This window comes from Stenotrophomonas sp. NPDC077420, assembly GCF_044543385.1.
Classification (GTDB): Bacteria; Pseudomonadota; Gammaproteobacteria; order Xanthomonadales; family Xanthomonadaceae; genus Stenotrophomonas.
In genome coordinates, this window is sequence record NZ_JBITVZ010000006.1 from 1 (window position 1) to 111,128 (window position 111,128).

Below are 111,128 nucleotides of genomic sequence, written 5' to 3' on the forward strand. Positions count from 1 at the left end.
TTGTTCATCCGGGCTCTTTGGGCGTGGACAGGTGTGGTAACCACCATTTTCCAAAGATGTCCCGGATGAACAACCTACTGAGAGATCACAACTAATCAGTCGGCTCTACCGGTCGGCTCTACCGCCGCGCCAACAACACCAGCACCGCCCCGGTCCCGCCTTGCCCGGCCGGCGCCGAATGAAACGCCAGCACGTCATTGCGCTGGCGCAGCAGCCGGTCCACCAGGTTCTTCAGCACCGGCGCCCCTCCATCCGACTGCAGTCCCTTGCCATGGATGATGCGCACGCACCCATGCTCATGCGCGTGCGCCTCCAGCAGGAACTGCCGCAGCAGCGTCTCGGCCTGCGCCGCGGTGGCCCCGTGCAGGTCCAGCTCGTCCTGCACCGAATACTGGCCGCGCTTGAGCCGCTGGAACATCCGCGCCGGCAGGGTGTCGCGCCGGTAGCTGGCGGTGTCGCCAGCTTCCAGCGGGCTGCTGTCGCGCAGCAGCCGGGCGAACTCCCCGCGCGCGGCGTCCTCGTCCTGTTCGGCCATCCGTGCGCGCGGCTTCGGCCGCGGCGTCGCGGGCGGTGCCGCGACCGGCTTGCGCAGCGGGGTGACCTCGCCGATGGCGGCACGGAACAGCGCCGCCGGATCTTCGTCTTCAGGATGTGACATGCGTACAGCCTAATGCCCGGAATCGGCCCTGCCTACCTCCGCGCGGGGTAGGCCGATCTGCCCGCTTGCGGCACAATAGCTGACGCACTTGCGCGGTCGGTGATCCCGGAACGGGTGAAGGCCGGCCCCGCCAACGCTGGAAAGTGATGGAAATGAAGTCTTGAACAATCAAGCGGTTAAAACCTCGATGCGGATCCTGGTCAGCAACGACGACGGTGTCGATGCCCCCGGCATCAGGATGCTCGCCTCGGTGCTGCGCGACGCCGGCCACGACGTGATGGTGGTCGCCCCCGACCGCGACCGCTCCGGGGCCAGCAACTCGCTGACCCTGGACCTGCCGGTACGGGTCAAGCGGATCGACCACTACACCTGCTCGGTGGCCGGCACGCCAACCGACTGCGTCCACCTGGCCCTGACCGGCATGCTCGAGTACGAGCCGGACATCGTGGTGTCCGGGATCAACAACGCGGCCAACCTGGGGGATGACGTCATCTACTCCGGCACCGTGTCGGCGGCGATGGAAGGGCGATTCCTCGGATTGCCCGCCGTGGCGATGTCGCTGGTCACGCACAACCACGACCCGCGCAACTTCGACACCGCCGCGCGTGCCGCGGTGGAAATCGTCACCCGGCTCAAGGCCGATCCGCTGCCCGCCGACACCATCCTCAACGTCAACGTGCCCGACCTGCCGTGGTCGGAGGTGCGTGGCTTCGAGGTCACCCGCCTGGGCAACCGCCACCGTGCCGAAGGCTGCATCGCCCAGCGCGACCCGCGCGGCAATGAAGTGTTCTGGATCGGCCCGGCCGGTCGCGAACAGGACTCCGGCCCGGGCACGGATTTCCACGCGGTGCGCAACGGCTACATCTCGATCACCCCGATCCAGGTCGACCTGACCCGCTACCAGGCGCTGGAGAAGGTCGCCAGCTGGGTAGGCGGGCTGACCGCCGCGCTGGATCGCCCCGCATGAGCCAGCGCCTGCGCCTGCAGCCCGAAGCGGTTGGCATCGGCATGACCTCGCAACGCGTGCGCGACCGCCTGGTCGAACGCCTGCGCGAAAGCGGCATCGTCGACGAAGACACGCTCAACGCGATCCGCGTGGTCCCGCGGCATCTGTTCATCGACGAGGCCCTGGCGTCGCGTGCCTATGAGGACACCGCGCTGCCGATCGGCCACGGCCAGACCATTTCCCAGCCGTGGGTGGTGGCGCGGATGACCGAGGCGGTGCTGCAGTCGGCACCGAAGAAGGTGCTCGAAGTAGGCACCGGCTCGGGCTACCAGGCCGCCGTGCTGGGGGCGCTGGGGCTGGAGGTGTACACCGTCGAACGCATTGGCGACCTGCTGCGGCAGGCGCGCAAGCGCTTCCGCGCGCTGGGCATGAACATCCGCAGCAAGCATGACGACGGCCGTGTCGGCTGGGCCGAACACGGCCCGTTCGATGCCGTGGTCGTCACCGCGGCCGCGCCGGCGCTGGTGGACGCGCTGGTCGAGCAGCTCGCTGTCGGCGGGCGCCTGGTGGCGCCGGTGGGTGGGGCAGGGGCGCAATCGTTGATCCAGTTGACCCGTCGCGAAGACGGCAGCGTAGAGCAGCAGGTACTGGCGCCGGTCACGTTCGTGCCGCTGCTGTCTGGCATGCTGGACTGATTACAAGGAGCATGGCGTCATGAAGATCTTCGGTCCGCTGTACGAGCGGGCAATGAAATGGGCCGCGCACGAGCGCGCTCCCACCTATTTGACGGTGCTGAGCTTCATCGAGGCGATCATCTTCCCGGTGATGCCCGAGGTGATGCTCGCGCCGATGTGCGTGGCCCAGCCCAAGCGCGGCTGGTGGTTCGCCACGCTCAGCCTGGCCGGCTCGATGGCCGGCGCGCTGGTCGGCTATGCACTCGGCCACTACGCCTTCGAAGCAGTCAAGCCGCTGTTCGCCGCCATGGGCATGCTGAACAGCATCGAAGGGGGCATCGCCATCGTGCAGGCCAAGATGGCCGAGTCGCCGTGGGCGGTGTTCACCTTCCTGGTGCTGGGCGGCTTCATGCCGATCCCGATGAAGGTCTTCACATGGGCGTCGGGTATCGTCGGCGTACCGCTGCCGCAGTACTTCCTCAGCATGCTGATCGGTCGTGGCAAGCGTGTCTACGTGCTGGCCGCGGTGATCCGCATTGGCGGCGCACGTGCCGAGGCGGCGCTGCGGCGTTGGATTGAACCGCTGGGCTGGATCGCCACTGTACTGGTGGTGGGTCTGGTGGCCTGGCTTGTCTGGAGGTCGAAGTTCGCATGAGTGTTGATCGTATGAGCGGGGCCGCGCGGCTGACCGCGCTGCTGCTGGTGGTGTCCACCCTGAGTGCCTGCGGCACCGCCACGGTGGTCAAGCCGTCCGGCGGGCGCACCGCGCACACGACGCCGCAGACCTCGGTGGCCAAGCCCGGCCAGACCGCGGTGGTGCGCCGGGGCGACACCCTCTACGCGCTGGCACGCATCCACAACATCACCCCGCGCGACCTGGCCGCGTGGAACGGGCTGAGCGAGCCGTACACCATCTACCCCGGGCAGTCCCTGCGCCTGTATCCGGGTGGCAGCCCGGGCCGGGCACCGACCACGGTGGTCACCGCGCCGCGTCCGGGCACGTCGACCCCGGCGCCCGCACCGACCCCGTCGCCGACCACCGCCATCAAAAGCAACATCAACTGGCGCTGGCCGGCCGATGGCGCGCTGGTCGGGCGCTTCGTCGGCGCCGACGTCACCAAGCAGGGCGTGGATATCGCCGGCAGCAGCGGCCAGCCGGTGCGCGCGACCGCCGCTGGCGTGGTCGTGTATTCGGGCGCAGGCCTGGTCGGTTTCGGCGAGCTGATCATCATCAAGCACAACGACCAGTGGCTGTCGGCCTATGGCCACAACCGCAAGCGGCTGGTCAACGAAGGCCAGAGCGTGAAGGCCGGCGAGCAGATCGCCGAAATGGGCCGCACCGGCACCACCCGCGACATGCTGCACTTCGAGATCCGCTACAACGGCAAGCCGGTCGATCCATTGTTGTACCTGCCCCCGAAGTGATCGCGCAGCCACGCAGGGCGTGGCGCTACGGGGCAGAACCCCAACGAAAAAGGCTGCCTACGGCAGCCTTTCCTGAATGGAATCAACCGATTTCAGCCCGGCAGGAGGATCGCCGCAGCCACGTTGCGGCCTTCGCCGGCCAGCAGGTTGAAGGTGCGTGCGGCCGCCGGGTTGTCCATCACTTCGATGCCGATGCCAAGGGTCAGGCAGGCCGCCATGACGGCGGCGGGCGGAAACTGCTGGGTCCTGCCGGTACCGAGGATCACCAGCTCCGGCTTCAGCGCCAGCACCGGTGCCAGGTGCTCGGCGGTCATGTCCCGGACCGCGGCCGGCGCCGTCCAGGTATCCAGCAGCGACTGCGGGGTCAGCGCGAAGCTCTGGACCAGCGTCCGCGGCGCGCCGTTTTCGCGGTCCTCGAGGAGGACCGAACTGTCGCCCACCGCGCGGAACGCATAGGCGAAATCCGGGATTTCGTGGTTCAGCTGCATCGTCGGCTCAGCCGCGCGGAAGCACGATCTGGCGCTGTTCACGGCTCGGGCGATACAGCACGGCGACATGGCCGATGCGCTGCACCAGCGCGCTTTCGGTCGCCTGCACCAGTTCGGCGATCATCGCCTCGCGGGCCTCACGGTCCTCGGCGCCCACCTTGATCTTGACCAGCTCGTGGCGCTCCAGCACCTCGTTCAGCTCGGCCAGGAAGGCCGGCGTGACCCCCTTGCCGCCGATCTGCAGCAGGGCTTTCAGATCATGGGCATGGCCGCGGAGGAAGCGGGTCTGGGCGGAGGTGAGGACAATAGACATTCAGGAACAAGCGGTTAACTGGGGCGATCAGGGTATCATGGCCACCCCGTCCGGCCCTATCCCCAATGGTTTCCCGCAGCAAGAGCAGCCAACGCTGGTTGAAAGAACACTTCGCCGACCCCTTCGTGAAGAAGGCCCAGGCCGAGGGCATGCGCTCGCGCGCGGCCTACAAGCTGGAGGAGCTGCTCCAGCGCGACCGGCTGCTCAAGCCGCACATGGTGGTGGTTGACCTGGGCGCCGCCCCGGGCGGCTGGTCGCAGCAGGTCCGGCGCCAGATCGGCGACACCGGCCGGGTGCTGGCGCTGGACATCCTGGAGATGCCGCCGCTGGCCGGGGTGGAGTTCCTTCACGGCGACTTCAGGGAGCAGGCCGTCCTATCAGCATTCGAAGCCATGCTGGGCGACCAGCCGGTAGACCTTGTGCTCTCGGATATGGCCCCCAATAAGAGTGGAGTGGATGCGGTGGACCAGCCGCGGATGATGCACCTGGCCGAGCTGGCGATGGAGTTTGCCGACGCCCATCTCAAGCCGGGTGGCGCGTTCCTGATCAAGCTGTTCCAGGGCGTGGGCTTTGATGACTACGTGCGCGAGATGCGCCGCCGGTTCGACAAGGTCGTGATCCGCAAGCCTGAAGCGTCCCGGAAGCGCTCGCCCGAGGTGTATGCCCTGGGGCAGGGCAAACGCGCCCAGATCAAGTAAGCTCAACCATACCAATAGCGTCAGGCATTAGAGGAACACCGGAGCCAATGAGGATGAACGACTTGACCAAGAACCTCCTGCTATGGGTGGTCGTCGCCGTGGTGCTCATGGTGGTCTTCCAGAGCTTCTCGCCGAAGACCAGCGGTGCCGGCGCCCAGGGTGCGACCTATTCGCAGTTCCTGGACCAGGTGGACAGCGGCAACGTGCAGAAGGTCACCTTCAGCGGCGACCTGCGCAGCGGCACCAACCAGCTCACCTACACCACCCGCAGTGGCCAGTCGGCCACCATCAACGCACCGCTGGATCGTGACCTGATCAACGTGCTGCGGGGCAAGAACGTGGAAATCGTCCAGGAAGAGCCGTCCAGCGGCATCTCGCTGGGCGCGATCCTGATGAATTTCCTTCCGGTGATCCTGATCATCGGCTTCTGGCTGTTCATCATGCGCCAGATGCAGGGCGGTGGCGGCGGGGCCAAGGGCGCCATGTCCTTCGGCAAGTCGCGCGCCAAGCTGCAGGGCGAAGACCAGATCAAGGTCACCTTCGCCGACGTTGCCGGCTGCGACGAAGCCAAGGAAGAAGTCGGCGAACTGGTCGACTTCCTGCGCGACCCGACCAAGTTCACCAAGCTGGGCGGCAAGATCCCGCGCGGCGTGCTGATGGTCGGTCCGCCGGGTACCGGCAAGACCCTGCTGGCCCGCGCCATCGCCGGCGAAGCCAAGGTCCCGTTCTTCTCGATCTCCGGTTCGGACTTCGTGGAAATGTTCGTCGGCGTCGGCGCCAGCCGCGTCCGCGACATGTTCGAGCAGGCCAAGAAGCAGGCGCCGTGCATCATCTTCATCGACGAAATCGACGCCGTCGGCCGCCATCGTGGCGCCGGCCTGGGCGGTGGCCATGACGAGCGCGAGCAGACCCTGAACCAGCTGCTGGTGGAAATGGACGGCTTCGAGGGGGGCGAGGGCGTGATCGTGATCGCCGCCACCAACCGTCCCGACGTGCTCGACCCGGCGCTGCTGCGCCCGGGCCGCTTCGACCGCCAGGTGGTGGTCGGCCTGGCCGACGTCAAGGGTCGCGAGCAGATCCTCAAGGTGCACATGCGCAAGCTGCCGCTCGCCGACGATGTCGAGCCGATGGTGATCGCGCGCGGCACCCCGGGCTTCTCCGGTGCCGACCTGGCCAACCTGTGCAACGAGGCGGCGCTGTTCGCCGCCCGTGGCAACGAGAAGGAAGTGCGCATGGAACACTTCGACCGCGCCCGCGACAAGATCCTGATGGGGGCCGAGCGCCGTTCGATGGCCATGAGCGAGGAAGAGAAGACGCTCACCGCCTACCACGAGGCCGGCCATGCCATCGTCGGTCGCCTGGTGCCCGAGCACGACCCGGTCTACAAGGTCACCATCATCCCGCGCGGCCGCGCGCTGGGCGTGACCATGTACCTGCCGGAAGGCGACAAGTACTCGATGAACCGGGTGGCGATCGAATCGCAGCTGTGCTCGCTGTACGGCGGCCGCGTGGCGGAGGAACTGATCTTCGGTGCCGACAAGGTCACCACCGGTGCCTCCAACGACATCGAGCGCGCCACCAAGATGGCCCGCAACATGGTCACCAAGTGGGGCCTGTCCGACGAGCTCGGCCCGATCGCCTATGGCGAAGAGGACGATGAGGTGTTCCTGGGCCGTTCGGTGACCCAGCACAAGAGCGTCTCCGACGACACCGCGCGCCGCATCGACGAAGTGGTTCGCAGCATCCTGGACAAGGCCTACGCCCGGACCACCGAGCTGATGAAGGCGAACATGGACAAGCTGCACACCATGTCGCAGCTGCTGCTGCAGTATGAAACCATCGACGCACCGCAGATCGACGCGATCATGGAAGGTCGCGATCCGCCGCCGCCGATGGGCTGGGGCAAGTCCAACAAGGACGGCGGCAACAACAACGACAAGGGCGGCGACGCCCGTCCGCTGCCGCCGATCGCCGGGCCTGCCGAGCAGATCTGACCCTGCACGCGTGATGGACGAAGGCCGGGGCAACCCGGCCTTCGTCGTTTCCGGCGGCTGCGTTCCGGGCGACAATGGCGGTCCTGCCCGACCGTTTTTCCGGAGTTGCCATGTCCACGCCACCGCCCCCGGTTTCGCATACCACCGAAATGGTGATCGCCACGGTGGTGGGTGCCGCGGTAGGCCTGTTCAGCGAAAACTACCTGCTGGGTGGCATCGTCGGGATCGCGCTCGGCGTCGCCCTGAGCGTGGGCAAGACCCTCTACCTGGACCGCAAGCGCCGCCGGCGCTGAGGTCTTGCGCCGGTGCCCGGCAATGGGCACGATGCGCGGGCGCGGTTGCATGAGGCGGCCGCCGGATCATCCAGGGGAATTACCATGCGTCATTCGATGCGCGCGGCCGCCGCCGCGCTGCTGTGCTGTGCCACGCCCGCCATGGCGGCCACCATCCACGTGCAGGACCCGATTCCGTTCTCGGAAGCGTCCTACATCGCCGACAACATCAAGGCCGAGTGCCCGATGGGCGCGCAGCTGGCCACCGCGCTCGGTGCCAACGCCGGCAAGTTCGGCAACACCATCGCCTTCGATGCGTCCGCCGACCAGGGGCGCGTGCTGAAACTCGAGATTGTCGAAGCGCAGAGCGCCGGCAATGCCTTCACCGGCCACATGAAGTCGGCGACGGTACGCGGTGCGCTGTTCGACAACGGCCAGAAGATCGCCAGCGTCACGGCACGCCGGATGTCGCGGGGTGGGGCCATGGGGGGCTTCAAGGGGTCCTGCGACGTGCTCGAGCGCGTGGTGACGGCCATCGGTGGCGACCTGGCCGAATGGCTGGGCAACCCGGTCGACAACGCCAAGCTCGGCGACCTCTGACGGCAGCCCCGGTACGCCAGCGTAAACTACGCGCTGGCGTACTTCGTGGATGGCCCCATGTTCGACACTTCTCCCCAGCTTGACTGTGCCGGCCGCGTGCTGCGGCTGGACCGCCCGCGCGTGATGGGCATCGTCAACGTCACCCCGGATTCTTTTTCCGACGGTGGCGCGCACGACACGGTCGACGCGGCGGTCGCACATGGGCTGCAGCTGGTGGCCGAAGGCGCCGACCTGCTCGATATCGGCGGCGAGTCGACCCGCCCGGGCAGTGCGCCGGTGCCGCTGGATGAAGAGCTGCGCCGGGTGATCCCGGTCATCGAGCAGCTGGCCCGGCAGACTGCCGTGCCGATCAGCATCGACACCTTCAAGCCGGAGGTGATGCGTGCGGCGGTCGCCGCCGGCGCGGGGATGATCAACGACATCCATGCCCTGCGCCAGGAAGGCGCGCTGGCCGCCGCTGCCGAGCTGGGCGTGCCGGTGGTGCTGATGCACATGCAGGGCGAGCCGGGCAGCATGCAGGACACCCCGCAGTACGATGACGTCGTCGCCGAGGTCCATCGTTTCCTGGCCGACCGGATGTTGTCGGCGGAAATGGCCGGCATCGCGAAGAAGAACATCGTCATCGACCTGGGCTTCGGCTTCGGCAAGACCACCGACCACAACATGATCCTGCTGGCGCGCTCGGCCCGGTTCCTGGAGCTGGGCGTGCCGATGCTGGCCGGACTGTCGCGCAAGCGCAGCATCGGTGAGCTGACCGGGCGCGCGGTGCCGCGCGAGCGTGTCGCCGGCTCGGTGGCCGCCCACCTGCTCGCTGCGCAGCGTGGCGCGATGATCCTGCGCGTGCATGACGTGGCCGCCACCGTGGATGCGCTGAAGGTATGGGCCGCGGTGGACGCGGTGCCGATGCCGCGCGTGGACGCGGCCCCGGCGATGCCACGCTGGCCGGACGAGGACTGATGGGCGCCGACCAGCGACCGCTCGCGATCGCGGTGATGGGCCCGACCGCGTCGGGCAAGACTGCCACGGCCATCGCCCTGGCCCGGCAGCTGGGCGGCGAGATCGTCAGCGTGGACTCGGCGCTGGTGTACCGGGGCCTGGAGATCGGCTCGGCCAAACCCGACGCCAGCGAGCGTGCGCAGGCACCGCACCACCTGCTGGACCTGCGCGACCCGTGGCAGACCTATTCAGCGGCGGAGTTCGCCGCCGATGCCGCGCGCGCGGTAGCCGATATCGTCGCCAGGGGACGCATGCCGATCCTTGCCGGTGGCACCGGCCTCTATTTCCGCGCGCTGCTGCAGGGACTGTCGCCGATGCCGCCGGCCGACCCCGCGCTGCGGGCCCGGATCAGTGCAGAAGCGGCCGCACTGGGCTGGCCTGCGCTGCACGCGCAACTGGCCGCGGTCGATCCGGTGGCGGCCGCGCGCATCCATGCCACCGATCCGCAGCGCATCCAGCGCGCGCTCGAGGTCTACCGGCTGACCGGCCAGCCGATCAGCGACTGGCAGAAACAGCCCGGCGTGGACCGGTTGCCGGTCCGCTGCCTGAAGCTGGTGCTGGCCCCGCGCGAGCGCAGCGTGCTGCACCAGCGCATCGAAACCCGTTTCGACCGCATGCTCGAACAGGGGTTCCTGGACGAGGTACGGGCGCTGCGCGCATTGCCGCAGATGGCCAGCGTGGCCGCGCCGCTGGACCTGCCGGCGGTGCGGGCGGTCGGCTACCGGCAGGCCTGGGAGTTCCTGGACGGGCAGGGCAGTGCCGCCACGTTCCGCGAGCGCGGCATTTACGCCACCCGGCAGCTGGCCAAGCGTCAGCTCACCTGGCTGCGAGGCGAGCTTGATGCGCGCTGGTTCGACCCCCATATCGACGGTACCTCCCTGGCCGACGCCGTGGCGGCCTTTGTGGCCCGTTGAGCCACAGCGTGTTGGCCCCGGCCCGTGTACCATCGGGGGTTCCGGTGGCGGGGGCCGTGGCGACTGCCGGAAGACCATAAAAACAATAATGAGGAGTGTGCAATGTCCAAGGGGCAATCGCTGCAGGATCCGTTTCTGAATGCACTCCGGCGCGAGCGCGTGCCGGTGTCGGTGTATCTGGTGAACGGCATCAAGTTGCAGGGAACGATCGAATCGTTCGACCAGTTCGTTGTGCTGCTGCGTAATACGGTCAGCCAGATGGTGTACAAGCACGCCATTTCGACCGTGGTGCCGGCACGCAACGTAAAGGTGGGCCCCGGTGGTGGCTATGTGCAGTCCAGTGACGGTGGCGCCGACGGCGCCCAGGAAGAAGATGACGTTGAATGAAGTAAGCAACAACGGAGGCGCGCGTGTTTGATCGTTCGAAGCGAGGCGAACACGCGCTGCTGATCCAGCCCCACGCAGGCCGGCTGGAAGAGGACGTGCTGGAAGAGTTCACCGACCTGGCCCGCTCGGCCGGGGCCAGCATCGCCGCCACCCTGACCGCGCGCATCGACCGGCCCAATCCGTCGGTGCTGATCGGGTCGGGCAAGCTGGACGAGATCAAGGCGGCCGCCGAGGCCACCGGTGCCGACCTGGTGCTGGTCAACCATGCGTTGTCGCCGTCGCAGGAACGCAACCTGGAGCGCTTCCTTGAGCGCCGGGTGATCGACCGCACCGGCCTGATCCTGGACATCTTCGCCCAGCGCGCGCACAGCCATGAAGGCAAGCTGCAGGTCGAGCTGGCCCAGCTGCGCCACATGTCCACGCGGTTGATCCGCGGCTGGACCCATCTGGAGCGCCAGCGCGGCGGGTCGATCGGCCTGCGCGGCCCCGGTGAAACCCAGCTGGAAACCGACCGCCGCCTGCTCCAGAAGCGGGTCGAGCAGCTGCAGAAGCGGCTGGAAAAGGTGGAAGTGCAGCGTACCCAGATGCGCCGTGCCCGCGTGCGCAGCGAGCTGCCGCGCGTGGCCCTGGTCGGCTATACCAACGCCGGCAAATCGACCCTGTTCAATGCCTTGACCGGGGCCGAGGCCTACGCGGCCGACAAGCTGTTCGCCACCCTGGACCCGACGGTGCGCCGTATCGCGGTGCCGGGCGGCAACGTGGTGCTGGCCGACACGGTGGGCTTCGTCCGCGACCTGCCACACGAGCTGGTGGCTGCGTTCCGGGCGACCCTGAGCGAAGCGCGCGAGGCCGATTTCCTGCTGCATGTCGTCGACGCGGCCGATCCGCATCGCGAAGAGCGCATCGCCCAGGTCGACGACGTGCTCAACGAGGTCGGCGCCGGCGAGCTGCCGCAGCTGCTGGTGTTCAACAAGATCGACCGCATCGAGGGCAGCGAGGTCCGCCACGATGGCCAGGACGGCATCCCCGATAGCGCCCGTCGCGAACGCGTGTGGATGTCGGCCCGCGATGGCCTGGGCCTGGACCTGCTGCAGTCGGTGCTGGGCAAGCGCCTGGGCCTGCAGCACGTCACCGGCGACCTGCGCCTGCCGCCGACCGCCGGTCGCCTGCGCTCGCGCCTGCACCAGCTGGAAGTGGTGCGTGGCGAGCAGAGCGACGAGGATGGCTGGCTGCTGCAGGTGGAGATTCCGATCGCCGAAGCGGAGAAACTGGCCGCAGCCGATGACGGCGCACCGATCCGCGCCCTGCTGCCGGAAAAACTGCCCGAATGGTGAAGGCGTCCCAAGGACACGCATGGCGTGTCCCTACGCCAAGCGACCAAGGATCGTAGTGACACGCCATGCGTGTCAACGCCATGCCCCTGCGCACGCACACCGCCATGCGTGTCAACGCCATGATCCTGCCCACGCATGATCCCACCCACGTGACAGCGCACGCCCAACCGGGTTAAAACGCCAGCATGACCGTACCCACCGACCCCCACCTGTCCGATCTCGCCCGCGCGGTCGGCCAGCGCCTGCAGCAGGCCTCGCTGCAGCTGGTCACCGCCGAGAGCTGCAGCGGCGGCTGGATCGCCAAGGCGATGACCGACATCGCCGGCTCGTCGGCGTTCTTCGACTGCGGCATGGTGGTGTACAGCTACGAAGCCAAGCAGCGCCTGCTCGGCGTGCGCGCGCAGACCCTGGAGCAGTTCGGTGCGGTCAGCCGCGAAACCGTGCTGGAAATGGTCTCCGGCGCCCTGGTCAATTCCGGCGCCGGCATGGCCGTGGCGGTCACCGGCATCGCCGGCCCCGGGGGAGGCAGCGCGGACAAGCCGGTGGGCAGCGTCTGGATCGGCTGGAAGCAGCGCGGCGGCTACGCCCGCGCACAGCTGTTCCAGTTCGAGGGCGACCGCGACGCGATCCGCCGCCAGACCGTCCTGCAGGCCCTGACAGGAATTTTCCCGGCGCTGTGACATCCTGAGCCGGTTGCTCGAACGAGGGTGTGCCGATGTGGGAAACGCTGGGAACCGTCCGTGACCTCGGGCGCCTGCAGGAAATCGCCTCGGTCCTGATCCGCTACGGCTTCGGCGACCTGGTGCGCCGCATCGGCCTGGCCGACGTGCTCGAGCGTGCCGGCCGGCTGCTGCACTGGAACGACACCCAGCACATGTTGCGGATGACCGCACCGGTGCGGGTGCGGCGGGCGATGGAAGATCTGGGTCCCACCTTCGTCAAGCTCGGGCAGGTGCTGGCCACCCGCGTCGACCTGTTCCCGCCGGACTGGATCGCCGAATTCTCCGAACTGCAGAACGCGGTGCCGGCACTGCCCTATGCACAGGTGCGCGAGCAGCTCGACGCCGACCTCGGTGCGCCGGCCAGCGAGGTGTTCGCCTGGCTGGATGAAACCCCGATGGCGGCCGCATCGCTGGCCCAGGCGCACCGTGCGACCCTGCACGATGGCAGCGCGGTGGTGTTGAAGATCCGGCGCCCCGGGATCCGCGAGGTGATCGAAGCCGACCTGCGGCTGCTGGCGCGGCTGGCCGAGATCGTCGAGGCGCGGCTGCCGGACCTGCAGCGTTACCGCCCGGCCGAGGTGGTGCAGCAGTTCCAGGTGTCGCTGCGGCGCGAACTGGATTTCGCTGCCGAATGCCGCAATGCCGAGCGCATCGCGCGCAACTTCGCCGGTCGCGCCGACATCCTGATTCCCCGGGTGCACTGGCAGTGGACCAGCGAGAGCCTGAACGTGCAGGATTTCGTCAACGGCATTGCCGGTCGCGACCTGGCCGGCGTCGACGCTGCGGGACTGGACCGGGTGCGGCTGGCCCGCACCGGCGCCCGCATCGTGCTGAAGATGGTGCTGGAGGACGGGTGTTTCCACGCCGACCCGCACCCGGGCAACATCATCTACCTGCGTGACGGCCGCATCGGCGTGATCGACTTCGGCATGGTGGGGGCGATCTCCGAGCAGCGCCGGTTCCAGGTCGCGCAGCTGCTGCATGGCCTGGTGGCACAGGAGCCGGAAGCGGTAACCGACGTGCTGCTGGACTGGTCCGGCGGCATCGACGTGGACGAGTCGCGACTGCAGCAGGACATCAGCAGCTTCGTCGACCAGTACCGCGGGGTACCGCTGAAGGACCTGCACATGGGGCTGATGCTCGGCAACATCACCCAGATCCTGCGTCAGTACGGGCTCACCCTGCCGGCCGACCTGGCCCTGATGATCAAGACCTTCCTGACCCTGGAAGGGATGGGCCGACAGCTCGACCCGCAGTTCGACATGGCCACCGCCGCGCGCCCGTTCCTGGAGCGGGTGATGTGGCAGCGCTTCGCGCCGTCGGCGCTGCTCAAGCGGGGCAAGCGCAGCGTGGCCGGCCTGCTGGACCTGGCCGGCGACCTGCCGCGCGATGTCCGTCGGCTGGTGCAGATGGCGCGCCGCGGGCGGCTGCAGCTGAAAGTGGAAACCACCGCGCTGCAGGGCTTCGGCGAGCAGGTCAACCGCGCCGCGAACCGGCTGGTGGTCGGGGTGATCACCGCCGCGCTGATCATCGGTTCGTCGATCGTGATGCACAGCGTGGGCGGGCTTTCCAGCCGCTGGCTGCTGGCGCTGGGCGTGGCCGGGTTCGTGGGAGCGGGGATGTGCGGGGTGTGGATCGTGTTTTCGATCTGGCGGTCGGGGCGGTAGCGCCGACCGTTGGTCGGCTGCTCTTCGGACGGCGTCATGCCACCTGACCGGCGGCTTCGGCACCTCTAAACGTTGGACGGATGGCCGGAAGAGGGCCGGGTGCGGCTTCGGACGACTGGGCCGCGCTGCGCGCGGTCGCCGACTGACAGTCGGCGCTACGAATTGCTACGGGCCTTCGTTGGGATCGGGATGGGGGTTCTGCTTCGCTCTTTTTTTCCGGAGCCTTGAAAGTTTCAGGCGTTAGTAGTATTACTACTAACCATGGACCTTACCGACACCCAGCAGGCGATCCTGCAGTTGATCGCCGAGCGTATCGAGACCGACGGCGCGCCGCCGTCGCAGACGGAAATCGCCCGTGCGTTCGGCTTCAAGGGCGTCCGGGCCGCGCAGTACCACCTGGAAGCGCTGGAACAGGCCGGGGCGATCCGTCGCATTCCGGGCCAGGCGCGTGGTATCCGGCTGGTCCAGGCGCCGCCGCTGCAGGATGGCCTGCCGGCCTCGCTGGCAGTGCCTGCGCTGCCGGACCACGTGCTGCGCCTGCCGGTGCTGGGTCGGGTCGCGGCCGGCCTGCCGATCGGGGCGGACATCGGCTCGGACGATTTCGTGGTGCTGGACCGGGTGTTCTTCTCGCCCGCGCCGGATTACCTGCTCAAGGTCCAGGGTGACTCGATGATCGACGAAGGCATCTTCGACGGCGACCTGATCGGTGTCCACCGCACCCGTGATGCCCGCTCCGGGCAGATCGTGGTGGCCCGTATCGACGATGAGATCACCGTCAAGCTCCTGAAGATGGGCAAGGACCGGATCCGGCTGCTGCCGCGCAACCCCGATTACCAGCCCATCGAAGTGCTGCCCGACCAGGACTTCGCCATCGAAGGGCTCTATTGCGGCCTGCTGCGGCCCAATCGCTGATTCCTTCAACGTCTGACATGCACGGTCTTTTGTGGCGATTCTCTGGTTCTGCTGAGGTTGGTACGGATGTCCGATAATTTTTTTCCGAATGCCGGGCAGAATCTCAGCCCGTGCGATACGCCAACTTTAAAGTGACCCCGTGGCCAAGAAGACCTCCAAAGACACCCCCTCCAACGACATGACCTCTGCAAGGACCAATCCGATGGACGAGAACAAAAAGCGCGCCCTCACCGCCGCCCTGAGCCAGATCGAAAAGCAGTTCGGCAAGGGGTCGGTCATGCGCATGGGCGACCGTGTCATCGAGGCCGTCGAGGCCATCCCGACCGGTTCGCTGATGCTCGACATCGCGCTCGGCATCGGTGGCCTGCCGAAGGGCCGTGTCGTGGAAATCTACGGTCCGGAGTCCTCGGGCAAGACCACCCTGACCCTGCAGGCGATCGCCGAATGCCAGAAGAAGGGCGGCACCGCCGCCTTCATCGACGCCGAGCACGCGCTGGACCCGATCTATGCCGCCAAGCTGGGCGTGAACGTGGACGACCTGCTGCTGTCCCAGCCGGATACCGGTGAGCAGGCGCTGGAAATCGCCGACATGCTGGTCCGTTCCGGTTCGGTGGACATCGTGGTGGTCGACTCGGTCGCCGCACTGACGCCGAAGGCCGAAATCGAAGGCGAAATGGGCGACCAGCTGCCGGGCCTGCAGGCCCGCCTGATGAGCCAGGCGCTGCGCAAGCTGACCGGCAACATCAAGCGCTCCAACACCCTGGTGGTGTTCATCAACCAGCTGCGCATGAAGATCGGCGTGATGATGCCGGGCCAGAGCCCGGAAGTGACCACCGGCGGCAACGCGCTGAAGTTCTACGCCTCGGTCCGCCTGGACATCCGCCGCATCGGCGCGATCAAGAAGGGCGACGAGATCATCGGCAACCAGACCAAGATCAAGGTCGTCAAGAACAAGCTGGCGCCGCCGTTCAAGCAGGTCATCACCGAAATCCTGTACGGCGAAGGCATCAGCCGCGAAGGCGAACTGATCGACATGGGCGTGGAAGCCAAGCTGGTCGAGAAGGCCGGCGCCTGGTACAGCTACGGCGAAGAACGCATCGGCCAGGGCAAGGACAACGCCCGTGGTTACCTGCGCGACAACCCGCAGGTGGCCCAGCGCCTGGAAGCCGAGCTGCGCGAGAAGTTCCAGCCGGCTGAAGCCGCCCGTGAGAGCGGCGACGACAGCGACGACGGCGACGACGAGTAAGTTTCCTGCGGGGCAGGGCAGCGCCGTCAGTGACGCTTGCCCTGTCCCGGGGGTTCAACATTCCCCCGACGGGGGGAGCGCCACGGACGGCGCATTTCATCGAGGTGCCCCATGCACGACCCAGACGCCCCGGCACCCGGCCGCAAGCGCCGCGTCCGTGAACAGACCCCGGTCCAACGCGCGCTTGGCCTGCTGGTACGCCGCGAGCATTCGCGCAAGGAACTCACCCGCAAGCTCACCGCCCGCGGGATCGACACCGACGCCGCCGCCGCTGCCGTGGACAAGCTCACCGACGCTGGCTGGCAGGACGACACCCGCTTTGCCGAGAACCTGGTCCGGGTCCGCGCCAATACCGGTTACGGTCCCCTCCATATCCGTGCCGAGCTGGGCACCCACGGGCTGGACAGCGAACAGATCGTCGCCGCCATGGGCACCTTCGAGGGTGACTGGACCGAGAACGCCCGCGACCTGGTCCGCCGCCGGTTCGGCGAGGCCGGTCCGCAGGAGCTGCCGCAGCGCCGCAAGGCGGCCGATCTGCTGGCCCGGCGTGGTTTTGACGGCGACAGCATCCGCCGGGCGACGCGCTTTGACCCGGATGAATGACCGGCCGGACACGCGCCGCGTGTCCCGGTGCCCCGGGCCTGTTACCCTTTGTGGTTTCGGCGGTCCTGTAGGTGACACCCGGCCATAGGGGCCGCGTGCCAGGGGCCGACCGGCCCGCAGACAGCCAGCCCCCCATGACCGAATCCGCCAAGTTCACCACCTCCCAGATCCGCAGCGATTTCCTTGAGTTCTTCAAGGGCAAGGGCCACACCATCGTGCCGTCGGCCCCGCTGGTGCCGGGCAACGACCCGACCCTGCTGTTCACCAATTCCGGCATGGTGCAGTTCAAGGACGTGTTCCTTGGCGCCGAGAAGCGCAGCTATGTGCGCGCGGCCGACGTGCAGCGCTGCCTGCGCGCCGGCGGCAAGCACAACGACCTGGACCAGGTCGGCTACACCGCGCGCCACCACACCTTCTTTGAAATGCTGGGCAACTGGTCGTTCGGCGACTACTTCAAGAAGGACGCCATCGCCTGGGCCTGGGAACTGCTGACCCAGGTCTGGAAGCTGCCGGCCGACCGCCTGCTGGTCACCGTCTACCAGACCGATGACGAGGCCTACGCGCTGTGGCGCGACATGGTCGGCATTCCCGAAGAACGCATCGTGCGCATCGGCGACAACAAGGGCGCCCCGTTCGCGTCGGACAACTTCTGGCAGATGGCCGACACCGGTCCGTGCGGCCCGTGCACCGAGATCTTCTACGACCACGGCGCCCACATTGCCGGCGGCCCGCCGGGCTCGCCGGACGAAGACGGCGACCGCTACATCGAGATCTGGAACCTGGTGTTCATGCAGTTCGACCGCCAGCCCGATGGCACCCTGGTGCCGCTGCCGGCGCCGTGCGTGGACACCGGCATGGGCCTGGAGCGCCTGGCCGCGATCCTGCAGCACGTGCACACCAATTATGAAATCGACCTGTTCCAGGCGCTGATCCGCAAGGCCAGCGAACTGACCGGCATGGCCGACCTGGAGAACAAGTCGCTGCGCGTGATCGCCGATCACATCCGCGCCTGCTCGTTCCTGATCGTCGACGGCGTGCTGCCGTCCAACGAAGGCCGCGGCTACGTGCTGCGCCGGATCATCCGCCGCGCCCTGCGCCATGGCTGGATGCTGGGCGTGCGCCAGCCGTTCTTCAGCAAGCTGGTGCCGACCCTGGTTGAACAGATGGGCGACGCCTACGCCGAGCTGCCGGCCCAGGCCGACACCGTGGTGCGCGCGCTGCAGGCCGAAGAAGAGCGTTTCGCGCAGACCCTCGACTCGGGCATGAAGATCTTTGACGACGTCGCCGCGCAGGCAAGCAACGGGGTCATTCCGGGCGTCGATGCCTTCCGCCTGTACGACACCTACGGCTTCCCGCTCGACCTGACCCAGGACATCGCGCGTGAGCGCGACCTGACCGTGGACATCGACGGCTTCAATGCGGCGATGGAAAAGCAGCGCGACGACGGCCGCAAGGGCGGCAAGTTCGGCGGCGGCGTGACCCTGTCGGCCGAACTGGTCGCCACGCTGACGCCGACGGCCTTCCTCGGGTACGACGGCCTGCAGGCCGACGGCCTGACCGTGGTGGCCGTGCTCAAGGACGGCCGTCCGGTCGACAGTGCCCAGGCCGGTGACGAGGTCATCGTGCTCACCGACCGGACCCCGTTCTACGCCGAGTCCGGCGGCCAGGTCGGCGACACCGGCCTGCTGGTCGGCAACGGCGTGCAGGTCCAGGTCAGCGATACGCAGAAGTTCGCCGGCCAGTTCCACGGCCATGTCGGCACGCTCACCCAGGGCAGCCTGAAGGTCGGCGACGTGCTCAATGGCCAGGTCGATGGCGAGCGCCGCGGCGCCACCATCCTCAACCACTCGGCGACCCACCTGCTGCACGCCGCCCTGCGCGAAGTGCTGGGCACGCACGTGCAGCAGAAGGGCTCGCTGGTGGCGCCGGACCGCCTGCGTTTCGACTTCTCCCACTTCCAGCCGATCAGTGCCGACGAACTCGCGGTGATCGAACGCAAGGTCAACGAGCAGGTGCGCGCCAACAACGCGGCCGAAATCCACACCATGGCCATGCAGGAGGCGCTGGACTTTGGCGCGATGGCCTTGTTCGGCGAGAAGTACGGCGAGAACGTGCGCGTGCTGAAGATGGGCGACTACTCCACCGAACTGTGCGGCGGCACCCACGTGACGCGCACCGGCGATATCGGCCTGTTCAAGATCACGTCCGAAGGCGGCGTGTCCTCGGGCGTGCGCCGCATCGAGGCGGTGACCGGGCAGGGCGCGCTGGACCATGTCGCGCACGAAGAGGCACAGCTGGCCGAAGCCGCTGCACTGCTCGGCGGCAACGCCGGTGACGTGGTCGACAAGGTCCGCCAGCTCGGCGAGCGCCAGAAGAAACTCGAGCGCGAACTGGAGTCGCTGAAGGCGAAGCAGGCTGCCGGCGCGACGTCGGATCTGGGCTCCAGCGCAGTCGAGGTCAAAGGCGTCAAGATTCTTGCCGCGCGTCTGGAAGGTTTCGACGCCAAGGCGCTGCGTGAAGCGATCGACCGCCTGAAGCAGCAGCTGGGCGACGCGGTAATCGTGCTGGCCGGTGCCCAGGACGGCAAAGCCGCCCTCGTGGCCGGCGTGAACGGCAGTGCAACGGGCAAGGTCAAGGCCGGGGAACTGTTGTCCCACATCGCCAGTCAGATCGGAGGCAAGGGCGGCGGCCGCCCGGACCTCGCCCAGGGTGGTGGTGAGGACGGGCCCGCCCTTGCTTCGGCACTGGCCGCCGTCGTGGACTGGGTCACCCCCCGTATCTGAACGCCTGAGTCCTCCTGCTCCTTGATGGCTCGGGAGGGCTGACGGTACTATGGCTAATCCTTTCCCTTTGTCGTGTGGCGTTCCCCAAGGGGGCGCCGAGCCGGTGGGGAAAATCCACCGGTTCCCTGGAGACTTGCAAAAATGTTGATCCTGACTCGCCGTGTTGGCGAAACCCTGATGATCGGTAACGACGTCAGCGTCACCGTGCTCGGCGTCAAGGGCAATCAGGTGCGTATTGGCATCACCGCCCCGAAGGACGTGGCCGTGCACCGCGAAGAGATTTACCAGCGCATCCAGCGTGGCGACGAGCCGAACGCATCGGGAAGCGAAAATTCTTCCGATTAAGGCTTTACGTTGGGGTGTGAAAAACGTTATTCTTCGCGCCCCCGCTGAGAAGAAACACGCAGCGGCGACACACGAAATCTGGAGCGGTGCCCGAGTGGCTGAAGGGGCTCCCCTGCTAAGGGAGTATACGGCCAAAAACTGTATCGAGGGTTCGAATCCCTCCCGCTCCGCCAGTTAAGAAAAGGCCTTCGTACGCACGTACGAAGGCCTTTTTCTTTGTGTGCCGACCGTGGCTGTTGCCGCTGCGTTGACGCTGTCGCCGCACGCTGTCCACTGCGCACCTGCGAGGCTAGGGGCTTCCCCTGCACCAGGAGCCGCCGTGAACCCACGCCGCCACTTCCTCTCCGTTGCCGCCGCCGGCACTGCCGCGCTGGCCAGCGCACCGCTGATGGCCCAGTCCGCCGGACCCGGCAGCGTGTTGCCCACGCGCGGCCGCGCCAATGCGCAGCCCCTGGCCACCAACCAGTCCACGGGGCAGGGCCGGTTTCGCCCGCACACCCGGCTGGGCCTGGGCGGCGTGGCCATCGGCAATGGGTTTGCCCCTGCGACCGACGCGCAGAGCGAGCAGACCCTGGCCGCCGCGTATGCCGCCGGGGTGCGTTATTTCGACACCTCGCCCTGGTACGGCCTGGGCCTGAGCGAGCGGCGCTATGGCCACCACCTGCACAACCATCCGGCGCGCGAGTACACGGTGTCGACCAAGGTGGGCCGGCTGCTGACCGCCACCGCCGGCGAACTGCAGCCGACCATGTGGAAGGAGCCCTCGCCGTTCCACTACCGCTACGATTACTCGGCCGACGGCGTGCGGCGCTCGGTGGAGGACAGCCTCAACCGGTTGGGCGTGGCACAGCTGGACGTGGTGTTCATCCACGATCTGTCGCCTGACAACGAGAAGGACCTGGGGATGCCGTGGGAGCAGCGCTTTGCCGAAGCGGCCAAGGGCGCCATGCCGGCGCTCACCCGGATGCGCGAGGAAGGCCTGATCAAGGCGTGGGGATTCGGCGTCAATCGTCCCGAACCCGCCCTGCGCGCCATCGAGGAGGCCGACCCGGACATCTTCCTGCTGGCCTGCCAGTACTCGCTGCTCGACCATGAAGCGGCCCTGCGCGGCACCTTCCCGGCGATCGCCCGGCACGGCGCGTCGGTGGTGGTGGGCGCGCCGCTGCTGGCTGGTTACCTGGCCGGGCGCGATCGCTATCTCTACGACGGTACGGTACCGGCGTGGGCGCCGAAGAAGCGCGCCGCGGTGCAGGCCCTCTGCGATCGCCACGGCGTCGACCTGCGCACGGCCGCGCTGCAGTTCGCCGATGCCCCCGACGTGGTGTCGGCGGTGATTCCGGGCGCGCGCACTGCCGAACAGGTCCAGGCCAACGTGGCCTCGATGTCGGTGGCGATTCCGCCCGATTTCTGGGCCGAGCTGAAGCAGGCCGGCCTGATCGCGCAGGACGCACCGGTGCCTGGCGCCTGACCCGCGCGAACGCCCCGGTGATCCGGGGCGTTCGGGTGCGTTGTGTTACAGCGGCAGGTCGAACACCAGTACTTCGGCGTCGTTGGCATGTTCCAGGGTCAACTGCGCTTCGTCGGTGACCTGCAGTGCATCGCCGGTCTCCAGGGTGATGCCGTTGACCTGCAGCTGGCCACGAGCGACCTGCACGTAAGCACCGCGGCGCGGCGCCAGGGGCAGGTGCACGCGATCATCACCATCCAGGATCGTGGCGTAGATGTTCGCGTCCTGGTGGATCAGCAGCGAGCCGTCGCGGCCCTCCTTCGAGGCGATCAGGCGCAGCTGGCCGCGCTTGGCGTCCGGGGCGAAATGCGTCTCCTGGTAGCTCGGGGTGATGTCCTTGGTGTCCGGGAACAGCCAGATCTGCAGGAAGTGCACGGTTTCGTCGGCCGAGTGGTTGAACTCGCTGTGGCTGACACCGCTGCCGGCACTCATGCGCTGCACGTCGCCGTAGCGCAGCACCGAGCCGGTGCCCATCGAGTCCTTGTGTTCCAGCGCGCCGCCCAGCACGTAGGAGACGATCTCCATGTTGCTGTGGCTGTGGGTGCCGAAGCCCTGGCCGCCGATCACCTTATCCTCGTTGATCACCCGCAGCGGGCCGAAGCTGGTGTAGCGCGCGTCGTAGTAGCCGGCAAAGGAGAAGGTGTGCTGGGAGTTCAGCCAGCCATGGTTGGCCTGGCCACGGGTAGCGCTCTTGCGGATCTGCAGCATGGTGGTTCTCCTTCGTGTTCGATGGTTTCGATGGCGGTAAGGGTGGTGTGGGCCAGTCCCTTTCCTGTTGGGGCCCAGTATCCGCTTGCGTCCGGGGTTTGAAAAACGGATAGTTTTGGCAGCCATCATCGAAATTTTCGAATGCTCAAGCTCAGCCTCGACGCCCTGCAGATCCTGGACGCCATCGACCGCCGCGGCTCGTTTGCCGCTGCCGGCAAGGAGCTGCACAAGGTGCCCTCGACCATTTCCTATACCGTGTCCAAGCTGGAGCAGGACCTGGGGGTGCAGCTGTTCGACCGGGTGGGGCCGCGCGCGGAGCTGACCGAAGCCGGCGTCGCGCTGCTGGAGGAAGGGCGGCACCTGCTGCGCGCCGCGCGCGAGCTGGAAATGCGGGTGCGCCGGGTCGCCTCCGGGTGGGAGGCCGAGCTGACCGTGGCGCTGGATTCGATGTTCCAGCCGGCGCTGCTGGCCGAAGACGTGCGGGCCTTCAGCCAGGTGGCCGAACAGACCCGCGTCCGGCTGATCAGCGAAGCCCTGTCCGGCACCTGGGAAGCGCTGCTGGACCGGCGCGCGGACCTGCTGGTGGGCGCCGCCGGTGAGGGCCCCAGTGGCGGCGGCTATGTGGTGGAGCCGCTGGGCGTGGTGCGGTTCGTGTTCGCGGTGGCGCCCGGCCACCCCCTGGCCGCCGGCAGCGCGCCGCTGACCCGTGAGGAGCTGGCCGCACATTGCGCGATCGCCGTGGCCGACTCGGCGCGCCGCCTGCTGCCGCGTACGGTCGGGCTGTTGATGGGGCAGGAAACCGTGACCGTGCCGGACATGCTGAGCAAGTTCCGCCTGCAGTGCGCAGGGCTGGGATTCGGCTTCCTGCCCGAGCTTTACGTGCAGGCCGCAGTGGCGCAGGGCACGCTGGTGGTGCGGCAGGTGGAGGAGCCCAAGCCCGACGAGACGTTCTGGCTGGCCTGGCGCACCGGCGAGGAGGGTGCGGCACTGCGCTGGTGGCGGGAGCGGATGCGCGCCCCCGGGCGCATGCAGGGGTGGTGGGAGACCATGCAGGACTGGTTGTAGCGCCACGCGCTGCGTGGCTGGGCGCGCAGGTAGACCCTGAACATTCCCCACAGTGTCACCATTCGGTCATCCAATTGCGGTAGAGCGCCCCGCGCAGGCCCGCTACCCTGCGCGGCTCACCGTGAACCCCTGCGCCCATGAAACGCCTGCTGCTGCTGTTGCTGGCCGGGGCCGGCCTGTGGCTGGCCGCGTGCTCCTCGCTCACCTCTTCCGCTGCCTCGACCTCGCTCAGCGACCGGCTGGTTGCGCCGGGCGGGGTATCCACGCTGCTGGATACCGCGCGCATCGCCGAGGCGGTGGAGGCGGTGCCGAACCGGCACGGTTTCGTGACCGGCCGTGCCGGCGTACCTCTGTTCTGGCGTGCTTTCGATCCCGGCAACTACGGGCTGCGCTACCGGTACCTGCCGCAGCACCACGAAAACGGCGAGCCACTGGATACCGGGTTGCAGCTGTCGGTGCCGCGGCCGTTCAAGGCGCTGCCGCCGCGCGGCACCGTGGTGCTGCTGCACGGCTGGATGATGAACGGCGATGCGATGCTGCCGTGGTCGTTGCAGCTGGCCCAGGCCGGCTATCGCGTGGTTACCATCGACCTGCGCAACCATGGCCATTCCGGCGCGGGGCCTTCGGGGTATGGCACCTTCGAATCGGACGATGTGATCGACGTGATCGCGGCGCTGCGTGCGCGCGGTGAAGTGCGCGGGCCGTTGTATCTGTTCGGGGTGTCCTATGGCGCCGCCACCGCACTGTTCACGGCCGACAAGCTGGGTGACCAGGTCGCCGGCGTGGTGGCGATGGAGTCGTTCGCCAATGCCGGCGATGCCATCCGCAGCATGATCCCGCACCTGATGTCGCTGCAGCCCACTGCGTGGAAGGCGCAGGCGATGGCCGCGTACGGGCGCTGGCGCTACGGCGGGCAGGACATCGACGAGGTGATCGCCGCGGCCAGCCAGCGGCTGGACCTGGACCTGGACCGCGTGGACGTGACCCGCGCGGTGGCCGGCACCCGTGCCTGCGTGCTGCTGCTGCACGGCCAGCAGGACGCGCACGTGCCGGTGGGGCAGGGCCGCCTGATCGCAGCGGCCAGCAACCGCGTGCATTACCTCGAACTGCGCGGCGAAGACCACATCAGCCTGCCGTTGCGGCTGGACCTGCTCGGCGGGGTGGTGGATGACTGGTTGGCACATGACGATCACGCGGGCGGCGCCTGTCCGGCCCCGGCGCTGCCGGCGGAGGCTGTGGCAGCCACGCACGGCGAGGCTCCACGATCCGACGTCATGTAGCGCCACGCCCTGCGTGGCGGCGTCGACGGGCGCGCACAAAAAAAGCAGCCATCGGCTGCCTTTTTTCCAACCCTGCAATGGTGCGCCCGGAGAGATTCGAACTCCCGACCGCCTGGTTCGTAGCCAGGTACTCTATCCAACTGAGCTACGGGCGCATTTGCAATGTCGCCGCGATGTAATGGTGCGCCCGGAGAGATTCGAACTCCCGACCGCCTGGTTCGTAGCCAGGTACTCTATCCAACTGAGCTACGGGCGCATTTACATCACGTTTTCTTGAAGCCACCGGCAGCGGCGAAACTGCCAGCCTGTTGATGGTGCGCCCGGAGAGATTCGAACTCCCGACCGCCTGGTTCGTAGCCAGGTACTCTATCCAACTGAGCTACGGGCGCGTCAACAGGAGCGGAATTATGCGGATCGACACCGCATCCGTCAACGTTTTTGTGAAGGGCTTCATTCAAATGAATGAAAAAGCGCCTTCACCACGGCCTCCGGCGACTTCATCCATGCGAAGTGATCTGCCCGGGTTCCCAGTGCGCCTGCGGGCAGGACCGACAATGTGGAAACGACCTGGGGCAGCTTCGCCAACAGCCCCTGCATCGAGCCCGGCGGAGCGAACCAGTCGTCGGCCATCACCACCGCGCTGGCCTGGCCGCGCAGTCGCCGCATGCCGCCCTCCAGGTCCGCGTGGATGCCGGTGCCGGCGTAGTGGTTGTTCAGGCCCACGCGTGCCCAGTCGCGGATCAGGCCACGCGCCTCGGTGCCCCCGAAGCCGAGGCGGCGCCCGTGCAGGACGCCCTGGCGCTGCGCCAGCCACGGCAGGAACCGGTACACCAGCGGCAGGGCCCAGCGGCGCGGGGCGGGGAACGTTCGCCAGAACGGGGTGCCGGTGGCCACCAGCCAGAACCGGGCGAACAGGTCCGGGTGCTGCCCGGCGAACACGCAGGCCAGCTGCCCGCCCAGGCTGTGCCCGCCGATGATCAGCGGCGCGTTGCCGTGCAGGCGCACCGCCGCCAGGCTGGCTGGCAGGTCCTGTTCGAGGATTTCCCGATAGCCCCAATCCTGCGTGCGCGACGGGCGCAGGCTGCTGCTGCCGTTGCCGCGCCACTCGTGCAGGAACACGCTGATGCCGCATGCCGCCAGTGCATCGGCGAACGCCTGGTAATTGCGCGCCGACACGCCCAGCGCCGGCAGCCACAGCAGCTGCGCGCGCGGCTGCGTGGGCACGCGCCCGATCAGTTCGAAGCGATGGCCATCGTCGCTCTGGACCGGTACCGCCAGCGCGCGCGTCATGCCGGGCGCGCCGCGCCAAAGTGATCCAGCACCAGCACTTCGCTGCGGCCGGGCGTGTAGCCGCCCTGCAGGCCGCGCGCGACGTAGTCGATGGCGGCTTCGCAGGCGTTGGGCAGCGACAACCCGCAGCACAGCTGCGCGGCGATCGCCGATGCCAGCGTGCAGCCGGTGCCGTGCGCGTCCACCGGCAGTCGGGCGTGGCTGAACTCCTCGCGGGTGACACCATCGAAGTAGCGATCGATCACGCGCGCGCCTTCGGCCATGTGGCCACCCTTGAGCAATACCGCACCGGCGCCGAGGTCGAGCAGTGCGATGGCGGCATCCTCCGCGTCATCGGCGCTGACGATGCGACGGCCGAGCAGCAGTTCGGCTTCCGGGGTGTTCGGGGTAAGCAGCGTGGCCAGCGGCAGCAGTCGCGTGCGCAGCGCGTCCAGGGCGCTGTCTTCTAGCAGGCGCGCGCCACTGGTGGCCACCATCACCGGATCCAGCACCACGTGGGTGGGGCGATGCTTTTCCAGCGCGTCGGCGACCAGACCGATCACCTCGGCGTTGGCCAGCATGCCCAGCTTGACCGCATGGATGTCGAAATCGGCGAAGCAGGCATCGATCTGTGCCTGCAGGAAATCCAGGGGCGGCACGTGGACGGCGGTCACGCCACGGGTGTTCTGCGCGGTGAGCGCGGCAATCGCCGACAACCCGTGCACGCGGTGCGCGGCGAAGGCTTTCAGGTCGGCCTGGATGCCGGCACCACCGCCGGAATCGGAACCGGCGATGGTGAGGACGGACACGGGGGTGGAAGGGCTCATTTCGCGATTGTGCCATGCCGCCCCGGACGTAGCGGCAGCCACGCAGCGCGTGGCGCTACCCGCCGAAGCCGCCGTTGAACTGCAGCTCGGAGAACTCGCCACTGGTCGGATCGAACAGCGCGCCCCAGAACTGGTTGCCACCATCGCACACGCGGATCGCTTCGCGCGCGGGGTCCATGTCGCCGTGGTCGGGCAGGTGGAAGGCGTTGAGGTAGATCAGCTTGCGCCCTTCCACTTCGATGCCGACATACTGGCGGTCGAAATCGGTGACGTTGGGTACCTGCGCTTCCAGTGCGGGCAACCGGCTTTCCAGCTGTTCGACCTGCTGGCGGCTGGGTGCCCAGTAGCCGGTGACCCGCCCCGGCGTCTGGCCGGGGCTGGGACGGGAGCAGGTATCCAGGACCTGGGCAACCACCAGCGGGCGGGTGACCACCCACGACTGGCCGGTCTTGACCGCCGTCGGCACGGTGGCGCCGGGGCGGGTGTTGGCAGGCGTGCAGGCAGCTGCCACGGCCGCCAGCACCAGTGGCAGCAACGCACGGGACAGGTAACGGTTCACAACACCTCCGAAGCGTAATCGGCCAGGCGCGAACGCTCGCCACGGCGCAGCGTGATGTGCGCGCTGTGCGGCCAGTTCTTGAAGCGGTCCACCGCGTAGGTCAGGCCCGAGGTGGTTTCGGTCAGGTACGGCGTGTCGATCTGTTCGACGTTGCCCAGGCAGACGATCTTGGTGCCGGGGCCGGCACGGGTGATCAGGGTCTTCATCTGCTTGGGCGTGAGGTTCTGCGCCTCGTCCAGGATCAGGTAGCGCGACAGGAACGTGCGCCCGCGCATGAAGTTCAGCGAGCGGATCTTGATCCGGCTGGCGATCAGGTCATTGGTGGCCGCACGACCCCAGGCACCGCCTTCCTGGGTATGGGTGAGCACTTCCAGGTTGTCGGTCAGCGCGCCCATCCACGGGGTCATCTTTTCTTCTTCGGTACCCGGCAGGAAACCGATGTCCTCGCCGACGCTGACCGTGGCGCGGGTCATGATGATTTCGCGGTAGCGCTGCTGGTCCATGGTCTGGGCCAGGCCGGCGGCCAACGCCAGCAGGGTCTTGCCGGTGCCGGCGGTACCCAGCAGCGTGACGAAATCGATCTCCGGGTCCATCAGTGCGTTGAGCGCGAAGTTCTGCTCGCGGTTGCGCGCGCTGATGCCCCACACCGCATGGCTGCCATGGCGGAAATCGTTGACCAGCGACAGGACCACCTTGCCGCTGCCGTCGACCTTGGCCACCCGCAGTTCGACGTCGTCCTCGCCCGGCAGGTAGGCGTACTGGTTGGGGTGCCAGTCTTCGTCATCCCTGGCCAGGATCTCGTAGCTGGTGCGGCCCTTGTCGCTCCAGCTGCGCAGGTCCTCGGTGTGCTTCTTCCAGAAGTCTTCCGGCAGTTCGGTGGCACCGGTATAGAGCAGGCTGAAGTCGTCCAGCGCGCGATCATTCTCGTAGTCTTCCGAGACGATCCCGGCGATGGCCGCCTTGATGCGCAGGTTGATGTCCTTGGAGACGAACACCACCGGGATCTCGGGGACCTGTTCCTTGAGGGCCAGGATCGCACCGAGGATGGCGTTGTCCGGAATCACCGCGCCGAAGCTCTTGCCGGCATCGAAATGGCTGGTCTGGAAGCGCAGCAGGCCCACGCTCTGCTTGCCGCGCAGCTGCAGCCCGTTGGGGCGCTGCAGCGGAATGCCGTCGGCCAGGTTGTCCAGGCCCGAGGCCTGCACCAGCTCGTTGAGGAAGCGGCTCACCTGGCGGGCGTTGCGGCTCGCTTCGGAGGTGCCCTTCTTGCCGTTGTCCAGCTCTTCGATCACCTGCATCGGCAGGTAGACATCATGCTCCTCGAACTTGAACAGCGCGGTTGGATCGTGCATGAGCACGTTGGTATCCAGAACGTAGATGCGCTTGCCTCGGGTCATCGTCATTTCCTGGTGGCAGAACAGGGACACGCCATCACGACCTGCGGGGCAGGGTGATGGCCAATGTGGGGTACCGGTGGGTCACTGGGTTTTCGCGGCCTTCAGGGCGTCAAGGACGGCTTCGGCGTGGCCGGCGACTTTCACCTTGCGCCACGACTGCACGATACGACTGTCGGGAGAAATGAGGAAGGTGCTGCGTTCGATGCCACGCACCTGCTTGCCGTACATGTTCTTCAGCTTGATTACATCAAACGCGCTGCACAGCGCTTCGTCGCCATCGCTGACCAGCGGGAAGGCAAAGCCCTGCCTGGCGCAGAAGGTGTCGTGGGATTTGACCGAGTCGCGGGAGACGCCGAACACCCGGGCGCCGGCACGCTTGAACGTCGGCAGCAGGGCATTGAAGTCGATGCCCTCGGTGGTGCAGCCCGGGGTGCTGTCCTTGGGGTAGAAGTACAGCACCAGCCACTGGCCGGCGAGGCCGCCGAGGGTGGTGTGGTCGCCGCCGGACAAGGCCAGCGGGAGGGCGAGGGTGGTGCTGTCCAGGGTATCGCCGTTGTTCATGAGGTCCTTGCTGCGGAGCCTGAGTGACGCGTCTTGCAACTGCATGAAACACCGCGCGTTCGTGATGAACGCGCGAAGCCGTCAGAACTTCATCGGGTCCATGATCGCGTCCAGGTTGAGGTGGTCGCAGAATTCGAGGAAATCGTCGCGCAGCGCGGCGATGTGCATGTTGGCCGGCACCCCGATGGTGACCTGCGCCGAGAACATCTCCGCACCGGTCTGCATGGCGCGGTAGCGGGTGCTCTGCAGGTTTTCGATGGTGATGCCCTGGCGGTCGAAGAAGTCGGCCAGCTGGAACAGGATGCCGGGCTTGTCGGCGGCGATCACTTCGACGATGTAGGGCAGCAGGTTGGACTGCGCCTGCTTGGCGCCGGTGCGGTACCAGACCAGCTTGAGGCCTTCCTCGCGCTCGAGCCGGGTCAGCATGGCTTCCAGCTTGGCGACCGCGTCCCAGGAGCCGGTGGCCAGGGCGGTGACCGAGACGTCCCGGCCCACGGTGGACAGGCGGGCATCGACCAGGTTGCAGCCACTGTCGGCAATGCGCCGGGTGACGGGCAGCAGGGGAGACTCCGGATGCGTCGTATAGGCGTTGATCAGGAGGTGGTTTTCGGTCGGCGCAGGCCGCGGCGTGGAGTCGGTCAAGGAAGTTCCGGTAATGCGGGGTGAGTCTGAACGGTGCCGAACGGCACGTTCGCCGGAGTCCAGCATACTTGCCCGCGCTTTCGACCCGCAAGTAACATGCAACGTGCGTCCGGCCGCCGTTTGCGTGGCCTGCGTCCCCCTTTCTTCCGAGCATCGTTTCCTTGTCCCTTTCCGGTCTCATCACCGCGCTGGCCACGCCTTTCCAGGCCAATGGCGCATTGGATCCCGACGGTTGGCAGCGCCTGCTGCACCTGCAACTGGAGGGTGGCGTTCACGGGGTGGTAGTCGCCGGTTCGACCGGCGAAGCCGCGACCCTGTCCGATGACGAATACGACCAGCTGCTGCGCAGCGCGGTCAAAACGGTCGCCGGGCGGGTCCCGGTGCTGGCCGGGACCGGCCTGTCGGGAACGGCCAAAACGATCGAGCAGACCCGCCGGGCGGCCGCCAACGGCGCCACCCACGCGCTGGTGGTGACCCCGCCGTACGTGCGCCCGACCCAGGCCGGGCTGGTCGCGCACTACCGCGCGGTGGCCGACCAGGGCGGCCTTCCGGTCATCCTGTACAACGTGCCGGGCCGGACCGGCTGCGACATGCTGCCGGAGACGGTGGCCGAGCTGGCCACGCACGCGAACATCGTCGGGATCAAGGAAGCGGTTGGCGACGTTGGCCGGGTCCAGGCCCTGCTGGCCCTGCGTTCGCCGGGCTTCGCCGTCCTCAGCGGCGACGACGGCACCGCCGCGCGTTCGATCCTGTCGGGCGTGGACGGGCTGATCTCGGTCGGTTCCAACGCGCTGCCGGGCGCCTACCGGCGCATGTGCGACCTGGCGGCGGCGGGCGAGCGCGAGGCGACCGAAGCCTGGGATGCCCGCCTGGAACCGTTCCATGAATTCTGCGGGGTTGAGCCCAACCCCATTCCGGTGAAGGACCTGCTGCGCCGGATCGGCATCGGCCATGGTCTGCGCCTGCCGCTGCTGCCGCTGTCGGCCGCCCACCACGCCGCCGCCGAACACCTGGCCACCGACATCGGTGCGCTCGAAGCCCTTTCCAGCCACTGACATCAGTGGCCTGACCCAGGAGATCCACATGCGTCAATCCGTTTCCGTCCTCCGCGTCCTGTCGTTTGCGATCGTGGCCACTGCCACGCTGATCGGCACCACCGGCTGCTTCAAGCGGGGTGCCCGCGGCGACTACGCCATGGCGCCGGAAGTGCGTCCGCTGGAAGTGCCGCCGGACCTGAACGCGCCGGGCAACAACCCGGGCGCGCAGGTGCCGGTGCTGGCATCGCAGGCGGCCAAGCCGGCGCAGGCGCCGGCAGCGGCTGCCAACAACGCCGGCTTCACCATTCCGGGCAGCAAGGAAGAGGTGTTCGGCAAGGTCGGCACCGCGCTGGAGTCGGTGGACGGCGTGAAGATCGCCAGCAAGGCCCAGCTGCTGGGCTCGTTCGACGTGAACTATGAAGGCAGCGATTTCCTGGTCCGCGTGGTCGCCGTCGAAGCCGGCGCCTACATCTCGGCCGTCGACCCGCGCGGCCTCCCGGCCACCGGCGCAGCCCCGACCAAGCTGCTCGGCGAGCTGAAGGCCAAGCTGGCGCAGTAACGCAGCAACCCGGGACGCCGTAGAGCCAGGCCCTGCCTGGCTGCCCCGGATTGCATGCAACCCCTTGGAGCCGGGCTTTGCCCGGCTTCATGCTTTTTGGCGAACAGCCCTTGGCTGATCCGATCCCTGGCTAAGGCGGGTCGGGGCGGGTTTGTGGGGGACGCCGCATACCCGCCCCCGCCGGCCCAAGCAAGGGAACGTTTGCAGGCCCCAGCTGTTCGCCACAATGCAGGAAGCCGGGCAACGCCCGGCTCCAAGCCAACCACCGCAATCCAAAGAAAAAGGCGCCCAAGGCGCCTTTTTCAGATATTCACCGCTCCAGGAACTGGAGCTTGTCCGGTACCCCGTCCCAGTCGCCGGCATCCGCAGGCGGGTCCTTGCGCACGGTCAGCACCGGCCAGGCCTTGGCCAGCTCGGCGTTGAGTTCCACGAAGGTTTCCTGCCCGGCGGGCACGTCGTCTTCGGGGAAGATCGCGTTGACCGGGCATTCGGGCTCGCACAGGGTGCAGTCGATGCACTCGTCCGGGTCGATCACCAGGAAGTTCGGACCCTCGTGGAAGCAGTCCACGGGGCACACTTCCACGCAATCGGTGTGTTTGCACTTGATGCAGTTTTCGGTGACGACAAAGGGCATGGCAGGATCTGGATCCGACAGTAAGCCGGACAATTCTAGAACAGTTGCGGCTTTGTCGCAGTGCACGATGCGCCGGGGGCGGTCGGTAGGGTTAGATGCCGATGCCTACCGGTAGACAGGAGGACGGCCAACCGGCCGCCAGACCGGCCTTCGCGGCCCCCTGTGCAGCGGTAGGGACGTGTGACAACCTGCTGAACGAGTAACCGCTGCGCCGACCGTCGTCGTCCCACTCCTGCCAGGACCCTTATGTCCACCACACTTGCAGCCAACGCCACCCGTGGCGAAAACACCTCCTTCATTGTCCTGATCAGCTGCGTCGCCACCATCGGCGGGTTCCTGTTCGGGTTCGACAGCGGCGTGATCAACGGCACCGTCGACGGACTCAAACAGACCTTCCAGTCCAGCGAAGCCGGGATCGGCTTCGAGGTTGCCTCCATGCTGCTCGGCTGCGCGGTCGGCGCCTTCTTCGCCGGTCGCCTGGGCGACCGCATCGGCCGGCGCGGCGTGCTGATCATCGCCGCCGTCATGTTCCTGCTGTCCGCCCTGGGCGCCGGTGCCGCGCACAGCTCGCTCGCCTTCGTGATCGCCCGTGTCGTCGGCGGTATCGCCGTCGGCGCCGCCAGCGTGATGTCGCCTGCCTATATTGCCGAAGTCGCCTCGGCCCGCTATCGCGGGCGGCTGGCCACGGTGCAGCAGATCGCCATCATCAGCGGCCTGTTCTGCGCCTTCCTGAGCAACTACCTGCTCGCCCGCGCCGCCGGCGCCTCCACCGAAGCCCTGTGGCTGGGCCAGGCCGCGTGGCGCTGGATGTTCTGGATGCAGGCCATTCCCTCCGCGCTGTTCCTGGTACTGCTGCTGGCGATCCCGGAGAGCCCGCGCTACCTGGTGGTGAAAGGGCGTCGCGCCGAAGCCCTGGAGGTGATGACCCGCCTGTATGGACCGGTGGAAGCCCAGGCCAAGATCGCCGAGATCGAAGGCTCGCTGGCCCAGGACCAGCATCGCCCGCGCCTGTCCGACCTGGTCGACAAGGCCAGCGGCAAGCTGCGCCGCATCGTCTGGATCGGCATCGGCCTGGCCGTGTTCCAGCAGTTGGTCGGCATCAACGTGGTCTTCTACTACGGCGCGGTGCTGTGGCAGGCGGTCGGCTTCTCCGAAAACGACGCCCTGCTGATCAATGTGCTGTCCGGTGCGCTCAGCATCGGCGCCTGCCTGCTGACCGTGGTCCTGATCGACCGCATCGGGCGCAAGCCGCTGCTGTGGGTCGGGTCGGTCGGCATGTCCGTGGCGCTGGCGCTGATGGTCGTGGCCTTCTCCAGCGGCACCCTGGCTGACGGGCACCTGCAGCTGTCCGACGGCATGGGCCGGCTGGCGCTGGTGGCGGCCAACGTCTACGTCGTGTTCTTCAACATGTCCTGGGGCCCGGTGATGTGGGTGATGCTGGGCGAAATGTTCCCCAACCAGATCCGCGGCTCGGGCCTGGCCGTCGCCGGCGCCGCGCAGTGGAGCGCCAACTTCGCCATCACCGTGTCCTTCCCGATCCTGCTGGCCGGCATCGGCCTGGCCGGGGCCTACGGCATCTACACCGTGGCCGCCGTGGCCTCGATCTTCTTCGTCCTGCGCTACGTCCGCGAGACCAAGGGCCGGGAGCTCGAACAGATGGAGGGGTAGGGCGCCCCCCAACGCAAAAACCCCGCCGAGGCGGGGTTTTTCATTGCTGCTGCACGGCAGTGGTGCTCCCTAGGGGACTCGAACCCCTGTTTTAGCCTTGAGAGGGCCACGTCCTAACCTCTAGACGAAGGGAGCATGCTTTGTCGCGAACTGCGCAGCGCGCTAGTATATGGACCTCGATGCCATTGGGCAATCCCGAAACTTCAACCGGAAGCGCCAACATCAATTCCTCCGCTACATCACCGTTCAGTCTGCGCGTGATCCCCCGCGACCAGCACAACATCTCCCGCAAGGACATCAGCCCCAACGCCCTGCGCGTTCTGTACCGGCTGCGTGAGTCGGGCTTCGGCGCCTACCTGGTGGGCGGCGCCGTGCGCGACCTGCTGGTCGGCGGCAACCCCAAGGATTTCGACGTGGCCACCGACGCCACGCCCGAACAGGTCAAGTCGCTGTTCCGCAACTGCCGCCTGATCGGGCGCCGTTTCCGCCTGGCGCATGTGGTGTTCGGCCGCGAAATCATCGAAGTGGCGACCTTCCGCGCCAACATCGATGACGGCAGCGGCGACCGCGAAATGGAAAACGGCATGCTGGTGCGCGACAACGTGTACGGCAGCATCGAAGACGATGCCGTGCGCCGCGACTTCACCTGCAACGCGCTGTACTACGCCATCGAAGACTTTTCGGTGCGCGACTACACCGGCGGCTTCGAAGACGTGCAGGCGCGCCTGATGAAACTCATCGGCGACCCGGAAAAGCGCTACCAGGAAGATCCGGTGCGCATGCTGCGCGCGGTACGCCTGGCGGCCAAGCTGGGCTTCCAGATCGACCAGGCGACCGCCGAACCGCTGCCGCGCCTGGCCAGCCTGCTCGGCGAAGCCGCGCCCGCGCGCCTGTTCGAGGAGGTGCTCAAGCTGTTCCTGTCCGGGCACGGCGTGGCCAGCTTCGAAGGGCTGGAGCGCTACGGCCTGCTCGACGTGATGTTCCCGGAAAGTGCCGCAGCGCTGCGCAGCAACCGCAGTGGCGCGCTGCGCCGCATGGTGATCGAAGGCCTGGGCAACACCGACCAGCGCGTGGCCAACGACGAGCCGGTGTCGCCCTCGTTCCTGTTCGCGCTGTTGCTGTGGCCGGCCTTCTGCCGTGCGCTGGCCACCCTGCAGAAGCAGGGCGTGGCGCTGGAGGAGGCGCAGCGCCGCGCCGCCGACCGGGTCACCCTGCACCAGTTGACCACCATCGCGCTGCCGCGGCGGTTCTCGCTGCCGATGCAGGAGATCTGGCTGCTGCAGGGGCGCTTCAGTTCGCGCCAGCGCAAGCGCGTGATCCGCACCCTGACCCATCCGCGCTTCCGCGCCGCCTTCGACTTCCTCGCCCTGCGCCAGGTGGCGTCCAGCGAGCACGCGGCCGACGTGGACTTCTGGCGCGAGGCCCAGCTGCAGTCCGGCCCCGAGCTGGATTCCACGCTGGACGCGGCGCACACCGATGTCGAGCTCGACGAGAACGGGGCACCGCGCAAGCGCCGTCGCCGCCGTCGTCGCCCTGGTGGGGCCGCAGGCGAGTAACCGGTGACCCTGGCCTGTATCGGACTGGGTGCCAACCTGGGCGACGCCGCGCAGACCCTGCGCGGCGCGTTCGCGGCGATGGCCGCGTTGCCGCTGACCACGCTGCGGGCGCGATCGCAGCTGTACACCACCCCGGCCTGGGGCAATGAAGACCAGCCGGCCTTCATCAACGCTGCTGCGGTGCTTGATACCGGGCTGGCGCCGACCGCCCTGCTGGAGGCGCTGCTGGGCATCGAGCGCGATTTCGGCCGGGTCCGCGACCCGGCCGTGCACTGGGGCCCGCGCACGCTGGACCTGGACCTGCTGCTGTATGGCGATGCGGTGATCGACCTGCCGCAGCTGAAGGTGCCGCACCCCTACCTGCACGAGCGCGCCTTCGCGCTGCTGCCGCTGGCGGAGATCGCGCCGGAGGCGCTGATTCCGGGGCAGGGCCGCGTGCAGGATGCTGCGATGCGTATCGAGGCCAGCGGGATCGCCCCAATAGGAGGATAATGCGGGGCTTATCGCCACCGGTTATCAGCTCATGAGTACCCACGCAGACAGCAAGCCCTGGACCGTGCCCGCCTTGGCCGAGGCCAAGCGCAACGGCCAGAAGCTGGTCATGCTGACCGCCTACGATGCAGGCTTCGCGCGCACCTTCGACGCCAATGGCGTCGACCTGATCCTGATCGGCGATTCGCTGGGCATGGTGGTGCAGGGGCACGATTCGACCCTGCCGGTGACCACCGACGACATGGTCTACCACACCGCCTGCGTGGCCCGGGTGCTGACCCGCGCGCTGCTGATCGCCGACCTGCCGTTCGGTGCCGATGCCACCCCTGAGCGCGCCTTCGAGGCCTCGCTGCGCCTGCTCCAGGCCGGCGCGGAGATGGTCAAGATCGAAGGCGCCGGCTTCAAGCTGGACGTCATCCGTTACCTGGTGGATCGCGAGATCCCGGTGTGTTCGCACCTGGGCCTGACCCCGCAGTCGGTGCTGCGCCTGGGCGGGTACCGCGTGCAGGGCCGCGGCGATGCGGCCCGCCAGCTGGTTGAAGATGCCAAGGCCGTTGTCGAGGCGGGTGCCAGCATGATGGTGCTCGAATGCCTGCCGTCGCCGGTGGCTGCAGAGGTCACCGCCGCGGTGTCGGTGCCCACCATCGGCATCGGTGCCGGCCCGCAGTGCGACGGGCAGGTGCTGGTGCTGCACGATTTCCTCGGCCTGGACAGCGGCCACCGCCGTCCCAAGTTCGTCAAGGATTTCCTTGCCGAAGGCGGGTCGGTCGCCGGCGCGGTCCGTGCCTACGCCGACGCCGTGCGCGACGGCTCCTTCCCCGACGCAGAACACGCCTACGCCTCATGATCGACACCGTCACCGAACTGTCCCGCCTGCGCGCCGTCGTCAACGGCTGGAAGCGCGAGGGCCTGCGCGTCGCGCTGGTCCCCACCATGGGCAACCTGCACGCCGGCCATTACTCCCTGGTCACCCTGGCAAAGCAATACGCCGACCGCGTGGTCTCCAGCGTGTTCGTCAACCCGACCCAGTTCGGCCCGAACGAAGACTTCACCCGCTACCCGCGCACCCCGGAAGCCGACACCACCGGACTGGAGCAGGCCGGCTGTGACGTGCTGTGGCTGCCCACGGTCGAGTCGATGTACCCGTTCGGGGTGGAACTGGCGGCCAGCGTGAACGTGCCGGGCATTTCCAGCCTGCTCGAAGGCGCCCACCGCCCGGGCCACTTCGACGGCGTGTGCACCGTAGTCTCGCGCCTGTTCAACCAGGTTCAGCCGGACGTGGCTGCCTTCGGCAAGAAGGACTACCAGCAGCTGGCGGTGATCCGCCAGATGGTGGAAGACCTGGCCTTCCCGATCCAGATCGTGGGCGGCGACATCGTGCGCGAAACCGACGGCCTGGCCATGAGCTCGCGCAACCAGTACCTCAACGCCGAGCAGCGCCCGGTCTCGACCACCATCCACCAGGTGCTGCTGGGCATGCGCGAAGGCTTCATCGCCGGCAAAGCGCGCAGCACGATCGAAGCCGAAGCCGCTGCCGCCCTGCAGGCCGCCGGGTTCCAGGTCGATTACGCGGTCGTGCGCAAGCCGGACCTGTCCGAGCCGGCCGACAGCGAAGACGGCAACCGCGTGGCCCTGATCGCCGCGCGCATCGGCACCACCCGCCTCATCGACAACCTCGAGTTCTGATAGCGATCGGGTGAGCGCCAGCAACGGATTGCGCTGGATCCCTTGGCAGTCGGCCCCAAGGCCGACTGCTTCACGCAACTTGGCAAACAGCCGATAGCTGAGCCTTGGTCTGAGCTGGGTCGACCGGTGCGGGTTTGCGGGACACGCCGTGAACCCGTCCATGGGGGCTCGTAGAAAACATCCATGTTTTCTACGGTCCCGCAAACCCGCCCCGGCCGACCCTCCGACAGTTGGCTTTAGGCCACGGGAAACGCGGAATGCAGACCGTTGGTCGGCAACAGTCGGGCGCCGCGACCCGGTAGGGTTGGTTCCCAAACAACCGCCGTGAACGGATCAACGTTCGGTTACGCATGACCCAAATCGAGGCCAGTTGACGGCCAACGGCCGTCCTCCGCCTTTCCCGTGGCAACGACACACTGTCAAAAGGCGGGTCGGGGCGGGTTTGTGGGGGTGTGAGCGGCATGGATGCCGCGACCAAGCCCCATGGATGGGTTCACGGCGTCCCCCACGAACCCGCCCCGACCCGCCCAAGCCAGGCATCGCCTCAGCCACAGGCTGTTCGCTCGATTCCATCAGCAGCCGGGCAACGCCCGGCGATCCGCAACCTGTCGAATGCTGTCTGCACTGAGGCGCTCAACCCCGCAGCCCCTCATCTGCCTGAACCGCTCACAGCAGCGCAGGGGCCTGCCCTGCCGCAGCCCCCCCGGGTGCTAGAATTTCCCTTTCCTTTACGTCGTCCCGTGCCATGCACCTCTCCCTGCTCAAGACCAAGATCCACCGCGCCACCGTGACCCATTCGGAGCTGAACTATGAAGGGTCCATCGCCATCGATGACAACCTGCTGCTGGCTACCGGCATCCGTGAGTTCGAACAGGTGCACATCTGGGACGTCACCAACGGTGCGCGCTTCTCCACCTATGCCATCCGTGCCGAGGCCGGCAGCGGCGTCGTCTCGCTCAACGGTGGCGCCGCGCGCCACGTGCAGGTCGGTGACATCATCATCATCGCCGCCTTTGCCAGCATGAGCGAAGAAGAAGCTGACAGCTTCCGCCCGAAGTTGGTATATGTGGACGGCAACAACCAGATCTCCCACACCAACGACAGCATCCCGACCCAGGCCGCATGACACAGAACAACGGACTAGACCCGCTTCACTCCCATGCCCAGCGCCTGCGTGGCGCGAGCATCCCCGCACTGATCGCCGCCGAACCCGGTCGCGCACAATCGCTGGGGCTGCGGGTCGGTCCGTTGTATGCCAACTTCGCGCGGCAGAAGTACGACCGCGCGGCGTTGGATGCGCTGCTGCAGCTGGCCGCCGAGCGCGATGTCGCCGGCGGCTTCCAGCGCCTGTTCCGCGGTGAGACGGTCAACGTCACCGAAGGCCGCGCCGCCCTGCACACCGCCCTGCGTGGCGATGTGAGTGGTGCGCCGGTTGCCGCTGACGCCTTCGCCACCGCCGCCAAGGTGCGCGCCCAGATGGGCGAGCTGATCGCCGCGCTCGAAAAGACCAACGTCACCGACATCGTCAGCGTTGGCATCGGCGGTTCCGATCTTGGCCCGCGCCTGGTCGCCGATGCCCTGCGCCCGGTGAGCGGCGCGCGTTTCCGCGTGCATTTCGTGTCCAACGTCGACGGCGCCGCCATGCAGCGCACCCTGGCCATGCTCGATCCGGCCACCACCGCCGGCATCCTCATTTCCAAGACCTTCGGCACCCAGGAAACCCTGCTCAACGGGCAGATCCTGCACGACTGGCTGGGCGGCAGCGACCGCCTGTACGCGGTCAGCGCCAACCCCGAGCGTGCCGCCAAGGCCTTCTCGATTGCTGCCGGCCGCGTGCTGCCGATGTGGGACTGGGTGGGCGGGCGCTATTCGCTGTGGTCGGCGGTCGGCTTCCCGATCGCGCTGGCGATCGGCTTCGCGCGTTTCGAACGGCTGCTGGCCGGTGCCGCCGAGATGGACTCACACGCGCTCAACGCGCCGCTGGACCGCAACCTGCCGGTGCTGCACGCGCTCACCGACATCTGGAACCGCAACCTGCTTGGCCATGCCACCCATGCGGTGATGACCTACGACCAGCGCCTGGCGCTGCTGCCGGCCTACCTGCAGCAGCTGGTGATGGAAAGCCTGGGCAAGCGCGTGCAGCTCGACGGCAGCCCGGTGGGCAGCGACACCGTGTCGGTGTGGTGGGGCGGGGCGGGCACCGACGTGCAGCACAGCTTCTTCCAGGCGCTGCACCAGGGCACCAGCGTGATCCCGGCCGATTTCATCGGCTGCGTGCACAACGACGACCCCTATCAGATCAACCACCAGGCGCTGATGGCCAACCTGCTGGCGCAGACCGAAGCACTGGCCAACGGCCAGGGCAGCGACGATCCGCACCGCGAGTATCCGGGCGGCCGCCCGAGCACGCTGATCCTGCTGGACGCGTTGACCCCGCAGTCGCTGGGGGCGCTGATCGCGATGTACGAACACGCCGTGTACGTGCAGTCGCTGGTCTGGAACATCAATGCCTTCGACCAGTTCGGCGTGGAGCTTGGCAAGCAGCTGGCCAGCCAGCTGCTGCCGGCGCTGCAGGGCGAAGCGCATGGGATTACCGATCCGGTGACGCTGGAGCTGCTGGGGCGGCTTCGCTGACAAGCAGTATCGACCAACGGTCGATACCTACCGGGGGGGCGCATCGACCAATGGTCGATACCTACCGGGGGGGCGCATCGACCAATGGTCGATACCTACCGGGGGGCGTATCGACCAACGGTCGATACCTACCGGGTCGCTGCTTGGGGATCCCGGTAGGCGACGACCGTTGGTCGTCGCGTCGCGATCCCGCCATTACCTCGTCGGATCGCGCTCCGGGCTTGGCCGTTTCGCCAATTTTCTCTGCAATGAACGCCGGTGCATGCCGAGCAGGCGCGCCGCCGCCGACACGTTGCCGCCCGTTTCGTGCATCGCCTGCTGGATGTGTTCCCACTGCAACCGGCTGATCGGAGTCATCGCATCCGGTGGCTCCATCTCGCCCTCGTCGGCCGGGCCGTCGTCTTCCTCGCCCAACGCACGCAGGATCATCGGCACCGTGGCCGGCTTGGGCAGGTAGTCATCGGCGCCCAGCTTGATCGCCTCCACCGCGGTGGCAATGCTGGCGTAACCGGTCACCAGCAGGATCCGCATGTCTTCGCGCAACGCCCGCAGCGGCTGGATCAACGCCAGCCCCGATTCCGCGCCCAGCTTCAGGTCGATCAGCGCGTAGGCCGGCGGCTGTTGCCGGGCCAGCAGCAGTGCCGAGGCGATGTCGCTCGCGGTTACGGTTTCAAGACCCTTGCGGGCCAGGCTGCGCTGCAGCGTGCGCAGGTACAGTTCATCGTCGTCGACCAGCAGGCCGTGGCTGGAGGCGGGCAGGGTGGGGGTATTCATTGCGAAATCTCCGGTGCGGCCAGGGGCAGGCGGAAGCCGACGCGGGTGCCGGCGCCTTGCGCCGGGCGCATCCACAACTCGCCTTCCAGGCGCTCGATGGTGGCGTGGGACAGGGCCAGGCCCACGCCCATGCCCTGGGTCTTGCCGCTGTTGAACAGGGTACCGGGCAGCACCGCATCGCGCGCATCGAAGCCCCGGCCGTAATCGCGGACTTCGCCGATCAGGTCGCGGCCCTCGATGCGCAGCGTGAGGTCCACCTGCGGCCGCTCGGCCTGTTCCCCGGCGTCGGCGGCATTGTTGAGCAGCACCATCAGCAGGTGCCCGATGCCCGGGTCCAGCGGGAGCTGCAGCGGGGCATCGTCGTTGCGCCGGAGGGTGATGGTGGGTCGCACCAGCCGCCACTGCTCCAGCACCTGCGGCAGCGTCACCGGCGCGTCGCCGCGCGCCTGGCCGGCGGCCGGGCGGGCCAGCGCCAGCACGCGCTCGCGGCACTGGACCAGCAGCTCGCGCAGCGTATCCACGTCATCGCGCACTTCCGGGTTGTCGGTCTGGTCGGCGATGTCATCGGCCAGCAGGGTCATGGTCGCCAGCGGCGTATTGAGTTCATGCGCGACCGACGCCGCATGCGTGGCCAGCGCCACGATGCCCTCGTTGCGCGCGAAGCGCTCGCGCAGCAATGCCAGTTCGTGCTCGCGCCGGCGCAACGCCATCGCCAGGCGCGTGGCGAACGCCAGCACGACCGCCGCCGACAGCAGGAAGTTGGCCACCACGCCCCACTGGTGCAGGTCCATGGCGGTGAAGTACCCGTGCGGGAGCGGCTTGCCGAACATGCCGCTGACCGCATAGCCGATCAGGCACGCCGCGGCCACCGCCAGCGTCCAGCGCACCGGCAGCGCCAGTGCGGCCAGCGCGATCAGGATCAGGAACAGCGAGCCGAACGGGTTGGCGACCCCGCCGCTCCAGCCGACCATCCAGGTCAGCACCGCCACGTCCACCAGGATGTGGCAGAAGGCGGTCAGCGGCGCGGTATCGGCATCCAGCACCCGCAACTGCGCGTAGAGATTGAACAGGATCAGCACCAGCACCCCGGACCACAGCGGCAGCTGCGGCAGTTCCAGGCCCAGGACCTGGCTGGCCACCAGGATGGTCGCGGCCTGGCCGGCCACGGCCAGCCAGCGCAGGCTGCACAGGGTGCGGAGGAAGGGGGCGTCGGTACCGGTCATCGGCTGCCATCGTATGCGCTTGCGCGGCCGGCTGCCTGCGACAATCGGCCGCATCGGGCCGCTCCATGGCGAAAATGAGTGCCGACCAACGGTCGGCACCTACCGGTGCGCTTGGCGCGCTAAAATGCCTGGATGCACGACGCCGTCAGCCAACCGACCCAACCCTCCGACACCACCGTGTGGGCCCGCCGCCAGACCCAGGCCGTCCGTATCGGCGGCGTGGTCGTGGGCGGGGGCAAGCCCGTGGTGGTGCAGTCGATGACCAACACCGATACCGCCGACGTCGCCTCCAGCGTCAAGCAGGTGGCCGAACTGTGGCGGGCCGGCTCGGAAATGGTGCGGCTGACCGTCAACAATCCCGAATCCGCCGCGGCCATCCCGCGTATCGTGGAGAAGCTGCGGATGATGGGGATCGACGTCCCCCTGATCGGCGACTTCCATTACAACGGCCACCAGCTGCTGACCCAGGAGCCGGCCTGCGCCGAAGCGCTCGCCAAGTACCGGATCAACCCGGGCAACGTGGGCTTCGGCAAGAAGAAGGACACCCAGTTCGCGCAGCTGATCGAGTTCGCGATCCGCTACGACAAGCCGGTGCGCATCGGTGCCAACTGGGGCTCGCTGGACCAGTCGCTGGCCGCGCGCCTGATGGACGAAAACAGCCAGCGCGCCCAGCCCTGGGACGCCGGCCGGGTGCTGCGCGAAGCGCTGATCCGCTCGGCGCTGGACTCGGCCCACACCGCCGTGGAACTGGGCCTGCCGCGCGATCGCATCGTGCTGTCGGCCAAGGTCAGCGGCGTGCAGGAACTGATCGCGGTGTACCGTGACCTGGCCCAGCGTTCGGACTTCGCCCTGCACCTGGGCCTGACCGAAGCCGGCATCGGCAGCAAGGGCATCGTCGCTTCCTCGGCGGCGCTGGCCGTGCTGCTGCAGGAGGGGATCGGCGACACCATCCGCATTTCGCTGACGCCCGAACCGGGCCAGTCGCGCACGCAGGAAGTGATCGTCGCCCAGGAACTGCTGCAGACCACCGGCCAGCGCGCCTTTACCCCGCTGGTCACCGCGTGCCCGGGCTGCGGCCGCACCACCTCCGAGTTCTTCCAGGAGCTGGCCAAGGTCGTGCAGAACCACGTGCGTGGCAAGATGCCCGAATGGAAGGTGAGCCATCCCGGCGCCGAGAACATGACGCTGGCGGTGATGGGCTGCATCGTCAACGGGCCGGGCGAATCGCGCCACGCCAACATCGGCATCTCGCTGCCCGGCACCGGTGAAACCCCGGCCGCACCGGTGTTCGTGGATGGCGAAAAGACCGTGACCCTGCGCGGTGACAACATCGCCCAGGAATTCGTGGCCCTGATCGACGCGTACGTCGAACGCAAGTATGTCCGAAGCGTCGGATAAGCCCACCGTGCTGGCGGCCCCTGAACCGGCCGCTGGGTTCCGCCAGTGGATGGCCGGCAATGCCTGGCGCTTCGTGCTGCTGTTTGCCGGCGTGTTGCTGCCGCTGGCCGGGTTCGTGGCGCTGGCCGACGAAGTGCACGAGCTGGAGGCGTTTTACTTCGACGCCCCGCTGTTGTGGAAAATGCATGACGTGGCCCGGCCCAGCCTGGATGCCGCGTTCGTGTTCATTTCCCGGATCGGCTACCAGTGGGGGGTGATCCCGGCCGACATCCTGATCGTGCTGGTCCTGCTGCTGCGCCGGCGCTGGCGCGAAGCCAGCTTCGCCGCGCTCAGCTTCGCCGGCTCGGCCCTGCTCAACATCGGCAGCAAGCAGTTCTTCCAGCGCGACCGGCCCACCCTGTGGGAGTCGATCGCCCCGGAAAGTACCTACAGCTTCCCCAGCGGCCACGCCATGGGCTCGATGACCCTGGCCGCGGTGCTGGTCCTGCTGGCCTGGAACACCCGCTGGCGCTGGCCGGCGGTGGTGTTCGGCGTGCTGTTCGCCGGCGCGGTCAGCCTGTCCCGGATCTACCTGGGCGTGCATTATCCTTCCGACATCCTGGCCGGATGGTGTGCCGCACTGGTTTGGGTGGTAGGGTGCTTCCTGGTGATGTTCCGTCGCCGCCATCCCTGGCGGCGCGCCGACTGACCGCCTGCACCTGCGGTCCGTGCAGGCAGGCTGGAAGCGGCAGCGGCGACTGTGGACTCTGATAGGTCCCATATACCGATTTGGCCTGGACGAGAGGCATGGGGCAGGGGTAGCCCATTTCGTTTGTGATGCGGGCACCAGAACGCGCTGATGGGGATCGATCTTCCTTGTTATCGCAGGACCCCGGGGCTAGGCTTGCCCCGGATTTGCAGCGTTTGGAACAGGGTGGGTGGGATGACGATTCGAGTGTATCTGGTGGACGATCACGCGCTGGTGCGGACCGGCATGAAGATGATCCTGTCCAAGGAAACGGACATCGACGTGGTGGGCGAGGCCGAGTCCGGGGAAGACGCGCTGCCCGCGATCCGCCAGCTGCGCCCCGACGTGGTGCTGTGCGACCTGCACCTGCCCGGCGTGAGCGGCATGGAAGTGACCGAGCGCGTGGTGCGTGGCGACCACGGCACCCGCGTGGTGATCGTCTCCGTGCTGGAAGACGGCCCCATGCCCAAGCGCCTGCTCGAAGCCGGCGCGTCGGGCTACATCGGCAAGGCCTGCGATGCCCAGGAACTGCTGCGTGCGGTGCGCGACGCCGCGCTCGGCCGGCGTTACCTGGGCAGCAGCATCGCCCAGAACATGGCCCTGTCGAACGTTGAAGGCACGCAGTCGCCGTTCGACAGCCTGTCCCCGCGCGAGCTCGAAGTAGCGCTCCTGCTCACCCAGGGGCTGCGCCAGGAAGACATCGCCAAGCGCCTCAGCCTGAGCGCCAAGACCGTCAACACGCACAAGGCGCGCCTGTTCGAGAAGATGGGCATCCACGACAACATCGCATTGGCCCGGATGGCGAGCCAGTACGGCCTGGTGGATCCGGCCCGGCCGATGTGAACGCCGCCTCGCAGCGGTAAAAAGAATGCCCGGCATCGCCGGGCATTTTTCGTTCAGTGCGAGCGCACCCGTGCCACGATCTTCGCCGCACCGGCAGCGCTTTCGCGCACCTTGTCCCACTCGCCGTTTTCGATCCAGTTGCCCGGCACCATCCACGAACCGCCGATGCAGACCACGTTCTTCTGCTCCAGGTACTCGGCCGCCGTCGTTTCCGTGATGCCGCCGGTCGGGCACAGCTTCAGGTCCGGAATCGGGCCGGCCAGGCCCTTGATCATCGCCAGCCCACCCACCGCCGACGCCGGGAACAGCTTGCAGACCCGGAAGCCGCGCCGATACAGCTCCAGCAGTTCGGTCGGCGAGGCCGCGCCCGGCACGACCGGCAACGGCGCCGCCGCCAGTGCATCGGCCATGAACGCCGGCGTGCCCGGCGTCACCAGGAAGTCCGCGCCCGCATCGATCGCCTGCTGCATCTGCTCGACCGTCAGCACCGTGCCCGCACCCACCACCACGTCCGGCAGCTCGCGCTTGAGCATCGCCAACGCCTCCATCGCCACCGGCGTACGCAGGGTCAGCTCGATCGCCGGCAGGCCACCTTCCAGCAACGCCGCGCTGACCGCGCGTGCCTGGTCGAGGGTATGCACGGTAACGACCGGCAGGATGCCGGCGGCTTGGAGGAGGGATTCAGCGCGTTTTTGATGTTCGGCGATGGTCATGGGGAAGCCTTTTTGTGTAGTTCGAAGCAGTGGATGGCAGGGTTCAAGGCCTGCCTATTGCCGGAGTGTCACCCCGGATCCCGAGGGCCGACCAACGGTCGGCGCTACCAGGGACACGCCTCCGAGTGAGGCGCCGCGATGTGTCGTGAGGCAGCGGCGGGGGGCCCCGCAGGGACCGTAGAAAACATGGATGTTTTCTACGAGCCTACATGGACGTATGCACGGCGTGTCCCGGAGGGGCCCCCCGCCGTTGCCTCACCGGAGTGAAGCCCACCGCCGCTTTTCGCAGTAGACCGTCAGGCGTCTTTGGCTTCGTGCGGGGCCAACGCTGCCGCCGCATCGTGGCCCAGTTCGTATTCGGCGTCGTAGTTCCAGATGTCGCCGTCGTCCGTGGCCGGGCCGCACGAGATCGAGATCGCGCCCTGGTCGGCCGGACCGACCAGGCGGCGGTTCATTGCGAACAGGTTGCGGCCCAGGTCGTGCGCCGCCGGTGCCGTGTTCGGCGCCAGCTCGCGTGCCGCCCACTCGGCCGCATCCACCAGCACTTCCAGCGTGCCGGCCTCGCCGTCCATGCGGATGATGTCGCCCTCGCGCACCCGCGCCAGCGGCCCACCGCGCGAGGCCTCCGGCGTCATGTGGATCGCCGCCGGGAACTTGCCCGACGCGCCCGACAGGCGACCGTCCGTGACCAGCGCCACCCGCCGGCCCTGGTTCTGCAGCAGCCCCAGCAGCGGCGCCAGCGAATGCAGCTCCGGCATCCCGTTCGCACGCGGCCCCTGGTAACGCACCACCGCCACGAAATCCTGCGGCAGCAGGCCCGCCGCGTGCAGCTTGTTCAGGACCTGCGGCGCATCCACCACCACCGCCGGCGCCTCGATGGTCCGGTATTGCGGCTTCACCGCCGACAGCTTGATCAACGAACGGCCCAGGTTGCCGCGCAGCAGCCGCAACCCGCCCTGCGACTCGAACGGCTCGGCCACCCCGCGCACCACCTCCCGGTCCGCGCTCTCGGTGATCCCGTCGACCCAGCTCAGTCCGCCCTCGCGCAACGTCGGGTCCTGCGTGTACTGGCGCATGCCGCCCTCGGCCACCGTCACCAGGTCCGCGTGCATCAGCCCCGCGTCCATCAGCTCACGGAACACGAACGCCGTGCCGCCCGCCGCGGCGAAGCGGTTCACGTCCGCCTCCCCGTTCGGGTACACCCGCGCCAGCAACGGCACCAGCTGCGACAGCTGGTCCATGTCGTCCCAGGTCAGCACGATGCCCGCCGCCCGCGCCACCGCGATCCAGTGGATCGTATGGTTGGTCGAACCGCCCGTGGCCATCAGCGTGACCACCGCATTGACGATCGCACGCTCGTCGATCAACCGCCCCAGCGGACGGAAATCGTCGCCCAGCGCGCAGATCTCCAGCGCCCGTGCCGCTGCATGCCGGGTCAGCGCATCGCGCAGCGGCGTGTCTGGATTGACGAACGACGCGCCCGGCAGCTGCACCCCCATCGCCTCCAGCAGCGTCTGGTTGGAATTGGCCGTGCCGTAGAACGTGCACGTGCCCGCGCCGTGGTACGACGCAGACTCCGCCTCCAGCAGCTCCTCGCGCGTGGCCTGGCCCGCCGCGTAACGCTCGCGTACCTCGGCCTTCTGCTTGTTCGGAATGCCCGGCGTCATCGGGCCGGCCGGCAGGAAGATCGCCGGCAGGTGGCCGAACGCCAGCGCACCGATCAGCAGCCCAGGCACGATCTTGTCGCACACGCCCAGATAGACCGTGCTGTCGAACATGTCATGGCTCAGCCCGATCGCCGTCGACTGCGCGATCACATCGCGCGAGAACAGCGACAGTTCCATCCCGCCGCGCCCCTGCGTGACCCCGTCGCACATCGCCGGCACGCCCCCCGCCACCTGCGCGGTCGCGCCCAGCGAGCGCGCCGTTTCGCGCAGGATCTCCGGGTAGTGCTCGAACGGCTGGTGCGCCGACAGCATGTCGTTGTAGGCAGTGATGATGCCCAGGTTCGGCGTCACCCCGCCACGCAGGCGGCTCTTGTCGGTCGGACCGCACGCAGCGAAACCGTGCGCCAGGTTGCCGCAGCTCAGGCGCGAACGGAACGGACCATCGCGCAGCGCGGCATCGATACCGGCCAGGTACGCAGCGCGCGACGCTGCGCTGCGACGGACGATACGTTCGGTGATGGCATGGAGAGTGGGGTGCAGGCTCATTGGCTACCGGCTATGAGAAGGCGAAAGAAAAGGTCGGGCATGGACTCAGTCGCACCAGTGGATGCGCAGTCGGGGGCCGGCCAGGTCGATCGCGTTGAGGATGGGATACAGCTGGGCGTTGTTGCTTTCCAGTGCCTGCTTCAGCACTTCCAGCTTCTGCTTGCCACGGAGCAGCAACAGGCGCCGGCGGCAGTCGCCCAGCCCACGTGGGGTCAGGGTGATGCGCAGCGGCCACTGATTGGCACCAGGACAGCCGGTGGCGTCCAGCGCGGCGTAGGGCAGGGTACTTTCCAGCGCCCGTGCCAGGTCGCGCGAGCCCGGGAACAGCGACGCGGTGTGCCCGTCGTTGCCCATGCCCAGCACCGCAAGACTGGGCGGACGGCCCTGCCGGGCCTGCAGGTTGGCGTCGTGCACGCAGTCGGGCAGCGGCTTGCCAACCCATACCAGCGGCTCGAAATGCGCGCCTTCGGCACGCGTGAGCAGGTTCTGGCGCACCAGCCACGCGTTGCTGTCGCTGTCCCTGGGCGACAACCAGCGCTCGTCGACCAGGCTGACCTCGACCCGGTCCCACTGCACGTCCAGTTCCGCCAGCGCCTGGTACACCGGCGCCGGGGTGCCGCCGCCGGACAGCAGCAGGCGCGCGCGGCCGTCGGTGGCGATGTCGTCGTTGAGGTTCTGCGCCATCTCGGCGGCAACGGCCTCGATCCATGCATCGGCATCGCCGTGCCGGATCAGGGTGAAGCGCCCGGTATTGTCCAGTGCGTTCATGCGGTGCCTCCTGGCAGGTCACGTTCGAGATCGGCGGCATACGCCGCCGCGCCCAGCAGCCCGGCATGCGGATGCATCACCGCCAGCGACGGTACCCGGGCCATGATCGAGGAGAAGCGCCCCTTGTGTTCGAAGCGCTGGCGGAAGCCGGAATGCTGCAGTGAATCGAGCATCTTCGGCACCAGCCCGCCGGTCAGGAACACGCCGTCCCACGCGCCCTGGATCAGCACCAGGTCGCCGGCGATCGCGCCGAACACCGCGCAGAACAGATCCACCGTGCGCATCGCCTGCGGATCGCCATGCAGCGCACGCGCGGTGACGTCCACCGGCTGCAGCTGGCCCGGATCGACATCGGCCATCTCGCAGACCGCGCGATGGATGTTGACCAGGCCCGGGCCGCAGATCAGGCGTTCATTGGAAACCCGGCCGAACTGCTCGGACAGGATTTCCAGGATGCGGATTTCCTCCGGCGTGCCCGGCGGGAAGCTGACGTGGCCCCCTTCGGTTTCCAGCGGGTAACAGCGGCCGTGGCGCAGGATCAACCCGCCCACGCCCAGCCCGGTGCCCGGACCGATCACCGCATAGTTGCGCGGCTGGTCGGGCTTGCCCGGCGACCACGCCGCACCGCCGACCTGGACCACGTCCTGCGGCTGCAACAGCGAGATCGCCATTGCCTGCGCGGCGAAATCGTTGATCAGGTGCAGCTCGTCGAAGCCAAGCATGTGCGCGGTGCGCATGCGCGAGATCACCCACGGGTGGTTGGTGATGCGCGCTTCATCGCCATCCACGCGACCGGCCACGGCAAACACGCCGCGACGCGCCTCCGCGCCGATCTGTTCCAGATAGTGCCGCGCGGCATCGCCCAGCGACGGGAAGTCGGCCACCACGAACTCGCGGATGCTGTCATTGAGCAGCGGCGCGGCCAGGCTGGTATCGGCGAGCGCGAAGCGGGCGTTGGTGCCGCCGATGTCGGCGACCAGCGCCGGTTGGGTCGACACCGTCATGCCGGATCCTTGCGGCTGGCCTGCGCATCCACATCGGCGGGGAGGAAGCCGAACGCCTGTTCCGGGCCCCATTCGCCGGCCGGGTAGGGTTGCAGCGGCAGCTGCGCGTCCTTCCAGGCTTCGCTGACGCTGTCGATCCAGGCCCAGGCCGCACGCACTTCGTCGTCGCGCACGAACAGCGCGTGGTTGCCATTGAAGGCGTCCAGGAACAGCCGCTCATAGGCGATGCGGCGGTGCAGGCCGGTCGGTACCGACAGTTCGAGTTCCAGCGGGTGCAGTTCCAGCGCGCCCCATTCCGGGCCGGCCAGGCTGCTCATCAGGCCCAGCTCGATGTTTTCCTGCGGCTGCAGCTGGAAGGTGATGCGGTTCGGCGTCGCGTTGGCACGGGCGGGGCGCTCGAACAGCCAGTGCGTGACCGGCTTGAGCGTGACCACCACGCGACTGGTGCGCTCGGCCAGGCGCTTGCCGGTGACCAGGTGGAACGGCACCCCGGACCAGCGCCAGTTGTCGATGTGCGCGGTGACCCCGACGAAGGTTTCCACGTCGCTGCCTTCCGGCGGCTGGTAAGCCTGGGCCGGCTGGCCGTTGATGGTGCCGGCGGTGTAGCGGCCGCGCACGCTGTCGCGTGCCGCGTGCCGGGCGTCCAGCGGACGCAGCGCGCGCAGTACCTTGACCTTTTCATCGCGCACGCGGTCGGCTTCCAGCGACGCCGGCGGTTCCATCGCCACCAGGCACAGCAGCTGCAGGATGTGGCTCTGGACCATGTCGCGCAGCGCGCCGGAGCGTGCGTAGTACGCATCGCGTCCGTCCACGCCTTCGCTCTCGGCGACCAGGATGTGCACCGACTCGATGTAGTTGCGGTTCCACACCGCCTCCAGCAGCGTGTTGCCGAAGCGCAGCGCGATCAGGTTCTGCACCGCCGCCTTGCCCAGGTAGTGATCCAGGCGGAACACGCGGTCTTCGTCGATCCACTGGCCGATGGTGGCCAGGATGTGGTCGGCGCTCTCGCTGTCGCTGCCGATCGGCTTTTCCAGCATCAGCCGGTGCGGCGCTGCCAGCGCTCCGCCCAGGGCCAGGCCTTCGCAGGTGGAGATGTACAGGCCCGGCGGAATGGCCAGGTAGCTTACGCAGTTGCCGTGGACCAGGTCGCGTACCGATTCGGCCACCGAGTGCGCATCGCGCAGGTCGACCGACCGGTAGTCGATGCGCTCGAGCAGCGACTGGATGGAGTCCAGGCTCGCACTCGGCATGGCCTGCTGCAGACGCGGACGCAGGATGTCGCGGAACGCGTCGGTGTCATGTGCCGACAGCGCCAGGGCGCGGATCTTGAAGTTTTCCGGCAGCAGGCCGTCGCCCAGCAGGCGCAGCAACGAAGGGAACAGGTAGCGCTGGGCGAGGTCGCCGGTGGCGCCGAACAGGAAGAGGGTGTCGTGCATCGCTCGAGTTTCAGATCCGGGTGACATCGTTGTCAATCGCTTCTCGTCTATGTTCTCGGGGGTCCAGCAGGTGGCGGTGTCCAGTTGTTGCTGTGCAGCATGAACAGGCGCGTACCCACGCATGATGGGGCATGTCACGGGCGAATCGGGAGAATGTCTCTCCCTGGATTCGACACGGCCACGACCGACCATTGGATACTGCCACGTGAAAACGTTTACATGGCAGAATGCGCAGACTGTATTCGATTGCAGTGGTCGCCGTCATGCGGCACCACGCCATCGCGCTGCCATCGGGAGGGCCGACGGCAGTTCCGCACAACGGCCCGGCAGCGGGCGGACTGGAATGGGTGACATGGCAAAAGTGCAGTTGCAGGGCGTACGCAAGGTTTACGACAACGGCCAGGTGGCCGTGCAGGGCGCGACCTTCGAAGTGGCCGATGGGGAATTGATGGTCCTGGTGGGACCGTCGGGGTGTGGCAAATCGACCCTGCTGCGCATGGTGGCTGGGCTGGAGGAAATCAGCGGCGGCACGCTGAGCATCGGCGACCGGGTGGTCAACGACGTGGCGCCCAAGGATCGCGACATCGCCATGGTGTTCCAGAGTTACGCGCTGTATCCGCACATGACCGTGGCCGAGAACCTCGCCTTCGGGCTGAAGCTGCGCGGCCACGACAAGGCCACCATCGCCAAGCGGGTCGACGAAGCGGCGCAGACCCTGGGCCTGACCGACATGCTGGACAAGCTGCCCAAGGCGATGTCCGGCGGCCAGCGTCAGCGCGTGGCGTTGGGCCGCGCCCTGGTACGCGAACCGGCGGTGTTCCTGCTGGACGAACCGCTGTCCAACCTCGATGCCAAGCTGCGCCACAGCGTGCGTACCGAGATCGCGCAGCTGCACCGCAAGCTCGGCACGACGATGATCTACGTGACCCACGACCAGGTCGAGGCGATGACCCTGGGCCAGCGCATCGTGGTGCTCAAGGACGGGGTGATCCAGCAGATCGACACGCCGATGGCGCTGTATGACCGCCCGGCCAATCTGTTCGTGGCCGGGTTCCTCGGCAGTCCCGCGATGAACGTGCTGCGCGGCACCCTGCAGCAGGGCGAGGCCGGCGTGGTCGTGCGGGACGGCGCGCTGCGTGCGCCGCTGGGTGCGGCGACGATCGAGCCGGCCTGGATCGGGCGGACCCTGGCGGTGGGCGTGCGCCCGGAGCACCTGCAGCCGGCGGCCGCAGGCGATGCGACCGCGTTCGAGGCGGTGATCGACGGAATCGAGCCGGTGGGCAACGAGATCTTCGTCAACATGACCCACGGTGGCCAGCCGCTGGTGATGCGCGTGGCGCCGCAGGCGTTGCCGGCGGTGGGCGGCACGATCCGCGTGGCGATCCAGCCGCAGGGGCTGCATTTCTTCGATGCGGAGTCCGGCGAGCGGTTGAACCACGACGCGTGAGGCCTCGGGTCACGACCAACGGTCGTGACCTACCGGCAAACCGTCCGGAACGCGCCGCGGCAGAGGTAGGTCACGACCGTTGGTCGTGACAGGGCACCAGAGGCAGGTCACGACCGTTGGTCGTGACACAGGCCCCCTCACCGGGCCAGACCGTCCAGCAACGGGACCGGGTGGGCCTCAACGCCGTTGATGCGCAACGCGCCTTCGGGCATTTCCAGCGGCAACACCGCCAACGCCAGGTCGCCTGCCACGCTGGCCACGGTACCGGTATCCGCCCCGTCCCGCTGCACCTTGGCGCCGCTCTCGACGCCTTCGGCCACGCGCAGCAACTGCAACGCCCGCTTGGCCTTGCCCAGGAAATGCGTGCGCGCCACGATTTCCTGGCCGGGGTAGCAGCCCTTCTTCACGCTGTAGCCGTTCAACCGGTCCAACCCCAACTGCTGCGGGGTCCACTGCTCGCGCTGGTCCGGGTCCAGGCGCGGCAGTCCATAGCGCAGGTCGGACTGGCGCCAGGCCAATGCGAAGGCAGGGTCAGGCGCGTCCATATCGGGTGGCAGCGGGCCGATCGTCAGGGTCCGCGGCAGCGCGTCGCTGCCCACGTCCAGCGCCATCACCTCGCCATGCTGCGCAATCGCGGCCCCGCTGGCCGCTTCCGGCGCAGTGAAGCTGCCGGCCACGACCAGATCATCGCGGATCTCGATCTTCACCTTCCGGCGGAACACGAAACGCTGCAACTGCGACGCAATCGCATCGGCATCGCCGTTGGCCAGCACCAGCAGCACGTGCCCGGCGTCTACCTTCAACAGCTGAAACACAGACAGGGTGCGGCCCTTGGCGCTCAGCCAGGCGCTCCACTGCCAGTGCCCGGGGGGCAGGGCGGTGACATCGCTGGAGAATTGGGCGTGGGCGAACAGCGCCGCTTCGGTGCCGCGCAGACTGAGCAGCGCGTGACCGGAAAGACGCTTGAAACCGATGAAATCCATGGGCAGGTTGTCAGGCACGTGAACGGGGTCTAAAATTTGTGCGTTGCGAGACCACCCATGATAGGCCAAACAACCCCCACTCCAGATTCCGAACCTGAAGCCCCGCTGGTGCCGGAAGAGCAGACGCTCGTCCCGACGCCGGAGGTGCCTGTGGAGATCGGCGGCCGCGGCGGACTTGATCCGGTGCGGTATGGAGACTGGGAGAAAAACGGACGCTGCATCGATTTCTGATCAGCATTGAGCCAACGCGGCATTGTGCCGCCCAGCCGAGACAACGAGCCCAGCGAATGGCCGCCAGAGAACGTCCCCTTTCCCCGCACCTTCAGGTGTATCGCTGGCAGATCCAGATGGCCACCTCGATCCTGCATCGAGCCACCGGCATCTTTCTGTCTGTTGGAGCCCTGATCATCGCGGGCGGCCTGCTCGCCCTGATGATGGGTCCTGAATCCTGGAACTGCTTCACCGGCCACGCCGGCAGCTGGTACGGCAAGCTGTTCCTGTTCGCATGGACGTGGTCGTTCGCCTACCACCTGTGCAACGGCATCCGCCACATCGTGCAGGACTTCGCGATCGGCTTCAGCATTCCCGCCTTCGTGCGCAGCAGCTGGCTGTCGGTGTTCGCCAGCCTGGTGATCACCGCGCTGGTCTGGGCCTACGTCTTCCTCGGAGCCGCCGCATGAACAAGTTCCGTACCCCGCTGAAGAACGTGCGCGGCCTGGGCGCGGCCAAGACCGGCACCGAGCATTTCGTGCTGCAGCGCCTGACCGCCACCGCGCTGGTGCCGCTGACGATCTGGTTCCTGGTCTTCGTGCTGGGCCTGATCAACGCCGATTACCTGACCGCCGCCGATGCCGTGTCCAAACCGTGGAACGCCATCCTGCTGGTCGGCTTCCTGGTGGCCATGTTCTGGCACGCCCAGATCGGCCTGCAGGTCGTGCTGGAAGACTATATCCACAACTCGCTGCTGGCCCTGGCGCTGCAGACCACGGTGAAGTTCATCGCCGTGCTCGGCGCGATCGTCAGTGTTTTTGCGGTCGCCCGCATTGCGCTCGGCGTTGCCTGAGTCCAGGCACCAAGACAGGAATCCAGAGTAGATGTCCGCTTACAAGATTACCGAACACAAGTACGACATGGTCGTGGTGGGCGCCGGCGGTGCCGGTCTGCGCGCCACGTTCGGCCTTGCCGCCAAGGGCCTGCAGACGGTCTGCCTGACCAAGGTCTTCCCGACCCGTTCGCACACCGTGGCCGCGCAGGGCGGTATCTCCGCCGCGCTGGGCAACATGGGCGAAGACGACTGGCGCTACCACTTCTACGACACCATCAAGGGCTCGGACTGGCTGGGCGACCAGGACGCCATCGAGTACATGTGCCGCGAGGCGATCCCGGCGATCATCGAGCTGGAACACTACGGCGTGCCGTTCAGCCGCACCGAAGAGGGCAAGATCTACCAGCGCCCGTTCGGTGGCATGACCACCAAGTACGGCGAAGGCCCGGCGGCGCAGCGTACCTGCGCGGCCGCCGACCGTACCGGCCACGCCATGCTGCACACCCTGTACCAGCAGTCGCTGAAGCACGATGCGCGCTTCATGATCGAGTACTTCGCGCTGGACCTGATCTTCGATGAAGAAGGTGCCTGCCGCGGCGTGCTCGCGCTGGACATGTCCGACGGCTCGCTGCACCTGTTCCGCGCCCAGGGCGTGGTGCTGGCCACCGGCGGCTATGGCCGTGCCTACTTCAGCGCCACCTCGGCGCATACCTGCACCGGCGACGGGGGCGGCCTGGGCAGGCGCGCCGGCATCGCCATGCAGGACATGGAGTTCGTGCAGTTCCACCCGACCGGCATCTACGGCGCGGGCTGCCTGATCACCGAGGGTGTCCGCGGTGAAGGCGGCATCCTGCGCAACAGCAACGGCGAGCGCTTCATGGAACGCTACGCACCGCATTACAAGGACCTGGCCTCGCGCGACGTGGTGGCCCGTTCGATGACCATTGAGATCCGCGAAGGCCGCGGCGTCGGCGAGCACAAGGACCACATCCTGCTCGACCTGACCCACCTCGGCCCGGGCGTGATCGACGAGAAGCTGCCGGGCATCGCCGAAAGCGCCCGCATCTTCGCCGGCGTCGACGTGCACAAGCAGCCGATCCCGGTCATCCCGACCGTGCACTACAACATGGGCGGCATCCCGACCAACTTCCATGGCGAAGTGGTGCGCAAGGTCGGCGACAACAACGATGCCGTGGTCCCGGGCCTGTACGCGATCGGCGAGGCGGCCTGCGTGTCGGTGCACGGTGCCAACCGCCTCGGCTCGAACTCGCTGCTGGACCTGGTGGTGTTCGGTCGTGCGGTGGCCAACCGCTGTGCCGAAACGATCAAGCCCGGCGCGACCCACAAGCCGCTGGCCGCGGACGCCTGCGACAAGGCCCTGGGCCTGCTGGACAAGCTGCGCTACGCCAACGGCGACACCCCGACCTCGGTCATCCGCGACAACATGCAGCGCACCATGCAGGCCGACGCGGCCGTGTTCCGTACCAGCGAAACGCTGAAGGAAGGCTGCGCGAAGATGGCGCAGGTGTTCGATTCGTTCCAGGACGTGAAGGTCAGCGACCGTTCGCTGGTCTGGAACTCGGACCTGATCGAAACCTACGAGCTGAACAACCTGCTGCTCAACGCGGTGGCGACGATCAACTCGGCCGAACAGCGCAAGGAAAGCCGTGGTGCGCACGCGCACGAGGATTATCCGGACCGCGACGACGTCAACTGGCACAAGCACACCCTGGTCAGTGTCGACGACACCGGCAAGTGCAGCTTCGATTACCGTCCGGTGCACATGTACACGCTGACCGACGAGGTTGCCGTGGTGCCGCCGAAGCCGCGCGTGTACTGATCGCGACCCCCGCCTACCATGCAATCCGCGCCTTGAGGGCGCGGGCCGCCTGAGCCAACGAGAGCAGCCATGGCCGAGTTTTCCCTGCCAAAGAATTCCAAGATCACGAAGGGCAAGCACTTCCCCGCCAAGAGCGGTGGCAAGAACCTGCGTACCTTCAAGGTCTACCGCTGGAGTCCCGACGACGACAGCAATCCGCGCACCGATACGTACGAGATCGACTTGGACGCCTGCGGCCCGATGGTCCTGGACGCGCTGATCAAGATCAAGAACGAGATCGACCCGACCCTGACCTTCCGCCGGTCGTGCCGCGAGGGTATCTGCGGTTCGTGCGCGATGAACATCGACGGCACCAACACCCTGGCCTGCACCCGTGCCATTGCCGACTGCGGCAAGGCCGAAGTGCCGATCTACCCGCTGCCGCACATGAGCGTGATCAAGGACCTGGTGCCGGACCTGACGCATTTCTACGCCCAGTACGCGTCGATCAAGCCGTGGATCCGCACCCAGACACCGGCGCCGCCGGACCGCGAGCGCCTGCAGTCGCCGGAAGACCGCAAGAAGCTCGACGGGCTGTACGAGTGCATCCTGTGCGCGTGCTGCTCGACCAGCTGCCCGAGCTACTGGTGGAACGGCGAGCGTTACCTGGGCCCGGCGATCCTGCTGCAGGCCTACCGCTGGATCATCGACTCGCGCGATGAAGACACCGGTGCGCGCCTGGACGATTTGGAAGATCCGTTCAAGCTGTACCGCTGCCACACCATCATGAACTGCGCCCGGACCTGCCCGAAGGGCCTGAACCCGGCGCTGGCGATCGCCGAGATCAAGAAGCTGATGATGGCGCGCCGCGCCTGAGGAAGGCGGGTGACACGCGTGGCGTGTCACTACGGTGGATTGACCCGCGTAGCGACACGCCGTGCGTGTCCCAGGCGGTAATGATGGAAACTGGTGGAGCCGCGCCCCCTTGACATTGGGGGCGCCTTTGTTTTCAGCGCGTCGCCACGCGCCCGTGTACTGCCGCGCACTCGGATGACGTGCTCTAGTCTGGAAACCCGGAAAATGGACGAAGCAACCCTCCTGAAGAAACTCCGCTGGCGCTGCCGTCGCGGCATGCGCGAGCTGGACCAGCTGTTCGAGCGGTATCTCGACCGCCAGTGGCCCAGTGCGCCTACCGACGAGCGCGAGGTTTTCCTGCGCCTGCTCGACTGCGAAGACGATAAATTGTGGCGCTGGTTCATGGGTTACGAGGGATGTCCCGATGCCCAGCTCGCCGACCTCATCGCCCGGATCCGCGCCCTGCCGGCTTGAGTGGCGCCCCTCGCGCTGGCAGCTCGCCGCGCACCTGCTGTTCGCCGCACTGATGCCGTGGGTGGCGCATGCCAGCGCACTGCCCCCGCTGGCACAGTGGCCGTTGGGCCTGCTGGCCGCCGCGATTGTGTCAGGTCAGGCCTGGCGCTACGCCCGCCGACGGCCCCACGCCATTGTCATTCCCGCCAGCGACCGCCCTGCCTGCGTCGACGGGCAGCCGGTGGAGGCCCTGGCCCTGCACGACCGCGGTCCGCTGCTGCAGCTGTGCTGGCGCTGCCACGGCCGCCGCCAGGCCTGCCTGTTCTGGCCCGATACGCTGACGGCCACCCGGCGGCGTGAACTCCGGCTGGCGATCCGGTCCCGTCCCATTTCCCGTTCACGTCCGTGATGGCACCATAGCCTGAATTGTCCGGCGTACCTGCATGTTCAAACCCATCCCCGTGTCCATCGGCCTGCGCTATCTGCGGGCCAAGCGCCGCAACGGCTTCATCTCCTTCATCTCCATGGCCTCGATCCTCGGCATCGCGCTGGGCGTGACCGTGCTGATCACCACCCTGGCGGTGATGAGCGGCTTCCAGAAGGAGATCCGCGACCGCCTGCTGCAGATGACCGCGCATACCACGGTCACCACCGACGGCGCGCCGATGTCGGACTGGCAGCGCACCCTCGACGTGGCCCACAAGGATCCGCGCGTGGCCGGCGCCGCGCCGTACATCGAGATCCAGGCGATGCTCAGCGGCCCGCGCGTGCAGGGGGCGATCGTGCAGGGCATCGATCCGAAGCTGGAGCCCGCGGTTTCGGTGATCAACACCAAGGTGAAGAAGGGCAGCTTCGACAGCCTGACCGAAGGCAGCTACAACCTGCTGGTCGGCCAGGAACTGGCGCTGTGGCTTGGCGTGGACGTGGGCGACACCGTGCTGGTGACCCTGGCCGAAGTGCAGGGCACGCCGATGGGCGCGATGCCGCGGCTGAAGCGGTTTACTGTCAGCGGCATCTTCGAGGCCGGCTACAACGAGATCGACCGCGGCGTGGCCTACGCCAACATGGCCGACCTGGAGCGCGTGCTGCGCATGGACGGGGTGACCGGCGTGCGGCTGAAGCTGCACGACATGGACAAGGCGTTCGACGTTGGCTACGACCTGGCGCAGGCGCTGGGTGGCGCCTACCGGGTCAGCGACTGGACCAGGCAGAACGCCAACCTGTACCACTCGCTGCGCATGGAAAAGGTGGTGATGGGCATCCTGCTCTCGCTGATCATCGCCATGGGCGCGTTCAACCTGGTGTCCTCGCAGGTCATGCTGGTGACCGACAAGCAGGCCGACATCGCGATCCTGCGCACGCTGGGCCTGACCCCCAGCGGGGTCATGCAGGTGTTCATGGTGCAGGGCTCGCTGATCGGCATCTTCGGCACCGTGCTCGGCGTGGTCGGCGGCATCACGTTGACCTTGAACCTGGAGCGCATCCTCGGTGCGATCGAGACCCTGTTCAACGTCAAGCTGCTGCCCGAAGACGTCTATTACATCACCGGCCTGCCGACCGACATGCAGACCCCGGACATCGTCATCATCACCGTGGTCGCGCTGGTCATGAGCTTCCTCGCCACCCTGTATCCCGCGTGGCGCGCTGCCCGCACCCAGCCGGCCGAGGCCCTGCGCTATGAATGAGCCGATCAACCGCGGCGACGAAGTGATCCGTGCCCAGGGCCTGGCCAAGACCTACGCCGAAGGACGCATGCAGACCCCGGTGTTCAACGGCCTGGACCTGAGCGTGGCTGCCGGCGAGACCGTGGCCATCATCGGTGCCTCCGGCGCCGGCAAGAGCACGCTGCTGCACCTGTTGGGCGGGCTGGATACGCCCACCGCCGGCGAAGTGTTCGTGGCCGGCAACCAGATGTCGGCGCTGTCCGATGGGCAGCGTGGCCGCCTGCGCAACCGCGCGCTGGGCTTCGTGTACCAGTTCCACCACCTGCTGCCCGAGTTCACCGCGCTGGAAAACGTGATGATGCCGGTGCTGCTGGGCGGTGACGCCGTGCCCGACGCCCGGGGCCGCGCGCAGGCGCTGCTGGAATCGGTGGGCCTGGGCCACCGGCTGGAGCACAAGCCGGGCGAACTGTCCGGTGGCGAGCGCCAGCGTGCCGCGGTGGCGCGCGCGCTGGTCAACCGCCCGGCCTGCGTGCTCGGCGACGAGCCGACCGGCAACCTGGACGACAAGACCGCTGCGACCGTGTTCGAACTGATGCTGGAGCTGAATCGGGCGCACCACACCAGCCTGGTGCTGGTGACCCACGACCGCAGCCTGGCGCGCAAGCTGGACCGGGTACTGGAACTGCGCGAAGGTCGCCTGCACGCCCTGGCCCACGACCAGGTCTGAGCTGGCGGCTGAACGGCTGGCGGGGCGGGGCAGCGGCCGCGCCCCGGCCGGTCCATCATCGGCGTATCGACCGCCTGGAGGTGCCATGAAACGCCTGATCGCCTTGATTGCCCTGGGCATGCTGCTGTCCGGTTGCGCCACCGGCCGCCTGACCAGTGCCGAGCGCCTGGCGCTGTACCGCGCCCATGCCGGTCCGCCGCAGCAATCGATGCAGTACTTCGGCTCGCTCAACGGATGGACCGAACTGGGCGACAGCGCGCTGGCGGTCTGGACGCGTCCGAGCGAGGCCTACCTGATCGAACTGCGCGGCCCGTGCTACGGCCTCAGCTATGCCACCGCGATCGGGCTGACCAGCCAGTCCGGCCAGGTGTCGTCGCGCTTCGACCGGGTGCTGGTGCGCGACCCCAACAGCGGCCCGACGGTGCCGTGCTTCATCGGCAGCATCCGCAGGCTGGACGTCAAGGCGCTGCGCGCGTCGGAACAGGAAATGCGCCAGGCGCAGGTCCAGGAGCGCGAAGCAGGGCAGACGCCGCCGGTGGAATAGGTCGGTCGCACGACCCACGGTCGCACGACCAACGGTCGTGCGCTACCCACGGCTGTCAGGCCTCGGGCACGTAGCCGGCCGGCGTCTCGGCGCCACCGCTGAAGAGGTACTTCACCAGCTCTTCTTCCAGGAACGCGCGATGCTTCGGGTCGCGGGGCGAGAGCCGGTTCTCGTTGATCAGCATGGTCTGGTGGGCCAGCCACTTGGACCAGGCACTCTTGCCGATCTCGTTGAAGATGCGCTGGCCCAGCGCGCCGGGATAGGGCACGAAGTCGAGTCCTTCGGTGTCGCGTTGTTCGTACTGGCAGAAAACGGTGCGGGGCATGGGCTACTCGATGGTCTTCCAAGTCGTTGCAGCGCGTAGTTTACGGCGTGCGGGCGGGAGCGGCGGCGGGCTGCCGGTCTCGAGCAGCTTGCGGATCGGGGCCGGCAGGCCCAGCGCAGGCAGCTCCTGCGCCGACACCCAGCGCAGCCCGGGCGGTGCCTGGCGCAGGCCGTCAACCCGCCGCGCCAGGATCTGCAGGTGCAGTCGATAGTGGCTGAAGGTGTGCAGGAGCACCGGCAGTTCCTCGGCGTCCTCCAGCGAACCGAGCACATGCACGTCGAACCAGTCCTGCAGTGCACTGCCGCTGTCGGCCTGCGGCAGCGTCCACAGCTGTGCCCAGATGCCGGTGTCCGGCCGCTTCTGCAGCAGCACACGCCCTTGCGCATCGCGCAGCAGCAGCGCCACCGCCTCCCGCTCGGGCAGCACCTTGCTGGGCTTCGGCGTGGGCAGCTGGTCGGTGCGGCCTTCGCGGCGCGCCACGCAGTCGTCCTGCAGTGGGCAGATCGCACAGGCGGGCCGGCTGCGGGTGCAGATCGTGGCGCCCAGGTCCATCTGCGCCTGGGTGTAATCGGCCAGGCGTCGGTCCGGCACATGCTCCACGTGACCTTGTGCCAGCGCCCACAGGACTTTCTCCACCGCCGGCAGGCCCGGGAACCCCTCGATGCCGTGATAGCGGGTGAGCACGCGCTTGACGTTGCCATCGAGGATCGCGAAGCGGTCGTTCCAGGCCTGGCTGAGGATCGCCCCGGCGGTGCTGCGTCCGATGCCCGGCAGTGCATGCAGAGCATCGACGTCACGTGGCAGGTCGCCGCCGTGCAGTTCGACACACCGTTGCGCGGCGGCATGCAGGTTGCGCGCGCGGGCGTAGTAGCCCAGCCCCGCCCACTGCGCCATCACCGCGTCGTTGCTGGCGGCGGCAAGGTCGGGCAGGGTGGGGAACACGGTCAGGAATTTGAGGAAGTACGGAATGACCGTGGCGACCTGGGTCTGCTGCAGCATGATTTCCGACAGCCACACCCGGTACGGCGTGCGCGGATGCTGCCACGGCAGGTCATGCCGGCCATGCCCGTCGAACCACGGCAGCAGCCGCCCGACGAAGGCATCCCGGGGGGCGGGTGTGTCGCTGGCGGGTCGCTGGCGGGGCATGGGGCCTGCGGTGTGCTCAGCCGCCCAGCGCTTCCGGCAGCAATGCGTCCACGAACGCTTCCGGATCGAACACGCGCAGGTCTTCAGGACGCTCGCCGATGCCGGCGAAGCGGATGGGAATGCCGAATTCGCGGGCCAATGCGAACACCACGCCACCCTTGGCGGTGCCGTCCAGCTTGGTCACCACCAGGCCGGTGACGTTCACTGCGGCATGGAACTGGCGCAGCTGCGAAAGCGCGTTCTGGCCGGTGGTGCCATCAATGACCATCAGCACCTCGTGCGGTGCGGTTTCATCGATCTTGCCGAGCACGCGGCGGATCTTGCCCAGCTCGTTCATCAACCCGCCCTGGGTGTGCAGGCGGCCGGCGGTATCGGCGATCAGCACGTCGGTGCCACGGGCCTTGCCGGCCTGCAGCGCATCGAACGCCACCGACGCGGCGTCGGCGTTCTGGCCCTGCGCGACCACGGCCACGCCGTTGCGCTCGCCCCAGGCCTGCAGCTGCGCCACGGCGGCGGCGCGGAAGGTGTCGCCGGCGGCCAGCATCAGGCTGTGGCCGTCGTCCTTGAAGCGCTTGGCCAGCTTGCCGATGGTGGTGGTCTTGCCGACGCCGTTGACGCCGACGGTGAGGATCACGAAGGGTTTTGCGCTGCGGTCGATCACCAACGGGCGGGCGACCGGCTGCAGGATCGCGATCAGGTCGGCGCGCAGCGCCTTCAACAACGCGTTCGCGTCGGTGAATTCGCGCGCCTTCATGCGCTTGCGCAGGCCTTCCACCAATGCGGTGGTGGCACCCACGCCGACATCGGCAGTGATCAGCGCGGTTTCCAGTTCATCCAGCAGGTCGTCGTCGAGCTTGGGATTGCGCGAGAACAGGCCGCCGAAGCTGCGTGCGATGACGCTGTTGCGCAGGCGGTCGCGCCAACCGGTCTTGCCCGGCGCGGCGGGTGCCGCTTCGTCAAAGGCGGTCGGGGCGGCCAGCGGCTGCAGCGCTTCCTGCACGATATCGGTGGCGACCACGACCGGGGCCGGCGGATAGAGCGGGGTGGGTGCGGCCTGCACGGCTTCGATGCGTGGCGCATCGACCGGGGCCGGCGGGGGAACCACCGGGGCGGCTGCGTCGGCGCCGGGCGTTGCCACCGGGGCTGCCGGTGCTGCCGTGGGGGCGGACGCGGCGGCGGGGACGGCGGGGACGGCGGGCGCTGGAGCCGGTACGACCGGTTCGGCCTCGGCGGCGGACGGGAACGCGGCGGCCAGTTCCTCAGCGGTGTAGTGCTGGGTCTTGGGCGCGTCCTGCGGAGCGTCCTGGGGCTTTTTGCGACGGAAGAAACTGAGCATGGGATTCGGCGCTGAAATCAGGGGGATATGCTACCACCCGGGCCCGTAAGGCCCGCGTGGAGCGGCGGGCGGGTCGCGGTATTGCCGGCGCCTGCGCACGACCAACGGTCGTGCGCTACCCGAAACGGCAGGTACCGACCGTTGATCGGTGCGCCGCAGATCACGGCAGGTACCGACCGTTGGTCGGTACGCCGCAGATCACGGCAGGTACCAACCGTCGGCCGGTACGCCGCAGATCACGGCAGGTACCGACCGTTGGTCGGTACGCCGCAGATCACGGCAGGTACCGACCGTCGGTCGGTACGCCGCAGATCACGGCAGGTACCGACCGTTGGTCGGTACGCCGCAGATCACGGCAGGTACCGACCGTTGGCCGGTACGCCGCAGATCACGGTAGGTACCGACCGTTGGTCGGTACGCCGCTCAGGCCGACAATTCCAACAACAACTTGTTCAACCGGCGCACGTACGCCGCCGGGTCCTTCAGCGTATCGCCCGCCGCCAGCGCGGCCTGGTCGAACAGTACCCGGCTCAGGTCGCCGAAGCGGCCGGCGTCGGCCTCCTGGTCCAGCTTGCCGATCAGCGGGTGGCCGGGATTGAACTCGAACACCGGCTTGCTCTCCGGCACCTTCTGGCCGCTGGCTTCCAGGATCTGGCGCATCTGCAGGCCCAGGTCCTGTGCGCCGATGGCCAGGATCGCCGGCGAATCGGTCAGGCGATGCGATACCCGCACGTCGGCCACGTCATCGCCCAGCGCGCTCTTCAGGCGCTCCACCAGGCCCTGCTTGTCCTTGGCCGCCGCTTCCTGCGCCTGCTTGTCTTCCGCGGTTTCCAGCGCGCCCAGGTCCAGGTCGCCGCGGGCGACATCGACGAACGACTTGCCGTCGAACTCGGTCAGGTAACCCATCAGCCACTCGTCGATGCGGTCGGTCAGCAGCAGTACTTCGATGCCCTTCTTGCGGAACACTTCCAGGTGCGGGCTGTCCTTGACCTGGGTGTGGCTCTCGCCGGTCAGGAAGTAGATCTTGTCCTGGCCTTCGATCATGCGGCCCACATAGTCGGCCAGCGATACGCTCTGCTCGCCGCTGGCGTCATGGGTGGAGGCGAAACGCAGCAGGCCGGCGATCTTCTCGCGGTTGTTGAAGTCCTCGGCGGGGCCTTCCTTCAGCACCTGGCCGAACTGCTTCCAGAACCCGGCGTACACCTCGGGTTTGTCGGCGGCCAGCTTCTCCAGCATGTCCAGCGAACGCCTGGTCAGCGCCGACTTCATCGAGTCGATGACCGGGCCGGACTGCAGGATTTCGCGCGACACGTTCAGCGACAGGTCGTTGGAATCGACCACGCCCTTGATGAAACGCAGGTACAGCGGCAGGAACTGTTCGGCCTGGTCCATCACGAACACGCGCTGCACGTACAGCTTCAGGCCCTTGGGCGCGTCGCGGTGGTACAGGTCGAAGGGGGCGTGCGCCGGCACATACAGCAGCGAGGTGTACTCCAGCTTGCCTTCGACCTTGTTGTGGCTCCACGCCAGCGGGTCCTGGTGGTCGTGCGCGGTGTGCTTGTAGAACTCCTGGTACTCCACATCGCTGATCTCGGTGCGCGGGCGGGTCCACAGCGCACTGGCGCGGTTGACGGTCTCCCACTCGACGTCGGCCGGGGCGTCGTCGCCGTGGTGTTCCCTGGCCATCTGGATCGGCAGGCCGATGTGGTCGGAGTACTTCTTGATGATGCCGCGCAGGCGCCAGGCATCGGCGAAGTCCTGCTGGTCGTCCTTCAGGTGCAGCACGATGCGGGTGCCGCGCTCGGGCTTGTCGATGGTTTCCACGTCGAACTCGCCTTCGCCACGCGAGGACCAGTGCACGCCCTCGCTGGACGGCAGGCCGGCGCGGCGCGAGTACACATCCACCTGGTCGGCGACAATGAAGGCGCTGTAGAAGCCGACGCCGAACTGGCCGATCAGCTGCGAATCCTTCTTCTGGTCGCCGGAGAGCTGGCGCAGGAAGTCGCCGGTGCCGGATTTGGCGATGGTGCCCAGGTGGGCAATGGCCTCGTCGCGGCTCATGCCGATGCCGTTGTCGTCGATGGTGACGGTGCGCGCCTGCGGATCGACGCTGACCTGGATGCGCAGCTCACCGCCGTTCTCCAGCAAATCCGGCTGGGTCAGCGCTTCGAAGCGCAGCTTGTCCGAGGCATCGGCGGCGTTGGAGATCAGCTCGCGAAGGAAGATTTCCTTGTTGGAGTACAGCGAGTGGATCATCAGCTGCAGCAGTTGCTTCACTTCGGTCTGGAAGCCCAGGGTTTCTTTGTGGGTCTGCTCGGTCATCGGTGGAATGCTCCTTGGACGGTGCCGCGCCCGGCGCGGCGGCTGGCTCAAGGGGTAGGGGTGCAGGACCCGGTTTTCAAGGTTCCCCCATGTGGCGCCACGCCCTGTGTGGCTGGAGGCGGCGGCGGACAGTAGCCACGCCGGGCGTGGCTCTACAATGCAGGGATGAAACCTCGTACCTCTCCTGCGGCCGCCACCGGCCAGGTCCGCATCATCGGCGGCAAATGGCGCAACACGAAACTGCCGGTGCCGCTGGCGCCGGGCCTGCGGCCCAGCAGCGACCGGGTCCGGGAGACCCTGTTCAACTGGCTGATGCCACGGCTGGGCGGGGCCCGGGTACTGGACCTGTTCGCCGGCAGCGGCGCGTTGGGCCTGGAGGCGATATCGCGCGGCGCGGCCCAGGCCACCCTGGTCGAGCGCGACGCCGCGCTGGCCCGGCAGCTGCGGGAGTCGGTGGCGAAGCTGGGGGCCCAGGGCCAGGTCGAGGTGGTCCAGGCCGATGCGCTGCACTGGCTGGCGCAGCGCCCCCCGGGGCTGGCCGACATCGTCTTCATCGACCCGCCGTTCGCCGATGGCCTGTGGGACGCGGTGCTGGCCGGGCTGGGGCCGCACCTGGCGGCCGACGCCTGGCTGTACCTGGAGTCGCCTGCCGGCCAGACCCTGCGCCTGCCCCCGGGCTGGCTGCTGCACCGCGAGGGGGGCACCCGCGAGGTCGGCTTTGCCCTGTACCGCCGTGCCACTGCTACACTTTCACCAGATCAAAACGCGTAGCTTCCGCATGACCGTAGCCAACCGCCGCATCGCCGTATACCCGGGCACCTTCGATCCGATCACCAACGGGCACATCGACCTGGTGAACCGGGCCGCGCCGTTGTTCGAGAAACTGGTTGTGGGTGTGGCGCAGAGTCCTTCCAAGGGGCCCTCGCTGCCGCTGGAGCTGCGCGTCTCACTGGCCCGTGATGCGCTGGCCCACCATCGCAACGTGGAAGTGCGGGGGTTCGATACCCTGCTGGCGCATTTCGTACGCTCCGAGCAGGGCGGCGTGTTGCTGCGCGGCCTGCGCGCGGTGTCCGATTTCGAGTATGAATTCCAGATGGCCAGCATGAACCGCCACCTGATTCCGGAGGTCGAGACCCTGTTCCTGACCCCGGCCGAGCAGCACAGCTTCATTTCGTCCTCGCTGGTCCGCGAGATCGCCCGCCTTGGTGGTGACGTGTCCGGTTTCGTGCCGGCCTCGGTGCTCGAGGCGCTGCGCAAGGTCCGCGAAGCGAAGTCGGGCCCGTCGTAACCCCAAAGATCCACACATACCAAGAATCACCAAGAGGGAGACTCCATGAACAACACCATGCGTGCCATGTTGATCGCGTCGTTCGCGCTGGCCTTCACCGCCTGCAAGAAGGAAGAGGCCGCTCCGGTCGCCGAAGCCCAGCAGGCGCTGGTCGCCCCGTCCAAGGACGACGATGCGGGCTGGAAGAAGTACCTGCAGGCCGTTGCCGTGCAGAACATGGGCAACATCACCAACAGCCCGTTCCTGTATTACCTGGCGCCGGAATCGGATCCGGAGTTCCAGGCCAAGTACGACCGTCAGGTCGAGAGCGCCACCGCCGCCGTCGCCCGTGGCGTGCAGCCGGGCAACATGCTGGCCTTCGGTTCGTCGGCGTCGAGCAAGATGGCCGACATGATCCAGGCCGTGTTCAAGGACGTCTCCGCCGACTCGATGAAGGGTGTGCGCGTGGTGTTCATCGGCCAGGCCGCCGACAATGCCCGTGTGCAGTCGATCGTCCAGCCGACCGGTGCCGAGTACATCTTCGTAGAAGCCAAGTAAGCCGTGCCATGGCGGCCGCGCCCAGCGCGGCCCGGGTGGCGTCCGTTACCGGGCGCCACCGTTGACCGGCCCGCGCGCCCGCGCAGGCCGGTTTTCCTCTGCCGGCACTGGCGTGGAGTAACGCCATGTCGCTGAAAATCAATGAGCTCTGCGTCAACTGCGACGTATGCGAGCCCGCCTGTCCCAACCAGGCCATCTCGATGGGTGAAACCATCTACGTGATCGACCCTGCACGCTGCACCGAATGCGTGGGGCATTTCGACGAACCGCAGTGCGTGGTCGTCTGCCCGGTGGAATGCATCGATCCCGATCCGGACATTCCCGAAACCCAGGAAGCGCTGCTGGCCAAGCTGCATGGGCTCCAGCGCGATCATCCCGAACTCTATGTGGAGTCTGCGCCCGAATGAACACCCCCTCCCGTCGCTGGTTGCTGCTGCTCCTGCTATGGACACCGGCCCTGTGGGCCGCCGAGCCTGCGCCGCAGGCCACGCTGGCCGCGCATCCTGAAGGCGCCGCCATCGCCAGTGGGCATCACCTGGCCACCGAAGCGGGCATGGAGATCCTGGCCAAGGGCGGCAACGCGTTTGACGCCGCAGTAGCGGTGTCGTCCACCCTGGCAGTGGTCGAACCGATCAGCTCCGGCCTGGGCGGCGGTGGCTTCTTCCTGCTGCACGATGCGAAGACCGGCAAGGACGTGATGCTGGATGCGCGCGAGACCGCACCGGCCGCCGCGACCCCCGAAGCATTCCTGGACAGGAAGGGCGAGCTGGACCGCGACCGGTCGGTGAACGGCCCGTGGTCGGCCGGCATTCCCGGCCTGCCGGCGGCGCTGGTGGAGCTGTCGGCCAAGCATGGCCAGCTGCCGCTGCAGGCATCGCTGGCCCCGGCGATCCGCATCGCCCGCGACGGTTTCCCGGTGTATGCGCGCATGGCCAAGGGCTATGCCTCGCGCCGTGAAGTGATGGAGCGCTACCCCGGCACGCGCGAGGTGTACCTGCGCAATGGCAAGCCGATCGCCGAAGGTGATGTGTTCAGGCAGCCCGAGCTGGCCCAGACGCTGGAGCGCCTGGCCGCAGGCGGGTTCGATGGCTTCTACAAGGGCCAGACCGGCAAGCTCCTGCTGGCCGGGGTGAAGCAGGCCGGCGGCAAGTGGACGGCCGACGAGCTGGCCGGCTACCGGGTCAAGCAGCGCGAACCGATCGTGTTCAATTACCGCGACTGGAAGATCACCACCGCCTCGCCGCCGTCGTCCGGTGGCATCGCACTGGCCTCGATGCTGCAGATCCTGGAAGGCTGGGACCTGAAGGCGATGGATCCGGCCCACCGTACCCACCTGGTGGTGGAATCGATGCGCCGCGCGTTCCGTGACCGCACCTTCTTCCTGGGCGATCCGGACTTCGTGCAGATTCCGCAGAAAGTGCTGACCAGCCGCGATTACGCCCAGGGCCTGCGTGCCACCATCCACCCGGAAAAGGCCACCCCCAGCGACCTGCTGTCGGGCAACCCGACCCCGCTGGAAGACGACGAGACCACCCACTTCTCGATCATCGACCAGCAGGGCAACCGCGTGGGCGCCACCCAGACCGTGAACCTGCTGTACGGCTCGGGCCTGATTCCGTCGGGCACCGGCGTGCTGCTCAACAACGAGATGGACGACTTCGCGCTCAAGCCGGGCACGCCCAACGCGTTCGGCGTGATGGGCTATGCCGCCAACGCGCCCAAGCCGGGCAAGCGCATGCTCAGCTCGATGACCCCGACCTTCATGGAATCGGCCGACAAGGTCGTGGTGCTGGGCACCCCGGGCGGCAGCCGCATCATCACCATGGTGCTGCTGGGCGTGCTGGGCTACGACGATGGCCTCGACGCCCAGCAGGTTGCGGCGTTGCCGCGCTTCCACCACCAGTGGCTGCCGGACGTGATCGAGGCTGAAAGCGGTGCGTTCGATGCGGGCACCCTCCAGCAGCTGCAGGCGATGGGCCACAAGATCGACCTGCCCGGCGACAGCGCCGAAGGCGGGCGCGGTTCCAGCCATGTGTGGGGCAACCTGCAGACGGTGGAGTGGAACCGCCGCAGCAACCAGCTCAGCGTGGGCAGCGACCCGCGCAACCCGGTCGGTTCGGGAGCGGTCGCCCCTGCGGCGGCACGGTAAACCAGAAACCCCGCCACGGCGGGGTTTTTCATGCCGGCGGATAGCGAATTATTAACGCAGCCCGCCGGATAATTTACCGATGAAACTATGGTCCATCCGCGGTAACTCACAGAAGCTCGATGGCGGTGCGATGTTCGGCAACGCGCCGCGTGCCGTGTGGGAGAAATGGGCGTCGCCCGACGATCTCAACCGGATTGAACTCGCGTGTCGCGCGCTTCTTGCCAGCCCGCTGGCCGGCAAGACCGTGCTGTTCGAAACGGGCATCGGCGCCTTCTTCGAACCCAGACTCCGTGAGCGTTACGGCGTGCAGGAATCCCGCCATGTCCTGATCGAATCCCTGCGCGAAGCCGGCTTCGAACACGAAGACATCGACGTGGTCGTGCTCAGCCACCTGCATTTCGACCATGCCGGTGGCCTGCTGGCGCCGTGGACCGAAGGCCGTGCCCCGGAACTGCTGTTCCCCAATGCCACCTTCCTGGTAGGCGCCGAACACTGGGAACGCGCGCTGCCTCCGCACCCGCGGGACCGGGCCAGCTTCATTCCGGAACTGCCGCAGCTGCTGCAGGACAGCGGCCGGCTGGAGATCGTGCAGGGACCGTATTCGCGCACCTTGGGTGAAAGCGTGCGTTTCAGTTTCAGCGATGGGCATACCCCGGGCCTGATGCTGGCCGAGATCGTGGGACCTGAGCAGGTCGACGGCGAACCGCGCGGTGGCGTGGTGTTCTGCGCCGACCTCATTCCAGGCCGCAGCTGGGTGCACGTGCCGATCACCATGGGTTACGACCGCAATGCCGAACTGCTGATCGACGAGAAGCGCAGCTTCCTCGAAGACAAACTCGCGCGCAACGTGCACCTGTTCTTTACCCACGATCCCGACTGCGCGCTGGCGCAGGTGACCCGCGATGAGAAAGGGCGATTCGCTACCGCCCACGAACAAGGTGAACTGAAGGCGCGCGCGCTGGCCTGAATGTCCACGGTATCCCCGACGGGGACGCCGCGGATCAGCCCGCGACCCGCGTCCCGAAGATCCGATCCCCCGCATCGCCCAGGCCCGGCAGGATGTAGCCCTTGTCGTTGAGCTGCGCATCGATCGCCGCGGTAAAGATCTCGACATCCGGATGCGCAGCCTGGACCGCCGCAATGCCCTCCGGCGCGGCCACCAGGAAGATACCCTTGATCCGTCGCGCGCCCGCGCGCTTGAGCATGTCGATGGTCGCGATCAGCGTACCGCCGGTGGCCAGCATCGGGTCCAGGATCAGCGCATCGCGCTCTTCCAGGCGACCGGTGAGGCGCTCGAAATAAGGCACCGGCTGCAGCGTTTCCTCGTCGCGCTGCAAGCCCACCACGCTGACCCGTGCCGCCGGAATCAGCGACAGCACGCCACTGAGCATGCCCAGCCCCGCGCGCAGGATCGGCACCACGGTGATCTTCGCACCGGCAATGCGCTGCACGGTCACCGGACCCGCCCAGCCGGGCAGGGTGTGCGCTTCGGTGTCCAGGTCGGCCGTGGCCTCGTAGGCCAGCAGGCCGCCCAGCTCGTTGGCCAGTTCGCGGAAGTCCTTGGTGCTCAGGGACGCATCGCGCATCAGGCCGATCTTGTGCTGCACCAGCGGGTGGCGAACTTCGACGATTTTCATGGGAATGCCAACAAAACGGGGAGAACGTCATTCTGCCGTACCGGCGCCCAACCCGGCCAGCGGAACCGCGTGGACGTCGCCATCGCCACCGGTGTCACGTTCATGCAATCTCCCCGACATACCGTGCTGACCCAATCTTTACACCGTTGGGGATGTCGTGCAGAACAAATCGCCGTTGGGGCTGGCCATCAGCCTGTCGTTGCTCGTCCTGTCCACCGCGCCTGGCGTGGCCGCCGCGAGCGGGGCGCCGGCCGGCGCTGCGGCAGCCACCGAGCTGGACCGGGTGGAAGTGCGCCCGCAGCTCGAATCGCAGACCCGTGCGGTCGACCTCAAGCGCAGCAGCGATGCGATCCAGGACGCGGTATCGTCCGACGCCATGGGCGTCTACCCGGACAAGAACGTGGCCGAATCGCTGCAGCGCCTGCCCGGCGTCAGCGTGACCCGGGACCAGGGCGAGGGCCGCTTCGTGGTGGTGCGCGGCCTGGATGCCAACCTCAACAGCGTCAGCATCGACGGCATCGCCGTGGGCACGCCCGAAGATTCCAGCCGCGCCGCACCGCTGGACGTGATCCCGTCCGATTCGACCGAACGCCTGCGGGTGGTCAAGTCGCCTACCCCGGACATGCCGGGCGATGCCATCGGCGGTGCGATCCTGGTCGAATCGGCCTCGGCCTTCGACCGCGACGGGCGCAGCCTGCGCGGCAAGGTTGAAGCCAGCCACCAGGACCTGTCCGGCCACACCAGCCCCAAGGCCGCGTTCAACTACAGCGACGTCTTCGCCGATACCTTCGGCGTGGCGCTGGGCGTGAACTACCAGAACCGCAAGTTCGAGTCCGACAACAGCGAAGTGGAGTACGGCGAGTACGACGGCGGCAGCGAAGACGAGCTGTTCGCCAACAGCCTGCAGCACCGCAAGTATGAGATCGAGCGCAAGCGCATCGGCGCCAACCTCAACGTCGACTGGCGCCCCAGCGAAGACAGCCAGTACTACCTGCGCACCCTGTACAGCCAGTTCGATGACGCCGAAACCCGCCAGCGCACCATTTTCAACTTCGGCGATGGCGAGGTCACCGCGCTGGGCAACAACCAGTTCCGGGTCGACGACCTACCGGCCGATGCGATCCAGAAGCGCATGCGCTACCGCACCAAGAAGGAAAACACCTTCGCCGCCAGCCTGGGCGGCGAGAACCGCCTGACCAACGCGGTGCTGGATTACAAGGTCGGTTACACCCGTACCGAAGAACGCGTCAACGACGAGATGGAAGCGCGCTTCGAGTACAACGGCGATGACCTGGCCGCCACCGTGGACCAGAACAGCGGCATCCCGCGCTACACGCTCAGCGATGCCAGCTGGATGGACAACGGCAACTACGACTTCGACCGTTTCGTGGTCTCGCCCAAGCGCGTGGACGACAAGGAACACAGCGCGCAGGTCAACATCCGCTTCGACGGTGACAACAGCAGCTACAAGTTCGGGTTGCTGGGCCGTTGGCGTGACCGCGACGTGGATACCGACGAGCGCGAACTGCGGGTCGGCCCGGACGTGGCGTTGTCCGACTGGACCACGACCACGCCCGACCACCGTGGCGGCAGCCTGGGGCAGGGCATGAGTTCGGACGCGATGCGCCGCTACTGGGCGCAGTTCGGCAGTCAGTACAGCGCACGCCCGCAGGATGTCGGCGCCAATGCGATGACCTCGCTCGAAGAGGACTACACCGCCAGCGAAGACATCTTCGCCAGTTATGCCATGGGCACGTGGGACGTGGGCAACCTGCGCATCATCGGCGGTGTGCGCGTGGAAAACACGCAGTTCCAGGCCACCGGCAACCAGGTCGACGTGGCCGCCAACGGTCGCAGCTACACCGTCACCCCGCTCACCGCCGACCGCAGCTACACCAACGTGCTGCCGGGCCTGCATCTGCGCTATGACGCCGGCAGCGACTGGGTGCTGCGCGCGGCCGCCAACAAGACCGTGTCGCGTCCCTCGTTCGGGGACATCGCCCCGCGCATCGGGTACAACCGCGGCGACGAGGAAGTGCGGCTGGGCAACCCGGAACTGGATCCGTACGAATCGAAGAACGTGGACCTGTCCTTCGAGCATTACTTCGGCAGCACCGGCATCCTCTCGCTGGGCCTGTTCCACAAGACCATCGACGGCTACATCGTCAACACCGTCAGCGACAGCGATCCCGAATACCCGGGCTTCGACGTGACCCGGGTGATCAACGGCGACAAGGCCAGGGTCTACGGCGCCGAGTTCAACTGGCAGCAGCAGCTCGGCTTCCTGCCGGCCGGCTGGGACGGCCTGCTGCTGGGCGCCAGCGGCACCTGGCTGAACACTGATTTCGATCCGGGCCTGGACGGCCGCGCCGACGACGACTTCACCCTGCCGCGCGCATCGAAGCATGTGTACAGCGCACACGTGGGCTATGAGAAGGCCGGCTTCAGCACCCGCCTGGCCGCCGTGTACCGCAGTGAATACCTGGATACGCTGGGTGACAGCGCTGCCTATGACATCTTCGTGGCGCCCAACACGCAGCTCGATTTCAGCCTGGACTACAAGATCACCGACAACGTGAGCGTGTACCTGGAAGCGCAGAACCTGCTCGACAAGCCGCTGGAGCTCTACCAGGGCGTGCGTTCGCGCACCCTGCAGAACGAAGAGTACGGCCGCACCTACGCGCTTGGCCTGAAGGTGGCCCTGTGATGCGCGCGCGCCCCCTGACGGGCCTGCTCGCGCTGGCGGTGCTGGCCGGCTGCAGTCCGGCAGCCACGCCGACGCCGGCGGCAGCGACCGCACCGGCAGCTGACCCGGCGGCCGCGACCACCGGGCGCTCGGTGGCCACCGTGGCCGAAGCGTTCCTGACGCCCATGACCCTGGCCGACAACATCGATTCGCCGGCCAGCTGGACCTCGCCGGAAGGGCAGGTGTGGCTGATCGCCACCGCCAAGGCCACCGACAAGCTGGTGGTGTACGACGGGCAGACCGGGGCCCACCTGCGGGATGTCGGCAGCACCGGCACCGCGCCCGGGCAGTTCGACCGCCCCAACGGCATCGCCGTGGTCGACGACCTGGTGCTGATCGTGGAGCGCGACAACCACCGCGTGCAGGTGCTGCAGCTGCCGTCGTTCACCCCGCTGGGGACATTCGCGGCCGACGACCTGCGCAAGCCGTACGGATTGTGGGTCAACAAGCTGGCCCGCGGCTACGAGGTGTACGTGACCGACTCCTACGATGCCGGCGAAGACGCGCAGGGCAATGACGTGCTGCCGCCGCTGGCCGAACTGGACAAGCGCGTGCGCCGTTACGCACTGCAGGTGGCGGACGGCAAGGCGCAGGCCAGCCGGGTCGGCAGCATCGGCGATACCAGTGAGAAGGGCGCCCTGCGCGTGGTCGAATCGATCTGGGGCGATCCGGACAACGACCGCCTGCTGATCGCCGAAGAAGACGAAACCTATGCCAGCGAAATCAAGGTGTACTCGCTGGAAGGAAAATTCAGCGGCACCACCTTCGGCCGCGATGCGTTCAAGGCGCAGGCCGAAGGCGTGATGCTGCGCACCTGCGGCAAGGACGGCTGGTGGATCACCACCGAGCAGGGCAAGCAGCGCAGCGTGTTCCACCTCTTCGACCGGCATACCTTCAAGCATGTCGGCGCGTTCCAGGGCAACACGGTGGCCAACACCGACGGCATCTGGCTGACCCAGGCCGCCTCACCGCGCTTCCCGCACGGTGCGCTGTACGCCGTGCATGACGACCAGGGCGTGGTCGCCTTCGACTGGGCCAGCGTGGCCAGACAGCTGTCGCTGCCGCTGGAGTGTGCACCGTGACCCGGGCGCGCTTCCGTGCCCCGGCACTGGCCCTTGCTGTGCTGCTGTGCACCGGTGCGGCTGCCGCCAGCCCGGTGGACAAGGCCGAGCCGAACACCCAGGTACCGGCCGGCAGCACCCACTACGCAGCCACGGGCTTTCCCGACCGCATCGTGGCCTCGCCGGCGCAGGATGCCGCACGTGGTTTCGCGGTGGCCTGGCGCACCGATCGCACGGTCAGCGCACCGGTGCTGGAGTGGGTCGTGGCCGGTGATTCGCCGGATGTCGGCACCCCGCACCGGGTCACCGCGGTCACCACGCCGCTGCAGACCGAGCTGGGCAGCGCGCATTACCACCGTGCCGACGTGACCGGGCTGGCGCCGGACACGCTGTACCTGTGGCGCGTGCAGGGAAAGCAGACGTGGGGCGCGTGGAACCAGCTGCGCACCGCCGGTCGCGCGGATCAGCCGTTGACCCTGCTCTACTTCGGCGACACCCAGAACAAGAACCTCAGCCACGTCTCGCGCGTGCTGCGCGCGGGTATCAAGGCGGCACCCGGCGCGCGGCTGAGCCTGTTCGCCGGTGACCTGGTCAGCGGCGGCGACGGCGTGGACGACAGCGAGTGGGGCGAGTGGTTTGCCGCCGCCGGCTGGCTGCCGCAGGAAACCGCGGTGGCCCCGGCGATCGGCAACCACGAGTACGTGGAGGAATTCGAGGACACCCCGCAGGAACGCCGCGTGTTGGGCCGGCACTGGCCGGTGACGTTCGCGCTGCCGCGCAATGGCGTCGATGCCGCCGATACCAGCACCTACTGGTTCGACTACCAGGGCGTACGCGTCGCGGTCCTGGATGGCACCTCCGCGCTCGACCTGGGTACCGCGCAGGCGCAGGCGGCGTGGCTGGACAAGGTGCTGGCCGACAACCCACACCCGTGGAGCATCGTGCTGCTGCACCAGCCGTTCTACTCGCCGCGCGAGGGCCGCGAGAACGCCGAGCTGCGCGATGTGCTGCTGCCGGTGGTGCGCCGCCACCAGGTGGACCTGGTGCTGCAGGGACACGACCACACCTACGGCCGCCGTGGGGAAGGGCAGGCCGCCACGCCGCAGTACATCGTGACCGTGGCCGGCCCCAAGCAGTACCGCCTCTCCGATGAAGCGCGCGCCACCATGGCACCGGTCGGCGAAGACACCCAGCTGTTCCAGGTGCTCACGATCGATCCACGCCAGCTGCGGTACGAAGCACGGACGGTAACTGGTCGCCTGTACGACGGCTTCGAACTCAACCGCAGTGCCGACGGCCGCAAGCAGAAGACCGAACTGACCGAAGGCCGCATCGCGCCCCGCGACTGCGCGCGCACCCAGACCCTGAAGGGTCGCGCCGACCGCTGCTGGGAATAAGGACTGCCATGAACCCGCAACCCAACATCGCCCTGATCGCCCTGGCCGCCGCACTGCTGCTGCTCACCGGCGCCAGCCTCGCCAGCAACGCGGTGCTGCACCCGTTCCTGGCCGCCCAGCCGAAGGAGGCGCCGGAGGAAGCCAACCTGGCCGTGGAAATCCCGGCCGGCAGCTTCACCAAGTACGAGATCAAGGAAGACGGACTGGTCCACGTCGACCGCTTCCAGTCGATGCCGGTTGCGTACCCGGCCAACTACGGCTCGATGCCGCGCACCCTGGCCGGCGACAACGACCCGCTCGACGCGCTGGTGTTGACCCGCGAACCGCTGCATCCGGGCGTGATCGTGCGCTTCCGCCCGATCGGCTACCTGAAGATGGTCGACAAGGGCGAGCACGATGAAAAGGTGATCGGCGTGCCGACCGACAAGATCGACCCGACCTACGCCAACATCCGCGATCTGCAGGACCTGCCGCTGATCGAGCGCCAGCGTATCGAAGCGTTCTTCCGCGTCTACAAGGACCTGCCGGAAGGGCGCAATCCGGTGGAACTCAGTGGCTGGGGCAACGCCGCCGACGCCAAGGCGCTGATCCGCGCGTCCATGCAGCGTTTCGACGCGCAGCAACGGCGCGCCAAGGGCGATTGAGTCGAATCACGCAGTGTCGTTGTATGCTCTTCCTGCACACATGGCAGGGGAGCCACGCCGATGGAAGAGACCGTGCGTTCGGAAGGATGCGGCATGCTGCTGCTCGGTCTTGAACTGGTGTTCCTGGCGCTGCCGGTGACCTTGGTGGACGGCTTCGGGCTGGTCATGCTGTCGGTCCCGAACGGGCACCCTGACTACCTGCCAATGCTCACTGGCGTGCTGCTGGCGACCGTATCGCTGGTGGGCTTCTGGCGCCTGGCATTCGGGTTCATGCTCGGTGAGCCCCGTTCGATCCACGACGCGCCCACCTGGGCGCGCTGGAGTGCCGGCAGCGGAGCAGCGCTGTGCCTGGCCGCGCTGCTGCTGGCGATGCTGTTTGACCGGCTCAATGGATGGGCCCTGGTCGGCCTGCTCGGACTGCCCGTGACCGTGCCGCTGGGACACATGCTGGCGATGTCCACGCGCCGGTCTGCGGTGTGAAAGACCCGGTAGGGTGCGGCACTGGCGGCTGCCACGCAGGGCGTGGCACTACGCGTTGCCTGCCGACGGTTCGTGGATGGGGCAACGGTTGAAGCGGGCGCGGAAGTCGCGCGAGGCGGCCATCACGATCCGGCGTGCGCGGTTGATGTTGCCCAGCGGTTGATGGGCCGCCAGCGCGTGCCAGGGGGCGAAGGCGAGGCCGTCTTCGCTGGCCTCGGCGTCGGCGTTCCAGGAGGACTGCTCACCGACCACCAGCCGGCCTACCGGCTGGAACGGGCTGAGTTCCTCCGGCCACGCTACCGAGGCGTCTTCGATCGGCATCTTCTCCAGGTCACGGCAGAGCTGCACGCGCAGTTCCCACTCGGCCACGGCACCGGGCTGGGCGAAAAAGGCGGCCACCGCCTCACGCTGCGTATCCGCTTCCGAGGGCAGCTTCTGCCCGGTCAGCGCGACCAGGGCAGGTGACACCGGCACCCACGAGAATTTGGCCATGTAGGGCCCATAGCGGAACGGGACCTGGGTGAAGAAGGTTTCGCCGAGCGGATGGTGCTGCGGTTCGCCGCCGAGCGCTTTCAGCGACGCGCTCTGGCCGCCCACTGCCTCCAGCGCCGCCTCGGTACCCCGCAGCGTGGCCGAGAGCACCTGCTTGGTCCGCGGCATGCGCTCGGTGGTGGCGGCCAGCAGCTTGGCCGAGCGCAGGAAGCCACTGATGCCGGGCGTGTTGAAGGCCGGGCCGTTGACCATCAGGAAATCCTGGCTGTGCTGTTCGTCGCCGCCTTCCACGCGCGCGCCAGGGACATCCAGGATCTTCACCGCCATCGCGCGCGGCGTGGACACCGTATCGGGCAGTTGCTCGGCCGGCGGCGAGGACAAGCGCACCAGCGCATCATAGTTGGCGGGCCTGGCAAACAGGCCGTGGCGCAGTTCCGGCGCGAGGCCGTCCAGTACCTCGAAGCGTCCACGCAGCAGCGCGTGGCCTTTGGCGTGCACCGCGCGGTGGGCATGGCCTTCATGCTCGGCGACGACACCGGCCATGCGGGTGAACACCTCCACCAGTTCGGCGATGGTGGCGTCTTCGTCAGGGGTGCGCTGTTCGACGTCGGGGGAATAGGCGACAGCGGGAAGGAGCGGCGTCATGGGAGTGGTTCCGGCAGATGGGCAGGGTGCCGGCCACCCCTTACTGTTGCCTTGGCTGGGTCCGGCTTGGCAGGTGTCCACCTTGTCCGGTACGCCGTGCAGGAGCGGTGCAGGCTGCATGGCGGTCACGCGAAGATCGCGTGCACTGCCTTCACCTGCGCTGGCTATCATGTGGCCTCTCTCAACCAAAGGCGGTACGCGTGTCGGCAGCTCTGGTCTGGTTTCGCCGCGATCTGCGGCTTCAGGACAATCCGGCACTGCAGGCCGCCCTCGATGCCGGGCATGTCCCCGTGCCGGTCTACATCCATGCGCCGCACGAAGAAGGCGGGTGGGCACCGGGCGCGGCGTCCGATACCTGGCTGCACCGTTCGCTGGCCGCATTGGATGCCGACCTGCGCGGGCGCGGTTCGGCACTGGTGCTGCGCGCGGGTGACAGCCTCGCCGAACTGCGGGCCTTGATTGCCGATACCGGCGCCGAAGCGGTGTACTGGAACCGCAAGTATGAGCCGGCCACGCAACCGCGCGACGCACGCATCAAGCGTGAACTGCGCGAGCAGGGCATCGACGCCAGCAGCTGCAACGGCAGCCTGATGTTCGAGCCATGGGATATCGCCACGCTGCAGGGCGGGCCGTACAAGGTATTCACTCCGTTCTGGCGCAATGCGCTCACCCGCATGAACATTCCGGCGGCCACCCGGCTGCCGCAGACCCTGCCGGCGCACGCTGCGGAAGGCGTGGCACTGAACACCTTGGGGCTGGCGCCGACGCTGGACTGGGACAAGCAGTTCTGGGAGCACTGGCAACCCGGCGAAACCGGCGCGCAGGAAGCGCTGTCGGTGTTCATTGACGGTGCATTGAATGGCTATCGCCAGCAGCGCGACCTGCCTGACCGGGTAGGCACGTCGCTGCTGTCGCCGCACCTGCATTTCGGCGAAATCTCACCTTGGCAGATCGTGCGGCGGCTGGAAGCCGAACGCAGTGCCAGCCGCGATGGCGACATCGATGGCTATATCCGTGAGCTGGGCTGGCGTGAGTTTTCCTACCACCTGCTGCATCACTTCCCGCAGACCCCCGAACAGAACCTCAACCCGCGGTTTGCGAACTTCAGCTGGGCCAAGCCGAATGCGACACAGCTGCAGGCGTGGCAGCAGGGGCGTACCGGCGTGCCGATCGTCGATGCGGGGCTGCGCGAGCTGTGGGCCACCGGCTACATGCACAACCGCGTGCGGATGATCGTGGCCAGCTTCCTGTGCAAGCACATGCGCCAGCACTGGCTGCACGGCGCGCGCTGGTTCTGGGACACGCTGGTGGATGCGGACCTGGCCAACAACACCATGGGCTGGCAATGGGTGGCCGGCACCGGCGCGGATGCGGCGCCGTATTTCCGCATCTTCAACCCGGTCACGCAGTCGCAGAAGTTCGATCCGCATGCGCGCTACATCACCCGCTGGGTGCCCGAACTGGCGCCGTTGCCGGTCAAGGCGCGGTTCGCGCCGTGGCAGTCGCCCGCGCTGGTGGCCGAGCTGGCGCCGGGGTATCCAGCCGTCCCGCTGGTGGACCTGGCCGCCGGACGTGACGCCGCGCTGGCTGCGTATCGCCGCACCGGCTGACGGCTGCAAACCTGAATGAAATGCCGAATACGTGCGTGTTCATCATGCCGGCATCGCGTCGGCGTGTTTATGCTTCTGGCCGTTCGCACGCCGACCGCCGACACTTCAGGAGAAAACACATGATCCGATCCGCACCCCGCAACGTGGCCCTGGCCCTGATGACCGCTGCCGCCCTGTCGGCCTGCGCCACCGGTGGTTCGTACGTGCAGAGCGACCCGTACGGCAACCCGACGCAGCAACAGAACAAGACCGGGCGCAACGCGCTGATCGGCACTGCGGTGGGCGTCGCGGCTGGGCTTCTCAGTGGCAACAGCGCCACCGAGCGCCGTCAACACGCGATGATCGGTGCGGGTATTGGCGCGCTTAGTGGTGCTGCCGTGGGCCAGTATCAGGATCGCCAGGAGCGGGCACTGCGCGAGCGGACTGCCAACACGGGTATCGACGTATCGCGTGATGGCGACAACCTTATGCTCAACCTGCCCGATGGCATCACCTTCGACTTCGGCAAGTCCACGCTGAAGCCGGAGTTCTACGGTTCGCTGAATGGTGTCGCAATGACCTTGGCCGAATACAACCAGACGATCATCGAAGTCGTTGGCCACACTGACAGCATCGGCAGCGATGCGGTCAATAACAAACTGTCCAAGGATCGCGCAGATTCGGTTGCGGCCTACCTGAGTGCTCAGGGCGTGCAGACCGCGCGCATCCAGACCCTTGGTGCAGGCAAGGCCTATCCCATCGCCGACAACAGCACCGATGCCGGCCGCGCCAAGAACCGCCGAGTGGAAATCCGGGTGGTTCCGTTGCAGCAATAAAAGGCGCAAGCGCCTTTTATTGCAAAAATGCCGCCCCATCGGGCGGCATTTTCTGTAGAGCCGACTGTTAGTCGGCTGCACCGTTCGGTGCATCGTCGGCATGCAGGAAGCCGCGCTTCGCGCGTAGCCGACTGACAGTCGGCTCTACCGGTCGGCTCTACCCGCCGGCTCTACCTTTCGACTCCGGCTGGCGCACCACCGCGACGATCAGGCGGTCACCGTTTCCAGGATCCGCTTCCCGGTCTCCTCCAGCTCCGCCTCCGCATCTTTCTGCTGCTGCTTGGCCAGTTTCGCCGCCGGGCACTGGGCCAGCATGTAATTGGCGTCGAAGTTGAGCTTTTCCACCAGGAAATCGACGAACGCGCGCACCTTCGGCGACACCAGCCGGCCGCCGGCGAACACCGCGTTGAAGTCGACCTCCGGCCCGGTCCAGCCGGCCAGCACGCGGCGCACCATGCCCGACTCGATGAACGGCTTGGCCATCACGTCGCCGGTAAGCAGCAACCCTTCGCCACATACCAGCGCGCCGTTGAGCGCAGACGGATCGTTGGCCACCAGCAGCGGATTGACCGGGAAGTCGCGCAGGTCGCCGCCGTTCTCGCCCAGCTGCCAGAAGAACCGGTTGTTGTTGAGGTTGCGCGCCTTGCGCATCGCCAGGATGCGGTGGAACTGCAGCTCATCCGGATGCAGCGGCTCGCCGTAGCGTTCGATGTAGGCCGGGCTGGCGAACACCTGGGTACGCAGGCTGCCGAGCTTGCGCGCCACCAGGTTGGAGTCGGGCAACGCACCCACCCGCAGCGCAAGGTCCGCCTCGCCGGCGATCAGGTCCAGCTTCTCGTTGCCCAGGTGCATGTCCAGCTGGATCTCCGGATACTGCGCATGGAACTGCCCAAGCAGTGGCGCGATCCAGGTGATGCCGATGGAGTAGGGCACGGTGAAGCGCAGCCAGCCGCGTGGGCCCGACTGCAACTGGTTCACGGCACCTTCGGCCTCTTCCAGTTCGCGCGCGATGCGCTGGCAGTGCTCGTGATAGACCGACCCGGCCTCGGTCAGGCCCAGCCTGCGCGTGGTCCGGTGCAGCAGCCGCGCGCCCAGGCGCGTTTCCAGTTCCTGCACCTTGCGGCTGACGGTGGTCTTGGGCAGGCCGAGCGCGTTGGCAGCCGCAATGAAGCTGCCTTGCTCGACCACCTTGACGAAGATCAGCGTGTCGTTGAGATCGTGGGCCATGACGGGATCCAAATCGGGGGGTGAAAGGAGGTGCCCGAAAGATTGTGCCGGGTACGGGACGATTATTCCCCTTAATTCGGACTAATCAAGGGGGAGTTCGAGGACTAATCTGGCGCCATTCCCGAATTGGAGGACGCCAACCATGTGGTTGCAGAACATTCTTGGCCGCGTACTGACCGGCCGCACCCCCTCGCTGGACCTGGCCCTGACCGTTGAGAAGCGCCCCTCGGCCTTCTCCGGCAAGGCATTCCGCGAATTCACCCCGCCCGCCAACCTGCAACGCGGCGGCAGCCTGCGCCTGGCCCCGCGCAACGGCGGCCGACTGGGTCGAATTGGGATTATCCCGGCGACGGGAGTTAAAGTCCCATGAGTGGGACGCTGGCCCCCGAAGTTGTGGTGCTGGGCGGCACCGGCAACGTCGGACAGGGCATCGTGGCCGCGCTGCTGGAGGCCGGCAGCCCGGTCCTGGTGGTCGGTCGCGACCCGGGCCGGCTCTCCGCGCTGCAGGAGCAGTTCGCCGACGAACCGGGCCTGGAAACGCTGCTCGGCTCGTTGGCTGACGATGGCTCGGCACGCACCGTGGCCGAGCGCCTCGCGTTGCGCCGCCGCCCGCTGCGGGCGGTGGTCGATGCGATGGGCGGCCCTTACAACCGCGGCCGGGTCATTGATCGCAGCGGCGATGCCCTGCTGCAGGCGCTGCAGGCCGACGTGATGCCGCACGTGCATGCCGGCCGCCACCTGTTGCCGCTGCTGCAGGGCGGCACCTACGCGCGCCGTTATGTGGTGGTCGGCGGGCCGGCGGGCTTCAAGGCGTGGGCCGGGCATGGCGAAACGTCCATCACCATGTCGGCCACGCGCATGTACGCGCAGGTCCTGCACCAGGAAGCGCAGGCGCTGGGCGTGCGCGCGCAGATGCTGGAAGTCAGCAACCCGGTGTGCACCCCCAGCAACGCCGCCAATGCCTGCATCGAGTGGCCAAGCGCATTGCTGGTCGGGCGCCGCCTGGTTTCGCTGCTGGACACCTGTACCGACAACCGCGCCATCGTCCGCTGCGACACCCGCGATGCCGAACTGCCGCGCGGGCTGTTGAACCAGGAATGGCCCCCGCCATTTTCGCGGAACACCGCCGGTGCCGCTTGACCTCTACCAAGGTTGAGGTCCCACGCTACGCCACCGCTTCGCCCCCGTTGCCCCGATTTCGTTTCACCACCCTCTCTGTACGGATGCATGCCATGACCTCCCACACCTCCTCCTCCTCACGCATTACCCGACGGCTGGCCATGGCCGGCGTGTCCCTTCTCGCTGCTGCCGTGCTGGCCGCCTGCAGTGGCGGCCACGCTGAAGAGGCGGGCGCACCGCCGCCGCCGCAGGTCAGTGCCGCGCCGGTGCTGGTCAAGCCGGTCAGCCAGTGGGACGACTTCAGCGGCCGCGTCGAAGCGGTGCAGAGCGTCGAACTGCGTCCGCGCGTGTCCGGCTACATCGACAAGGTGAACTATGTCGAAGGCGACGAAGTGAAGAAGGGCGATGTGCTCTTCACCATCGACGCACGCAGCTACCAGGCCGAGTACGACCGCGCCCGCGCCGAGCTGGCCCGCGCCCGCACCCAGTCCACCCTGGCACGCAGCGAGTCCGAGCGCGCCAAGAAGCTGTCCGACCAGCAGGCGATCTCCACCGAAACCTGGGAGCAGCGCCGTGCCGCGGCCGACCAGGCCGGGGCCAGCGTGCAGGCAGCGCAGGCCGCACTGGATGCGGCGGCATTGAACCTGGAGTTCACCAAGGTGCGTGCCCCGATCAACGGCCGCGCCGGCCGCGCGATGGTCACCGCCGGCAACCTGGTCACCGCCGGCGACAGCGCCAGCGTGCTGACCACGCTGGTCTCGCTGGATACGGTGTTCGTGTACTTCGACGCCGATGAAGGCACCTTCCTGCGTTACGCGCAGATGGCGCGCAAGGGCGAGCGCCCGAGCGAGCGCGACAGCGACCTGCCGGTCAAGGTCGGTCTGTCGGGCGAAGAGGGCTTCCCGCACGAAGGCAAGGTCGATTTCCTGGACAACCAGGTGACCCGCAGCACCGGCACCATCCGCGTGCGCGCGCTGCTGGACAACGCCGACCGTGCCTTCACCCCGGGTCTGTTCGCGCGCGTGCAGCTGCTGGGCAGCGGCCAGTTCCAGGCCATGCTGATCGACGACAGGGCCGTGCTGACCGACCAGGACCGCAAGTATGTGTACGTGGTCGACAAGGACGGCAAGGCACAGCGCCGCGACATCCAGCTGGGTCGTACCGCCGAGGGCCTGCGCATCGTGCAGAAGGGCCTGGCCGCCGGCGACCGGGTGATCATCGACGGCGTGCAGAAGGTCTTCATGCCGGGGATGCCGGTGCAGGCCAAGGTGGTGGCGATGCAGCCGGCTGCGGCGGCTTCGCCTGTTGCATTGAATTGAAGAGCAGCCGACCAGCGGTCGGCTCTACCTTGTCTTTCAACGCCCCGTGGGGCACCGCTCCCGCTGTCGTCTTCGACAGCGGCAGGGGTGCTGCACGCCGGCGTTGGTGAAAACCCAGGAATCCCCTAATGGACTTTTCCCGTTTCTTCATCGACAGGCCGATTTTCGCGGCGGTGCTGTCGATCGTGATCTTCGCCGCCGGCCTGATCTCCATCCCGATCCTGCCGATCGGCGAGTACCCCGAGGTGGTGCCGCCGTCGGTGGTGGTGCGCACCGTGTATCCGGGTGCGAACCCGAAGGTGATCGCTGAAACCGTGGCCACCCCGCTGGAAGAGGCGATCAACGGCGTCGAGGGCATGATGTACCTCAAGTCGGTGGCCGGCTCGGACGGCGTGCTGCAGATGACCGTGACCTTCCGCCCGGGCACCGACCCGGACGACGCCGCGGTGAAGGTGCAGAACCGCGTGGCCCAGGCGCAGGCGCGCCTGCCCGAAGACGTGCGCCGCCAGGGCGTGACCACGCAGAAGCAGTCGCCCACCTTCCTGATGGTGGTGCACCTGACCTCGCCCAACGGCAAGTACGACACCCTGTACCTGCGCAACTACGCCCGCCTGCACGTCAAGGACGCCCTGGCGCGTATTCCCGGCGTGGGCGATGCGCAGATCTTCGGCGGTGGCGACTACGCCATGCGCGCCTGGCTGGACCCGGACAAGGTGGCCGCGCGCGGCCTGACCGCCAGCGACGTGGTCCGTGCCATGCGCGAACAGAACGTGCAGGTGTCGGCCGGTCAGCTCGGTGCCGAGCCGATGCCCAACAGCCAGTTCCTGACCCTGATCAATGCCCAGGGCCGCCTGCGCAGCGAGCAGGAATTCGGCGACATCGTGCTCAAGGCCGGTACCGACGGCGAAGTGGTGCGGCTGTCCGACGTGGCCCGGATCGAACTGGGCGCGGGCGACTACACCCTGCGTTCGCAGCTGGGCGGCAAGAACGCGGTGGGCATCGGCATCTTCCAGGCGCCGGGTGCCAATGCGCTGGAAATCCGTGATGCGGTGATCGGCACCATGGACGAGATGCAGAAGAACTTCCCGGCCGACGTCAAGTACGAAGCGGTGTACGACACCACCATCTTCGTGCGCGACTCGATCAAGGCCGTGGTCTCCACCCTGCTGGAAGCCATCGCGCTGGTGGTGCTGGTGGTGATCCTGTTCCTGCAGACCTGGCGCGCCTCGATCATTCCGTTGATCGCCGTGCCAGTCTCCATCGTCGGTACCTTCGCCGCGTTGTACGTGCTGGGCTTCTCGATCAATACGCTGAGCCTGTTCGGGCTGGTGCTGGCGATCGGCATCGTGGTCGACGACGCGATCGTGGTGGTGGAGAACGTGGAGCGCAACATCGAGGAAGGGCTGTCGCCCACCGCGGCGGCGCACCAGGCGATGAAGGAAGTGTCCGGCCCGATCGTCGCGATCGCGCTGGTGCTGTGCGCGGTGTTCGTGCCGATGGCCTTCCTGTCCGGCGTGACCGGGCAGTTCTACAAGCAGTTCGCGGTGACCATCGCGATCTCCACGGTGATCTCGGCGATCAATTCGCTGACCCTGTCCCCGGCCCTGGCCGCGCGCCTGCTCAAGCCGCATGACGCGCCCAAGGATGGCCCCACCCGCATCATCGACCGCCTGTTCGGCTGGATCTTCCGTCCGTTCAACCGCTTCTTCAAGTCCAGTTCGGAGAAGTACGAGCGCAGCGTCTCGAAGATCCTCGGTCGTCGCGGCGCGGTGTTCGTGGTGTATGCGGTGCTGCTGGTGGGGACCGGCTTCATCTTCAAGCTGGTGCCGCCGGGCTTCATCCCGACCCAGGACAAGCTGTACCTGATCGCCGGCGTGAAGCTGCCGGAAGGCTCGTCCATCGCACGGACCGATGAAATGCTGCGCAAGGTGGCCAAGATCGCCCAGGAAACCGACGGCGTGGCGCACACCATTTCGTTCCCGGGCCTGAACGCGCTGCAGTTCACCAACACGCCCAACACCGGCGTGGCCTTCATTCCGCTCAAGCCGTTCAACGAGCGCAATGGCCGCACCGCCGCGGAGATCAACGCCGAGATCAACCAGAAGATCGCCGGGCTGCAGGAAGGCTTCGCCTTCGCCCTGATGCCGCCGCCGATCCTGGGCCTGGGCAACGGCAACGGCTACCAGATGTTCATCGAAGACCGTGGCAACCTGGGCTATGGCGCGTTGCAGACGGCGGTGAGCCAGATGCAGGGCGCGGTGGCGCAGACTCCGGGCATGGCGTTCCCGATCACCAGTTACCAGGCCAACGTGCCGCAGCTGGACGCCGAAGTGGACCGGGTCAAGGCCAAGGCCCAGGGCGTGCAGCTGACCGAGCTGTTCGACACCCTGCAGACCTACCTGGGGTCGTCCTACGTCAACGACTTCAACGAGTTCGGGCGTACCTGGCAGGTCATCGCCCAGGCCGACGGCCAGTTCCGCAACAGCGTCGAAGACATCGGCAAGCTGCGCACCCGCAATGACCGGGGTGAGATGGTGCCGATCGGCTCGATGGTAACGGTGAAGGAAACCTACGGCCCGGACCCGGTGCTGCGCTTCAACGGCTACCCGGCCGCCGACCTGGCCGGTGAAGCCGACCCGCGCATGTTGTCCTCGGCCCAGGCCATGGACAACCTGACCCAGATTGCCGCCAAGGTCCTGCCGGTGGGCATGACCACCGAGTGGACCGACCTGAGCTACCAGCAGGCCACCCAGGGCAAGGCCGCCTTCATCGTGTTCCCGGTGGCGATCCTGCTGGCGTTCCTGGTGCTGGCCGCACTGTACGAGAGCTGGTCGCTGCCGCTGGCGGTGATCCTGATCGTGCCGATGACGCTGCTGTCGGCCCTGTTCGGCGTATGGTTGACCGGCGGTGACAACAACGTGTTCGTGCAGGTCGGCCTGGTGGTGCTGATGGGACTGGCATGCAAGAACGCGATCCTGATCGTCGAATTCGCCCGCGAGCTGGAAATGGGCGGCAAGGGGATCGTGGAGGCCGCGCTGGAAGCCTGCCGCCTGCGCCTGCGTCCGATCGTGATGACCTCCATCGCGTTCATCGCCGGCACCATCCCGCTGGTGCTGTCGCACGGCGCCGGTGCGGAAGTGCGTTCGGTGACCGGCATCACCGTGTTTGCCGGCATGCTCGGCGTGACCCTGTTCGGCCTGTTCCTGACCCCGGTGTTCTACGTGGCGCTGCGCACGTTCGTCAGCCGCAACGGCGGCGGCAAGCTGGTCGCCCACGGCGAATCCACCCTGCATCACTGATCCCGACCCCCTACGAGGAATCACCCATGAATACCGCTACTTCCAAGATCGCCCTGGTCACCGGTGCCACCCGTGGCATCGGCCTGGAAACCGTCCGCCAGCTGGCCCAGGCCGGCGTGCACACGCTGCTGGCCGGCCGCAAGCGCGACGTTGCCGTGGCCGAGGCGCTCAAGCTGCAGGCCGAAGGCCTGCCGGTGGAGGCGATCCAGCTGGACGTCGGTGATGCCGCCAGCATCGCCGCCGCCGTGCAGGAGATCACCGACCGCCATGGCCGGCTCGACATCCTGGTCAACAACGCCGGCATCCTGCTCGACGACCCCGCGCTGCTGCCGTCGGCACAGACCCTGCAGACCTGGCGCGACACCTTCGATACCAACGTGTTCGCGGTGATCGCAGTGACCCAGGCCTTCCTGCCGCTGATCAAGGCATCGCCGGCCGGGCGCATCGTCAACGTGTCCAGCATCCTCGGCTCGCTGACCCTGCACAGCCAGCCGGGTTCGCCGATCTACGGCTTCGCGGTGCCGGCCTACAACGCCTCCAAGAGCGCCGTGAATGCCTGGACCGTGCAGCTGGCCTACGAGCTTCGTGACAGCACCACCAAGGTCAACACCGTGCACCCGGGCTACGTGAAGACCGACATGAACCGGGGCGAAGGCGAGATCGAAATCGCCGACGGCGCCCGCTCGAGCGTGGGCATGGCGCTGATCGGGGCCGATGGCCCGAACGGCAGCTTCACCTACCTGGGCGAGGTGCTGCCATGGTGATCCGTGTGTTGACCGCGGCCGTTGCCAGCGCGCTGCTGGCCGGCTGCGTCAGCGTCGGCCCCAACTACCAGGCACCGCCGGCGCAGCCGGTGGTCCTGCAGGGCGCGGCCGCGCCGGTCTTCAGCACCACGTCGCCGGTGGCCAGCTGGTGGGCGCAGTTCGATGATCCGGTGCTGGAACAACTGGTGCACGACGCGCTGGGCGACAACCTCGACCTGCGCATCGCCATGGCCCGGGTGCGCGAAGCCCGCGCGGTGTTCGTCGAACAGCGCCTGGACCAGCTGCCGCACGTCACCGCCGGGGGCGCATACGATCGAAGCAAGCAGCCGGACCTGACCGCCGGCGGCGAGCGCGTCTTCAGCGAAACCTACCAGCTCGGCTTCGATGCGGGCTGGGAACTGGACCTGTTCGGCCGCCAGCGCCGTGCCGCTGAAGCGGCGCGTGCCGACCTCGGTGCCGAGCAGGACAACCTCGCCGATGCACAGGTGACGGTGGCCGCCGAAGTGGCGCGCAACTACTTTGAGCTGCGGGGTACGCAGAAGCGGATCGACGTGGCCGAGCGCACCCTGGTCAACCTGCGCGACACCCAGAAGCTCACCGAGGCGCGGTGGAACCTGGGCGCGGGCAGCGAGCTGGACGTGCAGAGCAGCCGCGCACGGCTGAAGGCGATCGAGGCGGACATTCCGTTGCTGGAAGTGGCCGAAGTGCAGTCGCGGCACCGCCTGGCGGTGCTGCTGGGGCAGCGCCCGGATGCGCTGGACGCGCTGCTGGCACCGCGCGAGGTGCCGCCGTACGCCAAGGCGTTGCCGCTGGGCGACACCACCGACCTGCTGCGCCAGCGTGCCGATGTGCGCGTGGCCGAGCGTCGACTGGCGGCCGCCACCGCGCGGGTGGGCGTGGCCACGGCCGATCTGTTCCCGCGGATCAGCCTGAGCGGCTTCGTCGGGTTCCTGTCCGGCGATGCCAGCGGGTTGGTCAACGGCAACAACAAGGCCTGGTCGGTGACCCCGTCGATCAGCTGGGCCGCGTTCGACTTCGGCACGGTCAAGGCCCGGCTGCGCGCCAGCAAGGCGCAGGCTGACGGCGCCGCCGCCGAGTACGAGAAGGCGGTACTGCTGGCGCTGGAAGATACCGAGAACGCGTTGACCCGCTACGCCAAGCAGCAGGCGCGGCTGGGCATCGTCGCCGAACAGGCGCAGGCCGCGCGACGTGCCGAGCAGCTGGCGCAGATCCGCTACCGGGAGGGGTCGGAAGACTTCCTGACCCTGCTCGATGCGCAGCGCACCCAGCTGGCTGCCGATGATGCCCTGGCGGCAGCCGAATCCACGGTCAACGTCAGCGTGGTCGGGGTGTACAAGGCGCTGGGCGGGTGGGGGCAGCAGCAGGACGCGACCCCGCCGGCGGTGGCCGGCACGATGCGGTAACCCGATGCAGGGGACGGCAAGCGTCGCCCCCTGCACACTTTGTAGCGGTTCGCCTCCATGGCGTACCGGGAAACCCCGCGCTGACGGCTTTGCCTCTGCCGGGTCGGACCGGGGCGGTGCTAAAAACACCGCCTGTCCGGGAGATGTGCAATGCAACGGAAGTGCTGGAAGCCGCCGCGGGCGGCCAGGGAAGAGCGCGCTGCGACGAACGCGGGCCTGTCGGCCAGCGTGATCGTGCTGCTGGTGGTGGCCGCGTTGGCGGTCAGCCTGGGCTTTGCCCGGCTGCCCGATGGGCTGCTCGGTATCGGCGTGGTCGCGGTGGGCGTGTTCCTGGCCATCAGCGCCCGGATCTGCCAGGCGCGCGAGCAGCACCAGGCCCTGTGCCAGGCGCTGGATGGCCTGCGCCGGTCGCCGCGCGGTTGAAGGCGGCGGGCCAGCGCAGGCGGGTGACGGCCGTTACCGGGCCGCGCGGTCCGGGAAGGTCAGCTCGGCCTGGACCGGGTAGTGGTCCGACGGCACCACGCCGCCGGGCTTCTGGTCCAGGGTCTGGAAGCGGTTCACGCCGAAACCCCGCACCAGGATCCAGTCGATCTCGGCGGTCGGGGTGTCGCTGAAGTTCTGGAAGGTCAGACGCGGGCCGTCGACCTGTCTGGCCAGCTTGCGCGCATCGCCCAGCGCCTGGGTGAAGGTCGCGTACGTTCCGCTGCCCGGTTCGCTGTTGAAATCACCGGTGACCACCACCGGGATGTCCTTGGGCAACGCAGCCAGGCGCTTGGCGATCAGCTTGGCGCCGAGGACGCGGCGCGGCTCATCTTCGTCGCGGTAGGGCAGGTGGGTGTTGTACAGGTAGAACTGCCTGCCGTCGGCCTGCCGCTGGAACAGCGCCCAGGTGACCATGCGCGGCATCAGGTTGCCCCAGGTGATGCTGCCGGCGACCTCGGGCGTGTCGGACAGCCAGAAGTTGCCGGATTCGACGACCTTCAACGCGGCGCTGTCGTAGAACACGCCCATGTGTTCCTCATTGTCGCCGGGGCCGCGCGGTTCGCCGAACCAGCGGTAGCCTGGCAGGTGCTGCACCAGGTAGTCGGCCTGGTTGGTTTTCAGCTCCTGGGTGCCGAACACCACCGGGTGCTGCTCACGCAGCAGCGCCACCATCGCATCGCGACGGTCCTCCCAGCGCTTGTTGGGTTCGGTGTCCACCGGGGTGCGGACGTTGAACGACATCACCCGCAGCGGCTCGGGGGCCTTGGCCAGGGCGGAGCCGAGCGGCAGCGCCAGCGCGATCAGGGCCAGCAGGGCCGGACGACGAAAAGCAGACAGCATGGGAATCCCTCCATTCCGTGAAAACGTTTGCAGAGGGTGCCACGGAATGACCGGGCCCGACTATGCGGACGTTGGCGGCAGTGGCGGGCAGCGGCTCAGCTGCCCAGCAGCACGATCCCGACCGCCAGGTTGATCGCCGATCCCAGCGCGAACACCCACAGCGCCGACAGCGCCGAGTTCAGCCACGAGCGCTGCAGCCCGACCTTCAGCCAGCCGGTCTGGACCATCAGGTACCAAGCGGCCGACAGCACGCCGGTGATCGCCCCCAGCGTGGTGGACAGCTCGCCGGGCAGGCGCACGAACACCATGCTGGTGGACAGCGCCACCGCGAACGGCGCGGTGAGGTAGCACTGCATGAAGAACGGGCGGCGCAGCGATTCGCGGGTCATCGGCACGCGCTTGCGGCGCAGCAGGTGCACGGTGGCCACCAGCGGCCAGATCGCGAAGGTGATCGAGCGGTACAGCAGCAGCGATTCCTCGTTGCCGAACAGCGTGCGGGACAGCGCGTTGGTGCCCACGGTGGTCTGGTGCAGCACCAGCTCCACCCCGTGCGCCACCAGCACCGCCAGCATCAGGAACATCGGCGGGCTGATCGCATCGTCGAACTGGCGCTCCAGCTTCTGGGTCAGTTCGGTGTTCACGTACTGGGCCATCCGCCGCGGGTGGACGATCACCCGGTACAGCGTGCGCGGGAAGAACAGGAACCAGGTGCAGAGCTCGTACAGGAACTCTTCGAGCGAACGCAGCAGCTTGAGGAAATCCATGCAGGCCTCGGGCGCGGTTACGTGATGGCGCGGCGGATGCCGCCACCGGGCCCAGCATGGCCCAGCAACGGCGTCGCGTACAGCCGCAGGGGTGTTCAGGGTATGCCGCGCTCGCGCCGCCACTGCTGGAAGTAGGTCACCAGGTCGGGATCGGGCACCAGCGCGGCCGCGGCGGCCGGTTCCTGCGCCGTCATGGACGCGGCCGTGGTGCCGTAATCCAGCAGGTAACGCACCGAGAACGTGGCGTCGGGGAACTGGTTGCGGGCCATCTGCAGGACGACCCCGCCGCACGAGGGGCACATGTCGAGCACGGACACCAGCCGGAACAGGACGGCCTGCGGGTGTGCGCCCAGGCGGCTGAGGATCAGCCGCTCCGAATCCAGGGCGCGGCTGAATTGCAGTTCGCGCAGGTCGCCCGCATGGCGCAGCACGGGCAGGCTGGTGATGGTGGGCAGCGGTTCGACTCCCTGCATCGCCTTGCGTGCGTCGACCATGCGGGTGCCGTCGGGAAGTAGTGCGTCCGGGCGCCCCTGGACACCCCGGGTGCGTTTTCCGCCGGAGATCGCGTGATAGATCGTCCGGGTGCCGTCGCGGTCCACGATCTCGACATACGCAAGGTTGCCGCCCTTGAGGTGCTCCAGGATCTGCTTGCCGGCGTCGGGCCGGGCCAGCATCGCAGCATCCACGGCGGTCCAGCTGCCCTTGCCGCCAGTCGCCGGCAGCAGGGCATTGAGGATGGTGGCGCTTTCGGATCGTTCTGCGTCGGAGCTGCTGGCAAGCGCCTGCCAGTCGGGAATGCGACGGCGTGCGATCTGCACGAAGCCGCGTTGTTCGCGTGCACCGGTGAGCACGCTGTCCGCGTACCGCTTGAGCACGTCCGGGCGACCGCGTGCGGCGAAGTACGCCACGTAGGCCTCGTAGGTCGGGAAACGCGCCAGTTGTTCTGCGTCCAGGCCGGGCCGCAGGTAACTGTAGGCCAGCCGCGCGATGTTCTCGCGGTCCTGCTCCAGGTACGGACGCAGCAGGTTCATGCGATGGCCTTCGGCCGCGCGCAGGTAGGTATTGAGGGCCGCGGCATCGCGCTCGGGGTCCATGCGGGTGAACTGCAGCGTGGCACCGCCGCCACCGTCTTCGGGCAGCGCGGCCCGGTAGATCACGCCGTCATCGGGTTCGATGCACAGCCCACGCAGGAACGGCGATTCCAGCCGGAGCGCGCGCACGCGGCGGGCGTCGGCCACCGCCGGAAGCAGCGCGCCCACATCCACCACCGGCAGCATGTGCTGCAGCCGGGTGATGCGTTCGTCGGTGGGCGCCCCGCGCAGGCCGAAGCGTGGCTCGGGTGCCAGCGTTGCCTCCAGCGTGTCGGGGTACGCCACGCGCTCGGGCAGTCCCAGCGCCTGCAGCTGCGCGGCGGTGATGGGAACCAGTCTGGGCGGCGCAGCGGCGGCACCCGGCGTCCACGCGCAGATCCGGCCCTGGTGTACTGCTAGACGAAGCGGTGTGCCGCTGTCCGGATCCACCCGACCCAGATCCAGGGTGAACTCGCGGGTAGCGGCTGCGATGGCGTCGACGCGTGCATCCGGCAGCGCGTCGACGTCCAGGTCTTTCGCTGCGTCGGGCGTGAACCGCAGCCGCGACTGGCGTACGCAGGGAATGGCCTCCAGTGATCGGCGCGGTCGGCAGCGTGCCGGCAGTTCGCGCCATTGGCCGGCCGGCTCGCGCCCGGCCGGCGTGGCGACCCGTTCGAATGCATCGCCGGCCGGGTTGAGCCGGTAGTGCTGGTCGCGGATCACCACCTCCCAGTCGTCGTGGCCGTGATCCAGGAACTGCGCCGGCGTGTCGCCGATGGCGATCTGCAGCCCGCTCCCGGTACGCCGCGCGGGAAGGACGGGCGGCAGGTCATGGTCCAGCGTGAACGCCTCCAGCGCCGGTCCGTAAGGCTGTCCGCTGTACACATCGTAGCGGTGCCACGCCGTTCCACGGGCCACGGCCAGCACCGTAGCGCCGTCCTGCAACCGCGCCTCGGCCAGCGTGGGTGCCCGTACACGGTGTTCCTGCAGTGCGGCCGCGGGCGTCGCGCCGCGGGCCGCCGCCTGTTCCAGCGCCAGCGCCGAGCGTTCCAGCGCCGGGCTGCCGCGCAGCACCTGCTTCAACCACGCGGCCCCGTGCAGCGCGCTTTCCAGGGCATGCCCGCCGACCCATCCTGCGGCATTGGCCACGTTGCGCACCGTACCCGCGCCGCCCGCCATCACCAGCGAGGCCGCCAGCGTCTGCAGTGCGGCGCCGGCGTCGGCGGCAACCGATTGGATGCTGCGTTCGCCGGCGGTGACCACGAGCTTGACCGTGCTGGACAGGAAGTCGACCGCGGGCGCGGCAATGGACGCGATACCCATCCCGCAGTCGATGGCCGTACCCGCCGAGACCTCGCCTGCCTGGAGCTTCTCGACGCAGGTGTACAGCGGCACGAGGAACTCGGCGACAGCATTGAGCTGATGCAGTTCGCGCTGGTGCAGCTGTTCCAGTCCGGTCAGCTGGGCCAGCTCGTCCGCGCGGGTCTGTTCGAACCGTGCCTGCCAGAACTGCGTCGCCGCGGCCGTGGCAAGGCGCGCCATCGTGCCTTCGCCGTTTCCGGAGACCGTTGCGCCGTACGGCGTGAGCGTCAGGCCGGTCAGCGGGGCAAGCTGGTTGCCGTCGCGGTGACCCTGCACCGCACCGCTCACCAGGCCGTCGAAGTCGACCAGGTCGCCGAGTGTACGGTCCCGCCACACCCGCCGCGCCATCCCGGCCTGGGGAACGATTTCGTAGTACGCCGTCCCGGCGCCGGGCGCCGTCGGCTGGCAGCGCAGCAGCAGGCCCTGGTCGGCCACGCGCGCGTCGCAGCGCACGCGCAGGGGCGTGCACGCGGCGCGTTCGATCAGCTCACGGTCGGCGCTCGGCAGGCCATCCAGGGCGGTGCGGATCAGACCGGCCAGACCGGTTTCCACCGTGTGCTGCCAGACCTCGCAGGCGCTGTCGAAACGGCTGGCGGTGGTCGGTGCGCGGGTCGACACCCAGGCGTCGGCCATCACCAGCGCCTGCAGGCTGTCGTCGGCGGTGACCATCGCGCGTTCACGCGCATCGTCGGACGCGCGCATGCCTGCGGCGTCCGGTTTGACCAGTTCGTACAGATGCCGCTCGAAGGCGATCAGGCGCGAGGGCACGATGCCGTGCCGGGCCAGGTAGTCCTCGCCGATGTCGGCCGGGCGTTGCGACCACAGCGCCTCATCGACGCCCGCTTCGCGGAGGATCCGCGCGGCAATGTCCCTGCGCCGGGGCGATGGGCTGGCCAGCTGCTGTACATGCAGCGCGTGCGCGCCCTGGTCGGCCTGCAGCCGGTCCAGCGCGTCGGCCAGCCGTTGCCCGGTGGCGGCATCCAGCCGGGTGCCGTTGCCTGCGCCCGTATGCGCCACCGCATAGCCCAGCGCCGCAGGCACCAGTGCACGTGCCCACTCCGCGTGCAGATCGTCGTGCTCGCCGGGCGTGTGCGCGGGCATCGCCAGTTGCGCGGACAGCGCGCAGACGGCCGCGAAGCCGACCCGGCTGCAGGCGCCGGGCTGCATGCCATCCAGCAGCGTGGCGCCGTGCCGCAGCGCCACGCTCTGCAGCGAGCGACCATAGCTGAGCCATTCCGGAACCCCCTCCACCTGCAACGCCGGTTGTCCCAGCTCGCTGGTCAGCAGCCAGTACAGCACCTCCAGTGCCGCCGGCGACGCGTCGCTGTTGCGGTCCAGCACGGCAGCGCGCAGTTCGTGGGCAAGCTGGTGGAACGGCACATCCACCACCGCCGGTGCGGCGAAGCGTTCGCGCAGCGCGTCGATCCGGGTACGGCCGATGTAATTCTCCAGCATCCGCTGCGCCAGCAGGGTCTGCGCGCCGCGCGTGGACACCTGCGCCGGGCCATCACCGCCCAGCCAGTCGGCATCGGCCAGCAACGGCCGGCACAGCGCAGCGAACTGGCGCGTGCGCGACATCAGTGCCCAGGCATCGGCGGCCGCCAGCGGCGCTGCATCGCTGCTGTCCTGCGCGGCAGGATGCAGCAGCGACAGCCCGAACCGTTCGAGCAGGTCGTCCACGGCGGGCAACGGCGCCGGCTCGGCGGATGGGGCAGTTGCGTCGTGCGGCGTGGCGAAGACCTCGAATCCGGGCAGCGCCCACGTTTCCGCGTCGTTGGTGCCGACAATGTCCGCGCTGTCGAGCAGCAGCGGGAACGCCAGCGCGGCGCGCGCGGGCGGCTCCCCGCGCAGCGCCGGTGGCAGCAGTGCCACGGCGAATGCGAGCGCTTCGTCGACGCTCAGCGCCGGATGGCGTGCCCTGAGGTCGATGGCCAGCGAGAGCACCGGGGCGCCGTCCACGGCCGGGTCGCTGGCCACCGCCAGCGCTGCCCCCGCGGCCACCAGCTGCGCTTCGGCCGAGCCGGCGAGCAGGGCGGCGCAGGTGCTGGCCGACAGCGGGGCCTCGCGGTCCAGGCGTGAGCCGGCGTTGCGGCCGGCGACCGAGCGCAGCAGGTGCTGCCAGATCGTGCGCTGGGCGTCGGGGCTGGCGCACCACCGGTCCAGGGCCTGTGGTGCATCCATGATCCGCGTCCACAGCGTCGGCAGGGGCGCCGCTGCGCGGGCGTCGGTCATGCTGGCGAGGGCATGCCGTACGGCGTGGACCACGCCGTCGCGGTTGCTGCGCATGCCTGGCGCGCGCCACAGCGCCGCCAGCGCGTCCTGCGGCAGCAGGGTCAGCCACTCCGCCGGCGACAGAGGCCAGGTCGAGCCGCGCTGGAAGGTGTCGCGCCAGCTGCCCAGTGCCTCCGCGCCGGGCGCTGCGGCCAGCTGCCGGTAGAAGCCATGCACCAGTTCCGGACTGACCGCGTCCACGTCGATGTCCAGCAGGTCTGCGATCAGCTGGTGACTGTCGCGCCCGCGCTGCAGGCGCAGCAGGTCGCGCGCCTGTTGCTCCGGGTCGTCGGCGATGCGGTCGCGTCCCAGCAGGTGCTGCAGCACGGCGGCCGGCAAGGGCAGGGTGACGGTCATCGGGCGCAGCAGCGGACGGATGCGTTCGGGGGTGTTGGCCAGATCCAGGGCGTCCAGCCGGTCCAGCGCGCCCGACGCGCGCGCGCCGCCGGTCCATGCGAAAAAGTCGGAGAAGGCAGGGTACGCCGCCCGGTACCACGGGTCGGCCTCTGTCATGGGCAGGTCCACGCCCGCATACAGCTGCAGCACCGGTGCGATCAGCGCACCGGTGAGCACGCGCAGGTTGTTGCGTCGGGGGTCGATCACCGACGGCAGCGCCGGTTCCAGGTCTTCATAACGCGCCAGCGACGCGGCCAGGTGGTGGAACAGCGCGCCCAGCTCGGTCACCCAGTGCGTGCCGGCGACGGCGGCCCTGCGCTCCAGGTGATCGCGCCAGTCGGCCTGGGTGGGCGGCTTGGCGCGCCAGTCCCAGCCTGCGCCGAAGCGCAGCGGATCCAGGTCCCGGCGCAGCGTGACCAGCAGGTCGGCCAGCAGTGTGTCGGCACGGTCGAGCAGGTTGAAGCCGGTCTCGTCCAGCAGCGCAGGCCGTGCCTGGACCAGCCAGGCACGCATGTCGGCCACGCTGGCGCCATGTGGCAGGGGCCAGCCGTAAGCCTCGTGCATGCGCGTGCGGTGCGCCTGCAGCTGCGCCCCCGTCAGCGGTACTGCCAGTCGGCCGGCCACGGTGTCGGTGGTCCAGGCCACCGCATCGAAATGCGCCTGCGCGTCGGCGACGACGTCCGGTTCCTGCGCCTGCAGGAATGTCGCGGTCGCACGCCCGATACGGGCCAGGCCATGCAGTGCGCGCCGTTCGCCGGTGGCACGCGCCGTGTGGGTGAGCAGCTGCAGCATCCGGGTGAAGGCATACGCGCGCGCCAGGCTGCCGCCGTCGGCCAGGTCGCGCCGCGCATCATCGGGCAGCATCGGCAGGCGCTGCAACGCGGCGTACCACGCGCGCAGCGGGGCCGAATCGAAGAAGGCCGCAAGCGCGTCCGGGTCGGGGGCGCGATGCTGCAGGTCCAGTCCGGCCTGCGCGAAGGCATCGGTGACCGCCGCATGCAGGCCGCCAGGCGTACGCGGAACCTGCCAGTCCAGCGTGTCCCACCAGTCGCCGGGGGCGAGGCGTTCGATCAGGGGCGCCAGCAGCGGCAGCGGCAGCCCGCCGTGGACCGGCACCATCGCCTGCGCGGCGGCGCCGTTGAACACCCCCGCGGACGGGGAAGCACTCGACACGGGAATGCCCAGGTCGGTCAACGCGCCTGCTGCGGCGCGCGGGGCGACCGCCGCTTGTTGCCACCGCGCCAGGTCGAGCGATGCCGGACGCGGGTTTTCCGCCACCCTCGCGGCCGCCGGCCCGCTCGGCTGCGCCGCCAGGAAGTCGCCGATGGCGGCGGCCTGCTCGCGCAGCATTCCGGGCACCCGATGCCGCTGCTCCCAGCACTGCCCGGGCACGGCAACGGCGGTGCCGGGGAGCTGGCGGCCCAGCAGCGTGCGGCCATGGTCGGCCAGCGGCGGGTGGCCCGCGAGCGGTGTGCATGCGACGGCATCGACGGGACCGGCCCACGCGCCGCCTTGCCCGAGCGGCTGCGCCGCGTTCGCCACGGCGTCGGGTCGCGGCAGCGCCGTGCCGCCCAGCAGGGCGGCACCGGAGGCGGCCGCAAAGCTGAGGTCGAAGCCGGTCTTCACCACCTGCGGCAGCTGCAACGGCGCGCTGAGCAGGCTGACCAGCGCGCGCGCGACGCTGTCGTAGCGGCCCACCGGCTGGACGGCGGCAGGCAGATCAACGCTGGCCTCGCGCGCGACGTCCAGCAATGCCACGGCGAGGGCGGAAGGCGCTGCCGGTGCCGTGGACTGCCGCTCGGCCGTCCCGCGCTGCAAGGCGGTGAGGCGTTGCCGGATCGCCGCCATCGAGGCGGCATCGCGCGCCTCGGAGAACACCACCGGCAGTCCCGCCCGCAGGTCGAGCAGCCCTGCATCGCGCTGCTCGTGCTGGCGGATGCAGCGCAGCGCCCGCTGCAGGGTCTGCGGCGATGCGTCCGGCGCGAGCTGCGCGAGATGCGCGGCCATGGATGCATGGCGCGCGGGCGTGTCCTGGCCGAGGAACCGCGCGCGCTGTTGCTGCCGCGCAAGTTGCCGCGCATCGGTGTCTGCCTGCTGCCCACGCTGCGCTGCCAGCTGTGACTGCCACGCGCCCGGCGCGATCTCCAGCGGACGGTACAGTGCGTCGCGCAGGCAGTGCAGCAGCGGATCGCGGGCGGCGGTGGCGGCGTGCAGGCGGGGCCGTTCGGGCATGCATTCCACCTCCCATTGCGCCTGCGGCAGGTGCAGGGCGCACTGCAGCACGCAGCGCCAGGCCGCCGCCTCGTCGTGGCTGCAGGCCGGCAGCGCGCACCGTGCGGCGAGCCACTCCGACAGTGCGGTGCCCAACGGGGTGCCGGGCAGCCCACCCTCGAGCAGGGCGTGCAGCACCGCGGTGTCGATCGGCCCCCGCGCGAGGTCGTCGGCCAATGCCAGCAGCCGCGCGCGCGGCACGTCCATAAGCGGCACGTGCAGGAGTGGCCGTGCCTGCACGCGGTTGTGTACCTGCTCTGGCGTTGCAGCCGGATGCGCGCGCATCGAGGTTGGAGCGGTGTACTGAAGCGGAGCGGGGGAAACAATGGGCAGCGTCGGGCAACGGGACATCTTGGGCACAGGCAACGGCATCACGACAGGCGCAGGGGGCGCGGAAGGGCGCCGATCCTACGTACCGCCTTGCGCGCTGCAATCGACAACGCGAATGGAAGCTGACTAAGAGAGAGGCGGCACTCATCGAGATCATTGCGGGATGGAGGATGCCGGCAGGTGGGCAGCGCTCGCGCTCCGGAAGGGTGGGGTGTCGGGTCTCACCCCTACGCCGACCACTACGGGTGATCAGAACGTGAGTGCTGGCAGTGGAACAGGCCGGCAAGTCCGCGTATAAGCATCCACGAGGCCGCCAGGAGGGCGGAGGGAGGACACCATGGCGGTCCGCGTACAGTGCCTGCATTGCAGGCGCTTTTTCGACGTGAGTTACCTGGAGATGTGCTCGACCTTCAGCCGCCACAATCCAACCACGCCCTGGGAGGGGCAATGCCCGTTCTGTTCCGCCGTGCTGCGGCTGCCTTTCTGGGTCGAAGCGGTCGCCTTTCTGATTGCGGTGGCGACATTCTTCGCCGGCGTGCTGATGGCCGGGATCTTCACGATGTGGGTGGCCGTAGTCCTCATCGTGGCGGGAATGTATCTGCTGCCCGGCGTGTGGCGCTACTACGCCGCTGACCTGTGGAAGGTGCGGTAGCGTACTCTGGGCAGTCCCCCATCACTGGCCGCACGACCCATGGAATACGAGCTGATCATCAAATTCTGGCGGAAGTCGCTGGACGACGAGGCCTTCCTGGCGACCTTGGAGGCGGACCTGGGCGCGGCGCTGGGCAGCGCGGCGAAACTGGACGGCTACGATGTGAGCGCGAAAGAGATCAACCTCTTCATGGGAACCGCGGACCCGCGCCCGACCTTTCGCAAGGCCAAGGACGTGCTGGAACGCATGGGCGTGATGCACAGCGTGTCCGCCGCCTACCGCCTGGTCGGCGGCGCGCAGTTCACCTCGCTGTGGCCGACGCGGATGGCGCGGAAGTTCACGTTGCCGTAGTCAGCGGGGGAGGGCGGCCTGCACCCGACGGACGGAGGGCTCCGAAGCTCAAACTGCCGAGCACGTCTTATTTGCGACATGACAGGCTGGATTGACTCAGGCGGCGCGCATGATGCGTGCACTACGCCACTTCAGAGGATGATAGTCATGTTGAAAGGATTTAGACCTCTCACCGCAGCCGCGCTGTGCCTGCTCGCGGTGATCTGCCGGCCCCCTGTAATGTCGGCGAGCGCGCAGTGCTCTATTTTTCCCTTATGGAAACCGTCGAGATCGCCTATGAGGAGCTCGACGTGAACATGATCGACTCGGCGCAGGAATTCGTCTGTCAGTAAACCGGTTGCAGGAGGTCGTCGCTCTGCGCGACGGCCTCCTGCCTCCCGGCGTTTGTAGACAGGGCTTGGTTATGAATCTTCGGCGGCCCGTTGGATGGCGACGCAGGCCACAGGCTGCAGCGCAACTCTCTTACGCTGCGGACAAAAAAAAGCCGAGAGTCCCATTCCATCAGGATCTCCCGGCTTCTCTGGGTCCTTTCAGACCCTGCGTTGGTGGAGGTGGGCGGAATTGAACCGCCGTCCGAAGGCACTCCATCCCCAGTTCTACATGCTTAGCTCACCGTTTGGTGTCGTCCTGTGGCAGTACGGTGTGCGAAACGCACCCCAGGATCAGCCTGCTTCAGGTTAGGTCGCGACTGACAGGCAGCCATCACAACCGATTCCATGATAATGACCCTACACCGACGAGCATGGACACAAGTGGGTTCGGGGCTCCGCCTAAGTCGGCAGAAGGTAACTCAAACAGCTTTTAGGCTGCGAGAGCGACCGGAGCGTAGTTGTCGTCGTTGGCAACTAGAGTTTTGCGGCTGGATTTACGAGGAAAGCTGCCCCCTCGGCATGCACCAAGTGACTTCACAACCCCCGTCGAAACCAATGCACCCCCGGTTTCTTCAAGAACTGCAAGGCGCCTGGCGAACCAGACGTTACTTGATAGGGCCGATGCTACTCCGATTCAGCTGAACAGTCACCTGAAAACGTCACGGCCCTGTCGGATTTACCTGCCTTCACGCTGGCGCTTGCTGTCGGCCTGGTGCTTGGCCCGCACCTTGCGCTCGTGGTTCTGGGCGTTGCGCTGGGTCATGGCCTGCTTGCGGGCCTCGGGTTCGGCCCGCGCCATCAGGGCCTCGATCCGGGCCACCAGGCGGCGGTGCGCCAGGGAATCGTAGGTCTGGTTCTCGGAGGCGTCGCGCTTGGCGTTGCGCTGCAGGTAGGTCAGGACCTTGAGCAGGGCAGCCGGGTCCATGGCGCGGGTCAGCTCGCCGAAGATGGTCTCGTAGGCGGCGATGTCGGCCTGGAGCTCGGCGAGGGGATCAGCGTTCGCGGGGGTCGGCTGGGGGGTTTCCTGGGTCACGCGATGCTCCGGGCGGGTATTGGGGGGATTGTGACATTGGCGGCCGGCCAGAGCAGCCAGGCAGGGGCTGGCGCTCCGGGGGTGTGGCGCGCGGCGGTGTTCCGGGCAGCCGGCAGCGTGGTCAGGCGTCGCGGTTGTGGCGGCGCATGGTGCGCTGCTTCTCGCGGGCCCAGTCGCGGTCCTTTTCGGCATCGCGCTTGTCGTGGGTCTGCTTGCCCTTGGCCAGCGCCACTTCCAGCTTGATCTTGTTCTTGCTCCAGTACATCGCGGTGGGCACGATGGTGTAGCCGTCACGTTCGACCTTGCCGACCAGCTTGTCGATCTCGCTGCGGTGGAGCAGCAGCTTGCGCTCGCGGCGGTCGTTGGCCACCACGTGGGTGGAGGCCTGGATCAACGGCGTGATCTGGGCCCCGATCAGGAAGATCTCGCCGTCCTTGATGTAGGCATAGGCGTCGACGATGTTGCCGCGGCCGGCGCGGATCGACTTCACCTCCCAGCCCTGCAGGGCCAGGCCGGCCTCGAAGCGATCCTCCAGGCTGTACTCGTGGCGGGCACGCTTGTTGAGCGCGATGGTTTTGTTGGCCGTCGCGTTCTTTGCTTTATCCTTGGCGCTGTTCTTGCTCATTTACCTATTGTCTCCGATTCGGGCCCTTCGTGGTCGATTCGCCAGCCAAGCCTTCGCATGCCAACTATCAAACGCAGTGCCCTGGTCGAACATTCGGCTGCCCGCATGTTCGACCTGGTCAACGATATCGATGCCTACCCGCAGCGGTTCCGCTGGTGTTCGGCCGCGCACATCCTGGAAACCGGTCCGGACCGGGTGGTGGCGCGACTGGACCTGGGCCTGGGGTCGTTTTCCACCTGGTTCACGACCGAAAACACCCTGCAGCGCCCGCATCACATCGATATGCAGCTGCGCGATGGTCCGTTCAAGCGCCTGCACGGTCGCTGGGAATTCCATGCGCTGGCCGAAGACGCCTGCAAGGTGAGCCTGACCCTGGAGTTCGAACCGACCTCGCGGCTGCTGGGGCCGGCGCTGGCGCTGGGGTTCCAGGGCCTGGCCGACCGCATGGTCAATGATTTCGTGCGCGTTGCCGACGCGCAGGACTGAACCGTGATCCGGGTCGAAGTGGTACTGGCCTGGCCCGAGCGGGCCGTGTCAGTCGTGCTGGCCCTGGACGAGGGCGCCACGGTGGCCGATGCGATCGCAGCGGCCGCCATCGAGGGCAGCGACGCCTGTCCGGCGGTGGCCGTCCATGGACTCATCGCCCCGGGCGGGCAGGTGCTGCGGGAGGGAGACCGGGTGGAGCTGCTGCGACCGCTGCTGGCCGACCCGAAGGACAACCGGCGCCGCCGGGCCGCGCCCCGATCGCGCTGAACCCGGCGGGCGTTGAACCGGTGGCTACGCGGCAACGCAACGCATCAACCAGGGGGGGAGCCGGCCGGGCCCGGCGCCACCCACGCGCCGGCTTACCGGCCGCGCTGCTTCTTCTTGTCCTTGGCCAGGTTGCGGCCGAACTGGCGGACCTGGTCCTTGGCCAGCTGGGCGTCATTGCTCGGGAAATAGTCGCCTTCCCAGCGGGTGACCTGGTCGTTCTCGAAGAACACGGTGAAATTCTTCACTTCGGTGCGGCCCAGGCGATCCAGCCGCTGGGTGGCGGTGTAGTCCCAGCGCTGGGCATGGAACGGGTCGTCGATGGACGGGGTACCCAGCAGGGTGTTCACCTGCTGCTTGCTCTGACCGACCTGCAGCTGACCGACGGCCTGCTCCCGGATCAGGTTGCCCTGGTAGATGGGTTGCTTGTAGATGATGCCGCAGCCCGTGGTGGACAGGGCAACGGCGGCGACCAGCAGGAGATTGCGCATCGGGAATGGCGGTTGGGGAAATCGAGTCGATGATACACTCCGAACGTGTCGCCGCGACCCGATCCGAGGCAGCTGGCGCTAAATCGCCAATGAACGGAGACCTATGGAAACCCACGACCTGCGCAAAGTCGGCCTGAAGGTGACCCATCCGCGTATGCGGATCCTTGCCCTGCTCGAGCAGCGCGACGCCCAGAAGCACCAGCACCACATGACGGCCGAGGACATCTACCGCCAGCTGCTGGAGCACGGCGACGAGATCGGCCTGGCCACGGTGTACCGGGTGCTGACCCAGTTCGAGGCCGCCGGCCTGGTGCTGAAGCACAATTTCGAGGGCGGCCAGGCCGTCTACGAGCTGGACCGCGGCGGCCACCACGACCATATGGTCGACGTCGACTCGGGCAAGATCATCGAGTTCGAAAGCCACGAAATCGAAGAACTGCAGCGCAAGATCGCGGCCGACCACGGCTACGAGCTGGAAGAGCACTCTCTGGTGCTCTACGTGCGCAAAAAACGCAAGTAACGGCGTAGCCGTTACGGTAGCTACCGCAAGTTTTTCATCGCCCGAACACCCCCACATCCACCGCCTCGGCCATGGCCCGGTTGCCGGCGTCGCCCGGGTGCAGGTGGTCGCCGGAATCGAACGCCGGTGCCAGGCGGGCGGGGTCTACCGGGTCGCGCAGCGCGGCGTCGAGGTCGATCACCGCATCGAACCCGGCATCCTCCCGCAGCCAGGCATTGAGCCGGCGGCGCAGCCGGTCCTTGTCGGGCTGGTAATAGTCGTGCAGCGGGGTGCCGGGCAGGGCGCCCGCGAACGGGGTCAGCGTGGCTCCGACAATCCGCAGCCCGCGGGCATGCGCCCGTTGGATCAGCTGGCGATAACCGGCCTTTAGCTGGCCCAGCGACGGGCGCGGCTGGTCCCGGGCGAAGGCCGTGCCCGGCCAGCTGATGTCATTGATGCCGATCAGCACCACCACGCTGGCCACGCCGGGCTGGTCGAGCACGTCGCGCTGGAACCGTGCCAGCGCCGCCTCGCCCATGCCATCGCGCAGCAGGCGGCCGCCGGAGATGCCGGCATTGACCACCGCCAGGCGCTGCGGCGCGAGCCGGGCGGCCAGGTGGTCGGTCCAGCGCTGGTCGTGGTCCAGGGTGGCGGTGGCGCCGTCGGTGATCGAGTCGCCGATCACCACCACGCTGCGCGCGATGGCAGGCGCTTCCACGTCGATGCCGGTCAGCAGCACCCGCGCGGTGGTGGCGGTGCTGTCGAGCAGCGCCGCCCGGGCGGTCTGGTCACCGGGCGCGATGGCGCTGGTCTGGCGCCCATCCCAATGGAAGCCCTGCAGCGGCGTGGGGCCGGGGACATGCAGTGAGACCTGCACCGCCTGCAGGTCGACCGTGGGCATGGCCAGCGGATCGCTGAGCCGTTGCTGCCCCGGGGCGATCACGGTGCCCGGCTGGCCGTCGAAGCGCAGGGCCTGCGGCGCCCGGTCGACGCTGCCGGCGACACTGGCCGCGCCGATCCGCAGCGGTGTGGTGCCATAGGCATTGCTCAGTCGGATGCGCAGGCGCGGGCCGCCCAGGCTGATGCGGGCGGTCTGGCGGAAGGTCTGGTCGTGCAGGGAGTGCGGGATGCCGGTGGGGAAGAGGAATCCGGCCGGCCACACCGGTTGCGGGCTGGCCTGCCATGTGGCCACCCAGTGCGTGGCGGCCGGGTCGGAGGAGAATGCGGGGGTAGCGGTGGAGAACCCGAGCAGGGCGCCCGTGGCAAGGCGGATCAAGGGATGCATGGCAGCCGGTCCAGGAAAGAGGCGGCCATGGTGCGCGGGCGTCGTTCTGTGAACTAGACTGCCTGACGACAATCATCTGTGAATTGAATTCATCCCATGTCCTCGCCCGACATCAACCGGTCCGGTCAGCTGGAAATCTTCGTGCGGGTCATCGAGGCCGGCAGTTTCTCGGCGGCGGCGCGCGCGCTGGACATGAGTCCGTCGGCGGTCAGCAAGCTGGTGGCGCGGCTGGAACAGCGGCTGGGCACGCGCCTGCTGCAGCGTTCCACGCGCCAGCTGCAGCTCACCCCGGAAGGCTGCGCATTCTATGAGCGCGGCCTGCGCGTGCTGGCCGACCTGGACGAGGCCGAACGCTGCGCCAGTGCCCACGCCGAGCCTCGGGGGCGGCTGCGGGTGAACAGCAACGTGCCGTTCGGGCACCACTTCCTGCTGCCGCTGCTGCCGGCGTTCCTGGCGCGGCACCCGCAGGTGGGGGTGGACCTGGTGTTGACCGATGAAGTGATCGACCTGCTGGAGCAGCGCACCGACATCGCGGTGCGCGCGGGTCCATTGAAGAGTTCCAGCCTGGTCGCGCGGCGGCTGGGGGCGACGCGGATGATGATCGTGGCGGCCCCGGCGTACGCGGCCCGGCATGGCCTGCCGCAGGACGCTGCCGCACTGATGGCGCACAACCGCCTGGATATCGGACATGCACGCGCGCAGAGCGGCTGGCCGCTGCGCGAGCAGGGACAGGTGCTGATGGTACCGACCGGGGGCAACGCGCGCGCCAGTGACGGCGAGGCGCTGCGCCGGCTGGTGCTGGGAGGGGCGGGCATCGCGCGGCTGGCCGCGTTCCAGGTACAGGCCGATGTCGCGGCCGGGCGGCTGTTGCCGGTGCTGGAGCAGGCCAACCCGGGTGACCTGGAAGAGGTGCACGCGGTGTTCGTGGGGCAGGGCGGCTACCTGCCGCTGCGGGTGCGGGCGTTCCTGGATTTCCTGGTGGAACAGGTGGACCTGGCCAGGCCGTTGGCGTAACCCGGTCAGGCCATCGGCAGGTACCCACCGTTGGTAGGGCCATCGGTAGGTACCCACCGTTGGTGGGTACGCCGTCACGTTTCCTGCAGCAGCCTGCGTGCGGCCGCGCGCGCTTCCTTGCTGACTTCCACGCCCCCGAGCATGCGCGCCAGTTCTTCCTCGCGGGCCTTGGCGTCCAGCTTCTCCACCGCGCTCTGGGTCATGCCGTCCACCGGCGCCTTGCTGACCCGGTAATGGGCATGGCCCTTGGAGGCCACCTGCGGCAGGTGGGTGACGCACAGTACCTGCCGCTTCTCGCCCAGTGCCCGCAGCTTCTGGCCGACGATATCGGCCACTGCGCCGCCAATGCCGGAGTCCACTTCGTCGAACACCATGGTCGGCACCGCATCCAGGCCGAGTGCCGCCACCTCGATGGCCAGCGAAATGCGCGACAGTTCGCCGCCGGAGGCGACCTTGCGCAGGGCGCGCGGCGGTTGCCCGGCGTTGGCGGCCACGAGGAATTCGACCCGTTCGGCGCCGTTCGGGTCCGGCTTGCCGGCCGCGTGCGGTTCCAGTTCGATCAGGAACTGGCCGCCGCCCATGCCCAGCTCGCCGATCAGCGCGGTGGTGGTATCGGACAGGGCCTGGGCGGCCTGGCTGCGGCTGGCGCTCAGCGTTGCCGCCACGGTCTGCCACTGCGCCGCCGCCCGCTCGATCTCGCCAGCCAGCGCCTGCAGGCGCACATCCGCGCCGCGCAGCTGCTCCACTTCGGCTTCCATCGCGTCGCGATGCTCGCCCAGCGCTTCCATCGGTACGCGGTGCTTGCGCGACAGGTCGTGCAGGCGACCGAGGCGGCGTTCGATGTCCTCGAACTGCTCCGGGTCCGCGTCCAGGTCGTCGTGCACGCGGTCCAGCAGGGCCAGCGCTTCGTGCAGCTGGATGACCGCGCTGTCCAGCAGCGCGTCCACCTCGCCCAGGCGGGCGTCATGTTCGGCCACCCGCGACAGGTCGTGGCGGGTCTGCTGCAGCAGCTGCAGCACCGAGACCTCGTCGTCGCCGTTGAGCCGGGCGGCGGCCACGTCGCACGCACTGACCAGTGCGCCTGCGTGGGCCTGGCGGCGGTGGCTGCTGCCCAGCGCGATGATCGACGCCGGTTCAAGGTCTTCGCGCTGCAGCTCGCCCAGCTGGTGTTCGAGGAAACCGATGCGGTCGCTGACATCGCCCTGGCGCGAGAGCGCCTCGGCTTCGTCGACCAGCGCCTGCCAGCGCGCGGCGGCCTGCCGGACCCGGGCGCGTTCGGCGTCATTGCGCGCGAAGGCATCGAGCAGGGCGAGCTGCGAGGGCCGTGCCAGCAGCGCCTGCTGCTCGTGCTGGCCGTGGATCTCGACCAGCATGCCGGCCAGTTCGGTCAGCTGCGACAGGGTCACCGGGCGCCCGTTGATCCAGGCGCGCGAGCCGCCGTCGGCGCGGATGATGCGGCGCAGCTGGCACTGGTCGTCGTCATCCAGTTCGTTGTCGCGCAGCCAGCGCCGCGCCGGGGCGTCGTCGGTCGGCGCGAACTCGGCCGACAGTTCGGCGCGCGCGGCACCGTGGCGGACCACGCCGCTGTCGGCGCGCAGGCCGGACAGGAAGCCCAGCGCGTCGACCATCAGCGACTTGCCGGCGCCGGTCTCGCCCGAAACCACGGTCATGCCCGGCCCGAACTCCAGTTCGGTGGCGCGGACGACGGCAAAATCCTTGATCGATAGATGTCTGAGCATGGTGTTGGGTTCTTGAGCCGCGCAACGCTAGCATGGGCGGCGGGCAGCTCCAATCGGCAATCCCCGATCCCTCGCCGGGGCGTCGCCCTGCCATTATCCACTGTCGCGTCTCACAGGTTGATTCCATGCACCCTTCCGCGCCCCATCTCGCGCCGCGCGCCCGCCACCTGCTGCGGACGCTGATCGCGCGCCACATCCAGGACGGCGAACCGGTGGGCTCGCAGACCCTGGCGCGCCTGGCCGGGCTGGACGTGAGCGCGGCCACCATCCGCAACATCCTGGGCGACCTGGAAGACCTGGGCCTGCTCAGCTCGGCGCATGTCTCGGCCGGGCGCGTGCCCACCGCGCACGGCTACCGGGTGTTCGTGGACAGCCTGGTCAAGATGCAGCCGCCGGGCGAGGGCGAGCTGAACCGCCTGCGCAGCGAGTTGTCCACCGGGGCCGGCACCCAGGCGCTGCTGGGCAGCGCGTCGGAACTGTTGTCGGCGATGAGCCACTTCGTCGGCGTGGTCGGCGCGCCGCGGCGCGAGCAGTTCGCCTTCCGGCACATCGATTTCGTGGCGCTGGACGCGCGCCGGGTCCTGGCGATCCTGGTGTTTGCCGACAACGAAGTGCAGAACCGGGTGATCGAGCCGCGCCGCAGCTGGGAGCCGGCCGAGCTGGAAAAGGTGGCCAATTACCTCAACGCCCATTGCGCCGGTCGCCCGCTGGCCGACATCCGTTCCACGCTGCTGATCGAGCTGCGCCAGGCGCGCTCGGAGATGGAACAGCTGCTGGCGCACAGCGTGGAACTGGCCGAACAGGCCATGGCCCCGCCCGCCGACGACATGGTGCTGGCCGGTCAGACCCGGCTGATGGGCGTGCAGGACCTGTCCGACCTGGACCGGCTGCGCGAACTGTTCGACCTGTTCGCCAGCAAGCGCGAGATCCTGCAGCTGCTGGAGCGCACCATCCAGGCCCCGGGCGTGCGCATCTTCATTGGCGAGGAGACCGGGGTGATGCCGCTGGAGAACGTCTCGCTGGTGACCGCGCCTTATTCGGCCGGGGGCCAGGTGCTGGGCGTGCTGGGGGTGATCGGCCCCAAGCGGATGGCCTACGACCGCATGATTCCGCTGGTGGAGGCCACCGCCCAGGTGCTGGGCGCGGCCCTGGATGTGCCGGCCGGGGGCGGATTGTCCCGGGATCGCACATAACGCGCGCCCTGGCTCTTGAATCGGGTCCGGCCGCCCACATAGGGGTGGGTGGAGGCGGAGAGTCACCGCCAAGGATCCGGAAATGAACCAAGATCAGCCTGATATCGCATCCCAGACCCCGGCCGGCGACGCCGCCACGGGCGATACCCTGCAGCAGCAGCTCGACGCCCTGCACAACGAAGTGGCGCTGCTCCGGTCCGAGTCGCTGCGTGAGCGCGCCGACCTGGACAACCAGCGCAAGCGCGTGGCCCGCGACGTCGACCAGGCGCGCCGCTTCGCCAACGAAAAGCTGCTGGGCGAACTGCTGCCGGTGTTCGACAGCCTGGACGCCGGCCTGAATGCCGCCGGCGCCGAGCCCAGCCCGCTGCGCGAAGGCCTGGAACTGACCTACAAGCAGTTGTTGAAGGTAGCTGCCGACAACGGCCTGACCCTGCTGGACCCGACCGGCCAGACCTTCAACCCGGAGCACCACCAGGCGATCAGCCAGGTCGACGCCCCGGGTGCGGCGCCGGGCAGCGTGGTCCAGGTGTTCCAGAAGGGCTACCTGCTCAACGATCGCCTGCTGCGCCCGGCCCTGGTCGTGGTCGCACGGGACTGACCTGAACGCGTTTCGCCAGCATCGGACACTGTGTTCGACAGGTGGCTTGAAAGTGACAGCAGCGTCCCACACATCCCATTCATAACCCGGCAGCGGCCGGATGTTTCCCACTTTTCAGGAGTCTCCCCCATGGGCAAGATCATTGGTATCGACCTCGGCACCACCAACTCGTGCGTGGCGATCATGGACGGCGGCAAGGCCCGCGTCATCGAAAATGCGGAGGGCGACCGCACCACGCCTTCCATCGTCGCCTACACCAAGGAC

108 protein-coding genes, 5 tRNA genes and 1 other RNA gene (1 of these 114 running past the window's edge) are annotated in these 111,128 nt (G+C 67.9%); 75 read left to right on the forward strand and 39 right to left on the reverse strand.

What is annotated here, in order from left to right; all coding sequences use genetic code 11:
• Positions 1–118 precede the first annotated feature (118 nt).
• A complete protein-coding gene (locus ACIGII_RS07765; protein ID WP_399636742.1) occupies positions 119–658 on the reverse strand; it encodes a Smr/MutS family protein in 540 nt (179 codons plus the stop codon).
• Positions 659–845: 187 nt separating this feature from the next.
• On the opposite strand from ACIGII_RS07765, the gene surE reads away from it, so the two are divergent.
• The 4 genes from surE to ACIGII_RS07785 are packed head-to-tail and all read left to right on the forward strand — an operon-like array spanning position 846 to position 3,703.
• Positions 846–1,625 carry a 5'/3'-nucleotidase SurE gene (gene surE / locus ACIGII_RS07770; protein ID WP_399636749.1) on the forward strand — a complete coding sequence of 260 codons (780 nt, stop codon included), beginning with the start codon at positions 846–848 and terminating at the stop codon, positions 1,623–1,625.
• Positions 1,622–2,299: a protein-L-isoaspartate(D-aspartate) O-methyltransferase gene (locus ACIGII_RS07775; protein ID WP_399636740.1), complete on the forward strand. Its 678-nt coding sequence runs from the start codon at positions 1,622–1,624 to the stop codon at positions 2,297–2,299. Before surE ends, ACIGII_RS07775 begins: the two co-directional genes overlap by 4 nt.
• A gap of 19 nt (positions 2,300–2,318) precedes the next feature.
• On the forward strand, positions 2,319–2,933 hold the full coding sequence (locus tag ACIGII_RS07780) for a YqaA family protein (protein WP_399636738.1): 615 nt from the start codon (positions 2,319–2,321) through the stop codon (positions 2,931–2,933).
• Complete coding sequence (locus tag ACIGII_RS07785; protein WP_399636736.1) at positions 2,930–3,703, forward strand: peptidoglycan DD-metalloendopeptidase family protein; 774 nt, start codon at positions 2,930–2,932, stop codon at positions 3,701–3,703. The genes ACIGII_RS07780 and ACIGII_RS07785 overlap by 4 nt, the downstream gene beginning before the upstream one ends.
• Positions 3,704–3,795: 92 nt before the next feature.
• Here the strand turns inward: ACIGII_RS07785 and ACIGII_RS07790 are convergent, their stop codons facing one another.
• Together ACIGII_RS07790 and yhbY are read right to left on the reverse strand one after the other, a co-directional pair.
• Positions 3,796–4,191 carry an Mth938-like domain-containing protein gene (locus tag ACIGII_RS07790; RefSeq protein WP_399636735.1) on the reverse strand — a complete coding sequence of 132 codons (396 nt, stop codon included), beginning with the start codon at positions 4,189–4,191 and terminating at the stop codon, positions 3,796–3,798.
• Between the two features lie 7 nt (positions 4,192–4,198).
• Positions 4,199–4,504, reverse strand: coding sequence for a ribosome assembly RNA-binding protein YhbY (gene yhbY / locus ACIGII_RS07795; RefSeq protein WP_399636732.1), 306 nt, complete (start codon positions 4,502–4,504; stop codon positions 4,199–4,201).
• Between the two features lie 65 nt (positions 4,505–4,569).
• On the opposite strand from yhbY, the gene rlmE reads away from it, so the two are divergent.
• From rlmE to ACIGII_RS07880, 17 genes are all read left to right on the forward strand, one after another.
• Positions 4,570–5,202, forward strand: coding sequence for a 23S rRNA (uridine(2552)-2'-O)-methyltransferase RlmE (rlmE, locus tag ACIGII_RS07800; protein ID WP_399636731.1), 633 nt, complete (start codon positions 4,570–4,572; stop codon positions 5,200–5,202).
• A gap of 53 nt (positions 5,203–5,255) precedes the next feature.
• Positions 5,256–7,196 carry an ATP-dependent zinc metalloprotease FtsH gene (ftsH, locus tag ACIGII_RS07805; protein WP_399636727.1) on the forward strand — a complete coding sequence of 647 codons (1,941 nt, stop codon included), beginning with the start codon at positions 5,256–5,258 and terminating at the stop codon, positions 7,194–7,196.
• Between the two features lie 110 nt (positions 7,197–7,306).
• Positions 7,307–7,489, forward strand: coding sequence for a hypothetical protein (locus ACIGII_RS07810; protein WP_399636725.1), 183 nt, complete (start codon positions 7,307–7,309; stop codon positions 7,487–7,489).
• An 84-nt stretch (positions 7,490–7,573) separates the two neighbouring features.
• Entirely contained in the window at positions 7,574–8,068 is a 495-nt protein-coding gene (locus tag ACIGII_RS07815) for a hypothetical protein (RefSeq protein WP_399636724.1), read from the forward strand.
• A gap of 57 nt (positions 8,069–8,125) precedes the next feature.
• Entirely contained in the window at positions 8,126–9,025 is a 900-nt protein-coding gene (gene folP / locus ACIGII_RS07820; RefSeq protein WP_399636721.1) for a dihydropteroate synthase, read from the forward strand.
• Complete coding sequence (gene miaA, locus ACIGII_RS07825) at positions 9,025–9,978, forward strand: tRNA (adenosine(37)-N6)-dimethylallyltransferase MiaA (protein ID WP_399636719.1); 954 nt, start codon at positions 9,025–9,027, stop codon at positions 9,976–9,978. The genes folP and miaA overlap by 1 nt, the downstream gene beginning before the upstream one ends.
• A gap of 102 nt (positions 9,979–10,080) precedes the next feature.
• Positions 10,081–10,365: an RNA chaperone Hfq gene (gene hfq, locus ACIGII_RS07830; RefSeq protein WP_145477999.1), complete on the forward strand. Its 285-nt coding sequence runs from the start codon at positions 10,081–10,083 to the stop codon at positions 10,363–10,365.
• A gap of 23 nt (positions 10,366–10,388) precedes the next feature.
• Positions 10,389–11,699 carry a ribosome rescue GTPase HflX gene (hflX, locus tag ACIGII_RS07835; protein ID WP_399636714.1) on the forward strand — a complete coding sequence of 437 codons (1,311 nt, stop codon included), beginning with the start codon at positions 10,389–10,391 and terminating at the stop codon, positions 11,697–11,699.
• A gap of 185 nt (positions 11,700–11,884) precedes the next feature.
• Positions 11,885–12,379 (forward strand): CinA family protein, encoded by a 495-nt coding sequence (locus ACIGII_RS07840; protein ID WP_399636713.1) that lies wholly within the window; start codon positions 11,885–11,887, stop codon positions 12,377–12,379.
• Positions 12,380–12,414: 35 nt separating this feature from the next.
• The gene (gene ubiB, locus ACIGII_RS07845) at positions 12,415–14,088 is read left to right on the forward strand and encodes a 2-polyprenylphenol 6-hydroxylase (RefSeq protein WP_399636710.1); all 1,674 of its coding nucleotides are present in this window, start codon (positions 12,415–12,417) and stop codon (positions 14,086–14,088) included.
• Positions 14,089–14,349: 261 nt separating this feature from the next.
• On the forward strand, positions 14,350–15,000 hold the full coding sequence (gene lexA, locus ACIGII_RS07850) for a transcriptional repressor LexA (protein ID WP_399636708.1): 651 nt from the start codon (positions 14,350–14,352) through the stop codon (positions 14,998–15,000).
• Between the two features lie 202 nt (positions 15,001–15,202).
• On the forward strand, positions 15,203–16,246 hold the full coding sequence (gene recA, locus ACIGII_RS07855) for a recombinase RecA (protein WP_399636706.1): 1,044 nt from the start codon (positions 15,203–15,205) through the stop codon (positions 16,244–16,246).
• Positions 16,247–16,357: 111 nt separating this feature from the next.
• Positions 16,358–16,849 carry a recombination regulator RecX gene (recX, locus tag ACIGII_RS07860; protein ID WP_399636703.1) on the forward strand — a complete coding sequence of 164 codons (492 nt, stop codon included), beginning with the start codon at positions 16,358–16,360 and terminating at the stop codon, positions 16,847–16,849.
• Between the two features lie 134 nt (positions 16,850–16,983).
• Positions 16,984–19,632, forward strand: coding sequence for an alanine--tRNA ligase (alaS, locus tag ACIGII_RS07865; RefSeq protein WP_399636700.1), 2,649 nt, complete (start codon positions 16,984–16,986; stop codon positions 19,630–19,632).
• Between the two features lie 141 nt (positions 19,633–19,773).
• Complete coding sequence (gene csrA, locus ACIGII_RS07870; RefSeq protein ID WP_068850911.1) at positions 19,774–19,977, forward strand: carbon storage regulator CsrA; 204 nt, start codon at positions 19,774–19,776, stop codon at positions 19,975–19,977.
• An 80-nt stretch (positions 19,978–20,057) separates the two neighbouring features.
• A tRNA-Ser gene (locus tag ACIGII_RS07875) sits at positions 20,058–20,150 on the forward strand.
• Positions 20,151–20,296: 146 nt separating this feature from the next.
• Positions 20,297–21,445 (forward strand): aldo/keto reductase, encoded by a 1,149-nt coding sequence (locus ACIGII_RS07880; protein WP_399636697.1) that lies wholly within the window; start codon positions 20,297–20,299, stop codon positions 21,443–21,445.
• 45 nt (positions 21,446–21,490) lie between these two features.
• On the opposite strand, the gene ACIGII_RS07885 is transcribed toward ACIGII_RS07880, so the two are convergent.
• Positions 21,491–22,192, reverse strand: coding sequence for a pirin family protein (locus ACIGII_RS07885; protein WP_399636694.1), 702 nt, complete (start codon positions 22,190–22,192; stop codon positions 21,491–21,493).
• Between the two features lie 141 nt (positions 22,193–22,333).
• On the opposite strand from ACIGII_RS07885, the gene ACIGII_RS07890 reads away from it, so the two are divergent.
• Both ACIGII_RS07890 and ACIGII_RS07895 read left to right on the forward strand, forming a co-directional pair.
• The gene (locus ACIGII_RS07890) at positions 22,334–23,257 is read left to right on the forward strand and encodes a LysR family transcriptional regulator (protein ID WP_399636691.1); all 924 of its coding nucleotides are present in this window, start codon (positions 22,334–22,336) and stop codon (positions 23,255–23,257) included.
• Between the two features lie 137 nt (positions 23,258–23,394).
• A complete protein-coding gene (locus ACIGII_RS07895) occupies positions 23,395–24,537 on the forward strand; it encodes an alpha/beta hydrolase family protein (RefSeq protein WP_399636689.1) in 1,143 nt (380 codons plus the stop codon).
• 78 nt (positions 24,538–24,615) lie between these two features.
• Here ACIGII_RS07895 and ACIGII_RS07900 read toward each other — a convergent pair.
• The 9 genes from ACIGII_RS07900 to ACIGII_RS07940 all read right to left on the reverse strand — a co-directional run bounded on the left by ACIGII_RS07900 (position 24,616) and on the right by ACIGII_RS07940 (position 29,792).
• Positions 24,616–24,692 (reverse strand) — tRNA-Arg (locus ACIGII_RS07900).
• A 24-nt stretch (positions 24,693–24,716) separates the two neighbouring features.
• Positions 24,717–24,793 (reverse strand) — tRNA-Arg (locus ACIGII_RS07905).
• 56 nt (positions 24,794–24,849) lie between these two features.
• Positions 24,850–24,926: transfer RNA gene (locus ACIGII_RS07910), tRNA-Arg, on the reverse strand.
• Between the two features lie 61 nt (positions 24,927–24,987).
• A complete protein-coding gene (locus tag ACIGII_RS07915) occupies positions 24,988–25,827 on the reverse strand; it encodes an alpha/beta fold hydrolase (RefSeq protein ID WP_399636688.1) in 840 nt (279 codons plus the stop codon).
• A complete protein-coding gene (gene thiD / locus ACIGII_RS07920) occupies positions 25,824–26,633 on the reverse strand; it encodes a bifunctional hydroxymethylpyrimidine kinase/phosphomethylpyrimidine kinase (protein ID WP_184124073.1) in 810 nt (269 codons plus the stop codon). The genes ACIGII_RS07915 and thiD overlap by 4 nt, the downstream gene beginning before the upstream one ends.
• 55 nt (positions 26,634–26,688) lie before the next feature.
• Positions 26,689–27,192: a hypothetical protein gene (locus ACIGII_RS07925; RefSeq protein ID WP_399636685.1), complete on the reverse strand. Its 504-nt coding sequence runs from the start codon at positions 27,190–27,192 to the stop codon at positions 26,689–26,691.
• On the reverse strand, positions 27,189–28,589 hold the full coding sequence (locus ACIGII_RS07930; RefSeq protein ID WP_399636683.1) for a PhoH family protein: 1,401 nt from the start codon (positions 28,587–28,589) through the stop codon (positions 27,189–27,191). The genes ACIGII_RS07925 and ACIGII_RS07930 overlap by 4 nt, the downstream gene beginning before the upstream one ends.
• A gap of 81 nt (positions 28,590–28,670) precedes the next feature.
• The gene (locus ACIGII_RS07935) at positions 28,671–29,150 is read right to left on the reverse strand and encodes a peroxiredoxin (protein WP_399636681.1); all 480 of its coding nucleotides are present in this window, start codon (positions 29,148–29,150) and stop codon (positions 28,671–28,673) included.
• A gap of 81 nt (positions 29,151–29,231) precedes the next feature.
• On the reverse strand, positions 29,232–29,792 hold the full coding sequence (locus ACIGII_RS07940) for a glycine cleavage system protein R (protein ID WP_102945763.1): 561 nt from the start codon (positions 29,790–29,792) through the stop codon (positions 29,232–29,234).
• A 161-nt stretch (positions 29,793–29,953) separates the two neighbouring features.
• On the opposite strand from ACIGII_RS07940, the gene dapA reads away from it, so the two are divergent.
• Both dapA and ACIGII_RS07950 read left to right on the forward strand, forming a co-directional pair.
• Positions 29,954–30,847: a 4-hydroxy-tetrahydrodipicolinate synthase gene (gene dapA, locus ACIGII_RS07945; RefSeq protein WP_399636679.1), complete on the forward strand. Its 894-nt coding sequence runs from the start codon at positions 29,954–29,956 to the stop codon at positions 30,845–30,847.
• Positions 30,848–30,875: 28 nt separating this feature from the next.
• Positions 30,876–31,388, forward strand: a complete 513-nt coding sequence (locus ACIGII_RS07950; RefSeq protein ID WP_399636678.1) for a hypothetical protein — start codon at positions 30,876–30,878, stop codon at positions 31,386–31,388.
• Positions 31,389–31,698: 310 nt separating this feature from the next.
• Here ACIGII_RS07950 and fdxA read toward each other — a convergent pair whose 3' ends face one another.
• Positions 31,699–32,022, reverse strand: coding sequence for a ferredoxin FdxA (gene fdxA / locus ACIGII_RS07955; RefSeq protein ID WP_399636674.1), 324 nt, complete (start codon positions 32,020–32,022; stop codon positions 31,699–31,701).
• Between the two features lie 246 nt (positions 32,023–32,268).
• Between fdxA and ACIGII_RS07960 the strand changes: the two genes are divergently transcribed.
• Complete coding sequence (locus tag ACIGII_RS07960) at positions 32,269–33,690, forward strand: sugar porter family MFS transporter (protein ID WP_399636672.1); 1,422 nt, start codon at positions 32,269–32,271, stop codon at positions 33,688–33,690.
• Between the two features lie 60 nt (positions 33,691–33,750).
• Here the strand turns inward: ACIGII_RS07960 and ACIGII_RS07965 are convergent.
• Positions 33,751–33,825 (reverse strand) — tRNA-Glu (locus tag ACIGII_RS07965).
• Positions 33,826–33,875: 50 nt separating this feature from the next.
• Here ACIGII_RS07965 and pcnB point away from each other — a divergent pair.
• From pcnB to pgi, 6 genes are all read left to right on the forward strand, one after another.
• Positions 33,876–35,246 (forward strand): polynucleotide adenylyltransferase PcnB, encoded by a 1,371-nt coding sequence (gene pcnB / locus ACIGII_RS07970; protein ID WP_399636669.1) that lies wholly within the window; start codon positions 33,876–33,878, stop codon positions 35,244–35,246.
• 3 nt (positions 35,247–35,249) lie between these two features.
• Complete coding sequence (gene folK, locus ACIGII_RS07975; RefSeq protein ID WP_399636666.1) at positions 35,250–35,738, forward strand: 2-amino-4-hydroxy-6-hydroxymethyldihydropteridine diphosphokinase; 489 nt, start codon at positions 35,250–35,252, stop codon at positions 35,736–35,738.
• Between the two features lie 31 nt (positions 35,739–35,769).
• Complete coding sequence (panB, locus tag ACIGII_RS07980) at positions 35,770–36,585, forward strand: 3-methyl-2-oxobutanoate hydroxymethyltransferase (protein WP_399636664.1); 816 nt, start codon at positions 35,770–35,772, stop codon at positions 36,583–36,585.
• Positions 36,582–37,424, forward strand: coding sequence for a pantoate--beta-alanine ligase (gene panC, locus ACIGII_RS07985; protein WP_399636661.1), 843 nt, complete (start codon positions 36,582–36,584; stop codon positions 37,422–37,424). The genes panB and panC overlap by 4 nt, the downstream gene beginning before the upstream one ends.
• 745 nt (positions 37,425–38,169) lie before the next feature.
• On the forward strand, positions 38,170–38,550 hold the full coding sequence (gene panD, locus ACIGII_RS07990) for an aspartate 1-decarboxylase (protein ID WP_068850963.1): 381 nt from the start codon (positions 38,170–38,172) through the stop codon (positions 38,548–38,550).
• On the forward strand, positions 38,547–40,058 hold the full coding sequence (pgi, locus tag ACIGII_RS07995; RefSeq protein WP_399636658.1) for a glucose-6-phosphate isomerase: 1,512 nt from the start codon (positions 38,547–38,549) through the stop codon (positions 40,056–40,058). Before panD ends, pgi begins: the two co-directional genes overlap by 4 nt.
• Before the next feature lie 195 nt (positions 40,059–40,253).
• On the opposite strand, the gene ACIGII_RS08000 is transcribed toward pgi, so the two are convergent.
• Positions 40,254–40,832: a response regulator transcription factor gene (locus ACIGII_RS08000; RefSeq protein WP_399636655.1), complete on the reverse strand. Its 579-nt coding sequence runs from the start codon at positions 40,830–40,832 to the stop codon at positions 40,254–40,256.
• A complete protein-coding gene (locus ACIGII_RS08005) occupies positions 40,829–42,055 on the reverse strand; it encodes an ATP-binding protein (RefSeq protein ID WP_399636748.1) in 1,227 nt (408 codons plus the stop codon). Before ACIGII_RS08005 ends, ACIGII_RS08000 begins: the two co-directional genes overlap by 4 nt.
• A gap of 132 nt (positions 42,056–42,187) precedes the next feature.
• On the opposite strand from ACIGII_RS08005, the gene ispG reads away from it, so the two are divergent.
• The 3 genes from ispG to ACIGII_RS08020 all read left to right on the forward strand — a co-directional run bounded on the left by ispG (position 42,188) and on the right by ACIGII_RS08020 (position 45,023).
• The gene (ispG, locus tag ACIGII_RS08010) at positions 42,188–43,453 is read left to right on the forward strand and encodes a flavodoxin-dependent (E)-4-hydroxy-3-methylbut-2-enyl-diphosphate synthase (RefSeq protein WP_399636652.1); all 1,266 of its coding nucleotides are present in this window, start codon (positions 42,188–42,190) and stop codon (positions 43,451–43,453) included.
• A complete protein-coding gene (locus ACIGII_RS08015; protein ID WP_399636650.1) occupies positions 43,434–44,141 on the forward strand; it encodes a phosphatase PAP2 family protein in 708 nt (235 codons plus the stop codon). The genes ispG and ACIGII_RS08015 overlap by 20 nt, the downstream gene beginning before the upstream one ends.
• A 234-nt stretch (positions 44,142–44,375) precedes the next feature.
• Complete coding sequence (locus ACIGII_RS08020; protein WP_399636647.1) at positions 44,376–45,023, forward strand: response regulator; 648 nt, start codon at positions 44,376–44,378, stop codon at positions 45,021–45,023.
• Between the two features lie 53 nt (positions 45,024–45,076).
• On the opposite strand, the gene ACIGII_RS08025 is transcribed toward ACIGII_RS08020, so the two are convergent.
• The 5 genes from ACIGII_RS08025 to zwf form a co-directional block, all read right to left on the reverse strand.
• On the reverse strand, positions 45,077–45,736 hold the full coding sequence (locus ACIGII_RS08025; RefSeq protein ID WP_399636644.1) for a bifunctional 4-hydroxy-2-oxoglutarate aldolase/2-dehydro-3-deoxy-phosphogluconate aldolase: 660 nt from the start codon (positions 45,734–45,736) through the stop codon (positions 45,077–45,079).
• 296 nt (positions 45,737–46,032) lie between these two features.
• Positions 46,033–47,949 carry a phosphogluconate dehydratase gene (gene edd, locus ACIGII_RS08030; RefSeq protein WP_399636641.1) on the reverse strand — a complete coding sequence of 639 codons (1,917 nt, stop codon included), beginning with the start codon at positions 47,947–47,949 and terminating at the stop codon, positions 46,033–46,035.
• Positions 47,950–47,994: 45 nt separating this feature from the next.
• Positions 47,995–48,717, reverse strand: coding sequence for a 6-phosphogluconolactonase (gene pgl / locus ACIGII_RS08035; RefSeq protein WP_399636639.1), 723 nt, complete (start codon positions 48,715–48,717; stop codon positions 47,995–47,997).
• Positions 48,714–49,721 carry a glucokinase gene (gene glk, locus ACIGII_RS08040; RefSeq protein WP_399636637.1) on the reverse strand — a complete coding sequence of 336 codons (1,008 nt, stop codon included), beginning with the start codon at positions 49,719–49,721 and terminating at the stop codon, positions 48,714–48,716. The genes pgl and glk overlap by 4 nt, the downstream gene beginning before the upstream one ends.
• Positions 49,718–51,157, reverse strand: coding sequence for a glucose-6-phosphate dehydrogenase (zwf, locus tag ACIGII_RS08045; RefSeq protein WP_399636635.1), 1,440 nt, complete (start codon positions 51,155–51,157; stop codon positions 49,718–49,720). The genes glk and zwf overlap by 4 nt, the downstream gene beginning before the upstream one ends.
• 352 nt (positions 51,158–51,509) lie before the next feature.
• Here zwf and ACIGII_RS08050 point away from each other — a divergent pair, with 352 nt between their 5' ends.
• The gene (locus ACIGII_RS08050; RefSeq protein ID WP_399636632.1) at positions 51,510–52,604 is read left to right on the forward strand and encodes an ABC transporter ATP-binding protein; all 1,095 of its coding nucleotides are present in this window, start codon (positions 51,510–51,512) and stop codon (positions 52,602–52,604) included.
• A 137-nt stretch (positions 52,605–52,741) separates the two neighbouring features.
• Here the strand turns inward: ACIGII_RS08050 and ACIGII_RS08055 are convergent, their stop codons facing one another.
• Positions 52,742–53,605: a YgfZ/GcvT domain-containing protein gene (locus ACIGII_RS08055; protein WP_399636629.1), complete on the reverse strand. Its 864-nt coding sequence runs from the start codon at positions 53,603–53,605 to the stop codon at positions 52,742–52,744.
• A 39-nt stretch (positions 53,606–53,644) separates the two neighbouring features.
• Between ACIGII_RS08055 and ACIGII_RS08060 the strand changes: the two genes are divergently transcribed.
• The 10 genes from ACIGII_RS08060 (at position 53,645) to ACIGII_RS08105 (ending at position 60,694) form a co-directional block, all read left to right on the forward strand.
• Positions 53,645–53,818, forward strand: coding sequence for a DUF1674 domain-containing protein (locus ACIGII_RS08060; protein WP_145477964.1), 174 nt, complete (start codon positions 53,645–53,647; stop codon positions 53,816–53,818).
• A 56-nt stretch (positions 53,819–53,874) separates the two neighbouring features.
• Complete coding sequence (sdhC, locus tag ACIGII_RS08065; protein ID WP_399636626.1) at positions 53,875–54,267, forward strand: succinate dehydrogenase, cytochrome b556 subunit; 393 nt, start codon at positions 53,875–53,877, stop codon at positions 54,265–54,267.
• Complete coding sequence (gene sdhD / locus ACIGII_RS08070; RefSeq protein WP_399636623.1) at positions 54,264–54,650, forward strand: succinate dehydrogenase, hydrophobic membrane anchor protein; 387 nt, start codon at positions 54,264–54,266, stop codon at positions 54,648–54,650. The genes sdhC and sdhD overlap by 4 nt, the downstream gene beginning before the upstream one ends.
• A 31-nt stretch (positions 54,651–54,681) precedes the next feature.
• Positions 54,682–56,472: a succinate dehydrogenase flavoprotein subunit gene (sdhA, locus tag ACIGII_RS08075; RefSeq protein WP_399657483.1), complete on the forward strand. Its 1,791-nt coding sequence runs from the start codon at positions 54,682–54,684 to the stop codon at positions 56,470–56,472.
• A gap of 69 nt (positions 56,473–56,541) precedes the next feature.
• Positions 56,542–57,327 (forward strand): succinate dehydrogenase iron-sulfur subunit, encoded by a 786-nt coding sequence (locus ACIGII_RS08080; RefSeq protein WP_399636618.1) that lies wholly within the window; start codon positions 56,542–56,544, stop codon positions 57,325–57,327.
• 204 nt (positions 57,328–57,531) lie between these two features.
• Positions 57,532–57,780 (forward strand): succinate dehydrogenase assembly factor 2, encoded by a 249-nt coding sequence (locus ACIGII_RS08085; protein WP_399636615.1) that lies wholly within the window; start codon positions 57,532–57,534, stop codon positions 57,778–57,780.
• Positions 57,731–58,168: a hypothetical protein gene (locus ACIGII_RS08090; protein WP_399636612.1), complete on the forward strand. Its 438-nt coding sequence runs from the start codon at positions 57,731–57,733 to the stop codon at positions 58,166–58,168. Before ACIGII_RS08085 ends, ACIGII_RS08090 begins: the two co-directional genes overlap by 50 nt.
• Before the next feature lie 34 nt (positions 58,169–58,202).
• A complete protein-coding gene (locus ACIGII_RS08095) occupies positions 58,203–59,444 on the forward strand; it encodes a lipoprotein-releasing ABC transporter permease subunit (RefSeq protein ID WP_399636610.1) in 1,242 nt (413 codons plus the stop codon).
• On the forward strand, positions 59,437–60,150 hold the full coding sequence (lolD, locus tag ACIGII_RS08100; RefSeq protein WP_399636606.1) for a lipoprotein-releasing ABC transporter ATP-binding protein LolD: 714 nt from the start codon (positions 59,437–59,439) through the stop codon (positions 60,148–60,150). The genes ACIGII_RS08095 and lolD overlap by 8 nt, the downstream gene beginning before the upstream one ends.
• Positions 60,151–60,235: 85 nt before the next feature.
• Positions 60,236–60,694: a DUF6491 family protein gene (locus ACIGII_RS08105; RefSeq protein WP_399636603.1), complete on the forward strand. Its 459-nt coding sequence runs from the start codon at positions 60,236–60,238 to the stop codon at positions 60,692–60,694.
• Between the two features lie 55 nt (positions 60,695–60,749).
• On the opposite strand, the gene ACIGII_RS08110 is transcribed toward ACIGII_RS08105, so the two are convergent.
• The 4 genes from ACIGII_RS08110 to htpG all read right to left on the reverse strand — a co-directional run bounded on the left by ACIGII_RS08110 (position 60,750) and on the right by htpG (position 65,823).
• On the reverse strand, positions 60,750–61,019 hold the full coding sequence (locus ACIGII_RS08110; protein WP_399636600.1) for an oxidative damage protection protein: 270 nt from the start codon (positions 61,017–61,019) through the stop codon (positions 60,750–60,752).
• 3 nt (positions 61,020–61,022) lie between these two features.
• The gene (gene mutY, locus ACIGII_RS08115; protein ID WP_399636598.1) at positions 61,023–62,165 is read right to left on the reverse strand and encodes an A/G-specific adenine glycosylase; all 1,143 of its coding nucleotides are present in this window, start codon (positions 62,163–62,165) and stop codon (positions 61,023–61,025) included.
• Positions 62,166–62,181: 16 nt separating this feature from the next.
• The gene (gene ftsY, locus ACIGII_RS08120) at positions 62,182–63,501 is read right to left on the reverse strand and encodes a signal recognition particle-docking protein FtsY (RefSeq protein ID WP_399636595.1); all 1,320 of its coding nucleotides are present in this window, start codon (positions 63,499–63,501) and stop codon (positions 62,182–62,184) included.
• 423 nt (positions 63,502–63,924) lie between these two features.
• A complete protein-coding gene (htpG, locus tag ACIGII_RS08125; RefSeq protein WP_399636592.1) occupies positions 63,925–65,823 on the reverse strand; it encodes a molecular chaperone HtpG in 1,899 nt (632 codons plus the stop codon).
• Between the two features lie 165 nt (positions 65,824–65,988).
• Here htpG and rsmD point away from each other — a divergent pair, with 165 nt between their 5' ends.
• From rsmD to ACIGII_RS08155, 6 genes are all read left to right on the forward strand, one after another.
• On the forward strand, positions 65,989–66,594 hold the full coding sequence (rsmD, locus tag ACIGII_RS08130; protein WP_399636590.1) for a 16S rRNA (guanine(966)-N(2))-methyltransferase RsmD: 606 nt from the start codon (positions 65,989–65,991) through the stop codon (positions 66,592–66,594).
• Between the two features lie 7 nt (positions 66,595–66,601).
• Complete coding sequence (gene coaD, locus ACIGII_RS08135) at positions 66,602–67,111, forward strand: pantetheine-phosphate adenylyltransferase (protein WP_070209086.1); 510 nt, start codon at positions 66,602–66,604, stop codon at positions 67,109–67,111.
• Positions 67,112–67,156: 45 nt separating this feature from the next.
• The gene (locus tag ACIGII_RS08140) at positions 67,157–67,648 is read left to right on the forward strand and encodes a hypothetical protein (protein WP_399636587.1); all 492 of its coding nucleotides are present in this window, start codon (positions 67,157–67,159) and stop codon (positions 67,646–67,648) included.
• A 125-nt stretch (positions 67,649–67,773) separates the two neighbouring features.
• Positions 67,774–68,055 (forward strand): YfhL family 4Fe-4S dicluster ferredoxin, encoded by a 282-nt coding sequence (locus ACIGII_RS08145; protein ID WP_068851051.1) that lies wholly within the window; start codon positions 67,774–67,776, stop codon positions 68,053–68,055.
• Positions 68,052–69,797, forward strand: coding sequence for a gamma-glutamyltransferase (ggt, locus tag ACIGII_RS08150; RefSeq protein ID WP_399636584.1), 1,746 nt, complete (start codon positions 68,052–68,054; stop codon positions 69,795–69,797). The genes ACIGII_RS08145 and ggt overlap by 4 nt, the downstream gene beginning before the upstream one ends.
• A 79-nt stretch (positions 69,798–69,876) precedes the next feature.
• Positions 69,877–70,764, forward strand: a complete 888-nt coding sequence (locus ACIGII_RS08155; RefSeq protein WP_399636582.1) for an MBL fold metallo-hydrolase — start codon at positions 69,877–69,879, stop codon at positions 70,762–70,764.
• Between the two features lie 34 nt (positions 70,765–70,798).
• Here the strand turns inward: ACIGII_RS08155 and upp are convergent, their stop codons facing one another.
• On the reverse strand, positions 70,799–71,434 hold the full coding sequence (gene upp, locus ACIGII_RS08160; RefSeq protein ID WP_399636579.1) for a uracil phosphoribosyltransferase: 636 nt from the start codon (positions 71,432–71,434) through the stop codon (positions 70,799–70,801).
• Between the two features lie 157 nt (positions 71,435–71,591).
• Between upp and ACIGII_RS08165 the strand changes: the two genes are divergently transcribed.
• The 5 genes from ACIGII_RS08165 to ACIGII_RS08185 all read left to right on the forward strand — a co-directional run bounded on the left by ACIGII_RS08165 (position 71,592) and on the right by ACIGII_RS08185 (position 77,762).
• Positions 71,592–74,141 (forward strand): TonB-dependent receptor, encoded by a 2,550-nt coding sequence (locus ACIGII_RS08165; RefSeq protein WP_399636576.1) that lies wholly within the window; start codon positions 71,592–71,594, stop codon positions 74,139–74,141.
• Positions 74,141–75,262, forward strand: coding sequence for a phytase (locus ACIGII_RS08170; RefSeq protein ID WP_399636574.1), 1,122 nt, complete (start codon positions 74,141–74,143; stop codon positions 75,260–75,262). The genes ACIGII_RS08165 and ACIGII_RS08170 overlap by 1 nt, the downstream gene beginning before the upstream one ends.
• Entirely contained in the window at positions 75,259–76,638 is a 1,380-nt protein-coding gene (locus tag ACIGII_RS08175; RefSeq protein ID WP_399636573.1) for a metallophosphoesterase, read from the forward strand. Before ACIGII_RS08170 ends, ACIGII_RS08175 begins: the two co-directional genes overlap by 4 nt.
• An 8-nt stretch (positions 76,639–76,646) precedes the next feature.
• A complete protein-coding gene (locus ACIGII_RS08180) occupies positions 76,647–77,282 on the forward strand; it encodes an inorganic diphosphatase (protein WP_399636571.1) in 636 nt (211 codons plus the stop codon).
• Between the two features lie 93 nt (positions 77,283–77,375).
• Entirely contained in the window at positions 77,376–77,762 is a 387-nt protein-coding gene (locus ACIGII_RS08185; protein WP_399636569.1) for a hypothetical protein, read from the forward strand.
• A gap of 48 nt (positions 77,763–77,810) precedes the next feature.
• Here ACIGII_RS08185 and ACIGII_RS08190 read toward each other — a convergent pair whose 3' ends face one another.
• On the reverse strand, positions 77,811–78,899 hold the full coding sequence (locus ACIGII_RS08190; protein ID WP_399636566.1) for a catalase family protein: 1,089 nt from the start codon (positions 78,897–78,899) through the stop codon (positions 77,811–77,813).
• 200 nt (positions 78,900–79,099) lie between these two features.
• Here ACIGII_RS08190 and ACIGII_RS08195 point away from each other — a divergent pair, with 200 nt between their 5' ends.
• Together ACIGII_RS08195 and ACIGII_RS08200 are read left to right on the forward strand one after the other, a co-directional pair.
• Entirely contained in the window at positions 79,100–80,509 is a 1,410-nt protein-coding gene (locus ACIGII_RS08195) for a cryptochrome/photolyase family protein (protein WP_399636564.1), read from the forward strand.
• 119 nt (positions 80,510–80,628) lie between these two features.
• Entirely contained in the window at positions 80,629–81,324 is a 696-nt protein-coding gene (locus tag ACIGII_RS08200) for an OmpA family protein (protein ID WP_399636561.1), read from the forward strand.
• A gap of 207 nt (positions 81,325–81,531) precedes the next feature.
• Here ACIGII_RS08200 and ACIGII_RS08205 read toward each other — a convergent pair whose 3' ends face one another.
• On the reverse strand, positions 81,532–82,551 hold the full coding sequence (locus ACIGII_RS08205) for a LysR substrate-binding domain-containing protein (RefSeq protein ID WP_399636560.1): 1,020 nt from the start codon (positions 82,549–82,551) through the stop codon (positions 81,532–81,534).
• Positions 82,552–82,693: 142 nt separating this feature from the next.
• Between ACIGII_RS08205 and ACIGII_RS08210 the strand changes: the two genes are divergently transcribed.
• The 7 genes from ACIGII_RS08210 to ACIGII_RS08240 all read left to right on the forward strand — a co-directional run bounded on the left by ACIGII_RS08210 (position 82,694) and on the right by ACIGII_RS08240 (position 90,899).
• On the forward strand, positions 82,694–82,921 hold the full coding sequence (locus tag ACIGII_RS08210) for a hypothetical protein (RefSeq protein WP_145477933.1): 228 nt from the start codon (positions 82,694–82,696) through the stop codon (positions 82,919–82,921).
• Positions 82,918–83,691: an SDR family NAD(P)-dependent oxidoreductase gene (locus ACIGII_RS08215; protein ID WP_399636558.1), complete on the forward strand. Its 774-nt coding sequence runs from the start codon at positions 82,918–82,920 to the stop codon at positions 83,689–83,691. Before ACIGII_RS08210 ends, ACIGII_RS08215 begins: the two co-directional genes overlap by 4 nt.
• A 92-nt stretch (positions 83,692–83,783) precedes the next feature.
• Entirely contained in the window at positions 83,784–84,989 is a 1,206-nt protein-coding gene (locus tag ACIGII_RS08220) for an efflux RND transporter periplasmic adaptor subunit (RefSeq protein WP_399636555.1), read from the forward strand.
• 128 nt (positions 84,990–85,117) lie between these two features.
• Complete coding sequence (locus ACIGII_RS08225) at positions 85,118–88,288, forward strand: efflux RND transporter permease subunit (protein ID WP_399636553.1); 3,171 nt, start codon at positions 85,118–85,120, stop codon at positions 88,286–88,288.
• Between the two features lie 26 nt (positions 88,289–88,314).
• Positions 88,315–89,052, forward strand: a complete 738-nt coding sequence (locus tag ACIGII_RS08230; protein ID WP_145477929.1) for an SDR family oxidoreductase — start codon at positions 88,315–88,317, stop codon at positions 89,050–89,052.
• Positions 89,046–90,476 (forward strand): efflux transporter outer membrane subunit, encoded by a 1,431-nt coding sequence (locus tag ACIGII_RS08235; RefSeq protein ID WP_399636550.1) that lies wholly within the window; start codon positions 89,046–89,048, stop codon positions 90,474–90,476. Before ACIGII_RS08230 ends, ACIGII_RS08235 begins: the two co-directional genes overlap by 7 nt.
• Positions 90,477–90,626: 150 nt before the next feature.
• Complete coding sequence (locus tag ACIGII_RS08240) at positions 90,627–90,899, forward strand: hypothetical protein (RefSeq protein WP_399636547.1); 273 nt, start codon at positions 90,627–90,629, stop codon at positions 90,897–90,899.
• 33 nt (positions 90,900–90,932) lie between these two features.
• Here the strand turns inward: ACIGII_RS08240 and ACIGII_RS08245 are convergent, their stop codons facing one another.
• The 3 genes from ACIGII_RS08245 to ACIGII_RS08255 all read right to left on the reverse strand — a co-directional run bounded on the left by ACIGII_RS08245 (position 90,933) and on the right by ACIGII_RS08255 (position 100,140).
• Complete coding sequence (locus tag ACIGII_RS08245; RefSeq protein WP_399636545.1) at positions 90,933–91,799, reverse strand: endonuclease/exonuclease/phosphatase family protein; 867 nt, start codon at positions 91,797–91,799, stop codon at positions 90,933–90,935.
• 95 nt (positions 91,800–91,894) lie between these two features.
• Positions 91,895–92,563: a hypothetical protein gene (locus ACIGII_RS08250; RefSeq protein WP_399636542.1), complete on the reverse strand. Its 669-nt coding sequence runs from the start codon at positions 92,561–92,563 to the stop codon at positions 91,895–91,897.
• Between the two features lie 95 nt (positions 92,564–92,658).
• On the reverse strand, positions 92,659–100,140 hold the full coding sequence (locus tag ACIGII_RS08255) for a deaminase domain-containing protein (protein WP_399636539.1): 7,482 nt from the start codon (positions 100,138–100,140) through the stop codon (positions 92,659–92,661).
• A 460-nt stretch (positions 100,141–100,600) separates the two neighbouring features.
• On the opposite strand from ACIGII_RS08255, the gene ACIGII_RS08260 reads away from it, so the two are divergent.
• A complete protein-coding gene (locus tag ACIGII_RS08260) occupies positions 100,601–100,915 on the forward strand; it encodes a hypothetical protein (RefSeq protein ID WP_399636538.1) in 315 nt (104 codons plus the stop codon).
• Between the two features lie 39 nt (positions 100,916–100,954).
• Positions 100,955–101,266, forward strand: coding sequence for a hypothetical protein (locus ACIGII_RS08265; protein WP_068851121.1), 312 nt, complete (start codon positions 100,955–100,957; stop codon positions 101,264–101,266).
• A gap of 543 nt (positions 101,267–101,809) precedes the next feature.
• On the opposite strand, the gene ssrA is transcribed toward ACIGII_RS08265, so the two are convergent.
• The 3 genes from ssrA to smpB all read right to left on the reverse strand — a co-directional run bounded on the left by ssrA (position 101,810) and on the right by smpB (position 103,295).
• Positions 101,810–102,202, reverse strand: a transfer-messenger RNA (tmRNA) gene (gene ssrA / locus ACIGII_RS08270).
• A 111-nt stretch (positions 102,203–102,313) separates the two neighbouring features.
• Positions 102,314–102,670 (reverse strand): hypothetical protein, encoded by a 357-nt coding sequence (locus ACIGII_RS08275; protein ID WP_399636535.1) that lies wholly within the window; start codon positions 102,668–102,670, stop codon positions 102,314–102,316.
• 121 nt (positions 102,671–102,791) lie between these two features.
• Positions 102,792–103,295: an SsrA-binding protein SmpB gene (smpB, locus tag ACIGII_RS08280; RefSeq protein WP_145477914.1), complete on the reverse strand. Its 504-nt coding sequence runs from the start codon at positions 103,293–103,295 to the stop codon at positions 102,792–102,794.
• A gap of 57 nt (positions 103,296–103,352) precedes the next feature.
• Here smpB and ACIGII_RS08285 point away from each other — a divergent pair, with 57 nt between their 5' ends.
• Positions 103,353–103,781: a type II toxin-antitoxin system RatA family toxin gene (locus ACIGII_RS08285; protein WP_399636532.1), complete on the forward strand. Its 429-nt coding sequence runs from the start codon at positions 103,353–103,355 to the stop codon at positions 103,779–103,781.
• 3 nt (positions 103,782–103,784) lie between these two features.
• Positions 103,785–104,048, forward strand: a complete 264-nt coding sequence (locus ACIGII_RS08290) for an RnfH family protein (RefSeq protein ID WP_399636529.1) — start codon at positions 103,785–103,787, stop codon at positions 104,046–104,048.
• A 92-nt stretch (positions 104,049–104,140) separates the two neighbouring features.
• On the opposite strand, the gene ACIGII_RS08295 is transcribed toward ACIGII_RS08290, so the two are convergent.
• On the reverse strand, positions 104,141–104,536 hold the full coding sequence (locus ACIGII_RS08295) for an outer membrane protein assembly factor BamE (protein WP_399636526.1): 396 nt from the start codon (positions 104,534–104,536) through the stop codon (positions 104,141–104,143).
• 103 nt (positions 104,537–104,639) lie between these two features.
• On the opposite strand from ACIGII_RS08295, the gene fur reads away from it, so the two are divergent.
• Positions 104,640–105,056: a ferric iron uptake transcriptional regulator gene (fur, locus tag ACIGII_RS08300; RefSeq protein WP_068851145.1), complete on the forward strand. Its 417-nt coding sequence runs from the start codon at positions 104,640–104,642 to the stop codon at positions 105,054–105,056.
• Positions 105,057–105,090: 34 nt separating this feature from the next.
• Here the strand turns inward: fur and ACIGII_RS08305 are convergent, their stop codons facing one another.
• Complete coding sequence (locus ACIGII_RS08305) at positions 105,091–106,320, reverse strand: SGNH/GDSL hydrolase family protein (protein ID WP_399636522.1); 1,230 nt, start codon at positions 106,318–106,320, stop codon at positions 105,091–105,093.
• A gap of 96 nt (positions 106,321–106,416) precedes the next feature.
• Between ACIGII_RS08305 and ACIGII_RS08310 the strand changes: the two genes are divergently transcribed.
• Positions 106,417–107,334 (forward strand): LysR family transcriptional regulator, encoded by a 918-nt coding sequence (locus ACIGII_RS08310; RefSeq protein ID WP_399636519.1) that lies wholly within the window; start codon positions 106,417–106,419, stop codon positions 107,332–107,334.
• 74 nt (positions 107,335–107,408) lie between these two features.
• Here ACIGII_RS08310 and recN read toward each other — a convergent pair whose 3' ends face one another.
• Positions 107,409–109,073 (reverse strand): DNA repair protein RecN, encoded by a 1,665-nt coding sequence (gene recN / locus ACIGII_RS08315; protein ID WP_399636517.1) that lies wholly within the window; start codon positions 109,071–109,073, stop codon positions 107,409–107,411.
• Between the two features lie 125 nt (positions 109,074–109,198).
• Between recN and hrcA the strand changes: the two genes are divergently transcribed.
• The 3 genes from hrcA to dnaK all read left to right on the forward strand — a co-directional run.
• On the forward strand, positions 109,199–110,266 hold the full coding sequence (gene hrcA, locus ACIGII_RS08320) for a heat-inducible transcriptional repressor HrcA (RefSeq protein ID WP_399636514.1): 1,068 nt from the start codon (positions 109,199–109,201) through the stop codon (positions 110,264–110,266).
• 82 nt (positions 110,267–110,348) lie between these two features.
• Positions 110,349–110,864, forward strand: coding sequence for a nucleotide exchange factor GrpE (gene grpE / locus ACIGII_RS08325; protein WP_399636512.1), 516 nt, complete (start codon positions 110,349–110,351; stop codon positions 110,862–110,864).
• Positions 110,865–110,993: 129 nt separating this feature from the next.
• Positions 110,994–111,128, forward strand: partial view of a molecular chaperone DnaK gene (dnaK, locus tag ACIGII_RS08330; RefSeq protein WP_399657486.1) — the start only. The gene runs 1,800 nt beyond the window's last position; only the first 135 of its 1,935 coding nucleotides appear in the window; the start codon lies at positions 110,994–110,996; its stop codon lies beyond the right edge, outside the window.

What these genes read in the sequence shown, in the direction of transcription:
- ACIGII_RS07765 (WP_399636742.1), bottom strand. Translation starts at nt 658, where the DNA reads ATGTCACATCCTGAAGACGAAGATCCGGCGGCGCTGTTCCGTGCCGCC.
- surE (WP_399636749.1), top strand. Translation starts at nt 846, where the DNA reads ATGCGGATCCTGGTCAGCAACGACGACGGTGTCGATGCCCCCGGCATC.
- ACIGII_RS07775 (WP_399636740.1), top strand. Translation starts at nt 1,622, where the DNA reads ATGAGCCAGCGCCTGCGCCTGCAGCCCGAAGCGGTTGGCATCGGCATG.
- ACIGII_RS07780 (WP_399636738.1), top strand. Translation starts at nt 2,319, where the DNA reads ATGAAGATCTTCGGTCCGCTGTACGAGCGGGCAATGAAATGGGCCGCG.
- ACIGII_RS07785 (WP_399636736.1), top strand. Translation starts at nt 2,930, where the DNA reads ATGAGTGTTGATCGTATGAGCGGGGCCGCGCGGCTGACCGCGCTGCTG.
- ACIGII_RS07790 (WP_399636735.1), bottom strand. Translation starts at nt 4,191, where the DNA reads ATGCAGCTGAACCACGAAATCCCGGATTTCGCCTATGCGTTCCGCGCG.
- yhbY (WP_399636732.1), bottom strand. Translation starts at nt 4,504, where the DNA reads ATGTCTATTGTCCTCACCTCCGCCCAGACCCGCTTCCTCCGCGGCCAT.
- rlmE (WP_399636731.1), top strand. Translation starts at nt 4,570, where the DNA reads ATGGTTTCCCGCAGCAAGAGCAGCCAACGCTGGTTGAAAGAACACTTC.
- ftsH (WP_399636727.1), top strand. Translation starts at nt 5,256, where the DNA reads ATGAACGACTTGACCAAGAACCTCCTGCTATGGGTGGTCGTCGCCGTG.
- ACIGII_RS07810 (WP_399636725.1), top strand. Translation starts at nt 7,307, where the DNA reads ATGTCCACGCCACCGCCCCCGGTTTCGCATACCACCGAAATGGTGATC.
- ACIGII_RS07815 (WP_399636724.1), top strand. Translation starts at nt 7,574, where the DNA reads ATGCGTCATTCGATGCGCGCGGCCGCCGCCGCGCTGCTGTGCTGTGCC.
- folP (WP_399636721.1), top strand. Translation starts at nt 8,126, where the DNA reads ATGTTCGACACTTCTCCCCAGCTTGACTGTGCCGGCCGCGTGCTGCGG.
- miaA (WP_399636719.1), top strand. Translation starts at nt 9,025, where the DNA reads ATGGGCGCCGACCAGCGACCGCTCGCGATCGCGGTGATGGGCCCGACC.
- hfq (WP_145477999.1), top strand. Translation starts at nt 10,081, where the DNA reads ATGTCCAAGGGGCAATCGCTGCAGGATCCGTTTCTGAATGCACTCCGG.
- ACIGII_RS07840 (WP_399636713.1), top strand. Translation starts at nt 11,885, where the DNA reads ATGACCGTACCCACCGACCCCCACCTGTCCGATCTCGCCCGCGCGGTC.
- ubiB (WP_399636710.1), top strand. Translation starts at nt 12,415, where the DNA reads ATGTGGGAAACGCTGGGAACCGTCCGTGACCTCGGGCGCCTGCAGGAA.
- lexA (WP_399636708.1), top strand. Translation starts at nt 14,350, where the DNA reads ATGGACCTTACCGACACCCAGCAGGCGATCCTGCAGTTGATCGCCGAG.
- recA (WP_399636706.1), top strand. Translation starts at nt 15,203, where the DNA reads ATGGACGAGAACAAAAAGCGCGCCCTCACCGCCGCCCTGAGCCAGATC.
- recX (WP_399636703.1), top strand. Translation starts at nt 16,358, where the DNA reads ATGCACGACCCAGACGCCCCGGCACCCGGCCGCAAGCGCCGCGTCCGT.
- alaS (WP_399636700.1), top strand. Translation starts at nt 16,984, where the DNA reads ATGACCGAATCCGCCAAGTTCACCACCTCCCAGATCCGCAGCGATTTC.
- csrA (WP_068850911.1), top strand. Translation starts at nt 19,774, where the DNA reads ATGTTGATCCTGACTCGCCGTGTTGGCGAAACCCTGATGATCGGTAAC.
- ACIGII_RS07885 (WP_399636694.1), bottom strand. Translation starts at nt 22,192, where the DNA reads ATGCTGCAGATCCGCAAGAGCGCTACCCGTGGCCAGGCCAACCATGGC.
- ACIGII_RS07890 (WP_399636691.1), top strand. Translation starts at nt 22,334, where the DNA reads ATGCTCAAGCTCAGCCTCGACGCCCTGCAGATCCTGGACGCCATCGAC.
- ACIGII_RS07895 (WP_399636689.1), top strand. Translation starts at nt 23,395, where the DNA reads ATGAAACGCCTGCTGCTGCTGTTGCTGGCCGGGGCCGGCCTGTGGCTG.
- ACIGII_RS07915 (WP_399636688.1), bottom strand. Translation starts at nt 25,827, where the DNA reads ATGACGCGCGCGCTGGCGGTACCGGTCCAGAGCGACGATGGCCATCGC.
- thiD (WP_184124073.1), bottom strand. Translation starts at nt 26,633, where the DNA reads ATGAGCCCTTCCACCCCCGTGTCCGTCCTCACCATCGCCGGTTCCGAT.
- ACIGII_RS07930 (WP_399636683.1), bottom strand. Translation starts at nt 28,589, where the DNA reads ATGACCCGAGGCAAGCGCATCTACGTTCTGGATACCAACGTGCTCATG.
- ACIGII_RS07935 (WP_399636681.1), bottom strand. Translation starts at nt 29,150, where the DNA reads ATGAACAACGGCGATACCCTGGACAGCACCACCCTCGCCCTCCCGCTG.
- ACIGII_RS07950 (WP_399636678.1), top strand. Translation starts at nt 30,876, where the DNA reads ATGCGTCAATCCGTTTCCGTCCTCCGCGTCCTGTCGTTTGCGATCGTG.
- fdxA (WP_399636674.1), bottom strand. Translation starts at nt 32,022, where the DNA reads ATGCCCTTTGTCGTCACCGAAAACTGCATCAAGTGCAAACACACCGAT.
- ACIGII_RS07960 (WP_399636672.1), top strand. Translation starts at nt 32,269, where the DNA reads ATGTCCACCACACTTGCAGCCAACGCCACCCGTGGCGAAAACACCTCC.
- panB (WP_399636664.1), top strand. Translation starts at nt 35,770, where the DNA reads ATGAGTACCCACGCAGACAGCAAGCCCTGGACCGTGCCCGCCTTGGCC.
- panC (WP_399636661.1), top strand. Translation starts at nt 36,582, where the DNA reads ATGATCGACACCGTCACCGAACTGTCCCGCCTGCGCGCCGTCGTCAAC.
- panD (WP_068850963.1), top strand. Translation starts at nt 38,170, where the DNA reads ATGCACCTCTCCCTGCTCAAGACCAAGATCCACCGCGCCACCGTGACC.
- pgi (WP_399636658.1), top strand. Translation starts at nt 38,547, where the DNA reads ATGACACAGAACAACGGACTAGACCCGCTTCACTCCCATGCCCAGCGC.
- ACIGII_RS08000 (WP_399636655.1), bottom strand. Translation starts at nt 40,832, where the DNA reads ATGAATACCCCCACCCTGCCCGCCTCCAGCCACGGCCTGCTGGTCGAC.
- ACIGII_RS08005 (WP_399636748.1), bottom strand. Translation starts at nt 42,055, where the DNA reads ATGACCGGTACCGACGCCCCCTTCCTCCGCACCCTGTGCAGCCTGCGC.
- ispG (WP_399636652.1), top strand. Translation starts at nt 42,188, where the DNA reads ATGCACGACGCCGTCAGCCAACCGACCCAACCCTCCGACACCACCGTG.
- ACIGII_RS08015 (WP_399636650.1), top strand. Translation starts at nt 43,434, where the DNA reads ATGTCCGAAGCGTCGGATAAGCCCACCGTGCTGGCGGCCCCTGAACCG.
- ACIGII_RS08020 (WP_399636647.1), top strand. Translation starts at nt 44,376, where the DNA reads ATGACGATTCGAGTGTATCTGGTGGACGATCACGCGCTGGTGCGGACC.
- ACIGII_RS08025 (WP_399636644.1), bottom strand. Translation starts at nt 45,736, where the DNA reads ATGACCATCGCCGAACATCAAAAACGCGCTGAATCCCTCCTCCAAGCC.
- edd (WP_399636641.1), bottom strand. Translation starts at nt 47,949, where the DNA reads ATGAGCCTGCACCCCACTCTCCATGCCATCACCGAACGTATCGTCCGT.
- pgl (WP_399636639.1), bottom strand. Translation starts at nt 48,717, where the DNA reads ATGAACGCACTGGACAATACCGGGCGCTTCACCCTGATCCGGCACGGC.
- glk (WP_399636637.1), bottom strand. Translation starts at nt 49,721, where the DNA reads ATGACGGTGTCGACCCAACCGGCGCTGGTCGCCGACATCGGCGGCACC.
- zwf (WP_399636635.1), bottom strand. Translation starts at nt 51,157, where the DNA reads ATGCACGACACCCTCTTCCTGTTCGGCGCCACCGGCGACCTCGCCCAG.
- ACIGII_RS08050 (WP_399636632.1), top strand. Translation starts at nt 51,510, where the DNA reads ATGGCAAAAGTGCAGTTGCAGGGCGTACGCAAGGTTTACGACAACGGC.
- ACIGII_RS08060 (WP_145477964.1), top strand. Translation starts at nt 53,645, where the DNA reads ATGATAGGCCAAACAACCCCCACTCCAGATTCCGAACCTGAAGCCCCG.
- sdhC (WP_399636626.1), top strand. Translation starts at nt 53,875, where the DNA reads ATGGCCGCCAGAGAACGTCCCCTTTCCCCGCACCTTCAGGTGTATCGC.
- sdhD (WP_399636623.1), top strand. Translation starts at nt 54,264, where the DNA reads ATGAACAAGTTCCGTACCCCGCTGAAGAACGTGCGCGGCCTGGGCGCG.
- sdhA (WP_399657483.1), top strand. Translation starts at nt 54,682, where the DNA reads ATGTCCGCTTACAAGATTACCGAACACAAGTACGACATGGTCGTGGTG.
- ACIGII_RS08080 (WP_399636618.1), top strand. Translation starts at nt 56,542, where the DNA reads ATGGCCGAGTTTTCCCTGCCAAAGAATTCCAAGATCACGAAGGGCAAG.
- ACIGII_RS08085 (WP_399636615.1), top strand. Translation starts at nt 57,532, where the DNA reads ATGGACGAAGCAACCCTCCTGAAGAAACTCCGCTGGCGCTGCCGTCGC.
- ACIGII_RS08090 (WP_399636612.1), top strand. Translation starts at nt 57,731, where the DNA reads ATGCCCAGCTCGCCGACCTCATCGCCCGGATCCGCGCCCTGCCGGCTT.
- ACIGII_RS08095 (WP_399636610.1), top strand. Translation starts at nt 58,203, where the DNA reads ATGTTCAAACCCATCCCCGTGTCCATCGGCCTGCGCTATCTGCGGGCC.
- lolD (WP_399636606.1), top strand. Translation starts at nt 59,437, where the DNA reads ATGAATGAGCCGATCAACCGCGGCGACGAAGTGATCCGTGCCCAGGGC.
- ACIGII_RS08105 (WP_399636603.1), top strand. Translation starts at nt 60,236, where the DNA reads ATGAAACGCCTGATCGCCTTGATTGCCCTGGGCATGCTGCTGTCCGGT.
- ACIGII_RS08110 (WP_399636600.1), bottom strand. Translation starts at nt 61,019, where the DNA reads ATGCCCCGCACCGTTTTCTGCCAGTACGAACAACGCGACACCGAAGGA.
- mutY (WP_399636598.1), bottom strand. Translation starts at nt 62,165, where the DNA reads ATGCCCCGCCAGCGACCCGCCAGCGACACACCCGCCCCCCGGGATGCC.
- ftsY (WP_399636595.1), bottom strand. Translation starts at nt 63,501, where the DNA reads ATGCTCAGTTTCTTCCGTCGCAAAAAGCCCCAGGACGCTCCGCAGGAC.
- htpG (WP_399636592.1), bottom strand. Translation starts at nt 65,823, where the DNA reads ATGACCGAGCAGACCCACAAAGAAACCCTGGGCTTCCAGACCGAAGTG.
- rsmD (WP_399636590.1), top strand. Translation starts at nt 65,989, where the DNA reads ATGAAACCTCGTACCTCTCCTGCGGCCGCCACCGGCCAGGTCCGCATC.
- coaD (WP_070209086.1), top strand. Translation starts at nt 66,602, where the DNA reads ATGACCGTAGCCAACCGCCGCATCGCCGTATACCCGGGCACCTTCGAT.
- ACIGII_RS08140 (WP_399636587.1), top strand. Translation starts at nt 67,157, where the DNA reads ATGAACAACACCATGCGTGCCATGTTGATCGCGTCGTTCGCGCTGGCC.
- ACIGII_RS08145 (WP_068851051.1), top strand. Translation starts at nt 67,774, where the DNA reads ATGTCGCTGAAAATCAATGAGCTCTGCGTCAACTGCGACGTATGCGAG.
- ggt (WP_399636584.1), top strand. Translation starts at nt 68,052, where the DNA reads ATGAACACCCCCTCCCGTCGCTGGTTGCTGCTGCTCCTGCTATGGACA.
- ACIGII_RS08155 (WP_399636582.1), top strand. Translation starts at nt 69,877, where the DNA reads ATGAAACTATGGTCCATCCGCGGTAACTCACAGAAGCTCGATGGCGGT.
- upp (WP_399636579.1), bottom strand. Translation starts at nt 71,434, where the DNA reads ATGAAAATCGTCGAAGTTCGCCACCCGCTGGTGCAGCACAAGATCGGC.
- ACIGII_RS08170 (WP_399636574.1), top strand. Translation starts at nt 74,141, where the DNA reads ATGCGCGCGCGCCCCCTGACGGGCCTGCTCGCGCTGGCGGTGCTGGCC.
- ACIGII_RS08180 (WP_399636571.1), top strand. Translation starts at nt 76,647, where the DNA reads ATGAACCCGCAACCCAACATCGCCCTGATCGCCCTGGCCGCCGCACTG.
- ACIGII_RS08185 (WP_399636569.1), top strand. Translation starts at nt 77,376, where the DNA reads ATGCTGCTGCTCGGTCTTGAACTGGTGTTCCTGGCGCTGCCGGTGACC.
- ACIGII_RS08190 (WP_399636566.1), bottom strand. Translation starts at nt 78,899, where the DNA reads ATGACGCCGCTCCTTCCCGCTGTCGCCTATTCCCCCGACGTCGAACAG.
- ACIGII_RS08200 (WP_399636561.1), top strand. Translation starts at nt 80,629, where the DNA reads ATGATCCGATCCGCACCCCGCAACGTGGCCCTGGCCCTGATGACCGCT.
- ACIGII_RS08205 (WP_399636560.1), bottom strand. Translation starts at nt 82,551, where the DNA reads ATGGCCCACGATCTCAACGACACGCTGATCTTCGTCAAGGTGGTCGAG.
- ACIGII_RS08210 (WP_145477933.1), top strand. Translation starts at nt 82,694, where the DNA reads ATGTGGTTGCAGAACATTCTTGGCCGCGTACTGACCGGCCGCACCCCC.
- ACIGII_RS08215 (WP_399636558.1), top strand. Translation starts at nt 82,918, where the DNA reads ATGAGTGGGACGCTGGCCCCCGAAGTTGTGGTGCTGGGCGGCACCGGC.
- ACIGII_RS08220 (WP_399636555.1), top strand. Translation starts at nt 83,784, where the DNA reads ATGACCTCCCACACCTCCTCCTCCTCACGCATTACCCGACGGCTGGCC.
- ACIGII_RS08225 (WP_399636553.1), top strand. Translation starts at nt 85,118, where the DNA reads ATGGACTTTTCCCGTTTCTTCATCGACAGGCCGATTTTCGCGGCGGTG.
- ACIGII_RS08230 (WP_145477929.1), top strand. Translation starts at nt 88,315, where the DNA reads ATGAATACCGCTACTTCCAAGATCGCCCTGGTCACCGGTGCCACCCGT.
- ACIGII_RS08235 (WP_399636550.1), top strand. Translation starts at nt 89,046, where the DNA reads ATGGTGATCCGTGTGTTGACCGCGGCCGTTGCCAGCGCGCTGCTGGCC.
- ACIGII_RS08240 (WP_399636547.1), top strand. Translation starts at nt 90,627, where the DNA reads ATGCAACGGAAGTGCTGGAAGCCGCCGCGGGCGGCCAGGGAAGAGCGC.
- ACIGII_RS08245 (WP_399636545.1), bottom strand. Translation starts at nt 91,799, where the DNA reads ATGCTGTCTGCTTTTCGTCGTCCGGCCCTGCTGGCCCTGATCGCGCTG.
- ACIGII_RS08250 (WP_399636542.1), bottom strand. Translation starts at nt 92,563, where the DNA reads ATGGATTTCCTCAAGCTGCTGCGTTCGCTCGAAGAGTTCCTGTACGAG.
- ACIGII_RS08255 (WP_399636539.1), bottom strand. Translation starts at nt 100,140, where the DNA reads ATGGACGTGCCGCGCGCGCGGCTGCTGGCATTGGCCGACGACCTCGCG.
- ACIGII_RS08260 (WP_399636538.1), top strand. Translation starts at nt 100,601, where the DNA reads ATGGCGGTCCGCGTACAGTGCCTGCATTGCAGGCGCTTTTTCGACGTG.
- ACIGII_RS08265 (WP_068851121.1), top strand. Translation starts at nt 100,955, where the DNA reads ATGGAATACGAGCTGATCATCAAATTCTGGCGGAAGTCGCTGGACGAC.
- smpB (WP_145477914.1), bottom strand. Translation starts at nt 103,295, where the DNA reads ATGAGCAAGAACAGCGCCAAGGATAAAGCAAAGAACGCGACGGCCAAC.
- ACIGII_RS08285 (WP_399636532.1), top strand. Translation starts at nt 103,353, where the DNA reads ATGCCAACTATCAAACGCAGTGCCCTGGTCGAACATTCGGCTGCCCGC.
- ACIGII_RS08295 (WP_399636526.1), bottom strand. Translation starts at nt 104,536, where the DNA reads ATGCGCAATCTCCTGCTGGTCGCCGCCGTTGCCCTGTCCACCACGGGC.
- fur (WP_068851145.1), top strand. Translation starts at nt 104,640, where the DNA reads ATGGAAACCCACGACCTGCGCAAAGTCGGCCTGAAGGTGACCCATCCG.
- ACIGII_RS08305 (WP_399636522.1), bottom strand. Translation starts at nt 106,320, where the DNA reads ATGCATCCCTTGATCCGCCTTGCCACGGGCGCCCTGCTCGGGTTCTCC.
- ACIGII_RS08310 (WP_399636519.1), top strand. Translation starts at nt 106,417, where the DNA reads ATGTCCTCGCCCGACATCAACCGGTCCGGTCAGCTGGAAATCTTCGTG.
- recN (WP_399636517.1), bottom strand. Translation starts at nt 109,073, where the DNA reads ATGCTCAGACATCTATCGATCAAGGATTTTGCCGTCGTCCGCGCCACC.
- hrcA (WP_399636514.1), top strand. Translation starts at nt 109,199, where the DNA reads ATGCACCCTTCCGCGCCCCATCTCGCGCCGCGCGCCCGCCACCTGCTG.
- grpE (WP_399636512.1), top strand. Translation starts at nt 110,349, where the DNA reads ATGAACCAAGATCAGCCTGATATCGCATCCCAGACCCCGGCCGGCGAC.